The sequence below is a fragment of the Streptomyces corchorusii genome (assembly GCF_001514055.1).
GTDB classification, from domain to species: domain Bacteria; phylum Actinomycetota; class Actinomycetes; order Streptomycetales; family Streptomycetaceae; genus Streptomyces; species Streptomyces olivaceoviridis.
Map to the genome: position 1 here is coordinate 1 of NZ_KQ948370.1, position 115,343 is coordinate 115,343.

108 protein-coding genes (1 of these 108 running past the window's edge) are annotated in these 115,343 nt (G+C 69.5%); 88 read left to right on the plus strand and 20 right to left on the minus strand.

Translation table 11 applies throughout. The annotated features are described in order from the left end of the window. Positions 1–829: 829 nt before the first annotated feature. The 19 genes from AQJ11_RS37285 (at position 830) to AQJ11_RS37365 (ending at position 24,301) form a co-directional block, all read left to right on the plus strand. Positions 830–1,393 carry a hypothetical protein gene (locus AQJ11_RS37285; protein ID WP_059266233.1) on the plus strand — a complete coding sequence of 188 codons (564 nt, stop codon included), beginning with the start codon at positions 830–832 and terminating at the stop codon, positions 1,391–1,393. 67 nt (positions 1,394–1,460) lie between these two features. Then, a complete protein-coding gene (locus AQJ11_RS49450; RefSeq protein ID WP_159061745.1) occupies positions 1,461–1,745 on the plus strand; it encodes a hypothetical protein in 285 nt (94 codons plus the stop codon). A gap of 117 nt (positions 1,746–1,862) precedes the next feature. Then, positions 1,863–2,510 (plus strand): hypothetical protein, encoded by a 648-nt coding sequence (locus AQJ11_RS37290; RefSeq protein WP_059266234.1) that lies wholly within the window; start codon positions 1,863–1,865, stop codon positions 2,508–2,510. A 123-nt stretch (positions 2,511–2,633) separates the two neighbouring features. Next, complete coding sequence (locus tag AQJ11_RS37295) at positions 2,634–6,773, plus strand: DUF3560 domain-containing protein (RefSeq protein WP_059266235.1); 4,140 nt, start codon at positions 2,634–2,636, stop codon at positions 6,771–6,773. Between the two features lie 93 nt (positions 6,774–6,866). Further along, on the plus strand, positions 6,867–7,124 hold the full coding sequence (locus AQJ11_RS37300; RefSeq protein ID WP_059266236.1) for a hypothetical protein: 258 nt from the start codon (positions 6,867–6,869) through the stop codon (positions 7,122–7,124). Between the two features lie 88 nt (positions 7,125–7,212). Beyond that, a complete protein-coding gene (locus tag AQJ11_RS37305; RefSeq protein WP_059266237.1) occupies positions 7,213–8,016 on the plus strand; it encodes an LPD29 domain-containing protein in 804 nt (267 codons plus the stop codon). A gap of 219 nt (positions 8,017–8,235) precedes the next feature. Continuing rightward, the gene (locus AQJ11_RS37310) at positions 8,236–8,703 is read left to right on the plus strand and encodes a hypothetical protein (protein WP_159061746.1); all 468 of its coding nucleotides are present in this window, start codon (positions 8,236–8,238) and stop codon (positions 8,701–8,703) included. Positions 8,704–8,795: 92 nt separating this feature from the next. After that, complete coding sequence (locus AQJ11_RS37315; protein ID WP_208616710.1) at positions 8,796–9,683, plus strand: class I SAM-dependent methyltransferase; 888 nt, start codon at positions 8,796–8,798, stop codon at positions 9,681–9,683. 93 nt (positions 9,684–9,776) lie between these two features. Next, positions 9,777–10,922, plus strand: coding sequence for a DUF6573 family protein (locus AQJ11_RS51715; protein WP_244218538.1), 1,146 nt, complete (start codon positions 9,777–9,779; stop codon positions 10,920–10,922). Between the two features lie 61 nt (positions 10,923–10,983). Next, the gene (locus AQJ11_RS37325) at positions 10,984–11,271 is read left to right on the plus strand and encodes a hypothetical protein (RefSeq protein ID WP_059266239.1); all 288 of its coding nucleotides are present in this window, start codon (positions 10,984–10,986) and stop codon (positions 11,269–11,271) included. A gap of 95 nt (positions 11,272–11,366) precedes the next feature. Next, positions 11,367–12,929, plus strand: coding sequence for a ParB/RepB/Spo0J family partition protein (locus AQJ11_RS37330; protein ID WP_159061747.1), 1,563 nt, complete (start codon positions 11,367–11,369; stop codon positions 12,927–12,929). Between the two features lie 83 nt (positions 12,930–13,012). Then, on the plus strand, positions 13,013–13,636 hold the full coding sequence (locus AQJ11_RS37335; protein WP_059266241.1) for a hypothetical protein: 624 nt from the start codon (positions 13,013–13,015) through the stop codon (positions 13,634–13,636). A gap of 46 nt (positions 13,637–13,682) precedes the next feature. Next, complete coding sequence (locus AQJ11_RS37340; RefSeq protein WP_059266242.1) at positions 13,683–15,008, plus strand: hypothetical protein; 1,326 nt, start codon at positions 13,683–13,685, stop codon at positions 15,006–15,008. Positions 15,009–15,022: 14 nt separating this feature from the next. Continuing rightward, positions 15,023–15,178: a hypothetical protein gene (locus AQJ11_RS49455; RefSeq protein ID WP_159061748.1), complete on the plus strand. Its 156-nt coding sequence runs from the start codon at positions 15,023–15,025 to the stop codon at positions 15,176–15,178. 122 nt (positions 15,179–15,300) lie between these two features. Next, on the plus strand, positions 15,301–16,035 hold the full coding sequence (locus tag AQJ11_RS37345) for a hypothetical protein (RefSeq protein ID WP_059266243.1): 735 nt from the start codon (positions 15,301–15,303) through the stop codon (positions 16,033–16,035). Positions 16,036–16,245: 210 nt separating this feature from the next. Continuing rightward, positions 16,246–17,088 carry a deazapurine DNA modification protein DpdA family protein gene (locus AQJ11_RS37350; RefSeq protein ID WP_244218539.1) on the plus strand — a complete coding sequence of 281 codons (843 nt, stop codon included), beginning with the start codon at positions 16,246–16,248 and terminating at the stop codon, positions 17,086–17,088. 587 nt (positions 17,089–17,675) lie between these two features. Next, complete coding sequence (locus AQJ11_RS37355) at positions 17,676–18,548, plus strand: hypothetical protein (protein ID WP_059266245.1); 873 nt, start codon at positions 17,676–17,678, stop codon at positions 18,546–18,548. Further along, a complete protein-coding gene (locus AQJ11_RS37360; RefSeq protein WP_063807725.1) occupies positions 18,545–23,836 on the plus strand; it encodes a caspase family protein in 5,292 nt (1,763 codons plus the stop codon). The genes AQJ11_RS37355 and AQJ11_RS37360 overlap by 4 nt, the downstream gene beginning before the upstream one ends. A gap of 30 nt (positions 23,837–23,866) precedes the next feature. Next, positions 23,867–24,301, plus strand: coding sequence for a hypothetical protein (locus tag AQJ11_RS37365; protein ID WP_159061749.1), 435 nt, complete (start codon positions 23,867–23,869; stop codon positions 24,299–24,301). Positions 24,302–24,488: 187 nt separating this feature from the next. Here the strand turns inward: AQJ11_RS37365 and AQJ11_RS52885 are convergent, their stop codons facing one another. The 4 genes from AQJ11_RS52885 to AQJ11_RS37380 are packed head-to-tail and all read right to left on the minus strand — an operon-like array spanning position 24,489 to position 28,816. Continuing rightward, a complete protein-coding gene (locus AQJ11_RS52885) occupies positions 24,489–24,635 on the minus strand; it encodes an integrase core domain-containing protein (protein WP_107120941.1) in 147 nt (48 codons plus the stop codon). Beyond that, entirely contained in the window at positions 24,632–25,207 is a 576-nt protein-coding gene (locus AQJ11_RS37370) for a DUF6262 family protein (RefSeq protein ID WP_059266247.1), read from the minus strand. The genes AQJ11_RS52885 and AQJ11_RS37370 overlap by 4 nt, the downstream gene beginning before the upstream one ends. Next, a complete protein-coding gene (locus AQJ11_RS37375) occupies positions 25,200–27,722 on the minus strand; it encodes a tyrosine-type recombinase/integrase (RefSeq protein ID WP_059266248.1) in 2,523 nt (840 codons plus the stop codon). Before AQJ11_RS37375 ends, AQJ11_RS37370 begins: the two co-directional genes overlap by 8 nt. Continuing rightward, positions 27,719–28,816 (minus strand): tyrosine-type recombinase/integrase, encoded by a 1,098-nt coding sequence (locus tag AQJ11_RS37380; protein WP_244218540.1) that lies wholly within the window; start codon positions 28,814–28,816, stop codon positions 27,719–27,721. The genes AQJ11_RS37375 and AQJ11_RS37380 overlap by 4 nt, the downstream gene beginning before the upstream one ends. A 125-nt stretch (positions 28,817–28,941) precedes the next feature. On the opposite strand from AQJ11_RS37380, the gene AQJ11_RS37385 reads away from it, so the two are divergent. From AQJ11_RS37385 to AQJ11_RS37420, 9 genes are all read left to right on the plus strand, one after another. After that, positions 28,942–29,655, plus strand: a complete 714-nt coding sequence (locus AQJ11_RS37385) for a Mom family adenine methylcarbamoylation protein (protein ID WP_159061750.1) — start codon at positions 28,942–28,944, stop codon at positions 29,653–29,655. Further along, entirely contained in the window at positions 29,652–30,836 is a 1,185-nt protein-coding gene (locus AQJ11_RS37390) for a hypothetical protein (protein ID WP_059266250.1), read from the plus strand. Before AQJ11_RS37385 ends, AQJ11_RS37390 begins: the two co-directional genes overlap by 4 nt. 251 nt (positions 30,837–31,087) lie before the next feature. Further along, a complete protein-coding gene (locus AQJ11_RS37395; protein ID WP_059266251.1) occupies positions 31,088–32,017 on the plus strand; it encodes a hypothetical protein in 930 nt (309 codons plus the stop codon). A gap of 30 nt (positions 32,018–32,047) precedes the next feature. Beyond that, a complete protein-coding gene (locus AQJ11_RS37400; RefSeq protein WP_059266252.1) occupies positions 32,048–32,311 on the plus strand; it encodes a hypothetical protein in 264 nt (87 codons plus the stop codon). Between the two features lie 189 nt (positions 32,312–32,500). Next, complete coding sequence (locus AQJ11_RS37405) at positions 32,501–33,355, plus strand: hypothetical protein (RefSeq protein WP_208616711.1); 855 nt, start codon at positions 32,501–32,503, stop codon at positions 33,353–33,355. A gap of 58 nt (positions 33,356–33,413) precedes the next feature. Further along, on the plus strand, positions 33,414–34,400 hold the full coding sequence (locus AQJ11_RS37410) for a hypothetical protein (protein ID WP_059266254.1): 987 nt from the start codon (positions 33,414–33,416) through the stop codon (positions 34,398–34,400). Continuing rightward, positions 34,363–35,454, plus strand: coding sequence for an adenine nucleotide alpha hydrolase family protein (locus tag AQJ11_RS37415; protein ID WP_063807726.1), 1,092 nt, complete (start codon positions 34,363–34,365; stop codon positions 35,452–35,454). Before AQJ11_RS37410 ends, AQJ11_RS37415 begins: the two co-directional genes overlap by 38 nt. Position 35,455: 1 nt before the next feature. Next, a complete protein-coding gene (locus AQJ11_RS51720; protein ID WP_244218541.1) occupies positions 35,456–35,644 on the plus strand; it encodes a DNA cytosine methyltransferase in 189 nt (62 codons plus the stop codon). A gap of 134 nt (positions 35,645–35,778) precedes the next feature. Beyond that, positions 35,779–36,702 carry a DNA cytosine methyltransferase gene (locus AQJ11_RS37420; RefSeq protein WP_244218542.1) on the plus strand — a complete coding sequence of 308 codons (924 nt, stop codon included), beginning with the start codon at positions 35,779–35,781 and terminating at the stop codon, positions 36,700–36,702. A 274-nt stretch (positions 36,703–36,976) separates the two neighbouring features. Here AQJ11_RS37420 and AQJ11_RS37425 read toward each other — a convergent pair whose 3' ends face one another. From AQJ11_RS37425 to AQJ11_RS37435, 3 genes are all read right to left on the minus strand, one after another. Next, the gene (locus AQJ11_RS37425; RefSeq protein WP_059266255.1) at positions 36,977–37,525 is read right to left on the minus strand and encodes a hypothetical protein; all 549 of its coding nucleotides are present in this window, start codon (positions 37,523–37,525) and stop codon (positions 36,977–36,979) included. A 187-nt stretch (positions 37,526–37,712) separates the two neighbouring features. Further along, positions 37,713–38,426 (minus strand): hypothetical protein, encoded by a 714-nt coding sequence (locus tag AQJ11_RS37430; RefSeq protein ID WP_159061751.1) that lies wholly within the window; start codon positions 38,424–38,426, stop codon positions 37,713–37,715. Continuing rightward, positions 38,423–39,859, minus strand: a complete 1,437-nt coding sequence (locus AQJ11_RS37435; RefSeq protein WP_059266256.1) for a hypothetical protein — start codon at positions 39,857–39,859, stop codon at positions 38,423–38,425. Before AQJ11_RS37435 ends, AQJ11_RS37430 begins: the two co-directional genes overlap by 4 nt. Before the next feature lie 751 nt (positions 39,860–40,610). Between AQJ11_RS37435 and AQJ11_RS37440 the strand changes: the two genes are divergently transcribed. From AQJ11_RS37440 to AQJ11_RS37555, 24 genes are all read left to right on the plus strand, one after another. After that, positions 40,611–41,498 carry a conjugal transfer protein gene (locus AQJ11_RS37440; RefSeq protein WP_244218543.1) on the plus strand — a complete coding sequence of 296 codons (888 nt, stop codon included), beginning with the start codon at positions 40,611–40,613 and terminating at the stop codon, positions 41,496–41,498. Then, positions 41,495–41,836: a hypothetical protein gene (locus AQJ11_RS37445; protein ID WP_059266258.1), complete on the plus strand. Its 342-nt coding sequence runs from the start codon at positions 41,495–41,497 to the stop codon at positions 41,834–41,836. The genes AQJ11_RS37440 and AQJ11_RS37445 overlap by 4 nt, the downstream gene beginning before the upstream one ends. After that, the gene (locus AQJ11_RS37450; protein ID WP_244218544.1) at positions 41,833–42,417 is read left to right on the plus strand and encodes a hypothetical protein; all 585 of its coding nucleotides are present in this window, start codon (positions 41,833–41,835) and stop codon (positions 42,415–42,417) included. The genes AQJ11_RS37445 and AQJ11_RS37450 overlap by 4 nt, the downstream gene beginning before the upstream one ends. After that, positions 42,414–45,107, plus strand: coding sequence for an ATP-binding protein (locus tag AQJ11_RS37455; RefSeq protein ID WP_059266260.1), 2,694 nt, complete (start codon positions 42,414–42,416; stop codon positions 45,105–45,107). The genes AQJ11_RS37450 and AQJ11_RS37455 overlap by 4 nt, the downstream gene beginning before the upstream one ends. Next, positions 45,107–45,460: a hypothetical protein gene (locus AQJ11_RS37460; RefSeq protein WP_059266261.1), complete on the plus strand. Its 354-nt coding sequence runs from the start codon at positions 45,107–45,109 to the stop codon at positions 45,458–45,460. Before AQJ11_RS37455 ends, AQJ11_RS37460 begins: the two co-directional genes overlap by 1 nt. A 1-nt stretch (position 45,461) precedes the next feature. After that, a complete protein-coding gene (locus AQJ11_RS37465; protein ID WP_059266262.1) occupies positions 45,462–48,284 on the plus strand; it encodes a hypothetical protein in 2,823 nt (940 codons plus the stop codon). Between the two features lie 41 nt (positions 48,285–48,325). Then, on the plus strand, positions 48,326–49,432 hold the full coding sequence (locus tag AQJ11_RS37470; protein WP_244218545.1) for a C40 family peptidase: 1,107 nt from the start codon (positions 48,326–48,328) through the stop codon (positions 49,430–49,432). A 29-nt stretch (positions 49,433–49,461) separates the two neighbouring features. After that, the gene (locus tag AQJ11_RS50125) at positions 49,462–50,088 is read left to right on the plus strand and encodes a hypothetical protein (RefSeq protein WP_341846313.1); all 627 of its coding nucleotides are present in this window, start codon (positions 49,462–49,464) and stop codon (positions 50,086–50,088) included. Beyond that, on the plus strand, positions 50,064–52,691 hold the full coding sequence (locus AQJ11_RS37480) for a hypothetical protein (RefSeq protein WP_059266265.1): 2,628 nt from the start codon (positions 50,064–50,066) through the stop codon (positions 52,689–52,691). Before AQJ11_RS50125 ends, AQJ11_RS37480 begins: the two co-directional genes overlap by 25 nt. After that, positions 52,682–53,596 carry a replication-relaxation family protein gene (locus AQJ11_RS37485; protein WP_059266266.1) on the plus strand — a complete coding sequence of 305 codons (915 nt, stop codon included), beginning with the start codon at positions 52,682–52,684 and terminating at the stop codon, positions 53,594–53,596. The genes AQJ11_RS37480 and AQJ11_RS37485 overlap by 10 nt, the downstream gene beginning before the upstream one ends. Before the next feature lie 650 nt (positions 53,597–54,246). Further along, positions 54,247–54,852 carry a hypothetical protein gene (locus tag AQJ11_RS51725; protein WP_244218546.1) on the plus strand — a complete coding sequence of 202 codons (606 nt, stop codon included), beginning with the start codon at positions 54,247–54,249 and terminating at the stop codon, positions 54,850–54,852. Then, complete coding sequence (locus tag AQJ11_RS51730) at positions 54,846–55,730, plus strand: hypothetical protein (protein WP_059266268.1); 885 nt, start codon at positions 54,846–54,848, stop codon at positions 55,728–55,730. Before AQJ11_RS51725 ends, AQJ11_RS51730 begins: the two co-directional genes overlap by 7 nt. A 108-nt stretch (positions 55,731–55,838) precedes the next feature. After that, entirely contained in the window at positions 55,839–56,456 is a 618-nt protein-coding gene (locus AQJ11_RS37500) for an SAF domain-containing protein (protein WP_059266269.1), read from the plus strand. Beyond that, positions 56,456–57,283, plus strand: a complete 828-nt coding sequence (locus AQJ11_RS37505) for a CpaE/TadZ family protein (protein WP_059266270.1) — start codon at positions 56,456–56,458, stop codon at positions 57,281–57,283. Before AQJ11_RS37500 ends, AQJ11_RS37505 begins: the two co-directional genes overlap by 1 nt. Next, the gene (locus tag AQJ11_RS37510) at positions 57,273–58,757 is read left to right on the plus strand and encodes a TadA family conjugal transfer-associated ATPase (protein WP_244218547.1); all 1,485 of its coding nucleotides are present in this window, start codon (positions 57,273–57,275) and stop codon (positions 58,755–58,757) included. The genes AQJ11_RS37505 and AQJ11_RS37510 overlap by 11 nt, the downstream gene beginning before the upstream one ends. After that, complete coding sequence (locus AQJ11_RS37515) at positions 58,754–59,707, plus strand: type II secretion system F family protein (RefSeq protein ID WP_059266272.1); 954 nt, start codon at positions 58,754–58,756, stop codon at positions 59,705–59,707. The genes AQJ11_RS37510 and AQJ11_RS37515 overlap by 4 nt, the downstream gene beginning before the upstream one ends. Further along, positions 59,704–60,588: a type II secretion system F family protein gene (locus tag AQJ11_RS37520; protein WP_059266273.1), complete on the plus strand. Its 885-nt coding sequence runs from the start codon at positions 59,704–59,706 to the stop codon at positions 60,586–60,588. The genes AQJ11_RS37515 and AQJ11_RS37520 overlap by 4 nt, the downstream gene beginning before the upstream one ends. A 39-nt stretch (positions 60,589–60,627) precedes the next feature. Continuing rightward, positions 60,628–60,948, plus strand: a complete 321-nt coding sequence (locus tag AQJ11_RS52890; protein WP_107120933.1) for a hypothetical protein — start codon at positions 60,628–60,630, stop codon at positions 60,946–60,948. Continuing rightward, positions 60,948–61,373: a TadE/TadG family type IV pilus assembly protein gene (locus AQJ11_RS37530; protein WP_208616712.1), complete on the plus strand. Its 426-nt coding sequence runs from the start codon at positions 60,948–60,950 to the stop codon at positions 61,371–61,373. Before AQJ11_RS52890 ends, AQJ11_RS37530 begins: the two co-directional genes overlap by 1 nt. Positions 61,374–61,387: 14 nt before the next feature. Beyond that, complete coding sequence (locus AQJ11_RS37535; RefSeq protein ID WP_059266391.1) at positions 61,388–61,834, plus strand: TadE/TadG family type IV pilus assembly protein; 447 nt, start codon at positions 61,388–61,390, stop codon at positions 61,832–61,834. A gap of 29 nt (positions 61,835–61,863) precedes the next feature. Next, positions 61,864–62,280 carry a Tad domain-containing protein gene (locus AQJ11_RS37540; protein WP_059266393.1) on the plus strand — a complete coding sequence of 139 codons (417 nt, stop codon included), beginning with the start codon at positions 61,864–61,866 and terminating at the stop codon, positions 62,278–62,280. Continuing rightward, positions 62,280–65,750 carry a LysM peptidoglycan-binding domain-containing protein gene (locus tag AQJ11_RS37545; RefSeq protein WP_059266274.1) on the plus strand — a complete coding sequence of 1,157 codons (3,471 nt, stop codon included), beginning with the start codon at positions 62,280–62,282 and terminating at the stop codon, positions 65,748–65,750. The genes AQJ11_RS37540 and AQJ11_RS37545 overlap by 1 nt, the downstream gene beginning before the upstream one ends. A 482-nt stretch (positions 65,751–66,232) precedes the next feature. Next, positions 66,233–66,967 carry a prepilin peptidase gene (locus tag AQJ11_RS37550; RefSeq protein WP_059266275.1) on the plus strand — a complete coding sequence of 245 codons (735 nt, stop codon included), beginning with the start codon at positions 66,233–66,235 and terminating at the stop codon, positions 66,965–66,967. A gap of 44 nt (positions 66,968–67,011) precedes the next feature. Beyond that, positions 67,012–67,251, plus strand: coding sequence for an NUDIX domain-containing protein (locus AQJ11_RS37555; RefSeq protein WP_059266276.1), 240 nt, complete (start codon positions 67,012–67,014; stop codon positions 67,249–67,251). Between the two features lie 226 nt (positions 67,252–67,477). Here the strand turns inward: AQJ11_RS37555 and AQJ11_RS37560 are convergent, their stop codons facing one another. The 3 genes from AQJ11_RS37560 to AQJ11_RS37570 form a co-directional block, all read right to left on the minus strand. Then, positions 67,478–67,861 (minus strand): SH3 domain-containing protein, encoded by a 384-nt coding sequence (locus AQJ11_RS37560; RefSeq protein WP_059266277.1) that lies wholly within the window; start codon positions 67,859–67,861, stop codon positions 67,478–67,480. Positions 67,862–68,491: 630 nt separating this feature from the next. Further along, positions 68,492–69,205 carry a class I SAM-dependent methyltransferase gene (locus AQJ11_RS37565; protein ID WP_059266278.1) on the minus strand — a complete coding sequence of 238 codons (714 nt, stop codon included), beginning with the start codon at positions 69,203–69,205 and terminating at the stop codon, positions 68,492–68,494. A 111-nt stretch (positions 69,206–69,316) separates the two neighbouring features. Next, a complete protein-coding gene (locus tag AQJ11_RS37570; RefSeq protein WP_059266279.1) occupies positions 69,317–69,781 on the minus strand; it encodes a glycine-rich domain-containing protein in 465 nt (154 codons plus the stop codon). Positions 69,782–69,966: 185 nt separating this feature from the next. Between AQJ11_RS37570 and AQJ11_RS37575 the strand changes: the two genes are divergently transcribed. Then, on the plus strand, positions 69,967–71,262 hold the full coding sequence (locus AQJ11_RS37575; protein ID WP_244218549.1) for a helix-turn-helix domain-containing protein: 1,296 nt from the start codon (positions 69,967–69,969) through the stop codon (positions 71,260–71,262). 605 nt (positions 71,263–71,867) lie between these two features. Here the strand turns inward: AQJ11_RS37575 and AQJ11_RS37580 are convergent. The 5 genes from AQJ11_RS37580 to AQJ11_RS37600 form a co-directional block, all read right to left on the minus strand. Next, positions 71,868–72,293 (minus strand): site-specific integrase, encoded by a 426-nt coding sequence (locus tag AQJ11_RS37580; protein WP_059266280.1) that lies wholly within the window; start codon positions 72,291–72,293, stop codon positions 71,868–71,870. Positions 72,294–72,481: 188 nt separating this feature from the next. Beyond that, on the minus strand, positions 72,482–72,892 hold the full coding sequence (locus tag AQJ11_RS37585) for a GNAT family N-acetyltransferase (RefSeq protein ID WP_059266281.1): 411 nt from the start codon (positions 72,890–72,892) through the stop codon (positions 72,482–72,484). A gap of 229 nt (positions 72,893–73,121) precedes the next feature. Beyond that, positions 73,122–73,907, minus strand: a complete 786-nt coding sequence (locus AQJ11_RS37590) for an SAM-dependent methyltransferase (RefSeq protein ID WP_059266282.1) — start codon at positions 73,905–73,907, stop codon at positions 73,122–73,124. 61 nt (positions 73,908–73,968) lie between these two features. Further along, on the minus strand, positions 73,969–74,199 hold the full coding sequence (locus AQJ11_RS37595) for a DUF397 domain-containing protein (RefSeq protein WP_059266283.1): 231 nt from the start codon (positions 74,197–74,199) through the stop codon (positions 73,969–73,971). Further along, positions 74,196–75,065, minus strand: coding sequence for a helix-turn-helix domain-containing protein (locus tag AQJ11_RS37600; protein WP_059266284.1), 870 nt, complete (start codon positions 75,063–75,065; stop codon positions 74,196–74,198). Before AQJ11_RS37600 ends, AQJ11_RS37595 begins: the two co-directional genes overlap by 4 nt. 639 nt (positions 75,066–75,704) lie before the next feature. Between AQJ11_RS37600 and AQJ11_RS37605 the strand changes: the two genes are divergently transcribed. Next, positions 75,705–77,021, plus strand: coding sequence for an NsdA family TPR-like regulatory protein (locus AQJ11_RS37605; protein ID WP_059266285.1), 1,317 nt, complete (start codon positions 75,705–75,707; stop codon positions 77,019–77,021). A gap of 8 nt (positions 77,022–77,029) precedes the next feature. Then, positions 77,030–77,755: a 2'-5' RNA ligase family protein gene (locus tag AQJ11_RS37610; protein ID WP_059266286.1), complete on the plus strand. Its 726-nt coding sequence runs from the start codon at positions 77,030–77,032 to the stop codon at positions 77,753–77,755. 347 nt (positions 77,756–78,102) lie between these two features. Here AQJ11_RS37610 and AQJ11_RS37615 read toward each other — a convergent pair whose 3' ends face one another. Then, entirely contained in the window at positions 78,103–79,158 is a 1,056-nt protein-coding gene (locus AQJ11_RS37615) for an aldo/keto reductase (RefSeq protein ID WP_059266287.1), read from the minus strand. Continuing rightward, positions 79,155–79,646, minus strand: coding sequence for an ATP-binding protein (locus AQJ11_RS37620; RefSeq protein WP_059266288.1), 492 nt, complete (start codon positions 79,644–79,646; stop codon positions 79,155–79,157). The genes AQJ11_RS37615 and AQJ11_RS37620 overlap by 4 nt, the downstream gene beginning before the upstream one ends. Positions 79,647–80,700: 1,054 nt before the next feature. Here AQJ11_RS37620 and AQJ11_RS37625 point away from each other — a divergent pair. The 7 genes from AQJ11_RS37625 (at position 80,701) to AQJ11_RS37660 (ending at position 86,809) form a co-directional block, all read left to right on the plus strand. Then, a complete protein-coding gene (locus tag AQJ11_RS37625) occupies positions 80,701–81,210 on the plus strand; it encodes a hypothetical protein (protein WP_159061753.1) in 510 nt (169 codons plus the stop codon). Between the two features lie 599 nt (positions 81,211–81,809). Next, positions 81,810–83,330 (plus strand): sensor histidine kinase, encoded by a 1,521-nt coding sequence (locus AQJ11_RS37635; protein ID WP_079082580.1) that lies wholly within the window; start codon positions 81,810–81,812, stop codon positions 83,328–83,330. A gap of 59 nt (positions 83,331–83,389) precedes the next feature. Then, positions 83,390–83,812, plus strand: a complete 423-nt coding sequence (locus AQJ11_RS37640; RefSeq protein WP_059266292.1) for a roadblock/LC7 domain-containing protein — start codon at positions 83,390–83,392, stop codon at positions 83,810–83,812. A gap of 9 nt (positions 83,813–83,821) precedes the next feature. Then, positions 83,822–84,190, plus strand: coding sequence for a DUF742 domain-containing protein (locus AQJ11_RS45165; protein WP_159061754.1), 369 nt, complete (start codon positions 83,822–83,824; stop codon positions 84,188–84,190). Positions 84,191–84,221: 31 nt separating this feature from the next. Further along, positions 84,222–84,794 carry a GTP-binding protein gene (locus AQJ11_RS37650; RefSeq protein ID WP_244218550.1) on the plus strand — a complete coding sequence of 191 codons (573 nt, stop codon included), beginning with the start codon at positions 84,222–84,224 and terminating at the stop codon, positions 84,792–84,794. Continuing rightward, positions 84,791–85,318 carry a GAF domain-containing protein gene (locus AQJ11_RS37655; RefSeq protein ID WP_059266295.1) on the plus strand — a complete coding sequence of 176 codons (528 nt, stop codon included), beginning with the start codon at positions 84,791–84,793 and terminating at the stop codon, positions 85,316–85,318. The genes AQJ11_RS37650 and AQJ11_RS37655 overlap by 4 nt, the downstream gene beginning before the upstream one ends. Before the next feature lie 222 nt (positions 85,319–85,540). Continuing rightward, complete coding sequence (locus AQJ11_RS37660) at positions 85,541–86,809, plus strand: acyl-CoA dehydrogenase family protein (protein ID WP_059266296.1); 1,269 nt, start codon at positions 85,541–85,543, stop codon at positions 86,807–86,809. Between the two features lie 34 nt (positions 86,810–86,843). Here the strand turns inward: AQJ11_RS37660 and AQJ11_RS37665 are convergent, their stop codons facing one another. After that, on the minus strand, positions 86,844–87,113 hold the full coding sequence (locus AQJ11_RS37665; RefSeq protein WP_159061755.1) for a hypothetical protein: 270 nt from the start codon (positions 87,111–87,113) through the stop codon (positions 86,844–86,846). 106 nt (positions 87,114–87,219) lie between these two features. Here AQJ11_RS37665 and AQJ11_RS37670 point away from each other — a divergent pair, with 106 nt between their 5' ends. The 16 genes from AQJ11_RS37670 to AQJ11_RS37745 all read left to right on the plus strand — a co-directional run bounded on the left by AQJ11_RS37670 (position 87,220) and on the right by AQJ11_RS37745 (position 100,314). Further along, a complete protein-coding gene (locus tag AQJ11_RS37670) occupies positions 87,220–87,696 on the plus strand; it encodes a LuxR C-terminal-related transcriptional regulator (RefSeq protein WP_059266298.1) in 477 nt (158 codons plus the stop codon). A 143-nt stretch (positions 87,697–87,839) separates the two neighbouring features. After that, positions 87,840–88,349 carry a hypothetical protein gene (locus AQJ11_RS47255; protein WP_244218551.1) on the plus strand — a complete coding sequence of 170 codons (510 nt, stop codon included), beginning with the start codon at positions 87,840–87,842 and terminating at the stop codon, positions 88,347–88,349. Beyond that, positions 88,346–88,936, plus strand: a complete 591-nt coding sequence (locus AQJ11_RS47260) for a DUF6624 domain-containing protein (protein WP_079082582.1) — start codon at positions 88,346–88,348, stop codon at positions 88,934–88,936. The genes AQJ11_RS47255 and AQJ11_RS47260 overlap by 4 nt, the downstream gene beginning before the upstream one ends. A gap of 187 nt (positions 88,937–89,123) precedes the next feature. Next, positions 89,124–89,945 carry a helix-turn-helix domain-containing protein gene (locus AQJ11_RS37685; RefSeq protein ID WP_059266301.1) on the plus strand — a complete coding sequence of 274 codons (822 nt, stop codon included), beginning with the start codon at positions 89,124–89,126 and terminating at the stop codon, positions 89,943–89,945. Beyond that, positions 89,942–90,184 (plus strand): hypothetical protein, encoded by a 243-nt coding sequence (locus AQJ11_RS37690; RefSeq protein WP_059266302.1) that lies wholly within the window; start codon positions 89,942–89,944, stop codon positions 90,182–90,184. The genes AQJ11_RS37685 and AQJ11_RS37690 overlap by 4 nt, the downstream gene beginning before the upstream one ends. Then, complete coding sequence (locus AQJ11_RS37695; protein WP_059266303.1) at positions 90,181–90,945, plus strand: inositol monophosphatase family protein; 765 nt, start codon at positions 90,181–90,183, stop codon at positions 90,943–90,945. The genes AQJ11_RS37690 and AQJ11_RS37695 overlap by 4 nt, the downstream gene beginning before the upstream one ends. A gap of 410 nt (positions 90,946–91,355) precedes the next feature. After that, positions 91,356–92,306, plus strand: a complete 951-nt coding sequence (locus AQJ11_RS37700; protein ID WP_159061756.1) for a phosphotransferase — start codon at positions 91,356–91,358, stop codon at positions 92,304–92,306. 164 nt (positions 92,307–92,470) lie between these two features. Further along, positions 92,471–94,318, plus strand: a complete 1,848-nt coding sequence (locus AQJ11_RS37705) for a glycoside hydrolase family 15 protein (protein WP_079082584.1) — start codon at positions 92,471–92,473, stop codon at positions 94,316–94,318. Positions 94,319–94,408: 90 nt separating this feature from the next. Next, positions 94,409–94,879 carry a helix-turn-helix domain-containing protein gene (locus AQJ11_RS37710; RefSeq protein ID WP_059266305.1) on the plus strand — a complete coding sequence of 157 codons (471 nt, stop codon included), beginning with the start codon at positions 94,409–94,411 and terminating at the stop codon, positions 94,877–94,879. Further along, positions 94,876–95,505, plus strand: a complete 630-nt coding sequence (locus AQJ11_RS37715; RefSeq protein WP_059266306.1) for a hypothetical protein — start codon at positions 94,876–94,878, stop codon at positions 95,503–95,505. Before AQJ11_RS37710 ends, AQJ11_RS37715 begins: the two co-directional genes overlap by 4 nt. Beyond that, complete coding sequence (locus AQJ11_RS49460) at positions 95,499–96,011, plus strand: hypothetical protein (protein WP_059266307.1); 513 nt, start codon at positions 95,499–95,501, stop codon at positions 96,009–96,011. The genes AQJ11_RS37715 and AQJ11_RS49460 overlap by 7 nt, the downstream gene beginning before the upstream one ends. Then, positions 96,008–96,820: a zinc-dependent metalloprotease gene (locus tag AQJ11_RS37725; protein WP_059266308.1), complete on the plus strand. Its 813-nt coding sequence runs from the start codon at positions 96,008–96,010 to the stop codon at positions 96,818–96,820. Before AQJ11_RS49460 ends, AQJ11_RS37725 begins: the two co-directional genes overlap by 4 nt. 95 nt (positions 96,821–96,915) lie before the next feature. After that, complete coding sequence (locus tag AQJ11_RS37730; RefSeq protein ID WP_159061757.1) at positions 96,916–98,199, plus strand: hypothetical protein; 1,284 nt, start codon at positions 96,916–96,918, stop codon at positions 98,197–98,199. Positions 98,200–98,346: 147 nt separating this feature from the next. After that, the gene (locus AQJ11_RS37735) at positions 98,347–99,327 is read left to right on the plus strand and encodes an endonuclease/exonuclease/phosphatase family protein (protein WP_244218552.1); all 981 of its coding nucleotides are present in this window, start codon (positions 98,347–98,349) and stop codon (positions 99,325–99,327) included. A 22-nt stretch (positions 99,328–99,349) separates the two neighbouring features. Further along, positions 99,350–99,664 (plus strand): hypothetical protein, encoded by a 315-nt coding sequence (locus AQJ11_RS37740; protein ID WP_059266311.1) that lies wholly within the window; start codon positions 99,350–99,352, stop codon positions 99,662–99,664. Next, positions 99,661–100,314, plus strand: coding sequence for a helix-turn-helix transcriptional regulator (locus AQJ11_RS37745; protein ID WP_059266312.1), 654 nt, complete (start codon positions 99,661–99,663; stop codon positions 100,312–100,314). The genes AQJ11_RS37740 and AQJ11_RS37745 overlap by 4 nt, the downstream gene beginning before the upstream one ends. A gap of 422 nt (positions 100,315–100,736) precedes the next feature. Here the strand turns inward: AQJ11_RS37745 and AQJ11_RS37755 are convergent, their stop codons facing one another. Beyond that, complete coding sequence (locus tag AQJ11_RS37755) at positions 100,737–102,050, minus strand: NsdA family TPR-like regulatory protein (RefSeq protein ID WP_059266314.1); 1,314 nt, start codon at positions 102,048–102,050, stop codon at positions 100,737–100,739. Positions 102,051–102,298: 248 nt separating this feature from the next. On the opposite strand from AQJ11_RS37755, the gene AQJ11_RS37760 reads away from it, so the two are divergent. The 7 genes from AQJ11_RS37760 to AQJ11_RS37790 all read left to right on the plus strand — a co-directional run bounded on the left by AQJ11_RS37760 (position 102,299) and on the right by AQJ11_RS37790 (position 110,830). Beyond that, on the plus strand, positions 102,299–103,189 hold the full coding sequence (locus AQJ11_RS37760; protein ID WP_059266315.1) for a GNAT family N-acetyltransferase: 891 nt from the start codon (positions 102,299–102,301) through the stop codon (positions 103,187–103,189). 46 nt (positions 103,190–103,235) lie between these two features. Further along, on the plus strand, positions 103,236–104,741 hold the full coding sequence (locus AQJ11_RS37765) for a Rossmann-fold NAD(P)-binding domain-containing protein (protein WP_159061758.1): 1,506 nt from the start codon (positions 103,236–103,238) through the stop codon (positions 104,739–104,741). Then, positions 104,734–105,201, plus strand: coding sequence for a hypothetical protein (locus tag AQJ11_RS37770; protein WP_059266317.1), 468 nt, complete (start codon positions 104,734–104,736; stop codon positions 105,199–105,201). The genes AQJ11_RS37765 and AQJ11_RS37770 overlap by 8 nt, the downstream gene beginning before the upstream one ends. Further along, positions 105,198–105,983: a class I SAM-dependent methyltransferase gene (locus AQJ11_RS37775; protein WP_059266318.1), complete on the plus strand. Its 786-nt coding sequence runs from the start codon at positions 105,198–105,200 to the stop codon at positions 105,981–105,983. The genes AQJ11_RS37770 and AQJ11_RS37775 overlap by 4 nt, the downstream gene beginning before the upstream one ends. Further along, on the plus strand, positions 105,980–107,929 hold the full coding sequence (locus AQJ11_RS37780) for a phosphoribosyltransferase (protein WP_059266319.1): 1,950 nt from the start codon (positions 105,980–105,982) through the stop codon (positions 107,927–107,929). The genes AQJ11_RS37775 and AQJ11_RS37780 overlap by 4 nt, the downstream gene beginning before the upstream one ends. After that, a complete protein-coding gene (locus tag AQJ11_RS37785; RefSeq protein ID WP_059266320.1) occupies positions 107,929–108,597 on the plus strand; it encodes an HAD family hydrolase in 669 nt (222 codons plus the stop codon). Before AQJ11_RS37780 ends, AQJ11_RS37785 begins: the two co-directional genes overlap by 1 nt. Positions 108,598–108,682: 85 nt before the next feature. Next, positions 108,683–110,830: a B12-binding domain-containing radical SAM protein gene (locus tag AQJ11_RS37790; RefSeq protein WP_079082588.1), complete on the plus strand. Its 2,148-nt coding sequence runs from the start codon at positions 108,683–108,685 to the stop codon at positions 110,828–110,830. A gap of 58 nt (positions 110,831–110,888) precedes the next feature. Here AQJ11_RS37790 and AQJ11_RS37795 read toward each other — a convergent pair whose 3' ends face one another. Next, entirely contained in the window at positions 110,889–111,509 is a 621-nt protein-coding gene (locus tag AQJ11_RS37795; RefSeq protein WP_244218553.1) for a nucleotidyltransferase family protein, read from the minus strand. A 74-nt stretch (positions 111,510–111,583) separates the two neighbouring features. Here AQJ11_RS37795 and AQJ11_RS37800 point away from each other — a divergent pair, with 74 nt between their 5' ends. From AQJ11_RS37800 to AQJ11_RS37810, 3 genes are all read left to right on the plus strand, one after another. Continuing rightward, positions 111,584–112,684 (plus strand): aldo/keto reductase, encoded by a 1,101-nt coding sequence (locus AQJ11_RS37800; RefSeq protein WP_059266322.1) that lies wholly within the window; start codon positions 111,584–111,586, stop codon positions 112,682–112,684. Next, positions 112,681–113,550 carry an endonuclease/exonuclease/phosphatase family protein gene (locus AQJ11_RS37805; RefSeq protein WP_059266323.1) on the plus strand — a complete coding sequence of 290 codons (870 nt, stop codon included), beginning with the start codon at positions 112,681–112,683 and terminating at the stop codon, positions 113,548–113,550. Before AQJ11_RS37800 ends, AQJ11_RS37805 begins: the two co-directional genes overlap by 4 nt. Before the next feature lie 212 nt (positions 113,551–113,762). Further along, a protein-coding gene (locus AQJ11_RS37810) for an ATP-binding cassette domain-containing protein (RefSeq protein WP_079082589.1) crosses the window boundary here: on the plus strand, positions 113,763–115,343 show its 5' portion. Its footprint extends 453 nt past the window's final position; only the first 1,581 of its 2,034 coding nucleotides appear in the window; it begins with the start codon at positions 113,763–113,765; the stop codon falls past the right edge of the window.

Here is a 115,343-nt window from a genome sequence, read left to right on the forward strand (position 1 = left end):
GTCTGCTCCGCAGACACGACGCGCCGCCGCTACGACGGCGACCAACTCCCCTGCTCCGCAGTGGAGTTGATGCTCCGTCACTCCGTTCCGGAGCATGGAATTGCTCCGCAATTCCGGGCAGGAATTCGCTCCGCGAATTCCTGAAAAGCGCGGCTGGACGGGTGGGGAGGGTCGGCTAGAAAGGACCGGCAGAGAAACCATACACGCCCTCAGAAAAGCCAAAACCGATACAGGATCCCGATTCCTCGAATCCCCCACCCATAAACCGAACTGACCTCCCCTCAATTCCCCTACCCCCCTTCCCAGCCAAAGCCCAAGAACACCCCGCCGCAAAATACACGACAACCCATAACCACAGCCCACACCGAGCACGGAGACCCCCCAACTCCACACCCCGCCAACAACCCCACCCACCACCCCCCACGGACCCCAACCCCGGGGCCTGCCAGCCTTCGGCCAAGCGCGGCGGCGGAGCCGACGCGCAACAGCCACGAGGCCGCCCCCGATCCCCGAGGCCGACGCTCGACCACGCCCGCCCCCATTCCTCACTCTCCTTCAACCGGTACGGGAAAAGTGGCAGCAGAGGGGATGTCGGACCCCCGACCATGCGCGGAACCCTTGGTTGACCAGTGGGAACGTGGCCCCTCACCGAGAGGCTCACGCAAGAGATGTTGCAAGAGAAGGCGCAGGAGTAGCCGGAAGAGAAGGCGCAAGAGATGTTGCAAGTTCCGGTGTTGGGGGTGCCCGGACCCTGCGGGAGAGTGTATTATTGATTTCGAGTTCAGGCGGCAACCTGACTCAGGCTCAATCACCAACACAAGGAGCTCCGTTGGACACGGGAACCGTTGACGCGGTAAGCCGACTCACTATCCATCTTGCTGGAGAGCACGAGACCGACGCGCATATCGGTCTGACGCTCATTCCCCTTCTCAAGATCCCGACAGCCATCATCGAATTCCGGCACCCTACCGGCGCGCGCGTTTGGTGGGAAGGCTGGTGCGAGGCCGCCGCAATGCTTGACCGGATTTTCCCGGAGCAGGTAGACGCAGGCGAGTTGCGTGAGCCCGAACTCACCATCAATTCGTTTGTGATCCTGGACGACGCACCCCGCCGCGCCAAGATCCGGGCCCGGAGCGCAGCAGTCAGCCCGGACGGAATCGGCGCACTGTCAGTGACGGTCGGAGGTCTGACGATCGCGTGCGCGTCCCGGGCCGCCGTCGAGTGCCAGGTGCGCGGGTGGCGCGAGGCGTACGAAGTGCTCGCCCTTGACGGGGGGTTCGGACTGCCGTCCGCCGACGAGGTCGCCGAGCGTGTACGGGCCGACCACGCCCGCCACGGAGCAGCCGAGCTGATGACGGCCGCCGAGGAGCAGCAGGCAGCCCGGACGCGGTAACGCGCCCCAGGGGGCGGCCGATGGCCGCCCCCTCTCCCAGAAGTCCAGCCACCGCAGAGGGGACAGCATGACCGCCACAGGACCGATCAGCCGGGGGCAGCGGGTACGGGTCGAGCGCCGACCGACCCGGAGCCTGGCCGCCATAGCGCGCCCCAGGACCGCGCACCAGCCCGAGCCGTGGCCGGAGGTGTGGGAAGGCACCGTGTTGCAAGTGGCGTACGAGAACGAAGAGTTGACCGGCGTCGAGATCTACGGCAAGCGCGAGAGCACCGGTGAGACCAAGCGCATCACGTTCCACCTCGGCCGGAACATGTTCTTCCGTACGACGGTGACACCGGTGAAGTCGTCGTAACTCGGCACGTCCGGGGGGTGATCGAGGGTTGAGGCCACCCCCCGGAGAGCGTATTATTGATTTTGCGGGTGAGCGGCAACTCATCCGCCACCAACTCAGCAACCCAAGGCAGGGAACATGAGCGAGTACCACGACCACGTACGGCAGACCCTCGAAGGGCAGAACGTCGAGCCGAGCGAGGATCTCGGCATTGACGCGATGCGGTGGACCCCCGCACCCGTCAGCGACGCCGGGACGGACGACGGGACGCGGTCCGCCGCCGACACGGCGCACGCGTTGCTCGACCGCGCGGCAGACGCGTACCTGTCTCTCCTGAACGCCGTTCTCGGCGACGGGACACACCACATGGTGGCCAACGCCAGCACGCCGCACGGTGACCTCACCGAAGGCCAGGAACTCACTGTCATCGGTGACGCAGTGGTCATCAACGAGGCCGCATCCATGCGGGTGTGCGCCGTACTCGCCGCCGCCATGGTCGGGTGCGCGACCGGTGCAGTGGTCGTGCGCACGTTCGGCCCCAACGGGTCGGAGTTCGTACGCGGCTGGAAGGTGCGGAACTTCTGGCTTCGGCCGATCACCGCCGAGGAGATCCGGCAGGCGTACACCGTCGACCCCGTCACCGGCGCGCCGTTGGCCCCCGAGCCGGGAGTCGAGTTCCGGCAGGCCGAGCGAGTACCCCGCCCCGAGGACCAGGCCGAGACGACCGCCCGAGAGGCCAGCCGCACCGCGCCCCGGGACAACCGCCCGCCCAACCGCCGCAACTGAGCACCACCCCGCCCGGGCCGGTCGCCCGACCGGCCCGGGCGGGCACACCCTGCCTTCCCCTGCCCCACCTCCCGGTGTGAGCGGCAACTCACCCGGCACCAACCCGACCAGGAGTGACCCGACATGACCGCGACGACGCAGCCCGCCAGCAGCACACGCACCCCTGCCCAGGAGCCGGCCCCGACCCCTGCCGAAGCGCCGGCGCCCACCGCCCCGGCCGCCGAGCAGCTCCGCACGGCCGACGCCCAGGGGGTGACCCTGCCGCGCAACCTGGTCCGTCTCACCGCCCAGGCTGAGAAGGCCGGATGGACGGCCACCGTCGAGACGCAGCCCGGACACTGCGCCCTGCTGCTCACCGCCCGCCAGGAGGCCGGGGAAACCGTCTTGCGCTGTGTGTGGCGACTCACCGCCCGGGGGCACCGCTGGGACGGCGCCACCCTCACCCGCTACGGCCAGACGGCCGCCCGGGGCATCGCATGGCGCGCCGTCGCAGACCTGGTGACCGCCGAGGCGCCCACCGCCCGCACACAGCCGACCGCGCCCGACCGGGCGGACGCCCCGGCACCCGGTCCGGCCGAGACCGCGGCGGAGACTTCGGGCCCTCCGGGCCGTGCCCGTAAGGCGCCGTCCGTGGCGGAAGTCGAGCGCGCGCGTAGGGCGGCGGAGGAGTGGCCGGAAGCGATGGAAGCGCGGTCGCTGGGTGACCGTTACGAGGGGGAGTTCCGGCGCTCCGACCTGCTGTCGGAACTGTCCGTGTGCGGTGAGCGGTTCCCCTTCCGTTTCCATTTCGAGTCGCGCGGCGGACACACCGTGACCCTTCCGACGGGGGACGTGCGCGGTACGTGGGGTGAGGTCACGGGGGCCGCTATCGCGTACGTGATCGCGGAGCGTCCGGCGTCGGTGCTGCGGGCGACGGCCGAGACGGCGCGCGTGTACGGCATCCATGCGGAGAGGGCGGCGGAGCGGGCGGAGGAGAACGCGCAGACGGCCGTTTCGGTCGGCATGGCGCGCGCTGCCCTGGACACGGTCCGTGCGTTCGCTCAGCGCATCGATTGGGACGGGTTGACGGACGAGCAGTACGACAGCGCCCGGGGTGCGGTCCGTGAGGCCGAAGAGTGCGCAGAGGGCGCAGAGTCCGCGTACGGGCGGGGCGACGTCGACACGGCTCGTTGGGAAGCGCGTGACGCTCTCGCCGTCGTGCGCTGGTTCGGGCTTGACGTGCCGTCGGCTCAGGAGTGCGCGGAGCGTGCGCCGGAACCGCGCGCCGTTGCTGGGCGGGTGCGGCCGCAAGCATCAGCGTTCCTCCTGCGCATCACCCGCCCTGGGTGGGAGACCCCTGCCGAAACGGCCGAGGTTCCGGCCGGTGACGCTCCGGCCGGTAGCGGCGTGGCACCGGACGTTCCGGCGGAGGAGAACGAGGTCAAGAAGACCCCGGCGGTGTTGCCCGACGTCGTGTCGGACCCCGGCGGGGTCAACGGGTGGGAGACCGACGGGGGCGCGGTTGAGGTGCTGCCGGTGATCTGCCACGGCAACGGGGGTGGGGTGTTCCCGGTGGCGTTCCGTGGGCCGTATGAGGGCACGGTGCGGGTGTCGCGGGGGTGGTTGACGGAGCGTGCGCGCCGTGAGCTGACCGTGGCGCGTGAGCGGCTGACGGTGGCGGAGGAGCACGCGGAGACGTGCGCGGCGTGGCGGCGGGTTGCGTACGACCTTCACCGGGAAGTACGCGGGTCGGCTGGTGTGCTGGGTGAGCGGGTGGTGGTGCATTACGAGACGTCCGGCGGGTGGGCGGAGCGTGCCCGTGAGGCCTCGTTGGCGGCGGACAGGCGGCGGATGGATGCGCGGGATGCGGTCCGGCGGTGTGAGCGTGAGCTGTCCGGCCTGGAGGCGGAGGCAGCGGAACCGGGGCGCCGGTCGAAGTCCGCGCGTGCGTTCCTGGCGCGTGCCGTGTCTGGGGATGTTCCGGCCGGCCGTGGGGCGTGGGTGTCCGCCGACGGCGGTGCGGCAGTGATGTTCGAGCTTCCCGCAGACATCGACGTGAACCCGGACGTGCGGCACGGGGAAGCGAACGAGCAGCGTCGGGCATTCGTTGACCTGTTGGCCGATGCCGTGGCCGCGCGGGATGAAGGCCGCGCGCTGATCGGCCGTGACCTCCCGTCGAAGAAGACGCACGGACGTACGGCCGGTGTCGAGAAGGGCCAGGCGTCCGCCTCGGTCAATGGCCTGGACGTCAAGCCGTGGAAGGCTCCGCGGGTTCCGGCGGAGGGCTCGCGGCTGGATGCCGAGACGCTCGCCACGTGGGACACAGTGGGCGATGTAGTGGCGGAGAGTGAGGCGGTCCCCGGGGTGTGGCTGCCCATGGCTGCCGGGTCGTTTGCGGAAACGGCCATGGCCAACGGGTGGACGGTGGCCATGCAGCGCAGCAATGACGGGGGCACGGTGACGGTGCGCGTCGCTGGTGTCGCGGTTAAGAACGGTGAGCCGCTCGCCTATGAGTTGCTCGCGGTGTGGTGCGGCGGGGTGTTCCGTGAGGACCGGTCGGCGGTGTGGGTTGCCGGTCGGCGGGTGACGGGCAAGCGCACCCCGTTGTGGTCGGCGCCGGTCCGGGTGGGCCGGTCGGGCAAGCACCAAGATCCGTCGATGTTGGCGACGGTGCAGCATGCGGCGGAGCCGGGCACGCTCGCACGGGTCTCGCTGGGCAGCTCGGCGCCTGCTCCCGAGGGTGTGAGTGACCCCGGCGGCATGGACGGATGGGAGGGCGAGGGCGGAGCGCTCGCGCGGGATGATGGCGGAGAGCTGCCCTCGCCGGCAACCCGTGACGAGGTGTCCGCGCGGGCGGCTGACGTGGTGTCCGACCCGTCCGGGGCGGACGTGTGGGATGCAGAGGGCGGCACGGTGCCGGGCGTCGACACCCCGGCCCCCGTCGCGGCGGCTGTGGCGGTTATGCCGATCGACTGGGCGAAGCCTGCCGGGCGCGGTGATTGCGCGGCGGCAAACACGTGTGGCGGGTTCGGGGTGCTGCTGTGGGACGTGCCCGGCTGTGCTCCGCGCTGCGCCGAGTGCGCCGCACGGGTCATGGGGCACTCACCGGCGGCGCTGCGCGCGCTCACCCTGCCCGGGGACGTCGCGGAGGCGGAGGAAGAGGCTGCGGCAGCGGACATCGTCATCCGGCACACCCACGAAGACGGCACCACCGTTGAGGGCTCCTCCAGGGGTGACGGGGTGTGGGAAGCGTTGCGCCCGCTGGGCTGGACCTACCGGCGTACCCCGGGAATCTTCATCCGTGGCAGCCGCTACAAGGGCGCCGACCGGTGGAAGATCAACCGGGCTGCGGACGCGGTGCGCGCACTCGGCCTGTCGTGCGCTGTGGTGATCGAAGAGGGCATGTCGTTTGCGGAGCGGGAGGCCGCCCGCGTGGATGCGGCCGAGGACCGGGCGCAGCGGTACGCGGACCGGTCCGGACGGGCGGCGGCATCGTCGCAGGCTGCGCGGGATACCTCGGACCGGATCGGCGAACGGTTCTGGATGGGTCAGCCGATCTTGGTAGGCCACCATTCGGAAGGGCGCGCCCGCAGGGGCCAGGAGCGCATGCACAACGCCATGCGCAAGAGCATCGCCAAGGGCGAGCGAGCCGGTTACTGGGCCAACCGCGCCCAGGCGGCGGAGGCTTACGAGCGGTATCGGAAGAACCCGGGGCGCACGCTGCGCCGTATCGAGAAGCTGGAGGCGGAGCGGCGCGGCGTTCTACGGGAGCGCGACGGCGTTGACGACAAGGGCCGTAAGGCTGATGTGTGGCGACGCGAGCCGTCCGAGGCGCGCCGGGAGGAGCTGACGCGCCGTCTGGCCGAGTACGACGAAGAGCTGACGTACTGGGCGGAGACGATCAAGGAGGCGGAGCGGCGCGGCTTCAAGGTGTGGGGACGGGCCGACTTCGTGAAGGGCGATTTCGTGCAGTGGCGGGGGTCCTGGTACGAGGTGACCCGGGTCAACGCCAAAACGGTGACCGTGCCACACATCCACGCCGCGTTCGATGGCGGCACCGTCGGCGCCGTCGGCGGCTGCCGCGTGGTCACCCGCGCGGCAACGGCGGAGACCCGGCACAAGGGCAGCACGTACACGCTCCCCTACAACGAGGTGAGCGGGCGCATGTCGGCCGAGCAGATGCGGGCCGCCCTGGCAGGTGAGCCGATTCCCGCTGACCCGCGCGACATCACCCCGGAGCCCGCCCCGACACCGGGTTCATTGCCGCCGTCGCCGCCGGCCTGACCGTCACCGGGCTGCCCCCACCGCCTGACCACCCCATGGCCGGGCGCCCACGGCGCCGGCCGCCTCCCAGGATTCCTCAGAGGAAGCACAGCTATGCGACTGAGCAAGCGCCGAGCGACCACCCTGAACCAACGCGCGCGGTTTCTGCACCAGCACCGTAAGCAGCGGGGCACGTTGCCGTGCCTGGAGACCGGCGGGACCCAGGTCTACGCCTACTGGAGCTGCGGTGAAGGCCTGGTGGTGTCCGTCCATTTGGACACCGGCGAGGTACCCGGCGACCTGATCAGCCCGGATGGAACGATCCCGATCCGGATCACGGTCAACGGTGACTGTGTCTTCCAGGAGGACTGACGCCACCCCCCAGAGAGTGTATTATTGATTTCGCTAGTGAGCGGCAACTCACCGGCAGCCAACTCAACTCGCACCAGAAGGACAGGGCATGGACTACATCGACACCAAGCACGTGGCCGCCGAACTCAGGAGCCGCCTCAAAGCCGCGTTCCCCGGCGTGACTTTCAGCGTGCGCAAGGGCACCGGTACCGCCGCCGCGTGGATCACCGTCAACTGGACCGACGGCCCCTCCACGGCCGACGTCGAAGAGCTCACCCGCCCCATGCAGGGCGCGCAGTTCAACGGCCAGGAGGACCGCTACGAGTCCACGGACAACACGGTCACCGTGACTGTCAACGGCCGGAAGGTCACCGGCAAGCCGCTGGTCGACGGCATCAACACCCAGCGGCACATCTCAGACGACGCGCTTAAGGCCGCCGCGGAGCTGTGGTCCGAGGCCCACGAGGGCGCCGAGCCCCCCACCGGCGGCATGCTCGCCGCGTGCGTCATCGACGGCCACGTCATCCAGGAGAACTGGGCCCCGCAGCAGATGTGGCAGATCGCCCATGACGTCGTCCTGCCTCAGCGCTGGGCCGCCGCCAAGAAGCAGGCCGCCCAGGCCGCCCGTCCGGCGAGCGCCTCCGGACAGGACGAGGAGGCCACGGAGGGGCTCACCCTCAGGCACACGGACGAGGACGGGACAACGGTCACCGGGACGCGTCTGGGGGACGGCGCCGCCGACGTGCTGAAGGAGCACGGCTTCCGGTGGCACCGCAAGAACCAGTACTGGTACGCCCCCGGGAGCCGCAACAAGGACGCCGGCAGCGAGTTCATGGCCGCCGTCGCCGCCGATCTGGCCGCCGCCGACCTGAAGGTCACCACGGTGCGGCCCGAGCCAGCCCCCGCCGCCTGAACCGACCCCGACCGGCCGGGCGCCCCGGCGCCCGGCCACCCGAGCGGAGCACCCATGCCCACACACTTCCCCCACCAGCTCACCGGCGATCACTCGCACCTCAGCGCCGTCGAGGCGTGGGAAACGGACGGCGGAGCATGCGCCGGTGTCGAGAGCCCCCCCCCCCCCCCCCCCCCCCCCCGCGCCCCGCAGGCCTCGCCGACCGCCCCCCGCCAGGCGGTGCCGACCTACATCGCGCGGTGCGCGGTGGGCGCCTGCGGGTACCGCACGGCCGACGGTCTGGCCCTGACGGTCCACCGCGCCGAGGAGGACGGCAGCCCGGCTCTGTGCGGCGCCACCCCGGCATGGTGGGAGCCCGCAGACCTCGGACAGGCCCTGCGCCGGGTGTCCTGTCGCGACTGCATCGAACTGTGGATCGAGCGCGCGGGAATCGGGCCCCGCTGGCAGGTCGCCGACTGCATGCGATGGAGGGTCTACCGGACCGAACGCAACCGCTACGGCACGCCCGTCAGCGTATTCGACGGCTACGTCACGCACTGGGACCGCGTCATCGCCCACCGCCGGTGGCGCTTCTACCACTCGTCCACCACGGCCGGTGTCCGCATCTCCGCCTCCCCCCGCGACGGCGACGAGCGCAAGGAGTGGTGGTTCCCCGCCGCGCCGCAGCCGACGCCCACCGGCACATAGCGCCAGGGCGCGCACCGCCCCTCTCCCCCCCCCGCCGGTCCGGACGGCACCCCGGACCGGCTCCCCACACCACCCCCGAAAGGCGGCATGTCATGGTCGGAAAGCTCAGCAAGGAGCAGACCAAGCGGCACAACCGAGCGTGCGAACTGGTCGACAGCGACAGCGAGTTGACCGAGACGGAGCGGGAATTCGTTCTCGATCACTTCCACGAGTCCGCGCACACGGGCCGCACCCTGGACGGCGCGTTCTTCACCCCGGCCGAGCTCGCCGGCGAACTCCACCTCGTGATCCCGGGCAATCGCATCATCGACCTGTGCGCGGGCATCGGCCGCCTGGCCTGGCACGCCCGCGACCTGGTCACCCGGCACTTTGAGCACCTGCCGCCGCGCGAGATCGTGTGCGTGGAGAAGAACCCGGAGTACGTGAGGGTCGGGCGGCGCATCCTGCCGGAGGCCACGTGGATCTGTGCTGACGTGCTGGATGTACCAGGGATGAACCTCGGTCCCTTCGACTGCGCGATCAGCAACCCGCCGTTCGGACGGATCAAGCACAGCGGCAACACCCCCGGATACCGGGGGCCGCTGTTCGAGTTCCACGTCATCGCGGTTGCCCAGACCCTGGCACGGCGCGGCGCGTTCATCATCCCGAGGGAATCGGCCCCGTTCCGCATCGAGGGCGGTTTCGTGGATCAGGACTCGCCCGCGTACGAGCGCTTCCACCGCGAGACCGGGATCACGCTCCGCCCCAACCCCGGGATCCCCACCGACCTTTTCCGCGACCAGTGGCGCGACGCCTCACCGGCCGTCGAAATCGTCCTGCACAACCGCGACGAAGACGAGCTGGAGGCCCAGGCCGAACAGGCCGCCCGCGCCCAGCAGTCGGCGAACCTCCGAGCCCAGCGGCCGAGGGCCGCTGCTGCCGCCACGCCCAAGGCCGTACAGGACACCGGGGTCAGGGAAGACGCGGACACCTTGTTCTGAAACCGCTTGATCACTGCCCGCGAGAGTGTATTATTGATTTTGGAAGCGGGCGGCAACTTGCTTCCGTCACCAACTCCCACAGGAGGACGCACGATGACCACGATCCGCCGCAATTGGACCAACCGCGTTGCACAGATCCGCGCAGCGGCCCGGTCCTGCCGCGCCTACGACTCCGCGACCGGCAACATGGTGCCCGTCGACCCGGCGCGCGCATTCGAGGCATGGGAGACCAAGCCGCGCGCCCGGCTCACCGAGGACACCCCCGGGCAGAAGTGGACCGTCCAGGTCCACTCAAACGAGTTCTACACCCTCACCGCCGAGGCGCCCGCCACGTCCGAGGCGGGCGCCGTACCGGCCGACGAGACACCCGTCCCCGCCGACCATGCCGGGGAGCCAAGCCCGGCCGGGGCGCAGGACCACCGCGCGGCCCGCGCCGTCACGCACCGCAGGCGGACACCCGAGGAGCGCGACAGCCTGCCCGGCCACCTGCCCGCCCTGGCAGTCGATCTCGTGGGCAAGACCGTGCGCGTCAAGCTCGCCCAGGGCTACAGCCACGAGCAGATCCGGGACGAGTTCGAGCAGGAGCGCGCCGAGGCCCAGGCCGCCGGGGACACGGAGAGGGTGAACGGCCTGGCAACGATGCTCGCGGTGCACGCCATGATGGCCGAGCAGGCCGCCGCCGACTCCCCCACCGGCCCCAGCTCCCCGCAGCAGCAGCCCGCATCCCGGCGCGCGGCACGCGAGGATGACGTGCTGTCACGCATCGACTCAGTTCTGCACGACGCCGCCGTGACCGACGACCCCGACGTCAGCGACGACGCCATGCGGTCCGTCCCCCTGGCCGAGCCGGGCGAGATCATCCACGCCTACACCCGCGCTCAGGCCCTGGCGGACGGCGTCCTGGTGGCCACCGACGCCGAGTTGGCCCGGGAGGCCGGCTTCCGCGTACCGGTCGCCCTCACCAGCGCCGTATGGGAGGGCTGCGTGGCCTGGAACGAGGGCGACAGCGAGCGGCAGACGCCGCAGAACGAGCGCGGCCGCCTGTGGGACGTGCTGACCATGACCCGCCACGCGATCCGGCGCAGCGGCGGGGCGGGCGGCCGGGTCACCGTCGACCTGCGGCGAGTTCCGCGCGACGGCCGTACCCAGCAGGCCCGCCCGGTCCAGCTCGTCTGCACGATCGGCCCCGGAGACCGGGGCGAGCCCGTGATCACCATCATGGAGCCCCACGAGGACTGATCACCCCGCCAGCCCGGGGGCGCACCGCCCCCGGGCCCCGGACCCGAAAGGACCCTCAGCCATGACCACCCCCGCAAGCATGGCCGCACGCGTCGCCGAGATCCTCGGCGGCGACTGGAAGGCCGACTCCGGGCCCTGGGAGACCTACGGCCGCCTGGACGCCCCCGACGCCGACACGTACACGCTCCACGTCGACGACCACGGCGAACTGTGCCTGTGGGCAGACCTCGACCCGACCGGCGAACTCGCCTCGTTCCGCAAGGTGCACACGCCCGAGGGAATCGAAGTGATCGCCGAGGCCATCGCGGAAGCGATCCGCCAGCACCACACCGCCGCCGACCAGGACTAAAGACCCTTGCTCCCACGCCCAAAGAGCGTATAATTGATTCTTGAGAGCAAGCGGCAACTTGCTCGACGCCAACCCGATCGCACGAGGAGCAATCCGTGAGCGACACCGCAACAACAACAGCCGCACCGATGCAGCGGGTCACCCTGCGTCTCGGTCAGATCCGCGTCAACGAGAACAACGTCCGCCAGGACCTCAACCTGGACGAGAAGTTCCTCAAGTCCGTCGCAGCCAACGGCGTGAAGGTCCCCGTCGTGGTCCTTCCGCTCGGCGAGGACACCTACGAGCTGAAGATGGGCCACCGACGCTACTTCGCCGCCCGGGCCACCAAGAAGACCAAGGAAGAACAGGACGCGATCGAGGTCCCCGCGTACGTGCTCGACCCCTCTCTGCGCGAGGCGGGCGAGGACTTCATCGACCAGCTCATCGAGAACGACGACGACTACCGCCGGGGACTGACCGAACTGGAGCAGGCCGACGCCCTGTTCGGCGCGGTCGGCGCGGGTATGAAGCAGGCGAGGGTCGCCGAGCTCACCGGCCGCTCCCGCAAGGAGGTGTCCCAGGCGGTGAAGACCGCCAAGTCGGTCGGCGAGCGGACCCGTGCGGCACTCGCCGAAGCCGGTACCTATGACCTCGACCTGGAAGTCCTCGGTGTGCTGGGCGAGTTCGACGACGACCCCGCCGCCGTCGACCGGCTGCTGGACGCCTACGCCAAGGGCCGCTTCGAGTTCCAGGTGCAGTGGGAGCGCGACGACCGCGAAGAGCAGCGCGCCCGTGAGCAGGTCCGCCCGCAGCTTCAGGCCGCCGGGGGGCGGCTGGCCGAGGACAGCGACACGCTTCCGCAGACCGCCGAGCCGCTCAGCGAGCTCGACGGCCCGGACGGCGAGCCCATGACCGCCGAGGCGCACGCCGAGTGCCCCGGCCACGTGGCGACCTGGGCCGAGAACCCCCGCGAGCCCGGCGAGGTGGACTACTTCTGCACCGACCCGTACCGCTTCGGCCACTACCCGCCGCAGGAGGACGCCCCCGAGACGGACGGCGACCAGGCCGAGGAGCAGCCGCAGGCGGCGAGTGAGGCCAAGGCGTCGGAGCAGTCCCGCGAGTACGTCAAGGCGGGCAACAAGGCCTACCGCGCCGCCGAGAAGGCCCGGCAGGGGTGGCTGAAGGACCTGATCGGCCGCAAGACCGCTCCGAAGCCACTCGCCGCGTTCGTCACCGAGCAGCTTCTTGCCTGCCCCAAGCCGGTGGCTCAGTGGGTGGGCGACGTGGGCCGCCGGGACTTGGTCAAGGAGCTGACCGGCTACGACGCCCCCGCCGAGCGCGCCAAGTCGGCGACCCCGGCCAAGCTCACCCTGCTGAACTTCGCGGTGCTGGCCGCGACGTTCGAGAAGCGGATGGGCGAGGTGCGGACCTGGCGTACCGACAGCACCGCCCGTTCCGCCGTGTACGAGCTGCGGGAGATCCGGGAGGACGCCCGCAGGTGGCTGACCTTCCTCGCCGAGATCGGATACCCGCTCTCCAGCGTCGAACAGGCCATCGTCGACGACGAGCCCTACCAGGAGGGCGAGCCGGACACGGCCGACGCCGACAGCCAGGCCGGCGAGGACACCGAGGACACCCCGGACGGCGCGAGCGCCGAGGACACCGAGGACGCGTCCTGACCTGCTGCCCGGGCCGGACCTGACCGGTCCGGCCCGGGCACCCTCCCCCCTTTCTGCGCGCCGCCTGCCCGGAAGGCTTCGCCATGCTCCGCTCCGAACTCCGCCTCAACGCCTCTTTGTTCGTCGCCCAGGCCGCCGTCAGCAACCACACAGGCCTGATCGCCCGGACCGGGCTCGCCATGCCGGCCGCGCCGTTCGGCACCCCCGCCTGGCAGCTGCCCGCCCTGGTCTCCTACCTTCACCGCCTCCACCAGGACGAGGAGGACCCCTCCCCCGAACTGTGGCGCTCCCACACCGAGCGCCAGACCGGCCCCGTGCCCCGGCCGCACATCCGCTACCAGGCTGACGGCCTGCACGATGCGGATGCGGTGTGCGTGCTCGACATCCAGCTCGGCCCGCGCGACGAGGAGACCGGCTGGCCCGCCGCCGACCTCGCCGTCATCGAGCAGGAGGAGGGCGCCTGCCCCTTCGGGCGCGTCACCCGCCGCCACGGGGTGGAAGCGATCGCCGCGTACGCCGCCGAGGAGCTGACCGCCGAGCACGCGGCGCTGATGGACCGCGCCCGCCAGCACCAGGACGCCTACTTCGTGCGCCTCGCCGAACTGGCCCAGCGCGCCGCCGAATGGGCCGACAAGGCCCGCGCCGCCGCGCACGCCGATGCCGTCCACGTCCAGGCCGACCGCGCCCGTGCCCGCATCACCCGCTGACCGCCCCGAAGATCCGCGCCGACTGCCGCCTGTGGAGGCCTGCGCCATGTACGCGTTCGAGCCCGCCTCGCCGACCTACGCCATCTCCGACACCATCGTCGAACACCAGCTACGCGGCCGGGACCGCACCCGCGCCGACCTGCCCGGCGGCTACCGGCTGACCCTGCGCACCCGCGAGCTCCACGGCCAGCTTGAGGCCGCCCTGTTCGCACCGTCGCCCACCGGCCCTGCCCGGATCTGCACCGCGCGCATCAGCGCGCACACCCCGACCCCCGTCACGTCGCGCATCCTCGACACGGTCACCCGCTACGCCCCGGCCCTGCCCGACGCCCGCGACGCCGCCCCGCCCCTTCAGGCCGTTGCCCGCCTGCTCACCACTGGCGCCCCGCTCCAACGGCCCGGCGAGCCGGGGCTGTTCGTCCGGTTCGGGCATGCGGAGGCCTGGCTGGAGGGCAGGCGGCTCAGCGTCACCCTGGGCAGCCCCGGCAGCGGGCTCAGCCTGGTCCTGGGCGGCCCGTGGGACGCGCCGTCCGCCGCCCGCCTCACCGCCGCCGTCCTGCGCGAGCTGACCGAGGCCGAGCAGCTCGCCCGCGAGGTCGCCTCACTACTGGAGCCGGGGCCGTGGCAGGTCCTGTCCGACCAGTGGCACCCTGACGCCGCCCTCGTCCTGCCCGCAGCCCGCCGCCCGGACCCGGAAGACCCGCTCGGCCGCCGCATCTCCCGAGCGCTGCGCGAGGTCCAACACCATCTGCGCGCGGCCCGGCCGGACTGGGACTGCCAGGAGCTGATCGCCGTCGAGGGCTCGGCTGTCGCAGTGCGCGTCACCGTGCGCAACCGCGCCGTCCCCCGCATGGTCCGCAAGGTGGTGATGCTCGATGGCTTCGTCCCGCATGAGTTGGGCAATACCCGCACGACGTTCGCCCCCGCCGACCTGGCTACCCTCCCCCACCGCGACCCGGCCCTGCCGTCCCAGGAAATCCCGTCCCTGGACCTCCACGTCGCCCCGAAGAACGAGCGCTACTCGTACGGCGTGAAGCTGGAACTCGGCGACTGGGCGTACGTCTTGGATGCCCAAGCCGTCATCTACGGGCCCGGCTGGTACCCCTTCCACGAGCACGTGACGCGCCGGGAGAAGGACCCCACCGCCCCGCCCCGCTCAACGACCGCGAAGTGCCCACCGGCCGCACGGTGCCCACCCGGGTGCGGATCTCTCCCGACGTCGAGGACCGCTCCTGGGGCAACGAGTACGTACAGCTCACCCCCGTCGACCACCGGGTCGAGGCACGGCTACACCTGCACGCCGGCCGGGAGCATGCCTGCACCCTGGTGCGCACCGTCACGCTGGAGATCGATCTGCGAGCAGAGCGGGTGATACTCCCCGCCCAGATGCCCGCAGCCCTGCGCCACCAGGCAGAGGTCAAGGGCCGGCGGATCCTCGATCTGCTGCTGGCCGCGCGCCGCGAACGCCGACGAGGGGTCAGCGAGCCGCGGGCCGTCCTTGGCCCTTGGAGCCGCGGCGCCCCACCCAGTGCGGACACCTGACGCGGGCGCCGCCCACGTGACGACACCCGCGGCAATCTCCGCTTCGCCCCATCTCCGGTCCGGGGCGGCAACCCCGGACCGGCCACCCACCAACCCGACTGCAGCCGCCAAGGAGGCTCCTCGTGAACTCCACTGATCCGACCGCGCATCCGTCCGCCGCCTACGACCACAGCGCTGGTCCCCCCGAACTCCGGGTCTCCGGCGAGGTCGGCGGTCGGCCCGCCCTCTTCACGCTCTGTCCCAAGTTCGCCGACTCCGTCGATCCCGGTCCGCTGCTGGGAGTCGCCGTGCGCGTCGCCACCCACTTCCGTATCCCGCTGACCTTCACCGCCCCTTTCAAGCAGGTAGCCGGCGAGCGGTGGGAACTGGTCCGTGTCCGGTGCAGCCAGGACGAATACCTCGCGTCGGTCCGGGCGGTACGCCCGAAGATCGCTGCGGCCGCCGCCGAGGTTCTGCAGGAGCAGCGCGCGCAGATGGAACCGCTGCTCGCCGTCGCCCGTGAACGTCAGGCCGCGTACGCCTTGGCAGAGGTATATCGGGCGCGAACCGCAGCTGCCGACGCTCACCGCCGCGTGGACGCAGCCGAGGACGAGTTCGGCCTGTTCGAGGTCTGCGAGGAGCGGGCCGCCGAGGTGCTCGGCCAGCTGTCCGGGCGGCCCGGTCCTCTGCCCCACTGCGGTCCTCCGGTCGTACGCAGCACCTCCTACGGGCTGGTCCTGGTCCTGTGTCCCGTCGGGCACCTGGTGCAGTCCGTCAACGCCGAGGACTGGAGCGGATCCCAGCTCGCGGCCCGGTGCGCCGACCCCGCCTTCACCGTGACGTGCCACGGCCAGACCGGCGAGCCCCTCCCACACTGATCCGCCCTGCCGGGCTCGGGGCGGCAACCCCGAGCCCGGCTCCGCTCACCAACTCGAAGGACGCTCCCGTGAACGCTGTACTGACTGCCTCAGCCCCCCGGGATGCTGACGCCGCCGGTAGACGCCGAAACGTGCAGGTGCACGCCCGCCGTCCGCTATGCCTGCGGCCACTGCTACCACGACCAGTGCCTGGACTGCGGGTTTTGCACCGTGGGTAGTTGCGTCTGCCGCTGCGAGTACGGTCTCGGCTTCCACCCTGGCGACTCGCCGGCCGAGGGGCCGATGTTCTGGATCGGCGGGCATCACGCCAAGTGGCTCTCCACGTGGGGCGTGCCGATGTGCGTCTCACGCGCCACGCTGACCGGCCGTGCGAGGCTGCCGCGCGCCGCAAACGCCTGGGTGTGCGATTCGGGTGCGTTCTCCGAACTCGGCGACCACGGCGGCTGGACAGTCAGTCCGTACGCCTACGTCCGGGAGCTGCGCCGGTATCGCGACGAGATCGGCCTGCTGGTCTGGGCCGGCCCGCAGGACTGGATGTGCGAGCCCGACATGATCGCCAAGACGGGCCTGTCGGTGCGCGAGCACATCGACCGCACCGTGGGCAACTTCGTCGACCTGATGGCCGAGGAGCCCGGCGTCGACATCATCCCGACCGTGCAGGGCTGGCGCCCGGCCGACTACGAAGCCTGCCTGGACCTGTACGACAAGCGCGGCGTACGGCTGGCGGACTATCCGCTGGTCGGGGTCGGCTCGGTTTGCCGCCGCAAGTCGGTCAAGGACGTTGAGGCCGTGCTCGCCACCATGGCCGCCGCCGGCCTGCGGCTGCACGGCTTCGGCCTGAAGACCCAGGCGCTGGAGACGTGCGCCGAGTACCTGGCCTCCGCCGACTCCCTCGCCTGGTCGCGCGACGCCCGCTGGTCCGACCCCCTGCCCCAGTGCGAGGGCAAGCACAAGAGCTGCTCCAACTGCGTGCACTGGGCGATGCGCTGGCGCGAACGCGTCCTGGACGTTCTGCGCGCCCCCCATCAGCTGATCCTCCCCACGACGGCCTGACCCATCGCCGACCGTGCCGGTCCGGGGCGGCAACCCCGGACCGGCGCAGCTCACCAACTCACCACCCCGAGAGGACCCTTGTGATGTCTGCGTACGAACAACCGCCGCTCGATCTCGGCGCCGTCTGCCAGCGGTGGAAGAACCGCCGGCACAGCTGGAGGCCGACTGGTGAAGGCGGCTTCGACCCCGCCCGTTACCGCGTCCGCGAGATGCCGAACGACCTGGTCCACACGGCGAAGGCCTTCGTCCGAGCCCACCACTACAGCGGCTCGTGCGGCCTTATCTGCATGTGTCAAGCACCACCGCTGCTCAAGAGGCAGACGACGATGAAGCCATATAAGGCACGGGCCGATCACGGCCGCCTGGCAGGGCTCGTCAGCTCCGCATGACCACCGCACCGTCAAACGCCGCGCTGTCGACGCGAAGGCGCCGAAGGGGATGTAGCGGGCAGTGGCAGAACCCGGCCGACCAAGCTCCGTTTCGAGCCACCTGAATGGCCGTATCTGCTCGTTGCCCCCGCACCATAACGTGCTGGCTTCTACAGTTCCTGTTCTTGTACGGGAACGTTTTCCGAGAGGCAGAACGGCGTGGCGCATGTTGTTGCAGTACATGGGATCGGCAAGCAACTGCTGGGCGAGGCGACGCTGTTGCAGCAGTGGCGGCCCGCTCTGTGTGACGGATTGCGGCGCGCCCGCGCCCACTTGGACTTTTCATCGCTAGACATGGCGATGGCGTTCTACGGGGACCTGTACCGACCTACCGGTGAGTTCCTCGCCGTCGGTGATCCGCGATACACGGCTGCCGATGTCGAGGACGGGTTTGAGCAGGAACTGCTGCTGTCCTGGTGGCAGTCCGCAGCAGAGAGCGATCCGGGCGTGGTAGCGCCTGGCGCAGATACTTTGGCGTCGACACCCCGGTCAGTGCAGGCGGCGTTGCGGGCGTTGTCGGGGTCGAAGTTCTTCGCTGGCCTGGCGCTGCGGTCGATGGTGTTCGACCTAAAGCAGGTGCACCGCTACCTCATGGAGCCGGAGCTGCGAGTGCAAGCCCAACAGCGAGTACTCAAGGAGATCGGGGAGGACACACGAGTAGTGGTAGCGCACTCACTCGGCTCAGTGGTCGCGTACGAGGCGTTGTGCGCGCAGCCCGGGCATGGCGTGCGGGCGCTGGTGACATTGGGCTCCCCGTTGGGGATTCCACATCTGATCCTGCACCGGCTGACACCTCCCCCCGTCCGGTTGGGTGAGGATCCGCGTGGAGTGTGGCCGGGCGGGTCCGGGTTCGTGTGGACGAACATCGCTGATCACGGGGACGTCGTGGCGCTGGTGAAAGACCTACGGCCCGCGTTCGGACCGCAGGTGCGTTGTGCTCAAGTCCATAATGGCTCCCACGCCCACGACGCAACCGCCTACCTGACAGATGAGCTGTGCGGGAGGGCTATCGCAGAAGGTCTGGGAGCATGAACGTCGAAGCCGACATGCCACACGATGACAGCGGGGGGCCACGGCGTTTCCTTATCGCTACCGCAGTCTCCCGCTATCCGAAGTGCCCCCAGTGGGACCGGCCCGGACTCGTCCAAGCCCGCGAGCAGGTCATCAACCTGTTCGCAGGCCAGTTGGGCTACCGGCACCAGACCGCACTCGGCCTGGATCCCACGCGCAGCCAGCTCACCGACCAGTTGCGTTCGTTCTGCAGGTCCCCCGACCGGCGGGAAGACGATCTCGTCGTCCTCTACCTGTCTGGGCACGGTGAGGTCTTGGATGACGGCAATGACCATGTGCTGTTCACTTCCGACACCGAACCCGACGACATCGCTTACACCAGCCTGCCGACCGTAGAGCTGGCCCGGGCAATGCTGCGAGACACTCCGGTGCGCCGGCTGCTGCTAATCCTGGACACCTGCTACTCCGCGCAAGGCGGCAACGAGCTGACAGCGGCCGCATTGAACCGCATCAACGTCCAGTGGAATCAGGTGACGGGCTCGGGCCTTGTGATCGTTTCCTCTGCGCAACCTCATCAGCAGGCGCAGTCTGGACTGTTCCCGCAGCTGTTCGCCGACGCCGTGAGCAGCTGGGCTACGGCCGGGCACGGCCCACAGACTCTGTCGGTGTCCACGCTGGTTGAGCATATGAACAACAATCCCGCACGGCCGGCCCACCAGCGCATCAGTCTGACCCTGGTTGGTCTGACTGGGGAGCCCCCTGCATTCCTCGCCAATCCTCGGCGCAGCAGTCGTCTTACCGGCGTGGACCTGGCAATCCAACACGCCGCTGAATTCGACGCGCAGGCCCGTCGTCGCGACACCGAACTCACCACGCGACTGCTGATGCGCGCCATGGGATCCAGCGATCCACGCCTCCGCAGCTGGTGGTTTAGCGGGCGTCATGTTGCCCTGGCCGACCTTGCAGACTGGCTGCGTTTGAATGCCGCCGATGGCAGGGCGGTATGCAGGGTCGTCACGGCCGGGCCCGGCTCGGGCAAGACGGCTGTGCTCGGCCTGATCGCCGTACTGGCACATCCTGAGCGGCGCCGCAGCGTCCCGACCAGCACGCTGAAACTGCCACGCCGCCTGCTGCCGGAAGAAGGATGTGTTGATGTCGCCATCTATGCACAAAGCCTTACCGACACCGACGTTTTGGTTGGCCTGGCTGCCGCTGCCGGCGTCCGGGTAAGGACGGTTGGCGAGTTTCTCGAAGCATTGGGGCACCAGTCACGCTCACGGCCGTTTACGGCACTAATCGACGCCCTTGATGAGGCCGCCACCCCCGATACCCTGTGCTCGCAGATCCTGCGCCCCCTGATCACGCACTCGGGCGGCCGGATACGGCTACTGCTCGGCACGCGCCCCTACCTCTTGGACCGCCTGGGGCTCGATTCCCGCGCACAGTCCTACCCTGAGCAGGTCATCGATCTTGATGATCCTGGCTACGCTGACCCCGAAGCTCTGCAGGCATACGCGATCCGCAACCTGTTGGAAGCACACCCGGCCTCTCCGTACCGCAATCACCCGGGTGTCCTGCGCCCCGTCGCCGAAGCAGTGGCTGAGGCAGCCGGCACGTCCTTCCTTGTCGCCCGTATTGCCGCCAGCACACTGGCCGCCGAGGGCCACGTCGTCAACGACCCTTATGACCCCGTATGGCGTGCCAGCCTGCCCCGTCATGCCGGGCAGGCCATGCGTAACGACCTAACACGCCGCCTCGGCGACGAGGCCCAACGCGCAACGGACCTCCTGCGTCCCCTGGCCTTCGCTCTTGGCCAGGGGCTGCCCTGGGAAGATATCTGGGCCCCGCTCGCCTCCGAGATCTCTGGGCGCCCTTACACCGACGATGACTTGATGTGGCTGCGCCGCTCGGCCGGCGCCTACGTGGTGGAAGCCACCGAAGCCGATCGCTCCGCCTACCGCCTCTACCACCAAGCCCTCGTCGAGTACCTGCGTGACGGTATCGACCCGGTCCTAGTCCATGCTGCCTACACCACCGTTCTCACCCGTGTAGTGCCCTATCGACCCAACGCCACGCGTGACTGGTCCCTCGCCCACCCCTACACGCTCAACTACCTTGCTTCCCATGCCACTGCAGCTGGACGTCTCGACGAAGTCCTCACCGATATCGAGTACCTCGTTCACGCCACACCTCGCAGCCTCACCCCTCACCTGCATCACGCTCAAAGCGGTACCGCCCGTCTCTCTGCCGCGATCTACCGCTCTTCTCTCAACGCCCATCTCAACGCCCCGCCTGTACTTCGTCGGTACTCCCTCGCCATTGATGCCGCCCGAGCAGGAGCCTCATCTCTAGTTGACCGTCTCAACGAGTACAGCCAGCCGCACTCGTGGGTACCCCGCTGGGCCACGGGAAGCGGCATCTCCCCTTCGCTCCGGGACGCCCTCGTCGGCCACTTCGGAGACGTGAGCGCGGTGGCGTGCACAACCATCGACGGCAGCGTCGCCGTAACGAGCAGTGACGACGGCACGGTGCGGGTATGGGACCTGACCACCGGCACCCAGATCGGTCACCCTTTAACGGGCCACCAAGAACCCGTGAGCGCAGTGGCATGCACGATTATCGACAGTGCCCCGGTCGCTGTGACTGGAGGCGTCGACGGCACGGCGCGGGTATGGGACCTGACCACCGGCACCCAGATCGGACAGCCCCTCACCGGACACGATGCGGTCGTGCGTGCGGTTGCTTGCACCGTCATCGACGGTGACCCCGTTGCCATCACGGGCAGTTGGGACGGCACGGTGCGGGTATGGGACCTGACCACCGGCACCCAGATCGGACAGCCCTTCACCGGTCACGAAGGCGCCGTGAACGCAGTCGCTTGCACCGTAATCGACGGTGACCCCGTTGCCATCACCGGCGGCCTCAACGGTAAATGCGTGACTTGGAACTTGGCCACGCGCACGCAACTCGGGCAGTCCCTCACCGGTCACGAAGGCGCCGTGAACGCAGTCGCTTGCACGACCCTCGGCGGTACTCCCGTCGCCATCACTGGCGGCCACGACGGCACGGCGCGGGCGTGGGACCTGACCACCGGCACCCAGATCGGACAGCCCTTCACCGGTCACGAAGGCGCCGTGAACGCAGTCGCTTGCACGACCCTCGGCGGTACTCCCGTCGCCATCACTGGCGGCCACGACGGCACGGTACGGGTGTGGGACCTCACCACCGCAACCCACATTCGAAACCCAAGGACGCGCATAGGTGGGTTGGTACAGGCATGGGACCTAGCCACCGACGCAGGCCAGCTCACAGACACCAGCGGGGCCGTGCGGGCAGTGTCGTGCACCGTGATTGAGGGCACTCCCGTCGCCATCACCGGCGGTGATGATAGGACAGTCCGGGTGTGGGAGCTAACAGCCGTCGCCCAGATCGGCCTGCCTCTCACCGGACATGATCGGTTCGTGTACGCGGTTGCGTGCACTGTCATCGACAGTGACCCCGTCGCCGTCACCGGCGGCCACGACGGCACGGTGCGGTTGTGGGACCTCGCCACGGGCACCCAGATCGAGCAGCCTCTCACTGGACACGAAGGCGCCGTGAACGCGGTGGCGTGCACCGTCATCAACGGCACCCCCGTCGCTGTCTCTGGAGGCGTCGACAGCACTGTGCGGGTATGGGACCTGACCACCCGCACACAGATCGGACAACCGCTCACCGGACACAGTCGATCGGTGCGTGCGGTGGGTTGCGCCGTCATCGACAGGACCCCCGTCGCGATCACGGGCGGCTGGGACGGCACGGTGCGGTTGTGGGACCTCACCACCCGCACGCAGATCGGACAGCCCTTCACCGGTCACGAAGGACTCGTGGAGGCGGTTGCGTGCAATGTCGTCGACGGCCGGCCCGTCGCCATCACCGGCAGCTACAACGGCACGGTGCGGTTGTGGGACCTCACCACCCGCACGCAGATCGGACAGCTCTTCACCGGTCACGAAGGCGCCGTGAACGCGGTGGCGTGCACCGTGATTGACGGTGCCCCCCTTGCAGTCACCGGCGACGATAGGTCAGTGCGGGTGTGGGATCTCGCCACTGGCAAGAACATCGGACAACCAATCCCTAGCCAGGGTGGGCCGGTGCGTGCGCTGGCCTGCACGATCATCGACGGCACCCCCGTCGCAGTCGTCGGCGGTGACGGCATGAAGGCGTGGGTGTGCGATCTCGCCACCGGCAGGCAGACCGGACAGCCCCTCACCGGACACGGTGGGCCGGTGCGTGCGCTGGCCTGCACGATCACCGACGGCACCCCCGTCGCCGTCGTCGGCGGCGATGACAAGACAGTGCGAGTGTGGGATCTTGCCATCGGCAGGCAGATCGGACAGCCTCTCACCGGACATACGGGTTTTGTGAACGCGACGGCGTGCACCGTCATCGACGGTAACCCGGTCGCCATCACCGGCGGCGATGACAGGACATTGCGGGTGTGGGACCTCACAACCGGTGAGCACATCGGACAGCCTCTCACCAGCCACGGTGGGCCGGTGCGTGCGCTGGCCTGCACGATCATCGACGGCACTCCTGTCGCCATTGCTGGTGTCTCCGACGGGACGGTGCGGATGCGGGACCTAGCAAACGGCACTCGATTCGGACAGGTCCTGACCGGCCACGAGGAACCCGTGAACGCGGTCGCGTGCACCCGCATCGATGGTCGCCCAATGGCCATCACCGGCGGCGACGACGGAACGGTGCGGGTGTGGGACCTCACAACCGGCACCCAAAACGGACAGCCCCTCACCGGCCACGAGGAACCCGTGAACGCGGTCGCGTGCACCCGCATCGATGGTCGCCCAATGGCCATCACCGGCGGCGACGACGGAACGGTGCGGGTGTGGGACCTCACAACCGGCACCCAAAACGGACAGCCCCTCACCGGCCACGAGGAACCCGTGAACGCGGTCGCGTCCACGATGATCGACGGAATCCCCGTTGCAGTCACCGGCGGCGACGACGGAACGGTGCGGGTGTGGGACCTCACAACCGGCACCCAAAACGGACAGCCCCTCACCGGCCACGAGGAACCCGTGAACGCGGTCGCGTCCACGATGATCGACGGAATCCCCGTTGCAGTCACCAGTAGCGGCGATAACACGGTGCGATTGTGGAACCTGACCACGGGCCAAAGCTGCGTCGTCGCGATGCTTTCCCAACCTCGGGTGGCTGTGTTTGGATCCGATTCCTCGATTTTGCTCGCCACTGGATCGGACCTTGTGGTCTTCGGACGTGAGATGTGGAGTCGGAGGCGACGTAGTTGAAGTACCCCTCATAAGCTGCGGCACCTGACGGTGCCGCAGCTCGGCGTTCTTGCCGCTCGTCACTGCATGGCGCCGGCCGTGTTCTCGGTTCGGATCAACTGTCGGATGCTGGCCCGCGCAGCGGTCAGGTCGTCCTGTGCTTCGCCGGCGGCGGCCGGTGTCGCGGAGCAGGATGTAGATGGTGCGGAGCATGGCCTGCGCCCCGTCGGGCGGGAAGTCGCCGTAGGGGAAGTCGACGCCGATGAGGTGCATTTGCGCGTCGAGCTGGGCGATGACGAGTTCGGGGATGGCCTTGCCGGCCATGTCTTCGGAAGCGTCCTCGTAGGGGATCTTGTGGTGGGGGTGGCGTGCGAAGCCGGAGGCGAGGTGGTCGAGGATCTGCAGGCGACGGCCGAAGTCGAGGAGCTGGCAGAAGTGGGCGAGGAGTTCGGCGCGGGAGGCGTACGACAGCGTCCATGTCGGTGACCTTCAGCGCACCCGGGTCGTGGCCGCCGCCGGGTCGCGCGGCCAGGGCTCGGGAGGCCGACAGGCAGCCCTCGAAGGTCCGACGGAATGCGTCGTTGGGGTGGCCTCCTTGACTCAGTCGGCCAGCAGGCGCCGCAGCCACTCCTGTGAGCTGCCCCGAGTTTCGTAGCGGCCGGCTTGAGTGTCTTCAGGCGGCGTTCGAGGTGGCCAGGGAACGGTCGTGCGCGGCTTCGAATTCCTCGGGTGGGACGTAGTCGAGGGCGGAGTGCAGGCGCTCGGTATTGTACCAGCCGACCCACTGGACGGCGACGTGTTCGATGGCGAGCCTGGTTATCGCGGCCCGGTGTTCTGATTCTCGGCGCGGATCATGTGGCGCAGGCTGAGCCGGGCGCTGGCCAGATCATCTTCGACCTCGCTGAGCTCTGCGGCCAGTTCTTTGATCCGGGCCATGGCCTCGTCGCGTTCGCCCTGTAGCCGCAGGTTGTCCTCGGTGAGTTCGTCGACTCGGACGCCGAGGTCGGCGGCGCCGAATTGGTCGAGCTGCTGGCCGAGACTCCTACGTACTGCGTCCTTGAGGCGCTCAACCTCTTCCCGTAGACGTCGGTTATCCTCCTGGAGTAGTCGCTTCTCTACCTTCCATCCCGCTGGGGCATTGGCGCCGGCGCGTGCGTCGTTGGCCGCGTGTCGGCCCTGGCGGCGACGGGCGGCCTCGATGTGCTCGCGCACGCCCTCGGCGTAGACGAGCCAGTGAGAGACATTTGCGGCGCGGGCGACCCCGGTGAAGGTGACCGGCTCGTCGTCCGCGACCAGTTGGTCGACAACGGACAGAACGCGAGCGCGCTTGTCGCGCGAGTCCTTCTGCCGCGCCTCGCGCAGGACCTGGGCGGGGGTGGGGGGCTCACTCATCGGTACTTCTCCGGATGGGGATGGAGGGCACGGGCAGGACGGGTGCTGCTGCGCGAACCTTGCGCAGCACGGCAGATGCCTCTTCGAGGTGGCGGCGGTCGTCTTCCGGCATCATCTCGATCTGGCGTCGGAGGCTGGTGACGACGTTTTGGAATGAGTCGATCTGGTCGCTGAAGTTGCGAACGACGAACTCCGCGGTCCCCAGGGCCCTGGCCATCTCGCGGTCGGCCTTGAGGGCCCGGATGTGGTCCTCGACCGCGGGAAGGAAGGAGGGATCGGGGCGGTAGAAGGCGCACCCGGAGCACTGGAAGCGGATCGGGCAACTGCCACCGCCGGCCTTCACGTTGGACGGTTCGTTGCAGTTGCCGAACGGCACGGCGACCGAGCGGGCCTCGTACGCGGTCGCAGACGGCGTCGGCGCCGGATTGCCGGATCGGTCGACGACGTGCTGGCGCATCGTCTCGACGGCCTTGCGGCGCTTCTCCATCGAGACTTTGAAGTACCCCATAGTAGTATCTGCCGATTTGTGATCCATTAGGTCGCGCAGGGTGTTCAGTTCGGTGCCAGCGTCCGCGTGACGCTGGGCGTAGGTGTGGCGGAAGGCGTAGGCGAAGATGCGGCTGCGATCGAACGGCAGGAGGTTGCCGTCCTTGTCCACGGTGTCGGTGAGTAGTTCCGGCAGGCCGTCGACCCAGCGCCGGAGCATCTTGGCGACGGTGTCGGAGTCGATGCACGCGTCGTACCCGTGGCGCGCGGTCGGAAACAGGAAGGTTCTCGAGCGGGCGGGGACCTTCAGTGTCCGGCGGATCGCGAGCCACTCCTGGATGGCGAAGGCGGTCTCCCTGCCGATCTCCAGGCGGCGTCGGTTGCGGCGGGCCTTGTGGTTGTTCCAGATCAAGATGTACTCGTTGTCTTGTGCTTCGAGGCAGTCCATCCGGAGCCAGCGCACTTCCCACGGGCGGCGGCCGGTGTCGCGCAGCAGGATGTAGACGGCGCGCAGCATGGCCTTCACCACGTCGGGCGCCATGTCCCCGTAGGCGAAGTTGGCGCCGATCAGGTGGACTTGGGCGTCGAGCTGAGCGACGACGTATTCCGGGATGGCCTTGCCGGCCATGTCCTCGGCTGGGTCCTCGTACGGGATCTTGTGGTGCGGGTGGCGGGCGAAGACGGAGGCGACATGGTCAAGGATCTGAAGGCGCCGCCCGAAGTCGAGCAGCTGGCAGAAGTGCGCCAGGAGCTCGGCGCGGGACCCGTAGGCGAGGGTGGCGGTGCCGTCCTGGCGCTTCCGGTCGCGGATGGCAGCGACGACCGCGTCCATGTCCGTGACCTTCAGGGCGCCGGGGTCGTGCCCGCCACTGGGTCGCGCGGACAGGGCCCGCGATGCCGATAAGCAGCCCTCGAAGGTGACCCGGAAGCCGTTGTTGTCGGGGGCGGTCTCCTTGACCCAGTCCGCGAGCAGGCGGCGCAGCCACTCCTGTCGGATCTGTGTCACATCCAGTCGGCGCGAGGACACGCGGACACCGGATCGAGTGCGTGAGCGCAGGCCGAGGTCGCCAAGCTCCCAGACCGGCCGGTCCAGCGGGTCGATGCCACGGAAGCGGTCGAATGCGCCGCGTACGAGACGTACGACGTCGTTCCAGTGGGCCTCGCAGTTACGGTCGAGGTATCCGAGGTCGCCGAGCTTCTTGTCCGGGAGCTCGGCGATGGACGAGACGCCCTCGAGTCCCCGGACCATCAACCGCATCCCGACCGGGCTGAGGGTCGGGCGCTGCTTGTCGCGTTCCGCCAGCGCGAAGCGGAGCTCGTGGCGAAGCAGTTCGGGCAGGGTGATGAGCGAGAACTGGAAGCCGGTCAGCCACGGCGGCTGCACGGAGACCCACTCCTCCAGGCCCTCGTGAATCGTGCCCTTGGTGCCAAACTCGATCCGATGACGACGCCAGCGATCACGGTGGTACGTGCACAGCGGCACCCGACCATGGGCGCTGCCAGCGCAGGCCCCAACCAGGCACGGTGTGCCCGGCGGAAGCGGCTCGGCCTCGGCCTGGAGCCACGCATCCAGCGCCAGCGTCGTCATCCCGCTGCGCAGGAGGTAGCGCCACTTTGCGTAGTGCGGGGTGCACGCGCCACGCGACTGGGCCTCCAGGGCGCAGCGCACTCCGTCACGCTCGACCGAGCACGGCGGCCGCTCCCCGGGCAGCGAGCGAACCAGGGCCCGGCGGCCGACCTTAGAGAACTCCTCGCGGCTCAGTCCGCTTTCAAGGAACTGCTCGTAGCAGGACCGGCACAGATGCCGGGTCGCGCGGACCGCAACATGACAGCCGGCGCTGTTGCACCGCCATATGGCGGTTTCGTCCTTGTCCGGATCGCCGGTGAACAGCCAGTTCGCCGCATCCCATTCGTCCGGTCGCCAGCCTGTCTCGGTGTTCTCGATTAGCCAGGCCATCCACCCTGCGCGGTCAACGGGCAGCGTGACGACGCGGGACTCGGCCACGGCGGCCGCCATCTCGATGGTCATCGCGCCACCTCCCGGCGTCGGGCGTCCGCGCGCTCGACCGCGGCCCGCCGACTTCCTTCGTCGACGTGAACGTACGGGGTCATGGACGACTCGGACATGTGCCCGAGGAGGTCGGAGACCACCGACCGGTCGGTGCCCTGGCGGATCCACTCGGTGGCGGCGCTGTGGCGGATCATGTGGGGCCGGGCGATCAGGTCCGCCCGCCGGGCGAGCCGGTCGAACAGCCCCTTAACTCCGGAGTACGTCATCGCCCTCCCGAGCGGATCCCGGAAGAGGTTGACCAGCACCTGCTCGGTGAAGTCGGCCTGCGGGACCGCCGAACGCTCGTGGAGATAGTCGGCGTAGCAGATACCGAGCTCGCTGGTGACCGGGATGGCGCGAGGTCGGCGCGACTTCGCCCACGCGCCGTTGCTGTTCAAGCGGCGCCGTACGTGCACGTGCGGGCCCTTGACCTGGCAGCCGAAGGCCTGCGAGTCGGCCAAGAGGTGCATGTCCTCGCGGCGCAGCCCGAGCGCCTCGCCGATCCTCATGCCGGTGCACCACAGCAGGAGCACCAGGAAGCGGTCCCGCGCGTGCCGGGTCACGTCGATCAGGCGGGCGATCTGCTCGACCGTCAGCCACTGGATCCCCGAGTCGACGCCCCGGAGCTTGAGTATTCGCGAGCGGACCGTGCGGTGCTGGTCGTTCTCGCCCGGGTTGAAGCCCTTCGGTAGATACCGCAGGTAGCGGGGCTCGGTCAGCTGCCCGGCGAGTTCAGGATCGACCCACTTCATATGTACGCCGAAGCTCAGGAACTCGCAGACCGTCCCCACGATCGCGTTCGCGGTGTTCTCGTCGCGGAATCGTTCCGGCCCGCCCCCGCCGCGGACTCGGGACGGCAGGGGCTCCTCCACCAGCCAGTGCAGGAAGCGCGCGAGCTGCCACACGGTGATTTGGTCCCATTCCAGGCGGTGGAAGGCGCAGTACGACAGGTACAGCGCCGCCCGCCCGGCGTACGTCTTCTCCGTGTTGTAGGCCCGGCCGGCGTCTCGCAGACCAGCGAGGAACAACGAGCCTTCACGGTGGAGGGTGTAGTCGTCAGTTCCGACGATCACCCACCCTGTCTTGTCCTGGGCCAGCGTCGCCCGCTCTGCGCGGAACGACGTAACGAATGTGCCTGTGATGCCGAACACCCCTTGGATACCGATGATCCAGCCAGTTCAGCATGCATGTGGCTGACGTGGCTGTTGAAAAGATCACGGTGAAGATAAGGCCCGCGGTCCGCTTCGCCTACGGCCTCATCGACACCGCCGCGCCCCCGGCAGGCCAGCTGGTGGGGGTGCTCACCCTGGGCATCCCGACCCAGGCCGCCGTCCTCACCTCGGTGTTCCGCGAACTCACGCCGTACGCGGACTCGCTGGAACTGAACCGTCTGGTGTTGCGCGACGAAGTGCCGACGAACGCCGAGACGTGGTTCCAGGCCCGTGCCTTCCGGCTGGCGGCCGCCCGAGGCATCCGCGGAATCGTCGCGCACAGCGACCCCGAACCGAGGACACGCCTCACCGCCCACGGCCCCGAAATGATCTTCCCTGGCCACTACGGGACGATCTACCAGGCCAAGGGGATGGACTACCTGGGCAAGACCCGTCGGCGGCGCCTGACCATGCTGCCCGACGGCTCGGTCCTCCACGAGCGTGCAATGTCCAAGGTCCGCAACAACGAGCGCGGCCGCGGCGGAGTCGAGACGCGCCTGGTCGCCCTCGGCGCCCGCCCCCGCCATGAGGGCGAGCCCGGCCGGGCCTGGCTGGAGGAGGCCCTGCACACGGTCGGCGCACGGGTCGTATCCCACGGGGGCAACCACCGCTACGCGGCCTACATCGGGCCGTGCACCGGCCGCCGGATCACCGCGACCTCCTACCCGTACCCGAAGGCCGACCAAGGGGGTGCCGCATGAGCGCCGCACCCCGTGCCGGTCGCGACGGCGTCCCTCTGGTCATCAACTGGGGATTGGGCGTGGACTCGACCGCGTTCCTGGTGAAGATGCTGGAAGACCCGGCCGCCCACGGCGTCAACTTGGCCCACACCATGGTGATCCACCAGATCACGGGGAGCGAGTGGCCGAAGACCTACGCTCACGCCGAGGAGTACGTGCTCCCGCTCCTGCGCGAGAACCGGGTCCGGCTCGTGCAAGTCGCCCGGGCCAGCTGCGCGTTGGAGATCGCGGTCATGGACGACTCCCGCGAGCCCGAGCGGATCGTCCGGCGCGGGCCCTGGTCGTTGGAGGAGGACGAGTACGAGGCCAACGGCACCGTTCCCCAGCAGGGCGGCATCCGGCTCTGCAGCCTGCATGCCAAGGGCGAGGTCGGCGACGCACTGATCGCCCAGGAGATCGGCGACCGGCCATTCCGCCAGGTGATGGGGTTCAACGCCGATGAGGTTCCCCGCAGCCTCCGAGACCGGGGTGCGAGCAAGAACCCCCTGCGCCAGGGCCTGTATCCCTTGATCGAGTGGGGGTGGGGGCGGGAGCGGTGCGAGGCGTACTTGTACGAGCGGTTCGGCGTGCGGTGGGAGAAGAGCTACTGCACTTTTTGCTGCTTCCCGATCTCGATGGGTGCCATGGCGGCGCATCTGGACCGGATGCGCGCGCACCCGGACATCGCCGGACGGGTGCTGCGCCTGGAGTACACGTCGGTGAGCCTCAATCCGAAGGCGAAGCTGTTCGGCCGGCACAGCCTGCTGGAGAAGTTCGACCCGAGCCGTCCGGCCGACCGTCCCGTCCTCGCGGCTTTCGAGGAGGAGCTCGCAGGCCCGTGGGCGCTGTATCACGTGCGGCGGATCCTGCCGGTCGCGAAGGCGGACCCCGCTCGGCGCGGCCGGGCGCTGCGTTCGGTGGAGCGCGTCGACGTGGGCCGGGCAGCCGTTCTCGGCCGACGGCTGCGGAGCGTCTCGGAGCGCCACGGCGTCCCCGTCGAGGTCGACGAGCGCTACGGGCGGGTGCGGGCGTGGGTCCACCGTCGAGGGGAAGGCCTTCCGGCCGTGGAGGAACTGATGGTCACCGCCCCGTACCAGGTCCGGGACAAGCAGGTGCCGCACTTCGAGCGGGAGTGGGCCGCGCACCGCCGGTTCCGATCGTGACGCGGTCTGGGTGCCGGCGAGATTGACAGCCACCCATCAAGAGCGTCATATTGATTACGCGAACTAGCGGCAAAAAGCGGTGGGCGGCGGAAGGCACCCCCTCAGGGGGTGTCGACCCAGGGCGGCAACCCCGGCCGAACGTCCCGCCGACCACCTTTCACCAACCCATCTCGCCCGCCGGCACGTGAGCGCCGGAGGAACAAGAGGAGCAGGCCCTCAGTATAGGGCCGCAGGCAGAACCGGAGAGAGCAATGTCCAAGCCCCTGAACCCGCAGCGCCGCATCGTCGGCGGCCGCGCGGTGGTCAACCGCGACTGGATCCGCGAGTTCACCGGCGCCAGCGCCGGCACCGCGGCCCGCTGGTACAAGATCCGCCTCGAGCAGCCCGAGGAGCACCGCCACCCGGAGAAGGAGCGCATCGACGGCGCGGACTTCTACGACGAGCAGCAGTTCCGCGACTTCTACACGTGGTTCCAGCAGGAGAAGGCGAGCAAGGTCCTCAAGGCCGACCCCGAGCTGTACGAGCTCGACCCGGAGACCGTCGTCTCCATCAACAAGGCAGCGGAGCTGCTGAACTTCAGCGGCGCCTCGGTGATCCGCAAATACCAGCAGGCGAACCCCGGCTACTTCCCGGACTCCGTCGGCGAGGTCGAGGGGCCGACCGGCCGCATGATCCAGGCCTTCCGTGTCGGCGATCTGCAGGACTTCGACCGCAAGCGCACCGGGGACAGGCTCGGCAAGGCTGGCCGCCGTCCCGGGCCGCAGCCCGGCGCGGCCGTCGGCCGGCCCTCCGCCCTCGAGGAGGTTCTCGCGGCCGAGCTGAGCGCCCGCGCTGACGGTGAGCCGCTCACGGCCACGCAGCTCGCCGAGCAGTTCGCCGCCGAGCGCATCGAGCGCGACGGCTACCACCCGGGGCTGGCCGCCGAGCTCAGCGTGCAGTACGGCGGGCCGCAGCGGGCCTGGGAGTACGCCGTCCGCAAGGCCCTCGAGCATCACCCTGCGGCCGCTCCGAACCGCTCGGAAGCCGCCGACCGGCGGGCGGCCATCGCCCTGGCCGCCATGAGCGAGCGCGGCGACGTCCGGGGGCTTGCCGCCGACCTCGCCCGTGAGCACGGCGGCAGCCGCGACGTCTGGGAGCGCGCGGTGAAAGCGGCACGCAATCTCGCCGGCCCCACCGTCTGATCTCCCGCCCCACCAGCCGAAGGACGAGCCATGATGCCCAGCTATCAGCTCCGCGACACCACCACCCGCCAGCTCCTCGCCCGGGATCTGGCCGATTACGCCGCGGCCGAGGCCGCCCTGGACCGCCTCGATGACGAGCTGGAACACGACCTCGCGGCCAACGGCGAAGGCGCCGGACGCATCCGGCTGCGCCTCGACGTCGAGAAGGTCACGGACGGCACCGCAGAGGCCGTCGGACACCACGTGCTCCTCCTCGGCGTCGACGACCCCACCGACTCGCTGCCCGCGCTGTAGCCGACGGAGCTGCCCATGCCCCGCGATACGCCGCCCCGGAAGCCGGTGCCGCGCTCCCACACGCTGCGCCGCGCCGCCGCACGGCTCCAGCGCACCGCCTCCCCTGCCCACCGCCGGGATGCCCGACGCAGCCGGCGGACCGCTGGCTCCGCCATCGAGGAGCTCCTGGGCCGGTACCACGTTCGCCCGTTGCCGTACGAGCAGATGAAGCAGACCGACGTGGCCACCGCGCGCATTCCGATCGCCGCGGACCCGATGCTCGGCGATGTCCTGGTACGCGAGCTCACCATGCCCCTCTCCCTCTCGATCCGTGCGCTCCCGTGGGATGCCCAACCACCCGAGCGGGGCAAGAAGGTGGGGAACTGGCTGCACCGCCACTACGTGCTGGGCAAGCGGGACGTCTACGCCCGGCTGCACCACCGCTACGTACTCTTCGACGATCTCGACGAGGAGACCTGGCAGCTGGTCGGCCCGACCCGGTCCTTGCGCTCGGCCCTGCAGCGGACCGAAGTCGTGAAGGCCGGCCACCTCGACGAACCCGCCCTGCTCGCCACGGTCAACGCCCCGCTGTGGGACGTGGCCCAGCGATGCGCCCGGCTGACCAGCCTGCGCCGCGCCCGCGAGCGCGCGGGCACGTACGACGTCGCAGGCCTCCTTCCGGCACAGACGGTGCAGCAGACGGGTGAGGTGCTCGCCGAAGCCCGGTCCGCTCTCGACAGCCCGATGGGCGACCTGGAGGAACTCGCCCGGCATGTGGTCGATGCAGACGATCACTACCGGGCCTGGAAGGCGCTGCAGGAACTCGCCGGCCGGAGCGACGACTTCGTCGACCTGGCCGTCGCCGACGCCGCCGACCGCCATCAGGCGGCCGCGTGGGGTGGCCACTTCGCGCAGCCCGCGCCACTGCGGCGACGCTCGCAGCCTCCATCGGCGCCACCAGTTCATTCCTTCAGGATCACGGGCTCGCGGTCACCGACTGAAACGGCCTCCGACCTGCACAGCCTCCCAGAGAAGGGGGCTGCACCCCCAAAAAAGAGAGTATAATTGATTTTACGTTTCAGGCGGCAACCTGGAACGGTCACCAGCCAACTCAGGAGCAGACGTGATCACCTCACCTCTCACCCCCGAACATCGCACCGTCTACTGGACGGTGGCGGTCATCGGAAGGTACGGGTCCGTGCACCGGTCGACCGGTCTGCACTCGGCCTCCGCCGTTCGCCAGCAGTTCGACTTCTGGTCCGGGAAGCCGTCGACGACCCGGATGGAGCTCACCGAGCACACGCTCATCCAGGCCCGCACCATCACCACCTTCGAGAACCTGCCGGACGAGGGCGCAGCGACGCCGCTGCCCGACCTCCCGGACGGCGCACACGAGGTGAAGCGCTTCTTCACATTCGCCCGGACTCTTGAGGACGGCTCGCTCACCAGCTTCGGCCCGGCCGTTCTGCCCACCGGCGACGACGTCCGCCGCTTCTACAGCTGGACCGTCAACAACCAGGAGCGCGCCCAGGCCGTCCGCGTCGACATCTCCGCCCTCCGGATCCTCGACATCACGCTCACCCACTACACCCGTGAACTCCAGCTCGCCGACCTCCCGGACGACTACACGGCCTCGCTCGTGGGCCAGCTGGAGATGGAGGGCCTGAACTGGATCCCCGTCCACGAGCACACGGGAACGCATTTGCGCGTCCCCCTCGCCGACGGTTCCGAGATCACCATCAACGGCGCGACCACCGAAGGGCGCGAGGTCAGCTCCCCGCAGACGGTCGACGACCACGGCGGCTGGCTCGCCCTGTGGGGTGACGTAAACGACAGCTCCGTCGAGGTCTACCGCTCCGCTCCGACGGCGAGGTGCTCACCCGGGCCGCGGACACCGCGGCTCTGGCGGCCGCCGTGCTCAAGTGCGCTCGCGAGCACGGTGGTGGGCCCGTCCTCCGGGACGCCGCCCGGCAGCCTCAGGCCTGAGGCGCCTGCAATCCCCTCTCTGTCGGCCGGGCGCGGCAACGCCCGGCCGACAGGTCACCAACTCAACTCACAAGGAGACCTCGCGCATGAGCAGCAGCCTGCAGCTCGGTCTGTTCCCCGCTGAACAAGAAGCCGACCCCATGGCGGACCTCGTCCCGGACGAGGTCGACATCTACATCCTCAATCTCTCGGGCGGGAAGGACGGTCCGCGCGCCGCCGCCCTGGCCCTGGACGCCGCGCGTGCCGCCGGCGTCGAGGACCGGGTCTACACCATCCACGCCAGTCTCGGTCCTCTGGAGTGGCCAGCCGTCACGGTGGACGGCGTCCGCTACCCCGGCAGCAGCGAGCTGGCGGCCCTTCACAGCCGGGCCTTGGGCGTGCCTCCCGAGCGGCACATCGAGGTCCGCCGGACCCGCGAACTGGAGGGCGAGCGTGTCCCCTACGACCTGTTGACCTACATCGCCGAGCGCGGCGACTGGCCGTGGAAGGGCGTGCTCCCCTGCCGCAGCGACTGGAAGACCGGCCTCATCTATGGCGCCTTCACCCCCATGGTCCGCTCCCGCAGGAAGCAGCTTGGCCGTCCGGTGGTCTGCGCGAACGTTCTGGGGATCAGGGCGGATGAGAGCCCGGATCGCAAGAAGCGGCCTGCGCTGCGTACGACGACGGACAACACGGCGCGGGTCGTGCACGAGTGGTCCCCCGCCCACCGGGTGACCACCCAGGAGGTCAAGGACTGGACGGACGAGCAGGGCCTTCCTCACCAGTGGTGCTACGACTCCCAGCCCGGTGCGGGAGATTGGAAGGGCTCCAGCCGCTGCTCCTGCTCGCTGTGCGTCCTCGCCTCCCAGCGGGACCTGCTGCTGGCCGTGCAGCGGCGGCCGCGGCTGGCACAGCTGTACGCCCTCGTCGAGCGGGTGAGGGGCGTGCCCTTCAACCCCAACACCAGCATGGCCGAGTTGATCGAGCGGGCCAGCCGGCCGGGAGCACCCGATCCGGGGGTGGTCATCGAGGACGAGGGGCCCGAGTTCGACGCCCTGGAGAGCGCTGTCGAGGCCGCGCTGAAGAAGCCCGCCAAGCGGGCTCGCTACGTCCGCCCCGGGACTCCGGCGGACGCTCTGCCCGGCAGCTGCGACGGATGCACGGCAGAGAGCCCCACCGCCGCGGACCAGGAGGTGTGACGTGTACACCTCTGGCCACTTGTTCAGTGGAGGCTGGGGCGATGGCCGCGGCTTCATGAACGCGGGATATGCCCCGCGCTTCGGCGCCAACCACAACCCGGCTGCCGTCGCCACCGCGCGTGCCAACGTCCCGGGCCTCTACGTGCGCGAGGCCGCGATCCAGACGATCGACATGCGCACCCTTCCCTAGCGGACGTCCTGGTCGGCTCGCCGATCTGCAGGGAAGCCACCCCTGCAGGCGGCAACTCCAAGGCCCGCGTCCAGGAAGAGTTCGATGTCGGCGACGGCAAGGTGGTCAAGCCGAGCCGGTGGGAGCAGACCCGGATGACGGCGTGGGAGCCCATCCGCTACGCCGACGTCCACGAACCGCTGGCCTACGTCGGGGAGAACGTGCCGGGGTTCGTCACCAACAATCCGAGGATGTTCGACGCCTGGTTGAGGGTGTGGGATGTCCTTGGCCGCTACGGCTATCACCCCACGATCGCCTGCGTGAACTCCGCGCACATCGGCGTCGACACGCCGGACGGCGTCCTCGGCCCGGTCCCCCAGTACCGCGACCGGCTCGTGTGGGTGATGGTCCGCAAAGACCTCGGTGTGGTGCCAGACCTTCGGCCCAGGCCGGACGCGCTCTGCCCGTCGTGCGGCCCGGTCAAGGGCATTCAGCACTGGCCGGGCATCGAGCGCGGCCGCCGGATCGGCGGGTACTTGCGCTGCATGCCCGTCTCCGGGCGACCGTCCACGGCGAAGCAGTCGTACTACTACGTGTGCCCGATGCCGCGCTGCCATGTGCGCGTGGAGCCGGTTATGCGCGGCATTGGCGAGGTTCTCGACCTGGACGTGCGTGGCCGCCGGTTCGGCGACGGACGCCAGGACCGCAAAGCGTTCGAGGCGTACTCGGATGCGGCCCGCGCCCAGGTCGAGGAAGGACACCGGAAATTCGGCGGCAAGCCGTTCATCGTCACTCGCCGCGACCACGGTCGGCCAACCCCGCTCGGCGAGCCGATCGGCACCGTCACTGCGCAGGGCGGTGCCCACCACTACCTCGCGCGCCCCGCCGAGAGCATGGACATCGACGAGTGCGAGTACCGGCCGCTGACCGTGGCGGAGAACGCCCGTGCTCAAGGCTTCCCGGCACACCATGTCTTCGCCGGCAGCGAGGGCGACCAGAAGCTCCAGGTCGGCGATGCCGTGCCCGTCACCGTCGCCACCTGGGCGGCACAGAAAACGCTGGAGGTTCTGCCGGCGTGACGGCAGGACGGTCGAAGTGAGCCGGCCGTGCAGGCACGCGAGAGAGGAGCCCCAGGCGAGGCCTGGGGCTCCTCTCTCGCGGCGGCCAGTTGCCGCCCGGAGCGGCAACGGTCAGCGTCCGAACCGCCGGCGGCAACGGGTTCGCTGCGCCAGTCGGTGGACCAGACGCCGGAGGTCCGCCCACACCGCCCGTCCTTCGAAACCGATCAGCATCCGCACTCCCTGTGGCTGCGCTGTTCGTACCGGCCCGCACCGCCTTGGTCCCTCGCCCCGCTCACCCGCGTCGGACGAGCGGGGCGAGCAGTCCATCACCGGGCCACAGGTCTTGTTCGGCCACGAGGCAGGCGAGGAACACATCGACCTCGGCCAGCACGGCGGCCCGCTCGGCGGACCCATAGACGATGAACTCGCCGGCGGCGGCGTCGAAGGCGCGCACGTGGCTGTTCGGACCGGTGCAGACGAGGGCGCGTGCGATCTCGGGCAGGCCGAGGCTGAGGGCATGGCAGTCCCCGGCTCGGACGAGCTGCAGCAGGTCGATGGTGACGCGCTCCCAGTCGCCGACGGTTGGCCAGTCGGCGCCGCCGTTCAGCTCGTGGGTGAGGGTCGCGAGCGGGATGATCTCGCCCGGCTGGCGTCCTTGGGTGAGAAGGTCGTGGATCCGGGCGCCGTCGGGCTGGAGCACCTGCGGGTGGAGCAGGGTGTCGGCCGCCACGACGGTGGTGTTGATCTCCTGGGTTCCTGGGCCGGGGTAGTACGGCTCTTGCGCGAAAAGCAGATAGACGCCGGTGGTACGGGCAGCCGGAGTGGGTTCGGGCTGGGGCATGAGGAGGTTTCCCTTCAGCGGTGATGGGCCGGGCGTGTGCTGAGAAGTCGAATGGGCTGGCGGCGGACGCCGGGCGGGTAGGTGCCCAAGGGCCGCTCAGGTTCGCGGTGCTGGTCCGCGCCCGTTGTGCCGTCCTGGGCGGTGATGCGCTTCAGGAGTTGGGCGACCTGGTCGGCGAGTTGGAGCATCAGCCGTTCGCGGGCGATGAGATCGGCGGAGGCCGAGCGGGGGTCTGGGTCTGGAGCAGGTCCGCGGCGTCCCACATCAGCTGTTGGCCGATTTCTGCCGAGCGGCGCAGTTCGTAGCGGTCGCTGCCGGCGGCGGTCTGGACGAGCGAGGTGTGCAGGGCGGCGAGGCGCTGCATGTAGCGGACGGAATCGTCGCCTTCGACGCTGCGGACGTTTTCGCGGGCCTGGGCGTCGAGCCGGCCGGGCAGGTGCTCGGCGAGGAGCGGAGCGAGCAGCATCGCCGGGAGGGCGACGTCGACGGGGACGCCGTGGCCGATGGCGAACAGGCCGGCGATCAGGCTGAGGAGGGCGGCCGTGGCGGCGGAGAGCCGCAGGGATCCGGGGACGGCGCCCAGCGCGATGTGCCGGGCGGGGCGCCTGGTCAGCCAGCGCAGGGCCAGCCGCTGGTTACGAGTGGCGGCCGGGGTGAGCACCCCGATCTGGTGGGGGGTCTCGGGCGGGAAGCCGTCGCCGGGGACGGTCCATGCGATCCAGCCCCAGCCGGTGCGTTCGTGGACGAGCACGAGCTCGCACTCGGCCGTGCAGGTGTGGTCGCGGACGTGGCCGGTCCGCAGAGCGCGGGAGCGTTCCTTCTCCCACCGCCTGGGATCGTGGGTGAAAGGACGCGTGTGGTGCGCCGCGGTCGGCGGCCGAGTGTGGAACGTGTCGGTCACGGGCTGCTTCCTTCTGGTTGGTCGGTCAAGGCGGAGGCGCACGTGGTGCAGCGGCCGTCACCGTCGGGGTGGGCGCGCCGGGGGGTGGGGCCTGGGCAGGTGCGGCACGGCGGCCAGCCGAGGCAGGCCGGGCAGAGGTCCTCGCCGGGGGCGTTTCCGGGAACGCCGCAGCCGGCGCATTCGGTAAGGGCCCGGTAGGTGAGGGCCTCGCTCACCGTTCGCGCGGCCGCGGAGCTGGTCGACTGCGGCGGCGGGTCGTCCCAGGCGGGTGTGTCGTGGTGGTCTGCGGCGATGGCGGGCGGCGGGTAGGCCTGAGCGGCACGCAGGCGGGCGGCGATGATCGCGCCGACGGTGGTGCGCACCGGATGCGGCAGGGGCCGGGCTGCGATGACGTGCCGTAGTTGCTCCCGGCTCCAGCCGGCCTCCAGCATCACGGTCACGACGCGGCCTTGGTCGGTCAGCGCCTGCCCGGTCAGCAGCAGTTCGGGGCGGGCCGCCCCGAGTTCGAGCAGCAGCTGGATCCCCGGGTGCACCTCATCCGCCGCGGGCGGGGCCGACGGGGACGTCGGTGTCTCGGGCTGGTCCGTCCGTCCCGGATCGAACGTCGCTTCGTTGCGGCCGCACGGACGGAGGGGTCTGGTGTTCTGCTTGTTGGTCTTCTTTCTGTTGGTGTTCTTAGTGCCGGGATCAGCCAACGTAGGCTCAGCCAATCTTGGAAAACCCGACTCTGGTTGCGACCTGGGGTTTTGCAGAGCGGGCAGGTCGGTGATGAAGTACAGCGCCTGGCCGAGCGTGCCGTTGGTGTTCCGCTCGCGGGTGCGGTAGAGGAATCCGTGCCGCTCCAGCTGCTTCAGCCCCGTGGTGACCGCGTCGACGCCTTCGCGGCCGCGCCGCACCAGTTCGGCGACGGTGACCTGCCAGCCGTCCCGGTGCGTGCTGATGTACCCGAAGAGGCCCTTCGCTTTGAAGGACAGCCTCGAGTCGCGGAAGAGGCCGTTGGCGATCTGGGTGAACTGGTCGGCCGCCATAACCCCGCGCCGGATCCCCGCGCCGAAGCCGGTCTCGTGTTCGTCTTCGATCGTGAGGGTGGAGGTGGCTTCCAGGAGGGCGACGTCGAGGGTGGCGGGGCGGTCGGTGATCGAGTAGACGACCTCGCCGAGCGTTCCATTGGGGCGACGCAGGCGTTCGCGGATGAGGTAGCCGTACCGTTCCAATTCCTTCAGGCCGGCGCGTACCGCCTCCCGCCCGTCGGGGCCGACGGCGACCAGCTGGTCGAGGGTGACCTGCCAGCCGTCCCGGTGGGTGCTGACGTACCCGAAGATTCCCTTCGCCTTGTAGGACAACCGGCTGTCGCGGAACAGGCCGTTGGCGATCTGGGTGAACTGGTCGGCCGCCATCACGCCCCGGCGGACCCCTGACCCGAAGCGGCTCACCACCGTGCTCCCGACGCGGCCCGTGCGCGGCGGCCAGGGCAGTGTGCCGCGCCCGCCGAGGCGGGGCGGTCGTCTGTCCTGGGTGCGCGGGCGTGCGTGTGATCCATGCGGTCAGCTCACCCGCCGACCCCGACCAGGCTGACGGCCATGAGCCCCGACCATCGGTCACGATCCGGCAACGGAAGACGTCTAGCTGCCGTGGTCGGGCCTGTGGTCGGGCCGACCACGCCCCCGTCAGCCCGGGTGCGCAGTGGTTGCGCAGCCGACTGCGCAGCCTCGGAGGGACGTTGCGCAATCGGGCTGCGCATCCGGTCGAGGGTCCTGCGCAGTGGACTGTGCGGTGCGGCTGCGCAGTTGGCTCCATGGCTTGCTGATCTTCTCTTGCACAGGCGCGGGTTACGCGGTGCGCAGGCGTACAGCGGGGTCCGATCGGCGTGGGTCTGCGCATTGCGGTGGGGGGCGATGCCGAGCGGCGCGTGGTCGTCCAGCAGGTGTCGGCCCGGGGGGCCGTGTGCCGGATTCGATGTCCTGTCCTCGGTGCCCGGCTGGGCCGTGGTCGGGCCTGTGGTCGGGCCGACCATGACCCCGACCATGGACTTCGTGTCCCCATCGTGACCTTGGTCGGGGTCTGGTGGTCGGTGGTCGGGTCGGGGTCGGCGGGTTTTCTCAAGGTCAGCAACATCCGTTCTGACCTGGGAGTTTGACCATGTCTCCTGGCACGCAGGCCTCACAGAGCGAGGCTGCTGCTCCGATGGCGGCCGGCGCCCGGCTGGAGTCGATGCGGCGCCGCGTACGCCTCTCGCGTCTGGCGGTGCTGACCGCCATCGCGGCCGGCCCCGTCGCCCTGTGCGTCGCCGTCGCCTCCACCCCGACCACGGTCCAGGCGGCTACCCCGGCCAAGCCGACCGCCGTGCGCACCGCGGCGGCCGCGGCCAACCCGGGCGGCTATGCACAGCTGTTCGTCAGCGCCTGGTTGCGCAGCAGCGCCGACGATGCGACGAGTGCGCAGGCGCGGCTTGCGCAGTCGATGGCTCCGGGTGTCGAGCTGCCGGACCCGGCTGCGGGTGCGCAGTCGAAGCCTCAGTCGGTGACGGCGGTGCGCACTGCGCAGCGCGGCGGCGGCGCGTGGTCGGTGACGGTGGCTGCGCAGTACGCCGACCAATCGGTGCGGTACTACGCCGTGCGGGTGGTCTCCGACGGCGCGGGTGCTTCGTTCGCGGTGACCGGTGCGCCGGGCGTGGTGGCCGGTCCGGTCCGCGCGTCGGTGCCGAAGTCGCCGTACGGCGTGACCCTCCCGGAGGGGGATCTGTCCTCCGCAGTTGGGGAGTTCCTCGCCGCCTACCTGACGGGTGCCGGAGAGGTCGACCGCTACCTCGCGCCCGGCGTGGCCCTGGCGCCGGTCTCTCCCGCCCCGTACTCGGCGGTGTCCGTCGAGCAGGTGTCCGCCGTCGAGGAAACTGCGGCCGCCGAGCAGATGCCGGCCGACGGCACGACGGTGCATGTCCTCGCACTGGTGGAAGCCCGGGATGCCGACGGCCGGTGGCCGCTGGCGTACGAGCTCGCGCTCAAGGCCCGCTCGGGCCGGTGGGAAATCGCGGCGCTTCAGTCCGGGACTGCCCAGAACGGGGGTGCGCGATGACCACGGTGCACAGCTCCATGCTCGCCGGGAAGCTGGACGCCCTGGGCGACTCGTGGCTCGACATGTTCAAGGACTGGGCGACCAAGGGTCTACAGACGGGCCTGATCTTCCTCGTCGTCGTGATCATGATTCAGAAGTTCAGTCTCAAGGCCGGCATTGGGGCCTTGCTGCTGATGATCATCGCGCTCGGGCTGTACAACTCCCGCGACAGTCTCGCGAGCATGTTCGAGGACGAAGTGAAGAACCCGTCCAAGGGCGCACCCGCCGTCCCCGGCATCGTCCAGTCCGAACTCCCCACCTCACGTGACCACTCCCAGGGCGTCGGAGGTTGGCTGTGAATGCGGCAGCCACGGCGCGGATGGGCCGCTTCTACACTGCCGCCCGCCGTCACCCCTGGGTGCTGGGCAAGGTCGCCGACTGGAAGATCCCGCTCGGCCCCTACACGCCCGCGCAGATCGCGCTCGCCGTCGGCGGTGGTTTCCTGCTGATCAAGACCATCAGCTGGTGGTCGTGGATGTTCCCGCTGCCCATCGTCGCCTGGGTGCTGGCCATCTGGGCGGTGCGCCGGCCGAAGATCCGCGGCCGTGCGCCGATGCAGGCCGCTTTGGGCTGGGTGCTGCTGTGCTGGCAGCCCCGGGGAGGGCGGATCGGCGGCCGGGCCGCCCGCGACCTCGCTCCCCACCCGCTGCTCGGCGGCTTCACCATCGAGGACGCGCCCGCACACGGCGGCCTCGCTGCACAAGTCGCGCCCTCCCGCGCAGTTCAGCGACGTCCAGCCTGGGCGCCGCACCCGAGTCCGGCCCCAGCGCGCCCGTCCGTGCCCAGCCGCCCGCAGCCGGTTGCTGCTGCGGTGGCAGCGGGTCCGGTGTCGGGTGTGCAGCAGTTGCTCGCGCTCGCCCAGCAAGGGGGTGCGCGATGAGAGTCCCTATCCGTCACATCGCCGGGCACCTGGTGTGGTCGACTCAGGGCAGCGTGTGGGCCGTCTACCGCCTTCACCCCGGCCCGGACGCGCAGGGACAGCGCGAGGAGACCGTCCAGGGCACGTACGTGCCGGCTGCGGTCCGCGACGAACAGCTCGCCAAGATCACACATCTGGTGCGGTCGCTGTCCGGGGCACCGCGGCTGTTCGGTCTGTGCGCACAGGTAGACCCGGGCGAGATCGCCCTCAAGATGATCGAGGGCATCGAGCCGGCTGAACAGGCACCCGGTGCGGGTCGGCACCCGTGGGTGGAGAACGTCGAGGCCACCTTGGATCTGCTGGACGACCAGGAGATGCACCGCCGCACCCTGTGGCTGGCCGTGCCTCTGCAGACCGAGGCAGGCGGCCTGCAGATGGCGGCCACACTTGGTGCGGCGTGGGCCGAGGTCGCGCCGATGCTGGGCATGCGTCCGGCACCGGTGGCACGGCGTGAGGTGACCGCCTACCGCGAGCAGGCCTCCAGGGTCGAGGCCGCGCTCGCCGGCGGGATCGCCTTCCGCCCGGCCCGCCCGGCGGAGATCGTGTGGGTGATCCAGCACGCCCTCCACCGCGGCCTCGCCGAGCCGCTGCTGACCGAGGCGGAGGCCAGCGACCTGTACGGCGGGCAGATCCGGGACGGCGTGCTGCGCTCCCCCAGCTACGCCGACCTCGGCCAGGTCCGCCTGCAAGAAGGCGGCATCGACCCCGAACTCGACGACGTCGACGAACTCAAGAGCACGGACCACATCACACGGTCGGGGCGCAAAGCCTGGTGGCGAGTGAACACCGGCTCGCCGCTGGGCCGGCGCTGGCTGCAGGTCGAGTCCGACGCAGGCGTGGGCTACCAGACGCAGCTGGCGCTGGCGGAGTGCCCGCCCGCGGTCAGCCAGGACGCCGCCGACCTGTTCGCCCAGCTGGAGACGCTCGACTTCCCGGTCGACTACACCGTCGACCTCACCCTCGTGCCTGCGGAGAAGGCCCGCGACCAGGTGCGCCGCAAGAAGAACGAGCTGATCGACCAGGCCGACCAGTACGACGCGCGCCCGACCGGCATGCCGGCCTCGCTCACCGAGGCCGCCCGGGACCTGGGCGAGCTGGATGCCCGCCTGTCCCGCACATCCGTGGAGGTCGAGGTCCAGTCGGTGACCGTGCTGACGGTGTGGGGGCCGACCGCCGCCATCTGCGACGCAAGGGCACGGGCGCTGGCCGCGCTGCTCGCGGGCGCCGACTACCGCGCCGTGCGCCCGGCCGGCCTGCAGGAGGCCCTGTTCACCCTAGGGCTACCCGGCACAGTATGGCCCGGCATCGCACGCGAGTTCACCCAGCACCAGGTCAGCGAGGACTGGGCGCTGTCCGGGGCCTTCACTGCGGCCGAGGTCGGCGACCCGAACGGAATGTTCCTCGGCATCGACCTGGACTGCGGCACCACCCGCCCCGTCATGATCAACGTGGCCGATGCGCCCAAGGTCGACGCATCGGCGTCCATGGGGATCGTCGGGGACCTCGGCGCAGGCAAGAGCGTGCTGCAGAAGCTGATCGCAGAAGCGGTATGGGCGCGCGGCGGCTGCGCGATCTGCATCGACCGCACCCCTGTACGCGAATGGGCCACCTTCGCCCGCACCGCCGCCAAAGGCCGTGTCCAGATCATCGACGCCGCTCAGGCCGAGGTGTCCATCGATCCCCTTCGGATGTTCGACGGGCCCGAAGGCCGCCACTACGCCCTGTCCTACCTCACCCTGCAACTCGGCATCGGTCCGATGAGCACCAGCGGCGAAGTTCTCCACCACGCTGTCGAACAGGCAGCCCTTAGCGACGCCCCCTCCATGTACCGCGTCCTTGAGGTCCTCGAAGAGATGGCCACGCACGAGACGGGCAAACGGCAGGACGCGGCCGCCACCCTCGCCGGCCTCATCCGCGTGGTCGCCACCAGCCCCCTGGCCCGCATGGTCTTCGACCCGAGCCTGCCGCCGGTACGGCTGGACGCCTCCAGCACCTCCGACATGATCGTGATCACGACGACCGGTCTGAAGCTGCCGCCCAAAGCCGCGTTCGACAAGCCCGAGGTCCTGCACCAGCAGCCGCTGGAGGCGCTGATCGGCCGCGCGGTGCTCTACCTGATCGCCGCCATCGCCCGGCAGACCGCGTTCGAGGACCCCGAGCGGTTCACCGCAGTGGTCCTGGACGAGCTGTACTGGCTCACCAGCTCTGCCGAGGGCACCGCCCTCGTCCACGAGATCCTCCACGACGGCCGCAAGCACGGCGCCGGCCTCATCGCCGGATCCCACAACGCCGACGAACTCGGGCCGGACCGCGGGCTGATGGCCTACCGGGCACTCGCCCGCACCGCCGACCGTGAACGGGCCCGCCGCGGACTGGAGTTCATCGGGCTCGACCCGAACGACGACGAGTTGGTGCGGCTGGTGACTACCGGCCTGTCCCCGGTCGGCCACAAGGGCCGGGAGGGCGAGTTCCTGCTGACCTGCCCGCGGCAGAACACCGGCCGCATCAAGGTCTCCATCCCCCGCATCCCACGCATCACCACCTCCATCACCACCACCCCAGGACGCCGCCCGGGCAGCACCTCGGCCTCCCTTCCTGAACCACCACTCGCCGGCGACACCGCGGGGGGACCTACGGAGGAGCACATCTGATGACCACATCTTGCTGGAACCGCTCCCGAAGCGTCGCCGCATCCGCGGGCGTCCTCACGGTGATCGCAGCTGCCGCTGGCGCGGTCATCCTCGCTCTCGGGGTGGGCGTGCCGGACATGTGGTGGCCGCACACCGGTAAGGCCTTCGCCGCCGACACCCGCGCCACGCACCAAGACCTCTGCGCCCGGATCATCGGGCCTGCCAAGAGGTACTGCGAGTGGGGTGCCACGACCACCGCGGCCACCAAGCGGGACGTGGCCGGTGGCGTGTGGAGGCTGGGGACGGCCGGTGCCGGTGTGGCTGCCCTGGTCGTGTGGCGGCGGCGGTCGGCCGCTGGGCAGAGGCGGCGCTGAAGTGTTTCGTCCAGACCGCGCGAGCCTGCGTTCAGCCGGCTTCGTTGTGCTGCTCACCGGAGTGTTCCTCCTGGTGAACACCCAGGTCGTCTACGCAGCCAGCACCAACAGCGAGACCGGAGACCTGCTCGCCCCGCTGAACATCACCTCGTCCGAGGGGATACCGATCAACGGCTACGAGCTGAGCGCCGAGGGTGGCTCCATCGTCGACTTCAAGACGCAGGCGCTGGCTTTCGCCCTGTCGGGTCTGTTCACGCTGATCCGGCTGTTGGTGGGGTTGGCCGGGTGGGCCGTCGAGATGGCTTTCCGGTTCCCGCTGCTGAAAATCTTGGTCCGGCCGGCGCAGAAGGTCGCCGACACCTACAACAGCGTGGTCGTCGACACACTGGGGCTGAAAGGTCTTTTACTGGCCTGGGCGTTCGTGTTCGCAGGTTTCATGATCGTGCGCGGCCGGGTCGGCCGCGGCCTGGGCGAGATCTTCCTGACCCTGCTGATGGCGGCGTTCGCTGCTTCCACGTTCGTCCGTCCGGACTATCTGCTCGCCCAGAGTGGGCCACTCGGCCAGGGCCAGCAGGTGGCCGCCGAAGTCGCGCAGCAGTCGGTCAACACCTACGACTGGGGCGGGAAGATCGCCAGCAAGGGGCCCTGCGACGGTCTGGCGGGCAACACGGAACTCAAGTGCCTTCAGCGGCTGGGGCAGGGCCCCGTCTCGGCCCAGGAGGTCGCCCGCCCGATTCAGGACTCAGTCACCAACGCTCTGATCGTCAAGCCCTACATGCTGTTGGAGTACGGTCGCGTTCTCGACCCGGCCAAGTCCTCCGACCGCAAGGCCTACGCCGTCCATCTGAAGTGGATCAGCGGTGGCTACAAGGCCACCGGGGGCGCTGAGGTCGACCGGCGGTGTGACCTGCTGGCACCACCCTCCCGGAAGTACTGCGAAGAGAAGGATGCCTGCAGACTGATCCGCGGTGAGGCCAAGAAGTACTGCGAACGTGACACTCGCAGCCTACCCAGCGACGACAGGCTGCCGTCGCTGACACCGGGCGGCCAGTTGCTGGACGCCTCACATGCCATCATCAGCGACGAGGACAGAGAGTTCGCCGCTTTCCTCGCAGACATGAAGAGAGCTGGCCCCGTCGGCAAGGCATGCGCCGCCTACGCCGAAGAGCCCACCTGGTGGCGGGTCGGCGGCGCAGCCCTGCTGCTCATCGCGGCGCTGTTCATCTGCGGCATGCTCCTGTCCAGCGCGATCGTGATACTCGGCACCCAAGGCGTCTGCGCTGCGGCGGCAGCAGCGGGCGGTGTCACCTTCATCGCCGGCATGCTGCCCGGCCCGGCACGCCAGTCGGTGTGGAAGTGGCTGTCGCTGTGGGGGATCGCGATCCTCGCCCTGGTGGGGGTGTGCGCGTTCGTGCCGTTCTTCGGTATCGCTGTGGACGCCACCATCACCAACGGTCCGGACCTGATGGTCGAGCGGATCCTGCTGCTCGACGTCCTGGCGATCGCCGGCGCGGCCGGGCACCGCCGGCTGCTGACCGGCATCACCTCCTTCGGCCATCGCATGGCCCAACGGATGCGCTATGCCAAGATCGGCGGCACCCACCTGCCAGGCGACACCTCCGAGCTCGGCGCCGCTCTCGCCATGAACTCGCCCACTGCCATGGGTGGCTACGGTGGCGGGCTGCGCGCCTTCACCGGCGGAGGCCGGTACGGGCTGCTCGGCACCCGGCACAGGCTGATGTCCGCCCTCACCAGCATGTTCGACGGCGCGGGTATGCCCGTGGACACCGGCAGGATGCTTGCAGACGCCACCGCCGAAGCCGGGCGCGGACTTTCCCCGCTCACCGCCGCAGTGGCCGTGGGCGGGCTGGGCGCCCGGCTCGCCGCCAAGGGCGCGCATTGGCTGCTGATCGGCCGCCGCCTGGACAATGAGCAGCTGGCCAAGTGGCGCAAGCCCGCCGCCGACGGCGACCCGGGCCTGGGCGGGCCGTCAAGCGGCGGTGACGGGGGTCCGGGCAGCGGCGAGGGGCCGCATCGTCCCTCCGGCCCGCCCGACCGGTATCGCAACGAGCAGGGGCAAGTCGTCAACCGCACCACCGGCCAGGTGCTGCACGACCAGAACGACGACCGCACGCTGTTGTCGACGCGGGCCCATAACCAGTTGGTCCGTTTCCGCGGGTACCGCATCCTCAACAGGAGCGGCCGGGCCGCGTACGGGGCAACGGTCGGTCTGCCGGCCACCGTCCGCCGGGCCCGGTCGGGGGGCTCGCGCTACTCCCAGGACGTCCGTCAGCAGGTACGGGTATGGGCCAACACCGTCCGCGAGGATGCCAGGGCCTGGGCGGACACCGGGCGTCATGTCGCCCATGTCGTCGGGCAAGCGCGCTCCGACGACCGGGACGGGCCGAGCCTCGTTGTCGGCCGGCGCCTGGCGACGACAGGCCCATCGGCGACAGCCGCCCGAACGTTCACTGTCCGGCGCCCGGCCGCGTCTGAAGCAGTGCCCCGTCCTGCCGCCGCCGCTGGTATGGCACAGCCCCCCACCGGGCCGTCCCCGGAGCGGTTTCAGCAGCTGCTCGACGATCCGGCAGAACTGCAGCGCGAGATCATCCAACAGGTCGCCCGAGTCGACCCGGGCCTGGCGCGGCGCATGCAACCGCGAGGCGGTGCCCCGCAGCCGGCTGACTCGCCGCGGGCGTCCGGGACCAGCCGTGTCCGTGATGAGGCACAGGCTCGCTTCCAAGAGCTGCTGCGTCGTACCGAGCCCCAGGCCGAACAGCTGCGCCAGCAGAGGTCCGAGCAGGACGGGAGTGAGGAGGAGTGAATACCGCCCAACGCCGCTGGGGGCGATGGGGATGCGTCGGTGTGCTGCTGCTGTGCACAGCTGTCTGCTGCGCCGCCCCGGTGTCGAACGCCATCAGTTCCTACGTCGCGCTGACCTCGGATCCGCAGGACGATGGCGGAATCGCTCAAGGCGGGACGGCTGCCGACATCCCACCGCGCATGCTCACGGCCTATAAAAAGGCAGTCCAGCAGGTCAGGACATACGTGCCGAATTGCCACGGCATGCACTGGCCGATCCTGGCCGGGATCGCGAAGGTCGAGTCCAACCACGCCATCGGCAGAGACATCGCCGACAACGGCACCATCCGCCCCAAGATCCACGGAGTGCTCCTCAACGGCTCCGGCCAAGGAGGCAACACCACCGTCTTCCCCGACACCGATGGCGGCAAGTGGGACGGCACGGCGAACGGTGAGCGCGCCGTCGGTCCGTTTCAGTTCCTGCCCTCCACGTGGGAGACAATCGGCAAGGACGCCAACGGCGACAAGGTCGCCGACCCGCACAACGCCGACGACGCCGCGCTCGGCGCCGCGATCTACCTGTGCGGCAACGGACGTGATCTGACGAAGCAGTCGCAGCTGAAGGCCGCAATCCTGCAGTACAACCACTCCGACGAGTACGTCGCCAACGTTCTGGGCTGGATCGACCAGTACACGGCCGCCTCCAAGAACCCGGAGTTGAAGAACGTCTCCGGGAAGGTCCGCACCGTCATCGATGCCGGGCTCTCCCAGCAGGGCGTGCCCTACTCGTGGGGCGGCGGCACTGCGAGCGGCCCGTCATACGGGATCTGCTGCTCGCCCAGCGGCAAGAGCGGCGCGAACATCAAGGGCTACGACTGCTCGGGGCTGACCACCTACGCGTATGCCAAGGCCGGCATCAGCCTTCCGCGCACCGCGGCCGCGCAGGCTGGGCGTGGCCGACGGATCCCGGCCAGCCTCGGCACGGGTGCCCTCAAGCCGGGCGACCTCGTCTTCTACGCCTACGCCCCCGGACGCGATTCCACGATCTATCACGTCGGCATTTACCTCGGCGGCGGTCAAATGATCAATGCCGCCCGCCCTGGCACCGTCGTCCGGCTGGACTCGGTGAACGCCATGTCCGGCTATGCGGGGGGTGCACGGCTGCTGTGACCACGACTCCGCGGTCTCCGCGTCTGCTGGTGCTGAGCACCGTCATCCTCGCCGTCATCGGTGGCCTCGCCCTGCTGGGTGTGCCGTACGGTCAGCAGCCGCCAGCCCCGGCAACGGCATCAGCCGCAACTGCAGCCAAGGATCCGTCAACGGCTGCAGTGTCTCCTGCCAGCCAGCCGACCGTCCACGGGCCGCCTTCCCCGGCGCCGGCTACATCCTCCGCATCGACGCCGTCGGCACTCGAGCCCCCGCTCCCGCCGCATGGCGAAGGCCCGGCCGGCGACCGGGCCATCCAGCACTCCCTGGAGGCGGCCTGGCCGGACGACCTTCCCGCAGGCGACGAACGGGAGCTGCTGACCGCCGGCCGCGCGCTGCTCCGCGCGGACGCCACCGGCGTCGGCCGTGCGAACTGGCCGCAGGTGTTCCCCGCATCGGGCCAGGCGGTGGTGGCCCCGGCGTTCGCCACCGCGCACTTCCGGATCCAGGCTGCGATCGCCCGCCGGGACGGCAGCCCGGACAGGGCGGTGGTCCATCTGGTGTGGGCCGGCATGGACCGAGGCGGCACCTTCGCCGACCTCCGCATCAGCGACTGGCACTTCACCCGAACGACTTCGCAGAAGGGAGCAGCGACGTGGGCTCCGCAGACCCGCACCTGACTCACCACGATGACACGGCTGCCGATCAGGTACTCAGCCTGGTCAGCGGCCTGGCTGACACCGCCAACTGGGTCTACGACCACTGGTACCTGCCCGCGCTGGGCATCGCCGTGTGCTGGGGCGTGGGCGAGTGGGTGGTACGCCATCTCGCGGCCAAGGCTTCGGCCGAGCGGATGGCCCTGGAACTCGTTTCCAACCGGCACTTCGACCCGAGCCTGGAAGAGATCTTCCGGCGGGGTGTCCAGCTTGCCCGTGCGTCTACGGCCATGCCCTGGTGGGCGCCTCGCCGGGCGAAGACGGTGCAGATCCGGCTGCGCGCGGACGGCAGCGCGCCCCTGCGCTACCGGATCGAGGGCCCAGCCGGAGGTGAGCGATTGCTGTCGATAACGCCGTTCGGGCCGGACGTGACCGTCAAGAGGGCGGGGCCGATCGTCGACAAGCCGCGGGAGTACACCGTGCGCGCCGAGTTCATTCTGCGCGGCAAGCTCACCTCTCCGCTGCGTGAAGTGCCGCTCACACCCGATCCGCTGCAGCCGCTCGTCGATGCCGTCGCCGACCTGCGTGCCGAGCTCGGCGACCTCGCCGAAATCCGGCTCGACATCCAGCGTGCTCCGAAGTGGGCACTTCGGGCGCGCCGCCTGCAGTTGATGGCTGCCGCGCGCCGGTCGGAGCGCCGGGAGGCCCAGCGGGCCGCACGCTGGCTGCGGCAGGATGCCTCCGGGATCGAGGATTCTCTGGGCTGGCAGTTGCAGCAGATGCTCACGGACAAGCCCGCCTCCGGTGCCGGGCGGCGGCTGGTGATGCCGCCGGTGCCGCGGCGGGTGGAGCCGGCCGAGGCGCTGGGCAAGCTCGCCGAGGACGACCACCTGGTGCGCGTGCAGCTGCTGGTGATGTGCGCCTCGAACACCGAGGGCCGCGCCCAGGCCCGGCTCGCTCAACTGCAAGCCGCCCTGGACGTGTTCGGCGGCCGCTCAAGGTGGGCGATGCGCGGCTGGCGGCTAGGGCCGTGGCGGATCGGCGCCGATCGCTGGCCGACCCGGAAGGGCTTCGAGCGCCGCTGGGTGCTGGGGCACTGTCAGCCGCCCCGCGCGAACTGGGTCAGGCTCGAGGAGCTGACAGGCCTGCTCAAGCCCCCGACCGTGCACTGCCGCCTGCCGGTGCTCGCCGGTGACTTGCCGACCTTTACGTTCGGCGATCCTCAGTTGCTCTTGCAGGGCATTTACCGGGGCCCTGACGGCCGCGAGCGGCTGGTCGCCACCTACGCCGAGGAGACCCTGTTCGAGGTCGGGGTCGGCAAGGCCGGCGGCGGCAAGACGGAGCGCGCCTTGGCGCAAGCGATCGGCTGGGCCCACGCCGGCGGCGGGCTGGTCTTCGTCGACCCGCACCGCGACTCGTGGCCGCGTGCCCTGCCATTCCTGGCCCACGACCACCTGATGCCGAGGGTCGCACTGGTTGACCTCAACGGGCTGGGTTCCCATCCGCGGGTGAGTTCGTGGAATCCGCTCGGAATGCACCACGGGCAGGCGGCGCACGAGGTCGTCGAGGCGATCGCCGATGCCTACGCCTCGGCACTGGCATGGGACGATGCGACCGCTCCGCGGGCGCTGACCATCCTCACCGCCGCGCTCACCGTGCTGGTTGCCATCAACGGGGCGGCCTGCCAGGCCGGGCAGCCCGAGGATCAGGCCACGATCTTCCACGTGCGGGCGCTGCTCACAGACGCTGGCTTTCGTAAGGCAGCGCTCGCCATGGTGGCGGGCCGACTGGACGAGGAGACCCGAGCATGGTGGCAGTCGGTCTTTCCGACCCTTTCGCCCGACGCGTTCGCCGTCGTCCTCAACCCGATCGCCCGCCTGGCCGCCAACCCGGTCACCCGTGCCTTCCTCGGCCAGCCCGCTGGCATCTACAACATCCGCGCAGCGATGGATTCCCGGATGATCGTGTGGGTGTGTCCGGGGGGCAACGGGCCCACCGACCGCCTGCTGACCGCGCTGCTTGCCCGGGATCTGCTGCGAGCCGCCCGTTCACGTCGTGATACCCCGGAGGACAAGCGGGTTCCGTTCCGCCCGTATTTCGACGAGCTGATCACCCTGACCGGTGCGGCTCCGGAAACGATCGCCGCAATGTTCGAGGACTTGCGCAAATACAAGTGCCACGTCCACGGCATGTCCCAGCTGCTGTCCCGCCTTCCCGCGCCAGTACGGCTGTCTCTGGTGCAGAACGCATCCACGCTGGCAACCACCGCCGGGTCGCAATCCGCGATCGCGCCCATCACCGCCGAATGGGGCAACGACCCCAGCCCCGACCGGGTCGCCACGATGGAGCGCTTCGAGCACTACGTCTCCATGAACGTCCGCGGCCGCCGCATCGGGCCCGTTCGGCTGCGCGGGCCTCATCTCGACAACGTCTTCGCCGCCCAGGCGCGCCCCGAGCACGCCGGTGCGCTCGAGCGGGCCGCCCAGGCCAACGCCCAGGCTCTCCCCCTGGAAACGCTTACCGACCGCGCCGCCAAGCAGCTCGGCCGGGTCGCCGCCTTCCTCACCGCGCACGCCCCTGCTGGCGCCGCCGCTGTCCGCCTGTCGAAGGAGAACGAATGGAACTGACCACCACCCCGACCACCGAGCGTGCCGCGTCGGGTTTCACGCCCAGCCCCGTCGAGCCCCTCAAGCATCAGCTCCTGGCCACGCTCGCCCAACACCGCATGGCCTCGACCAACCAACTGCATGTGCTCCTGCGGCCCGACCGCTCCCGGCAGTCGGTTTCCGAACGGCTGAACGATCTGCTCGGCGAGGGCTTGGTCGACTTCGTCGTGCTGCCGCAGTCCAATCGCAGCCGAGTCTGGTATCTCACGCCGAAGGGCGCACGCCTCACCCGGGACTGGCCCGCGCTGCGGGGCCGGCCGCCGTATCCGATCACCTCGGCTACGGCCGCCTCACTCAAGACCCCGCACACCCTCACCGTCCTGCGCACCCACTTGACTTTTGTCGCCGACGCCCGCCGACGCGGTGACGAGCATGGCCACCTGGACTGGATTCCCGAGGTGTTCCACGCGATCGGCGACGGAGAGCGGGTCGTCGCCGACGCGGTCATGCACTACACGCTCATCGGCGGCCAACAGCGGCGCAAGTTGCGGGCATTCGTTGAGATTGACCGCGCCACCATGAGCAGCGAGCGCCTGGCCGCGAAGCTCATCGAGTACGCGAGGCTGTGGACGTACGAGCCGCAGACCGGCGGCCGGCGGAGGCAGGCCGCCGGGCCCGGCTGGCTGCGCTGGTACCCGGTGTTTCCCAGAGTTCTGTTCGTACTGACCGGCACAGGGCGTCAGGCGATGGACAACCGGATCAGCGACCTCAAGGCCATGGTCGCCCATCACCCCCTCGTGGCCGATATGGCCCGCGAGGTGCCGCTGGGGGCGGCCATCCTGGAGGACCTGGACGAGGGCGGCCCCACCTCTGACGTGTGGGTGCCGCTGTCCGGAGGCAAGCCCCGTGCTTGGACCGAGCTGTGACACCACGTTCACCTTGGTCGAATTCGCAGCCTTGCAACTACAGCCTCAACCACTTGAGATTTGCTTACGCGAACTAGTAGCTTACTTACCGCACCACAGGGCTCCGTTGCGAAAACGCATTCCTACGTGCTGACGTTAGGGGATTCATGCATGTCACGCACTCCTGATCAGATTCGCAGTTCAAAACGCTTCCTGGGGGTCGAGTGGCCGCCCAGGGCGCAGGAGGTTTCGCACCTCGGGGACGCGTGCACGGTCCACGGGAGCGACGACTTTCACTTCGCCGACCTGCGCACGGTACGCGGCCGCTTTCCCGGCCGGCACGTCACCCTCGACGGCGAAGTGATCACCGTGTGACCGCCAGTCGGCAAGCGACATCGAGCGGACTCCAACGCCACCCGAGCATCCTGACGGGCGCGGCGCGACGAGCGGAGTCGTAGAACTACAGATCGACATCCGGTTCCGAAAGCGACCGGATACGTCGTGAGTCGTACGAGTGAACTCCACTATCGAGCTGGGAAGTTGCCTGGCATATGCGTAATCTTGCGGCTACGCAAAGAGATCACCGCAGCTTGACCAGGCCGGAACTGGGCTGCCGTCCGTCGGTGGGTCAGGCAGCGGTCGTGTAACACCGCGCCGTACGGGGAGGCATCGTGAAATGTCACGCAAACCGGGCTGCTCGTTCTGCCATTCACGGCCGCAGCGTCGCCGCAGCATCCCTGTCGCTGTGCGTCGCGCTCACCTTGTCCGCTTGCAGTTCATCCGACAGAGAAGACGGGACGGCCGACAAGTCACCAACGGTTACGAAGTCCCCGACACCATCCGCCCAGATCGGCTCGAAGGCGACGGCCAAGGCAGAAGCGATCGCTGCGTACAGCGCCTACTGGCGGGAGATGGAGAAGCTCTATGCCGACCCAACTGGCAACAGCGGGGATCTTGAAAAGTACGCCGCATCTGCCGCCCTGAGGAACGCTAAGGCCGACGCCAAGAGCACCCATGACCGCGGTCTCCTCAATACAGGCGATGTCGCTATTACCGGACAGAACGTCACCCAGGTTGATGAATCGGGCAAGATCCCGCATGTGACCGTCTCCAGCTGTCTCGATATCTCGCGCTGGCGGACGGTCAATGCCAAGACCAAGAAGCCGGTATCCCTCCCGAAAGACCGGCTGACGAAGTACGTGATTGTCAGCACCGTAGAGAAGTATCCGGAAGGATGGCATGTCACCCGCGACGAGCCGCAGGGCAAGTCATGCTGACCCGCGGCGTCGTTACAGCCACGTTTATCGTCCTGGCAGCACTCTCCGCCCCCGTCAACAGCTACGCCGAGGATGACCCCCACGGCAGTGGGGGCACCCATTGCGGCCTGTACACATGCGAGGTCGCGGTCGATGTCACCGGGCAGGCTGGCGGCCAAGAGGGAGGCAGCGGTGGCACGGAGGAATCGGGCGGAGGCAGCGGCTCTGCTTCGGGAGACGATGGTAAGTACGCGAATGTCTGCACCTACAAGCTGGCAGACCCGCAACCGCCCGCCGGTAGCCTGGACTGGGAAGGCCACGAACCCGGCGATGGCGCCGTGTACGAACAGAGCTGCACACGGAACGGAGGCGACCTCACCATCATCCGGATGGTGTGGCAGGCCGACCCGCCCGAGCAAGAGGCTCTCGACCCGGCTGTTCTGGCGCAGCGGGCGGTCGACTCCATGACGCTGCTCGGCCCGGACATTGCCAGCCCGCGCGCGGCCGGGAAGTACACAGTGGGTGTCCCCATGTGGATGTGGGTCAATCAGAGCGCCACGACCTACGGGCCGAACACCGCGTCGGCGTCGGCAGGTGGGATAACCGTCACCGCGACCGCGAAGGTGTCGAAGATCGTGTGGACGATGGGCGATGGTTCCTCCGTGACCTGCAACGGCCCGGGCACGCCCTATACCTCTTCCCAGGATATGCCCGAGTCCCCGACCTGCGGACACGTGTACTCCAAGACCTCGGCCGGTGCCCCAAGCGGCAAGTTCTCGGTGACCGCGACCTCGACGTGGACGATCAACTGGCAGGGCGGCGGACAGGCCGGCCAGCTCACCGAGGTCCGGCAGACCAACGTGCAGGTAGCGGTCGGCGAAGTCCAAGTCGTCAGGTAACGCCGCCGGAAGGAAAAAACGGTGAGCAAGACCCAAGAACGTGTAGACACAGCCCCGAACGGAGTCCCCCAGCAGGGACGCACGGCCGGACCGGTGGCGCCGCCTCGGGTGTCGGCTCGCAGGCGACGACCAGGAGTCATCGCCTTGTCGCTGGCGCTGATCGCCGCCGGTGGAGCCGGGGTTGCCGTCCTGCTGCTCCAGGTCGGCAACCGCACGGACGTAGTGACCGTGGTCCGCGATGTCCAGGTCGGCCAGGTCCTCACCGAGGACGACCTGGGCAAGGCGTCCGTCGCCCTGGACCCGGCCGTCAAGGCGGTGCGCGTCGGCGATCTGAAGTCGGTGGTGGGCAAGCGGGCCGCCGTGGAACTCAAGCCCGGCTCCCTGCTGGCCCCCTCCCAAGTGACGAAGGACAACCTCGTCAAGGCCGGTGAGCAATTGGTGCCGATCGGTCTCGAACCCAAGCAGATCCCCGCCACCGCGCTGGTCCCGGGCCAGAAGGTGCAGCTGGTGCACGTCCCGGCCCAGGGCACCACGGAAACCGGCAAGACATCCGACGCTGCTCCGCAGAGCATCGACGGCCGTGTGGTGAAGGCGTCCGGCGCCGCCCCCGGTACGGGAATCGTGGTCGTCGACGTGGCCACCGCTGCTACCGACGGCCCCACGGCCGCCGCGTGGGAGGCGGTCGGCACCCTGCGCCTGGTCCTCGCTGCCCCGGACGGTAACTGATGGCTGTGATCGCGCTCGCGGGATGCAGCGGCGCGCCCGGCGTGACCACGAGCGCGCTGGCCTTGCTGCTGTCGTGGCCGCTGGAGGCGGGCCGGCGGATGATCCTGGCCGAGTGTGACCCGGATGGCGGAGCCGTGCTGCACGGCCTGCTGCAGGGCACGCTCGGCGACCGGTACGGGCTGCGCAACCTCTCGGTCGCCGCCCGCAAGGGCGAGTTCAGTGACGCATTCTGGCGGCAGCTGATCGACCTCAGCAGCGACGACGGCAAGACCGAATCCCCGCGCAACCGGCTGCTGCTGCCCGGACTCACCGACCCCGCGCAGGCAGCGAGCCTCGGCCAGGTCTGGAGGATCCTCGCGCAGATGTTCCGTGGCATCGAGACCGAGAGCGGCCACGACGTCCTCATCGACCTCGGCCGTCGCGGCGCCTTCGGGCCCTCCGGAGTCCTGGCCGAGCAGGCCGACGGCGTGTTCGTGGTGGTCCGCAACACCCTGCGCTGCCTTCAGGCAGCGCAGGGCCCGGTACGCGCCCTGGAAGAGCGGGTGGGTGACGTGAGCGTGCTGGTGATCAATGAAGGCCCGTATCCCGCCGGTGAAGTGCAGCGCGTGCTGCAGGTGCCGGTGATCGCCACGCTGCCGTACGCGCCGAAGGACGCCCGGGTGCTGTCCGATGGCGCCGAACAGCCTCGCCACTTCACCAGGTCGCCGCTGCTGAAGGCCGCCCGCACGGGCAGCACGCTGCTTGCTCAGCGGGCCGCCGTGCGCCGGGCCCGCCTCGATCCACACGGCCTGCGCACAGCAGGCGGAGAGGTGACCCATGCACGCTAGGCCTCTGCATCCCGACCCCACGGTGGCTCCGCCCCAGGAGTGGGCGCAGCAGACCAACGGCGCACCGCGGCCTGCCGGTGCCGCCTCGAGCCCGCGTGTGCTCGGCACGGCGGCTCCGCAGGTCACCGTCGACTACCGGGTGGCCCGGCAGATCGCGTCCCAGGTCGCCAAGCAGCGCGAGGAACTGCTCAAGATCAAGCCCGACATGGACCGGGCCGGCGAGGAGCAGCGCTGCCTGAATTGGATCGCCGAGGCGGTCGCGCTGTGGTCGGACGCCCAGGCGATGACGCCGCAGGAGGACGAGGCGCTGCGGCGCGCCGTGTACGACCTGCTCTTTCGGGCCGGCCGGCTTCAGCCGTACCTGGACGACGAGCGGGTCGAGGACATCATCATCCAGGGCCCCAACGAGGTGTGGCTCGACTACGGCGACGGCGAACGCCGCCGGGTGGGCCCGATCGCGGACTCCGAGGAGGAGCTGCTCGAATTGCTGCGGGAGCTGGCCCGTGACTCCGGGCACAGCGAGCGCACCATCTCCACCGCGAACCCCACCCTGGCCCTGTCCCTGCAGGACGGCTCCCGCCTGCAGGCAATTACTGGGCTTGGGCCGATGACGTATGCGGTCATCCGCCGGCATCGGGTATCCCACGCCGACCTCGACGACCTCGTACGGCTGGGCACCATCGATCCGATCCTGCGCGAGTTCCTCGGGGCGTGCGTGCGTGCCGAGAAGAACATCATGATCGCGGGGAAGCAGAAGGCGGGGAAGACGACGCTGCTGCGGGCCATGCTCAAGGAGTTCGATCCGGAATGCCGGTTTGCGACCATCCAGACCGAAGACGAGCTGTTCTGCCACGCCAACGGCTACCACAGGCAGGTTGTCTCCCTGATGGGGCGTGAATCCAATGGGGAGAAGGACGTCACCGGGCGCAGTGCCGGCGAGGTCACGCTGCTGGATCTGATGCATCCAGCGCTGCGAATGTCGCTGGAGCGGATCGTGGTCGGCGAGGTCCGCGGCCCCGAGGTCGTCGCCATGATGCAGGCGCTGACCAACGGCTCCGGCGGCAACCTGTGCACAATCCACGCGCGTCGCCCGGACATCATCTTCGACCGGATCGCCGAGCTGTACGCGCTCGCCCAGGGGGGCCTGTCCGAGCAGCTCGCCTACCGGCAGACCGCCAACGGCCTGGACTTCATCGTGTACGTCGACATGACAGACGAGACGCAGATCGGAGGCCGCCGCCACCGGTATGTCTCCCACGTCCTGGAACTGACGGGGATCGGCGAGAACGGCCGGCCCGCCACCAACGAGATCTTCTCCCCCGGCCGCGAGTTCGGTGACCTGCGGGCGGTGCCGCGGATGGACCCGGGCTGCATCGACGACCTGCGCCGCGTCGGTTTCGACTCGTCCCTGCTGCAGCAGCCGTATGGGGCCTGGCAGGCGCCACTGCCGCTGAAGGTGGGGGCGAGCCGATGACCCTTCTCTTCGGGCTGCTGTGCGGCATGGCCGTGGTCGGCGGGCTGATCGGTGTCGTGGCGGGCCTCTTGGGCACCACCGCGCCGCGCCGGGCCCCCCTGCACACGCGCTGGAGAGCGGCCATGCGCGGTGGGAAGAACCAGAGCGAGGACGCCCGCCTGCGGCGGCGAACCCTGCTGGTAGCGGCCGTCGTGGTGTTCGTAGCCGTGTGGCTGGTATCAGGGAACTTCGTCGGTGCCACGCTGCTGGGCGCGGCCGTCATCGGTGTGCCCTGGCTGATCACCCCGGCGCAGATGGCGCAGGAGCGCATCGGGCAACTGGAGGCACTCAGCGAGTGGACACAGCGGCTGGCCGGCCTGCTCCGGTTGGGCATGGGCCTGGAACAGGCGATGATCACCAGTCGCCAGGGCGCGCCGGACGAACTCGCCCCGCAGATCATCAACCTGTCCGACCGGCTGCGTCTGGGATGGCGGCCGGAGCTGGCGCTGCGCTCGTTCGCCGATGAACTGGACGATGTCACCTCGGACAAGGTGGTCGCCGCGCTCATCCTTTCGGTCAACGACCGCGGACCGGGCCTGGCGCAGGCGCTGGAGGACCTGTCGGGCACCGTCCGCGAGGAGGTCGCCAAGAAGCGCGCCATCGAAGCGGACCGGGCCAAGCCCCGCACCACCGTTCGGTGGATGACCATCATCACCGTGGGTGTGGTGGTGGCTGGGTTCTTCGTGCCGTCGTACACGAAGCCGTACTCCACACTGCTGGGCCAGCTCGTCCTCGCGTTTCTGACGGCGGGCTTCGTCGGAGTGCTCGCCCTGATGCGCCAGTTGGGCTGCTTCCGCCGCATTCCTCGTTTCCTGGCCACCGACCCGACGAGCACGGTCCGGCTGCCCGCGGCCGCGTCGGAACCGGAGAACCCGGTCGCCACCCGTGAGCCGGAAGGGGCCGCGCCGTGAACCTGCTTCCCGTTGTTGTGACTGGTGGCACGGTCGGCGCCGGTGTCGCGCTGCTGATCCGGGAACTGCTGCAGCCCCAGCCGGCGCTGGGGCCTGCTCTCAAGCGCAGTGCCCCAGGCAGCTTGACGATGCCGGAGCCGGAACTGGACCGCGAGGAGGCGTGGGGCCGGTGGCTGCTGGCCCGTCTCGAGCGGCTTCCCGGCATGCGGGTCCCCACCACGAACCTGGCCCTGCTCGGCCAGGGGCCGGGCCAGTTCATGCTCAAGAAGACCGCGCTCGCTGCGCTGGGCCTGCTCTGCCCGGTCATCGCGACGATCCCGTGGATCATCGCCGGCGTGGGCCTGCCGTTCTACGTGCCCGCCGTGGTCGGGCTCATCGTCGCGGTGCTGTTGTTCATCACGCCCGATCTCGCGGTGCGGGATCAGGCCAAGCGGGGTCGGGAGGAGTTCGCGCACGCCCTGTCCGCCTACCTGGACCTGGTCGCCCTCAAGCGGGCTGCCGACGCCGGCCCCGCCGAGGCATTGGAGAAGGCCGCCGGCGTCGGCGAGGGCTGGCCCTTTTTGTATCTGCAGGGCGCGCTGCGCCGGGCCCGGCTGGAGAAGATCCCGCCCTACCAGGCGCTCGCGGAGCTGTCTGCCCAGTACGACCTGCCCGTCCTGGACGACGTCGCCGACATCATGCGGGGTTCGGCCACCGACGGTGCCGCCGTCTACAAGGCGCTGCGGGCCCGCACCGCGGCGCTCAACGCCGAACTGCTGGCCGACCAAGCCTCCGAGGCGAACGCGGCCAGCGAAAAGATGACCGCGCCGGGAGCCCTCTTGGCCGTCTTGGTGATGCTTCTGATGGCCTTCCCCGCCGTGATCCGCATGCTCACCGTGTAGACCACCCGACTCGCTCAACGCTTTTGAGAGGTAAGCAACATGAAGCACACTGCAACCCGCGCCCGCCGTGCTGTGCTCCAGGCAATCGCCCACCCGCACACCGGCCCATACACCGCGTCCCGCAGGCCGGGCCGTGGCCGCCGGGGAGCACGCGCCTGGGCACGCGGCAACCGTGCGGTCCTGCGTCTGACCACGCGCGTCCAGGACAGCCTTCAGGAGGCAGCCCGCCGACCCGACCGCGGCGACATCTCCACCACGACCGTCATCATCTGGGTGGCCGCCGTCACCGGCGCCGTCCTCATCGCCGGGACCATCGCCGTGGTCATCGCCAAGTACAACGGCAAGCTCGCCGGTCTGTGATGAGCCGTCCCGAGCGGCTGCAGGCCTGGCGGCACGGACGAAGATGGCACGACGACCGCGGCGACACCAGCATTCAGATGGCGATCATCTTCCCGTTCGTGGTGCTCGCCACGGTCGCCGTCATCCAGGCCTCCATCTGGTACTACGCCCGGCAGATCGCCCTGACCGCAGCCCGCGAGGGCGTCAGCGTCGCCCGGGCCTACCAGCCGAGCCCGGCCGACGGTGCGGCCCACGCACGCAACGTCCTAGGACGCACCGCCGGCGACAGCCTGCGCAGCTACCGCGTCTTGGCCAGCAGCAACGGACAACGGGTGCGAGTGCAGGTGTCCGGCACGGCCCTGTCGATGATCCCGGGTCTGTCGGGCCTGCACGTCACGCAGTCGGCGTCCGGCCCCGTGGAGCGCTGGACCGTCCCAGGGGAGTGATGCACATGCCATGCATGGCCCGTTGGTCGCGCAGACTGCACAGCGATGAGGGCAGTGCCGCCATCGAGGCGGCAATCGTCCTCCCGGCATTGATCATGTTTCTGTGTCTGGCGATCGCCGGCGGCCGGATCGTCACATCCGGCTCGAAGATCGACTCTGCGGCTGAGGACGCAGCGCGGGAGGCGTCCATCCACCGCACAGCGGCAGCCGCCCAGAGTGCCGCGCAGTCAGCGGCTGCCGAGTCCCTCAACGACGAGGGCATCAAGTGCGCGTCGGCCTCCGTCCACATCAACACCGGCGGTCTCAGCGTGCCGGTGGGACAGCTCGGCACGGTCACCGTGACCGTGACCTGCACGGTGAATCTGTCTGACCTCCTGCTTCCGGGCGTGCCCGGAGCCAAGACGCTCACATCGACAGCGACATCGGTGGTGGACCAGTACAGACAGCGGGGGGATGGATGATCATCCCTGAGATGTTCCGGCGACCGGGCATGGACGACCGGGGAGGCGTCACCGTGTTCGTCGCCGTGTGCGTGTTCGCGCTGATCGGGATCATCGGCGTCGCTGTGGACGGCGGCAGCAAGATGCGCGCCACCGAGCGCGCGGACTACATCGCCGGCGAGGCCGCTCGGGCCGGCGGCCAGGCCATCGACCCCGCCGACGCCATCAACGGCACCGCGATCACCGTCGATCCCCAAGCGGCGGCCGCCGCGGCGCAGGCCTACCTGAGTTCCGCCGGCGCCACCGGAACGGTCAGCGTGTCCGGCGACGGCCAGACCCTCAACGTCACTGTCACCGGCTACTACGACACGAAGTTCCTGTCGGTGGTCGGGATCGGCTCTCTGTCGGTGACCGGCCATGGCAAGGCCACCCTCCTGCATGGCGTCACCGCTCCCGAAGGAAACTGATGCGCACCACCACCCGCTCGCCCGCCGCAGCGGTGGGCCGCACCCTGGCCCTGGTCTTCAAGGCCGTGATGAGCCTGCTCGTCCTGGCGGCCACGGTCGCCGGGCTGCCGCTGCTGCTGGCTTGGGCCACCCCGGTCATCTGGGCTGCCACCCACGGCGACCTCACCCACCTGCTGGACCGGCAGGACACCGGTAGCGTGTTTCTGCTGCTGCTCGCCTGCGTGGGCTGGATCGGGTGGGCGCAGTTCAGCTTCTGCGCGGTTCGCGAGCTGATCGCACAGCTGCGGGGCCGTACCTGGCACGCCCCGCGAGGGATGGGCGCCTCGCAGCGCGCCGCGGCCCTGCTGATCGGCAGCATCCTGGTGCTGCTGCCCACGAGCTCGGCGCTGGCCTCTGATGCCCAGGCCGCGCCGGCCCCCACAGCGGGACTCCTGGCGGGTCAGGCGGTTCAGGCCCCGCAGGCAGCCGCTCAAGCCGGCCAGGCCTCACCCGCATCCTCCGCGCGCACGCCGGCGTCGCGTACGTACACGGTGCGCAAGACGCGGCCTGCGGAGAGTTTGTGGGGCATCGCTGAACGGGAGTTGGGGGACGGCGAGCGGTGGCGGGAGATCGCTGACCTGAACGAAGGCCGGACCATGGCCGACGGCACGGTTTTCCGCGCGAACAGTTTTCTGCAGCCCGGCTGGCAGCTGCAGATGCCCGAGACCTCCGCGGCCGTCGGAGGCGTCCGTACGCAGCTGGGTGACAGCGCTCCAGCTGCCGACGAAAAGGCTGGGCACGTCGTCACGGTCCACCCGGGCGATTACCTGTCGAAGATCGCGCAGAAGGAGCTCGGCGACGGCGACGACTGGCCAGAGTTGTTCGAGGCCAGCAAGGGCAAGCCGCAGCCGCACGGCCTGCCCCAGATCACCGACCCCAACGTCATTTATGCGGGACAGCAGGTCACCGTGCCCGGTGCCCATTCCGATCAGCCTTCCCAAGACCAAGGCCACGGTGAGGAGTCCGGCAGCCAGGAGGCCACTCCCCCGGCCATCCAGAACCCCGACGACACGCAGAAACCGGGCGGCAGCACTGGGGATGCGCCAGCACCCGCACCCAGCCAGACCCAGGCGCCTGCACCGCAGTCGTCGGCGCCCAGCGCGCCGTCCAGTCGTCCGGCCGAGCAGCCCGGGCAGGATCAGTCCTCACCGTCCGAGGCGGCGTCCGCGACGCCCGAACCCAGCGCCAGCGCCTCGGCTTCTGCTGCCACGCCGTCGGCGTCGGCCGAGCCGTCCCGCTCCGCTGCCTCCCACTCCGCGTCCGAGTCCCCGGCGACGGCTCCGGCCAGCAGCCCGCTGAACTTGCGTATCGTGCTCGGCGCCGGCGCACTGCTCGCCGCTGCAATCACCGGGGCGCTCGCCCTGCGCCGAACGCTGCAGCGCCGACGCCGCAAGCCGGGCGAGAAGATCGCCATCGCACCCGAGACCTCCCCGGCGGAGGCGCAATTGGCGGCGGCCGCCGGACCGGCAGGCGCTGCCCGCCTGGACGTGGCCCTGCGGACGCTGGCCCACCACGCTGCCCAGCAGGGGGAGGAGCACGTTCTGCCGCCCCTGCGGGCCGCCCGGATCGGGACCCGAGCGGTTGAGGTGCTGCCCGAGGACCTCGCCCAAGAACCGATGGCGCCCTTCGCTGCCGGGCGGGGCGGCTGGTGGGTCCTGCCCTCTGAGGCCGCCATCCTGGACGAGGAGGCCGCCCGCGACGTGCCGGCACCGTATCCGGGGCTGGTCACGATCGGCAGCACCGAGGCGGGCGACCTACTGCTGCTTAACCTCGCGCAGTTGCCCGCGCTGCTGCTGGACGGCAACCCGGTGCACAACACCGAGGTGTGCACCTCGCTCGCCCTGGAGCTCGGAATGAGTCCGTGGGCGGCCGATATCGAGGTCGTCACCGTGGGGTTCGGTGAGGAGCTGCCCCAGCTGCTGCCCACTGCGCGGATCGCCCACATGCGTCAGGCCACGCATGCGCTGCGTGATCTGAGCGAACGCCTGCTGGAGGCCCACCAGATGCCCGGGATCCAGCATCAGCCGTACGTGCTGCTGTGCGCGTCGGCCCTGGACGAGGACACGGCCTGGCAGTTCGCCGACGTGGTCTCTCGGGCGGGGGCGGTACCCGTCACGCTGATCGCCCCTGCGAGTACGGCGGCCGCTCGTTTCCCCGAGGCGGAGATCCTCAACGCCTCTCTCAGCGGCCCGCAGACCCTCGACTGCGCCGGCACCGACATCACCGTGCAGCGTCTGGAGCACGCCGCCTATCTTCAGATCACCACCGCGTTGAAGGTGTCCGGGCAGCCGCCTCACCCGGCCGAGGGGCCCTGGGAAGACGTCCCGGACGAGCTCGACAGCACGCAGCAGCCCGAGCACCCGTTGCCGGAAGAGTCCGCGCCCGCAACCACTGCCGCCTCGATCCCGTCACCAGCAGCGGCAACGGACGTGAGCAGCGAGGTCTTCCCGGCCCTGCTCGCCGCCAGCACCGATCCGTCCGGGCTCCGGCTCCTCACCCCCGCCGCGTCGCCGCCCCAGCTGGACGACGAAGCCGGACCGGGCACCGAGACAGCAGTGTCGGCGGCCCCGGCCGCTGCTGAGTCCACCGACACCGCACAGGCTGAGAAGGCTGACGCCCCGGGGGCCGCCCTCGAGGAGCCTGCCGTGCCGCAGGGGAAAGAGCGCCAGGCACAGGACCTGCACGCCCCGGAGATCCGGGTGCTGGGACCGGTCGAGGTGACGGGCGTGAACAGCACCGGTCACGGCCCCAGAATGGCGCAACTGGCCGCCCTGTTGTACTTCCGGCCCGGCCGCAGCGCGGACGTGCTGTGTGCCGACATGGATCCTGTCAGCCCGTGGTCGACGAGCACCCTCAACGCGCGAATGCAGGGACTGCGCAGCTCCCTGGGCAGCGACTCGGCCGGCAACCTCTACGTGCCGCGCCGCAAGACCGGCGAGGACCCCTACCGGCTCTCACCCCAAGTACGCTGCGACTGGACCCGCTTCCTTGAACTCGTCCAATCCGCCCTGCCACAGGGCCCGGCCGGCCTGACCGAACTGGAAAACGCGCTCGCCCTGGTCCGCGGAAAGCCGTTCGGGGGCAAGGCACTGCCCTGGGCCGAGCCCTACCAGCAGGAAATGATCACGCGGATCATCGACGTGGCGCACACGGTGGCCACCTACCGCACGCCCCCGGGCCCCCACCACAACCTCAGCGCAGCCCGCCAGGCCATCGCAACCGGCCTAGAAGTCGACGACACCGCCGAACTGCTGTACCGGGACTGGCTCCGCATCGAACACGCGGCCAGGAACCGGCAAGGCCTGCACACCGCCATCACCCGCCTCCAACAGGTCAACCGGGCACTGGACTGCTCACTGGAAACCGAAACCGAACAACTGATCAACACACTCCTCAACGGCCCGGGCACAGCGGAACCCAACGTTGTGTGAGGCGGCGCGCAGAGACGCACAGTGCCCACCGCCGGCTGGAGGCAAAGTCCCAGGCCTCACAGGCGTACAGAGCGGCATCGTTGGACGGGGCAGCCGCTGCGCCACTCCCTCAGTACTCCCGTACGGTGCACGCAGCCGCGGGCGCATGCGGGACCAGGCCACTCTCCAGGGCAGCCACTTCCTTCTCCCTGAGTGCATGGGACAATGACCGGTCCGAGGATCGAGTGCAATGTGATGCGCAGCCATGCGCTCGCCACCGGCTGCTCTGATGCGATCCGGGATCATGGAATGCGCACCGGACTCCGGCAGGTCGGTGTTCCGGTGTGTCCTCACTGCTGGGGCTGCGCAATTCGTGTGCTGAGCTGAAGTATGGGGCCAGGGCTCGGTTCGCCACCCGGCATTCAGGCATCAGGCCTCGTTTCCGTCCCCAGGGAAGCCGGTCAGACCCACGCACACACGACGCGGCGTCTAAGCTCCGTGCGGTGGAGACGTTCTGGATCACCGCAACGGCGGTCCTGTGGGGCGGCGGTGCCGGCCTGCTCATACCGCGCGCCTCCTACCGGCTCTCTGTGCCCCCCGGGGAACCGTGGCGGAGCGCGTGTCCTGCAGGACATCCGCTCACCGGCATCGGGAACGGGTGGCTGGGGCGGGCCAGCTGCTGCGAGGGCGACAGGTACGGCCCGAACACACCCATCCTCACCGCCGTCACAGCCACAGCCTGTGCCCTTTTGGCAGCCGCCGTCGGCGCTCGCCCCGAGCTAGTGATCTGGCTGCTGCTCGTCCCGGCCGGCGTGCTGCTCGCCGCCGTCGACTCCAAGGTGCACCGGCTACCCGACATTGTCACCGTGCCGTTCACAGCGGTCGCTCTTGTACTGCTCGGCGGCGCCGCGCTGCTGCCGCGCGCTGGCGGCAGCTGGACGACCGCGCTGCTCGGCTCCCTCACACTCGGAGCCTGCTACCTGCTGCTGTTCCTGATCAACCCCAAGGGCATCGGCTTCGGCGATGTCAAACTCGCCCCGGCGCTCGGCGCGGCCTTGGGCTGGTACGGCTGGAATACCCTGCTGCTCGGCACCTTCACCGGATATCTGTTCGGTGCGGTGTACGGCGCCGGTCTCATCCTCACACGCCGCGCCGCAGGCACATCGGCCATCCCGCTCGGCCCATTCCTCATGGCCGGCACATTCACCGGAATCCTTTTCGGCTCCCACATCATCTGAACGCCCGACGCCTGGTGGATCTGCTCCCTGGCTACGAAGTGCCGATGCGCCCCGGTGACGGGTGCGAACCCGACGAGGACCCGCTGGCGGCTGCGCGCCGGGAACTGGTCGAGGAGGCGAGCATCCGCGCCTCCGAGGTCGAGCTGCTGACGATGATGCGGCAGATGCCCGCCAGCGCGCGTACCCGTGAGCACCTGTACCTTGCCCGAGGTCTGAGCACCGGTGAGCACCAGCGAGACGCGAGCGAGGCCGACATGGAGCTGCGCTGGGTCGCGTTAAAGTAGGCGGTAGCGATGTGCAGCGACGGCCTGATCACCGAGGTCCGGGACCCTCACGGCGGTCTTGCTGACCGCGCAGTGCACCACCGTCTAGCCCAAATGCCTCTGGCCGTCTGGCCACAGACGCCCGTCCGCCACGGTCACAGGAGCCCCCCGCCGGTCCGACCCCCACTCGCAATTCCGTCGCGGCCCACCCAGATCCGGGGTGGGCCGCGACGCGTGCGGGCGGCACTCAGTCAAGGCGCGTGCAGACGCTGCGGCGCAGATACCGCTTTGCAGTCCACCCCTTGGTGTCTGCCTTCAGTCCTGACGATTTGCGTGTGCCATAGTGGCTGCCGGAGTCGTAGGCAAGGCGGACCTTGTACCAGCCGTGCCGGGCCTGGACGGCATAGACCGCGTCGCCCTCGTGGAGCAGCCCGAGCACGGTGTAGCGGGTGCCGGGACCGGTCCGCAGCCGTACAGCATCTTCTCGTACCACGTAGCCGCACTCGTTGAAGTCCGTCCGCGCCATCGCGGGTGAGGGCTGCTGCTGGGGTGCGCCGACCGACGCCTGCGGGACGGCAATGGCGCTGTAGAGCGCGGCGGCTAAGGCCGCAATGAGGATCAGTCGCTTCATGCCCGGGCCAACGTCCCGTGCCCCAGCGGGTGTCGGCGTGGGGCGGGAGATCACTCGCGCGAGGCATGACTGTGCCCCGGACCGGGGGGCCGGGGGCACAGCGGGCCCGTCTACCCGCGACGGGGGAACGCGGGCAACGGGGGGCTAGGCGGTCTCGTTCCGGCGAGGTAGATGGTCGGGGTATCAGCGGCAACCAACCCATGAGCCTGATTGGCGACACACCGCCAGCGCGGAGTTCGGTGGCCTGAAGCCACCTGTCAGGGTTCGCGGCATTCAGGCGCCGACCAGTGCCGAACACCGCCATGACTGGGAGCAGCGCAGGAGCTCAGCCCCCGAGTCCTGACCTTGGTCCGAGTCCGGTGACGAACCTACAAGATGCTCGCCAACTACTACCTGCGGCAGACCTGACGACGCTGGGAGTAGGAGTTGAACCGTCCACGGTTTCCGCCCGGGCGAGCCAGGCTCGGAGAACGCCGAGGGCCTGCGCCGCGCCCTGGCGGTGGCCGCCGAGGACACCGGTCGGCAGCCCTCGCCGACGAACCTGCTGCGGCTCGGCTTCAGTCTCACTCTGGTACTGCACCGATTCAGGGTGTGCGGTGAGCACCAGCCCCCGGCATGCAGCGGGGCGTGTCAGGAGCTGGGTTGGCCCGGGCGGAACGCAGTCACCAGAAGCGTGTCGGCGGCGCGCGGTCCGGTCCCGCCGGGCAGTCTCTCGGTGCTGATCCGGGTGAAGCCGGCCCCGTCGAGAAGTTTGGTCCACACCTGCTCCTGGAGGACCCAGCGGCGCATGGTGGTCGCCTCGCCGTCCGGGGTCTTCGCGCCGATCTCGCTGTGCTGCGCGTCGGTGTGGGCAGGCGCACCGCCGAGGTGGTGGGCGAGGGTGGAGAGCACCAGCCGGCCGCCGGGGCGCAGCGCGGCGGCCGCCGTCGGCAGCAGTTCGTGCGGGTTGGTGAAGTCGACGGCGCCGAAGACGCTGTAGAGCACGTCGTACGTGTCGGCCATGGCGTGCAGGTGCCGGGTGACGTCGGAGTTGACCAGGCGCAGCCTCGGCGCGAGGTGGCCGTACAGGTCGCTGGCCATGGCGTGCTGGGCGGGCGAGGCGTCGACGGCGATGACCCGGGCGGGCTGGTGGTGGACGGCCAGGTGGGCGGCGTGCCGGGCGGCCCCGGAGCCGAGGTCGCCAACACAGCGCCCGGTGAGGTCGCCGAGGACTTCCGCTTCGGGCCCGTTGTCCTGGCTCCAGGTCCAGAGGAAGCGGCCGGGCACGGCGCGGTCGGTGGCATGCCGGGTGCGGCCGTAGTGATGCCAGAGGTCTGTGGTGGAGGTGGTGGTCACCTGCCCCATCCTGGCGGGCTGCTCCGGGCGGTGGGCTGATTCGGTCGAATCTCACCCCCGGGAACATGCCGTCGGGGCCCCGGCTCTGGTCTGCCGGGGCCCCGACGATGTGCGGCGCTGTCAGTGCGAGTCGTTGCCGGGGTGGCAGGGCCCGCAGGTGGCGGCGTCCGCCCACAGCGGCAGGTCGACCTCCCAGCCGTCGGCGGCGATCAGGTCCGCCGTCCGCAGGACCGAGCCGTCGTTCTTGAAGTCGACCTCGGGGACGTGGTGGAGGTAGCGGCCGTCGTTGAAGCGGTCGCACAGCTCGAAGTAGCTGACGGTGTCGAGGATGACCGTGTGGACGCCGATGTCGACGAGCGCGCTCGGGGCGAGCCCGAGGCCTTCGCCCCGGTGCCGCATCGCGGTCAGCAGGTAGGCGTAGCCCTGGCCGAGGACACGGGCCGCCATGACCGAGTCGTAGGGGTAGTCCCGCATGAGGAGACCGACCTGCTTGTCCCACAGGGCGGCCGGCACGACCTCGCGGGCGGAGCGGGCCGGGCTGGTCGTCGGGGCGGTGGCCGGCGGGAGTTCGGCGACGGTTGCCATGATGCCTCCGGTGGACGGTGCCCCGCGGTTCGGAGCGACGCATCCAGCACACCGCGGCGGCCGGTCCCGCTGTGGTCATCTGTCGTGCGGTGAAACGCCTTTGCACGGCGTGCAAACAGTCTCGACGCGGGCCTGCGCCGCGCTTACCGTGGGACGCCCCCGGTAGTGCGGCGTGGGAGGGTCCGGTGCCCGTAGACCCGCTCTGGAACGGCACGTTGGCACGGCAGTTATCCGAGCAGCGACGTACTGGTGCCCTGATCCGGCTCGGGCGTGAACACCAGTCCTGGACGCTGGCCGAGCTCGGGGAGCGGATCGGCTGTTCGGCCGCCACGCTGTCCCGGCTCGAACGCCGTGCCCGCGTAGTCGACTTGGGGCTTGTGCACCTGGCGGCGGCCGAGGTCGGCGTGCCGCGACACGTCCTGATGACTTCTCTGGCACCACCGTCCACGGCGGCACCGGCCGGCACTAGAGTGACGGCCAGTTCGCGTGACGCCGAGGAGGACCCCATGCGCCGCCGCACGCTGCTCACCGCCACAGCGGCCGCCGGACCGGCCGCCCTGCTCATGGGGCTGGACGAAGCTCTCGCCGCCACCCCGGCGCCGACGAGCGGTCTGGGGGCGCTGAGCAGCCGGCTGGCCGCCGCCCGGGAGTTGTACGACAAGGGCGCGCATCACCGGCTCCTCGCCGTGCTGCCGGGCCTCATCGCGGACGGGCACCGCGCCGCCGCCTCCCGCCAGGACCTCGACCAGGCGCGGCTCTCCTCGGTGTACACGCTGGCCTCCTCGGTCCTCAGCAAGGTCGGCTCGTACGAGCAGGCGCGTCTCACCGCGGACCGGGCCCGCACTTGGGCCGAGGTGTCCGGCTCCCCGCTCGCGGCGGCCGCCGCCGCCCGGGAACTGGCGATCGTGCTGCGCCACCAGGACCGCCACGGCGAGGCCCGGCGCCTCATGACGTCGGCGGCCGCCGACGTGGAGGCGACCGGTCTGCGTACCGACGCTGCGGCCGCCGCGTACGCGCAGATGCTCTGCACGCTGGCGTACACGGCCGCGCGGGGCGGGCAGCGGGCCGAGGCGCTGGCGATGGTCGAAGAGGCTCGCCGTTCCGCGCGCCGGCTGCCGGGGACTCCGCCGCCCGGCCGTCTGTTCCCCATCAGCCCGGCCGCCGTCGGCCTGTACGCGGTCGGCGTGCACTGGGCGCTCGGCGATGCGGGCGCCGCGCTGGAGGCCGGGAAGGATCTACGGCCCGATCAGTTCCCCACCGCGGAGCGCAGGGCACGGCTGGGCACGGACATGGCGCGGGCCTGGTGGGCGTGGAACCGGCCCGAGCAGACCGCCCGCGCGCTCCTGGACGCGCACCGGGCCAGTCCGGGGGAAGTCCGGGACCGGCCCGCTATCCGCAGCATCGTCAATGAGCTGGCCGAGCGGCACCCGCACACCACCGGCGTGCGCGAACTCCGCGCCGCCGTGGTGTCAGCCGGCTGACCGCCTTGGACGTGAGGGACCCTCGGCCTGTGCGGCGGCAGGTGGTCGAGGAGCGCACCGCGGATCGGGAGCACCGCGTGCTGACCATGGAACAGAGCATCCGGCGTGCGCGTTCCGGCGCACGCCGTTGTCTGGCTGCCGTTGGTCTTGGAGAACCGTGCTGTCCGTTGCCGGAAGGTTCGTCGTCATGGTGTCGTACGCAAAGGACGAACGATGTGTGGCGCTGGCGAAGGTGTTGGTGCCGCTTTCGGAACGCAGCGGGCCCGAAGGCGCCGGCGGGTACGGCGGGACGTTCCACAGGCACACGTGCCGAGCAAGACGGCCGTACAGCTGCGGGCGGCGGCCAGCCGGCTGCTCTGCGTGCACGACGACACCGGTCTCCTCGTACCAGCGGACAGCGCGGCCGACGAGCCTGGCCGACACAAGCCGGGCCGTGCGGCCTTGGCGCCGATGTTGCCGTGCCGGTCGATGCGGCGCAGCAGCGGGCCGGGGTGAGCTGGCTGTCGGGCCGTACCGGAGATTTCAGTCGGCACGTCTGTGACCTGGCCGCTGAAGTGTTCCGTGCGGTGACTCCAGTCACGTTGGCCGCACGGAAGCGTTCAGTGTCAGGGAACCGCTGTGCCGCCGCCGGTCAGTCCTGGAGCCGGGCGGGGGCGCTGGCGGCCGTCCTCCTCCTCGATCTTCACGGTGGTGATCTTGGCGTCATGGAGATTGAGGCGGGCGGGCTCGCTGGCGGGGGCGGCCATCCACCAGGCGAGAAGCAGGACGGCGGCGTCCGGCTTGCCTCGCACGGTGGTGCGGTTCAGGGCGCGCACCATGCGGCGCAGTTCGTCCAGGTCGACGGTGTCGGCCTGGAGCGGGCCCGCCTCGACCAGGGGGTCGTCGGCCTCCTCGTCGGCGCGGTGGCGGATGACGAGCCGGCAGGCCTTGACCTCCTGGTCCGACAGCGGGGTGCCCCGCGGTCGCCGAGATCGGAGAGGTAGGGCAGCACCGTGCTGGGCTCGTCCTCGGCCCAGTCGTATGTGGCGCACTACAGGGCGTACGAACGCCAGCGGTGACCCAGGTGTTGCGGGAGCTGTGCGGGACGGTGTGGGTGAGCTTGCGGGCGGCCGAGACGAGATCCGCTCGCTGGCGGCGGAGACGATATCCGGCTCGGCACGGCGCCGGCGCCGGACGGCCGGAATGCGCCCGGACCCGGCGGGGACGAGTTCACTCGATGTCATGACGCGGACTTATCGGTCATCTTGCGGGGACGCTGCCAGGTGTGCTCGGACAGCCGGTGTGCCGGGTCGACGGGGACGAAACCGTGACGTCGGTAGAGGGCCTCCAGCCGGGTCCGGTCGGCGCCGAACTCGTCGGTGGGAGTGCATGCCAGGACCAGGCCGCGGGCGTCGGCCTCCGCGCAGAGCCGGGCCAGCACGCGGGTGGCGTGTCCGTCGCCGCGGTGCCCGATGGACACCCGCAGGTACCGCAGTTCCAGCAGATGATCGTCGGCGGCCAGGTCGAGGCCCAGCAGTCCGTCGGGTGGCATCGACCGCTTGAGCCCCCTGACCAGGTCCTGCACCCAGCCAGCGTCGTCGGCCGCGCTGTCGCCGCTCCCCGCTTCGTACAGGTCTTCAGATGCTGTCATGAGGCCGGCTCCTTGCGGTTGGCCTTGGCTGGGACGCCGAGACGGAAGCGCAGGCCCTCCCGCGCGGCGTTTTCTAGCGCCAGGGGGCCCTTCTCGGTGACTGTGTCGGCGTCCCAGTGCACGCCGTGGGTGTAGAAACGGTCCGGATCTCCCGGGACCAGCGCATGCGCCGCGGTTCCTGATGCCAGATAAGCAGAGAAGACGATTAATCAGCTACACCGCGGGGCGCTTAGGGCTTCCGCGCTACGCCGACATAGAGGGGCACTTGTTCGTCAGCGAACTCCAGACCAGGCTCCGGGTGCCAGTCCGTGACGATCTGTACACCCGGTTCGAGCAAGTCAAGTCCCGTGAAGAACTGGGCAACTTCCTCTCGCGAGCGAACCTGCGCGGGCACACCGCTCTTCCGGTAGATCTCGACGGCCTTGGCCCAGCCGACAGCATCGAAGTCTCCTGTCACGTGTGAGAGCATGAGAAAGCTGCCCGAGGAGAGCGGGGCCAGGAGGTCGTTGACAAGTTCGTAGGGTCCGTACTCGTCGGAGACGAAGTGCAGGATGGCCACGAGTGAGAGAGCGACAGGTTCCTTGAAGTTGAGGATCTCCTTGGCGCCTTCGATGATCTTCTCGGGCTCGCGGACATCCGCTTCAATGTACTTCGTCGCACCCTCGCGGGCACTACGGAGGAGCGCTTCTGCGTGGCGGAGAACAACTGGGTCGTTATCGACGTAGACCACGCGTGATTCGGGGTTGACCGCCTGAACGACCTGGTGAAGGTTGGGCTCGGTTGGGATGCCAGTGCCGATGTCGAGGAACTGAGTCACACCGCGGTCAGCCAGGAGGCGGGCAGCCCGATTCATAAAGCTCCTGTTGGTGCGGGCGGCAATCCTGATTGCCGGCAGGAACGATATGACCTGCTCGGCTGCCTCCTCATCGACCGGGTAGCTGTCCTTGCCACCGAGGTAGTAATCGTACATGCGGGCCGGGTGGGGCCGACTAGTATCAATGGGCTTTAACATCATTGCTGATCTGCGTGCCCTTCGTGTCGAAGTTACGGTGTCGGGATTGCTGGCGATACGGGCCTCAGGAGAGGAGGAAGTCGGCATCCCCTGCCTTAGCCCCGATGATGAAGGCCGCGATCTCCCCCTGGTGGCAGATCAGAGCGGGCCCGTCAGGGTCGGTCGACTGGCGCAGCGCTACGCGCCCATCGCCGAGGGGCTTCGCCTCCACGCAGTTGCCACCGTTGCTACCGCTCCAAGGCTTCACCCATTTTTCTGCTCCAAGCTCCGTGGCGGCGCGGAGGACGTGACTCATAGGTACAGCTCCTTGCAGATATCACCAAGGAATTTCTTGGTTTCATGCTTTGAGGATGCGTAGACACTCATCTGTCCCAGCGCTTCGCGGAACAGCGCGACTTCTTCCCTATCCTCGCTGTATCCAGCGCGACTCAGGCTGTCGGTGCACACAATGTCGGGAAGCTCTGGAATCTCGAATCGGAAGATAGTGAAAGGTCCAAAGGCACCCGGGTGAAGCCCGGCTTCGAAGGGACACACCTGCAATGTCACGTTCGGAAGTTCGGCGACGTCCAGGAGGTGCTCGATCTGCTCGCGCATGACGGCCGCGCTGCCCACAGGGCGTCGTAGACTCGTCTCGTCTGTGACAACCCAGAGTTGGGGAGGGGTCGGTTCCTCACGCGTGAGGATCTCCTGGCGCCTGATACGAAGATCGACACTTCGTTCGAGAACATCGGGCGACATGAGGGGGAGCCCCCGCTCCATTACAGCGCGTGCATAGTTGGGCGTCTGGAGCAGGCCGGGAATGACTCCTGGCTCATAGCCGCGGATGTCGGTCGCGGCGGTCTCCAGCGATACGTGCACTCCGAACCAGTCCGGGAGGACGTCGCGGAAACTCTGCCACCAGCCGGGCGTCCTCGCTTGGTCTAGGAGAGCGAGGAATTCTTCGATCTCGGCGTGGGCGACGCCGTAGATATCGAGAAGCGTCTTGACGGTGGCGTACTTCAGCGAAGTCTCGGCCTTCTCCATCCTGGTGACCGTCGTCTGCGCGATCCTCAGCTGCTTGGCGGCCTGCACGGCAGTGAAGCCAGCCGCTTCACGCAGGGCGGCCAGGCGTCGGCCCAAGACGATGGCCAGCACGGTCGGGGCAGACTTCGGTTCACTCACGCCGGTTCCCTCTCCCCTTCGGCCGGCAGCAGCTGTGCTGAAGTGTGCCATGACACCCGCACGTGAACCAGACTGCAGCCCGAACTATGCAGGTTGCAGAGTGAGGGTTGCGAACATTCCAGAGCACCGAGCATAGTTACGTGGTGACCCAGGTCACGCGACACGGATACACCCCCCCACGCCTTCACACAGGAAGGTCTGAGATGCCCGCGCGCCCCGCGTCGTTCCACGCGCTGCTCCAAGAGCGCCGTTGGGACAGGTGGAGCGTGTTTGCTTGCCACTTGGAGCGCTCAGCCCGCGACCTGGCCGTGAGGACCGCCTCTCCCCGGTTTCTGGAGATCTACGTTGCCCGGCGCACGTTCAGCCGATGGATGGGCGTGGGGCTCGACAGCGTGCCGCAGCCAGACCATCAGGTGATCTTGGAACATCTTCTGGGCTGCCCTACGCCGAGTTGTTCGGTCCGCCCTCGCCCGCCCCGTCCCCCTGGCCCGTGTCGCGAAGTGGAGGTTCGCGGCCGGCCGTACACCGATCGGAGTGGAGACGAGTTCCCCACTCCTGGACTCGGACCACTGAGCCAGAACGACGCAGTGATGCAGGCGCTCGACGAGCGTCGTGGAGGTTGAAGTGCATACGGTACGGATGACGCTGTTCCGTCAATTGGTTCAGGAGCGGCATTGGACCACGGTCCAGACGTTCGGCACGCACTTCGCCAAGGCAGCCCGGGAGGTGGCCGAACGCACCGGCGAACCTCGCCTTGCGGCTGTGACCGTCTCCCGCCGCTCCTACGACCGGTGGATGGCCGGCGACCTGAGGCGAATGCCCAACCGGGACACTCGGATTATCCTCGAGCATCTCTTCCAGCAGCCCGTCGCCCTCTTGTTTGCCGCCCCGGAGGTGGCGGAACAGGAACGCGCTGCTGAGGAGGGCATGTTCGACGCCCCACTGGCTGTGCTCACACAGACCGAGTTACTGACGCAGTCCAGCACGGGCACGGCAGTGCTGGATCATTTCCGGGGAGAGATCCAGGGAATCGTCGACCGCTACGAGACACACGGCCCACAGGGGTTGGCCGGCCGGGCCCGGTCCCTGCACCGGCAGCTCGGCGCCCGGCTGGGCGCTCGCCAGCACCCGCCGGCGGTGCACACCGAGCTGTTCAGGCTCACTGGGCAAGCGGCGGGGCTCCTGGCGTACATGGCCGTCAATGCGGGAGCTAAGCCTGCCGTCGCGGAAGCATACTGCGCGCAGGCCGAAACTCTGGCCGGGCACATCGGAGACAAGCAGCTGCAAATGTGGGCAGCCGGCACCCGGTCGCTGAGCCTGTACTACCAGCACCGTTACGCCGAGGCCGACGAGGCCGCGGCCGCCGGCGTCGACCTGGCACCCAATGACGGTCAGGCCATCAGGCTTCTGATCAATGGACGAGCGCGGGCTCTGGCTCGTCTTGGCGACCGACGGGGTACGGAGCGGGCCATCGGGAGAGCGCTGGACCTCTCCGATCAACAGCCGTCCCTGCCCCCTGGGATCACGTCGTGCATCTCCTTCGCCCCCTACAGCCTGGCCCGAACCCTGGCTAACGAGATCACCGCGCGGCTTTCGCTCGGCGACACAAGCGAGGTCCTGTCATGCGCGGAACATATCGAGCGTCTGATCGAGGAGTCCGACTCCGAGTGGAGCCGGGCATTGGTCCGGCTCGATGTCGCTGCGGCGCTCTTGCAGCATAGGCAGCCGGAAGTGGAGCATGCTATGTCTCTGGGGCGGAGCGCGCTCCATGCCAGCACCACCGTACCCATCACGTCCGTGTGGCAGAGGGCGACCGAGCTGTACCAGCGAGCCGGGCGCTGGCATGCCGAGCCTGATGTAGATGACTATGCCGAGGAACTTCGGGCCTGGCGCTCCCGCCCCCAGGCCGAATCGATCGTCAGCGGTTCGGGTGTAGAGCTCGCGCCGCAGCAGTAAGGAGTGCCGTGACGCCCGAGCTGGACGTCTCCCCCGAAGCGTTCCCTCACCGCCCGCCGCCGGACCTCGATAGTCCCGACCTACTCGTCGATCACGACTGGCGAGCGTTCACCACTGTCGAGTGCATGAAAAACCACTGGGCACGACCGGGGTGGCCCGAGGGGTTTCGCGCCTACTACTGGATGTTGACGTTCCCCGATGCCAGCGAGCTGATGAGCCGCGCGAGGCAGTGCCAGGACGCACTCGCACACCTCGGCATGGACCGCGTCCCCAGTGACGGGCTGCATGTGACGATGCCCCGCGTCGGCAGTACCGACCTGGTTTCCAGGGACCAGTTGCGGCTCCTTGCCGACCTGGCGCAAGAGATGGCGCTCACGGCCTTCGAGATCGCTGCCCATCCGATGGCGGGATCGCGGGGAGCCGTCCGCTTCACCCTCGCGCCATGGTCGCCTCTGATCCGACTGCATGCCGCTCTCAGCGAGCTCGGCAAACACGCGAACGTCCCCGGGGGTAAACCCACCGCTGCCTTCCGCCCTCACTTGGGCGTGCAGTACAGCAACCGAGAGTGTCCCGCCGCGCCCGTCATCGAGAGCGTGGCCCGCCTGCGCACCCTCGAGCCGGTGCCCTTGAAGATCAGCAGTGTGGAACTCGTCGAACTCTGGCGTACGACCGACCCCTCACCTGCCTACCGCTGGCGGGTCGTGCGCAGCGTTCCTCTCTGTCCGCAGGGGTAAGCCGGATCGGCGCCCCCGGACGTACTGGCACCTGCTGCCACGCTCGATGACCTGGAGGGAGGGCTTGCGCAATGCGCCGCATGTGGTGCACTGGCTCGGCCAGGGCATGGAGCGGACCCCGGGAAGCCGAACCTTCCGCTCGTAGCCCGCGGCACGCATTGCTTCCTCATGTTCTCGCTCCTCAGCGATGCCCGGGGCAGGCCTCGCCGAAAAGGCCGGCTGGCTGCTCGCTGCGGAGCCAGGCGGCAGGGCCTTGTCGAGCGAGGCGAATCCGCCGATCAGAAGACGTGGAGCGGCCCGCGTCGGCGCATCGCGGCGGGAGACGTCGCCGCCTGGACCTGTGGTGTTCACGGCTGCAGTTCCCTGATTGGCAAGCGCGCCGCCGCTTCCCGGGCCTGCGCCCGCAGGCTCGCGTAGACGTCGTCAACGATGGCAAGCTCGTGCTCTGTGAGAGGACCACCCAGGCAGCTGAAGTTCTCCTCCACCTGCTCCGCGGTGCTGAATCCGGCAACGACCACGCACTGATCGCCGCGCTGGAGACACGAGCGTAGGGCCAGTCGCGCGAGGGTGCCGGGCGCATCCCCGAAGTGACGGCGCAGGACGTGCAGTTGTTCATCGGCCCAACCGCTGAGGCAGTGAATCAGCCCGGCCCGTAGGGAACGAGTCGGCGTGTGCGATGAGGAACTCGCCAATCCATTTCCGACGAGCACTCCGTGGGCCAGTGGAGCCGCCAGCACGAGGCCTACGCCGTGACGCGCCGTGAACGTGAACAGGTCCTGGCCCTCGAGCGAGAGCGCCGGGGTGAACGCATTGAACCGCGTCCAGACCACGTCTGGCTTGATCAGCCGGAACAGGTACAAAAACCGATCCGCCTGAGCCGCCCATTTCTCCGGGGATGCCGCGTAATGCGTGAAGGGCCCCCGCATCCCGATCGCCTTGATCGTCTTCACTTCCCGGAGGGTGCGCATCGCGTCGATCGCATTGCCCAGGTAGCGGTCGCCAGGGCCGAAATCGAAGCTGTCCAACGTGTAGAGGTGGAGTTCATCGGCGTACATGTTCTCTAGGGTCTGCTCAAGCTGGTGGTGAATGTGCCGGCCAGCGTACGGATGCGCTGCGCTGCCTCGTATGTGGCCGACCTTACTACTGAGTTGGAGTGCCAGCTCCTTGTTCTGTTTCGCGAACTGCCCGAGGATGCGCTCCGAGTGCCCGCAGCCGTAGGAGTCGGCGGTGTCGAAGAACGTGGCACCCCGTTCGACCGCCCGGTGGAGCCCAGCCAGGAATCGGCTGGACCTCACCGATCCGCCTGGGAGCGCGTGATCCGTGGGAAAATCGCAGTGGAGCCCGAGCGGGTAGGCAGAAATGCCGTGGCATAAGTGTCGGAGCCCGAGGTCGTGAGCGGTCACGCAGCGCTCCCTGACAGGCAGAACGCGGCGATCACGACCTTGCCCTCGCGAGCAGGTTCGACCCCCCAACCGTTGGCGAAAGCGTTTACCAGATACAAGCCCCTGCCGCTCGTGGGGAGGTGCCCTCCACCGGTCGTGGCCGTCGCCTCCTCTTGCGAGCTGGCCATGAGACTGACAACGTCGGCCGGAATGACAGTGGTGTCCCTTCCGCGGTCAACGACGCCCACGGTGACACCATTCTCGTACAGATCAAGGATGAGGGATACGGGCCCGTCCCCGTGCCGGATTGCATTGGTGAGAAGTTCGGTGACGACCAGCACGGTGTCGTCAATCCGGTCACGGTCGGTCCGGCCGTGCAGAAGTCCACGGACCGTCTCACGGGCCCATGACAATAGTTTCTCACTGGCGGTGAGCGCGAAGGAGTGGTGGTCAACCAGTGGCCCCAGGGGCAGTTCCCGGAATAATTCGGCTGCTGTAGTCGGCGGCAACTTCGTCTCCTTGCGTGTTGAGACGCCTTGTGGCACGGGCCGCAGATACGTCCCGTGCCACCAACCCTCGCCGACAGGCTGTGGCACCGGTACGCCAAACCTTGGCCATGTTGTGGCCATCTCGCCCGTACGAATTCAGTACGCGGCGTCCGAGTGACCGGAAGGGATCCATGTCCCTCGCACCGCCGGCAGGGCGACGACTTGGTCGTCTTGGGTTGTCGACCTGCTGAGACACGCGGCTGATCTCGCCTCGGGTAGCAACGATCAGGCATGTCCATGCGGGAGGCCAACAGGTGCAGCTCCTCCGGGTGAGAGATCGCCTGGGGCACCAGCGGCGGCATCTTCGCCAACGCACCGCCCGTTGTCGTGGGCTCCGCTTGAAACTCCTCCAAATCGCCCGCGGAAGTCCGTCGCGGCTGCCGGTACACGCGTTCCAAGGTGCGATTCCCCGCAATTTCCGAGCACCTAGGGAGACATAGCGCGCATAACCCAATGAACACCAGTTCCGTGAGCGCGCTCGAATGGTGCCTGTCAAGCGATTCGGGGAAGGTGGCCGCAAGGTGGCCATGCGCCGCTCACTCCCAGGCGCGAACCCAACGAAAGACCGATCTGACCTCTTTTGCACCCTTGATGGGGGCAGCAAGAGGGCCGGGGACTCAACTCGTGTGCCCTCGATATGGCCATGAGGTGGCCACGCTTTGGCGTACCGATGCCGCGACTAAGCGATCACGATTGGTTCCGGATGAGCTACGCATCCGGAACAGCAGCCCCGTCCTGGAGTCTCGGTGATCGTCACCGCAGCAGCTCGCCGTGCGCAGCGAGGGCTTCCGGCCTTGGCCGAGGAGCTGAGCAGTCCACGACAAAAGCCGAACGGGACTAGGCCGTGAAGGCCGGACGCGCGGCGGTGAAGCTGCGGACGCTGGCCTGCAGAGCCCGCCCTGTGATTGGAGTCAGTGTGATATCGGTATTCGGCCTCAGCCTGAGGTGGCACCGGCGCTGCGCCCTCCGCGCGCCGAGCGGACGCCGTATTTCCCGTTTCCCCTCAACTGAGGTCGTGGTGGAGGCACTCAAGGACCTCGTGGAACGGATCCTGGGAGAGAACGATCAGCTGCCCCGCAAGGACTTGGAGCTCACCCTGCTCATCGCAGGCCTGCGGCAGCACCTTCCGCATCTCGAACAAATCGTGACGGAGAAAGACCGCGACCTGGCCGAGAACGTACGCAGTCTCCGCGAGGCGCCGCTGCCGGTCGGAGGCGTATCCCTGGTGATCCACACCGTCCGGCTCGCCGAGATGGCCCAGGCCCTGATCGACCGAGTTGACGCACCGGCTCCCAGCACGCGAGCCACCGCACCGGAGAAACCCACTGCGGGAGGGCACACGGAGGTTTCCCAGGACGCCCTTACCACCGCTCCCGGCGGCGACCGTCCGGTCATCGGCGCGGCGAATGTCCTGGTCTCGATACCCGGAGGGGCCCGTACCCGGGCGCTGCAACGCCGATCCGCACGGCTGGAGGCCAGCGCGTTGGCCAGTTCCCTCCAGGGCTGCGGGCCGCCGGCCGCGTAGACCGAGCCCCGTGGTGGACGGTGCCCTCCGTTCCGTCTGCCGCAGGTGCTCGCCCGTGGGTTCCGGTTTCCGACTCTGGGGGGACCGCTCGGCACGCCGAACGGATCCCGGAAACCGTGAGCGAGGTGGCGAACCTCCGTTTCGTCTCCGTCCCGGCTGCCGCGGTTTCCAGAACGACCCCGCGGCAGCCAGTCCACACCTTCCCGCTCTGCCCCTACCGACCACTTCGTCCGAGGACTCCATGACCCCCGACACCTCCCCCACCGACTTCGAACAGGTCAGAAGGCGCCGGCTCGCCGCGACCCTGCGCTGCCGGCTGGTGCGCTTCGGTCAGAGCCAGATGCTCGTGCTGGATACGGCCGGCGCCACACATCGGTGGGGAACTTCACAGCGCGAGTGCCGCGCCGGGTCCGCGCGGCGGTGCGAGACGCACCGAGCATGGACCGCCTGCCGCGGCCGCCTGCGGATGCCGCAGGCCGGACGGCTGACATCGGCGATCACGGAGCCGGGAGCGCTGTATCACCACCTCAGGCAGACGTGTGCCCGGAGGCCGCACGTCTTGGGCCAGCCGCAGGGGACGCGTGTCCGGGAGACCTGTCATGTCTGATCACGCCGCTCCGGTCACGGCCCGGTCCAGCCGACAGCGTGGCGCTCACGCCAGCGACGACGCGCGTCCTGCCCCCGCGTTCACCGCCAGTTGTTTCACGGCCTGCACGCTGGGCGGTGGGTGGCTGCTCGACCGGCTGGAGGTAGTGCCCGCGCTGGCAGCTGTGATGGCGGCAGGCGCTGTCACCGGGAGCCTGCTGTGGTGGAGCGCGGTTCGCTCGATCAGCGCTCGCAGGAGCGGGGCGCGGGTGCGGGCCGAGTACGAAGCCAGCCTGCGGAAGTGGGAAGGCAGCCTGCGGACACTCGGGGACGTCGTCGTCGCCGCCGAGAAGGGCGGGGAAGTCGTTCGCTGGGCGAGCGAGCAGGTGGAGAGGGGGAAGGTGCACACCGACCTCCCCCCGCCGACTGCATACCGGCGCACGGGCAACGCGTCCGTCGACGCTGTGGCCGTGGTGCAGCAGGTCCTGGAGGAGTCCTGGCAGGCGGTGATGAAAGCCGCCACGCATCAGCGCCGCATGCTCAATGACCGGGCGGAGCTCGCCGAGGTCTTCACATCGATCGCTCCGCGTCTGCAAAGCCTGGTCAACCGCAGCATCGCCGCGATCACCGAGGCCGAACGGACCATCGAGGATCCGGAACTTCTGGATGCAGTGTTCCGGGTGGATCACCTGCTGACTCAGATCCGGCGCGACGCGGAAAGCCTCGCGGTCCTGGGCGGCTCGGCTCCTTCCCGTGACAGCGCGCCCGTCCTGGTGGTGACCGCGGTCCGGCGGGCCGTCGCGGAGATCCCCGAGTACGCGCGGGTCCGTGTAGGGCCGACGGGCCAGCGCGCGGCGGTGCCCGGCTACGTCAGCCCGAACCTCGTGCACCTGCTCGCCGCGTTGATGGAAAACGCTACCGACTTCTCTCACGACAAGGTCGAGGTGTTCATCCACCAGGCGGGTACGGGTATCGCCATCGAGGTACTCGACCGCGGCACCGGGATGTCGCAGGACAAACGGGAGGCACTCAACCGTCTTCTGGCAGCCCCGGAGACAGAGGATCTCCGCGTTCGGCTGCGCGAGGGGAAGATCGGTCTGCTGGTAGCCGCGCAGCTGGCCCGGCGCCATGGGATCACCATCGAGCTGGGTCCCAACATCGTCGGTGGCACCCGGGCCGTCGTGGTCATCCCACCCAACCTGCTCGTCTCCGCGGACGTACCGTCCGATACTCCGCCGCCTCCCAGGCCACGCCCGTTCGTCCCGGCCGCGCCCTCGCAGCAGAGTCACGCCTCGCCTCCCGCCGAGGCCGCCGCGCAGCGGCGCCGGAGTCTGCCCTCTCGTTCCACCGGTGAGGCCACGGTCCCGGTCGGGCAGGACGGCAAACGGGCACTGCCGCGGCGCAGCGCGGCGAACACACGTGTGCCGCCCGCGTCGACACAGGCACCCGCCGGCCATCCGACGAGCAACCTGATGGCGGACTTCCAGCGGTCCCAAACGCACGGGCAGCAGTCCGCGCCGCCGTCCGGCACCTGACCCCCCCCCGGCCTCCTGCCCCTTCTTCCGGCCTTCGTACAGACACAGGAGAAAAAGTCATGCAGAGCGTCACCTCCCCGCGTGAGCAGCTGAGCGGCCTGCTGGACCAGCTCATCGACAAGATTCCCGGCGCCTTGCACGCCCTGTTGGCCTCGGGTGACGGACTGAAGATGGCCTTGACCCAGCAGCCGGTTGAGGACGCCGACACGCTCGCTGCGACGGTGGCAGCCCTGTACTCGCTGTGCCGTCGGCCGTTCGCCGCGGCTGACGGCGGAATGCGTCAGGTCGTTGCCGAGCACGATGCCGGCTACCTCTTCGTCATGAGCGCCGGTGCGTCGTTCACCAGCGCTCAGGCAGTGGGCACCGTACTGGCCCTCGTGGCCACCGCGGACGCCGACCCAGGACAGGTCGGTCACGAGATGGCGCAGTTCATCAGGGGCCTGGACGAGCACCTCGTCGTCGGCGCCCGCACCCGGTCGTAGGGGCCTGTGGTGACGCCGGACAGCAGCTGGTCCGACAGTTCCTTACGAGACGTACGCCCCTACACCCTCACAGGGGGACGAACCAGCTCACCGCACCTGCTGGATCTCACCACCTGTCTCATCGCCCGCCCCTCTGCCCGTTCGCTGTCCGGGCTGAGCCCGGAGAGCGAGTCACTGCTGGTGCACTGCAGCGGCACCATGCGCTCCATCGCCGAGATCGCCGGGCTGCTCCAGCAGCCGGCCCAGATCGTGAAGGTCCTGGTCGGGGACCTCCTCGACTGCGACGCGCTGGAACTGGCCAACCCTGTCAGCTTTGCCAGGGAAATTGTCGACAAAGAACTCCTGGAGGCACTGCTTGAAGGCCTGCAAAAGCTCTGACCTCGCGCCCCGGCGGGACGCGCGCGTTCCCGTGGCCGAACTGAAGATCGTGATCGCCGGCGGTTTCGGCGTCGGCAAGACCACTTTGGTGGCAACCCTCAGCGAGATCCCGCCGCTGACGACCGAGGAGGTCCTCACCTCCGCCGGCGAGGGCGTCGACGATCTCCACGGCGTGGAGGGCAAGATCACCACGACCGTGGCCATGGACTTCGGCCGGATCACCTTCCCCAGCCCGAACCGGACCATGATCCTGTTCCTGTTCGGCACACCAGGACAGGAACGCTTCTGGTTCACCTGGGACGAACTTTCCCGCGGCGCGGTCGGCGCGGTCGTGCTGGCAGACACACGGCGTCTGGAGGACTCCTTCGCCGCGGTCGGCTACTTCGAGGAGCAGGCCCTTCCCTTTCTGGTGGCCGTCAACCAGTTCGACGGTGCTGACCGCTACGAACCCGACGAGGTCCGCGAGGCCCTCGAACTGGGCCCGGACGTCCCCGTCATCCCATGCGATGTCCGCCAGCGCGCCTCCGCCAAGAACGTCCTGATCACGCTCGTCACGCACAGTCTCAACCGCCGCCGCCCCTTGATGACCGGAGCCCCCGCATGACTCTCCCCGCCGACACCCTGCACCTCGCCGGGCAGCACCCCAACCACGAGGCCCTGCTGCGTGCCTTCCGCCTCACCGGCCCGGACGCCCAGCTCGACGCCTTCGCAACGGAACTGGCGCAGGAGGCCGATGCACCCTACGCCATGGTCAACATCTTCGGCGCCGAGCAGCAGTTCTTCGGCCTCCACACGCCCCATGGCGACAGCGACCTGCCGGCCGTCGGGCGCACCATGCCCCTCGCCCACGGCTTCTGCCCCGAAGTGGTCCGCCTCAAGATTCCCCGGGTCCTGCCCGACGTGTTCTCCAACCCGCGCTCCGCAGGCAACCCGGTGACCGACCTGCTCGGGATCCGTACCTACGCCGGTGCCCCCCTCCTCCACCGCGACACCGTCCTCGGCACCGTCTGCTTCGTGGGCCTGGAGCCGCGGGACCTGAAGACCGGCCGCACCTCTCTCGAACTCATCAAGCGCCACCGCGACCAGGTCATGGACTTCCTGTACCGGCGCGCCGGCATCACCCCGTAGCCGCCGTCCACCTCGCCACACGCCACGAGTGACCACCAGGGAGGGGAACCGCACGATGTCCGACACGTGCCCAGCACAAGAGCACCGCCGGTTTCGGGCAACGGTCCGCGCGTTGGCTCTTCCCATTCCAACCGGCGGTTCCAGCCACTGACGCCCCTCTTTTCACCCCCTCACTCCGGAAGTCCCAGCCAGCACTCTTCGTTCAGGCACAGGGAGACGACCATGCCCACCACCCCGCCCCCATCAGCACTCCAGCCTTACCTCACCCCCCGCCACATAGCTCTGTGGCAGGAGGCCGACATCTTCGCGGCCGAGGACATCGCCCCGCGCGTGACACGCATGGAAGCAGCGCCCGGCCGAGTGGAACGCAAGGTCGCCAGCCTTCTCGCAAGCCGCAGCTGGTTCGCCGTGACAGTCCCCGCCGAGTACGGCGGCATGGGCGCCGGACACGTCGCCAAAACCATCCTGATCCACCGGATCGCCCGCGTCTCTGCAGCTGCCGCCGCCATCCTCCAGGCCACCCTCATCCCCGTAGGCGCCCTGATCAACTTCGCCACCCCTGAGCAGAAGAAACACTGGCTGCCGCGGGTCGCGGACGGGTCTCAACTTCTGTCGATCGCCTCCACCGAGCCGGACGCCGGCGGCCACATCGGCGGCATCGAGACGACAGCCGAACGCGACGGCCCCGAATGGATGATCACTGGCAGTAAAGTCCACATAGGCAACGCCCACCTGGCAGGCGCTCATCTCGTCATCGCCCGCACCGCTAAGCCGGGAGTGAGCGCGTCCCGGGCTCTCACCGCCTTCATGGTCGAGTCCGACCGCACGGGGCTTACGGTCGCCGACCACCAGGCGGGGCTCGGACTACACGGCTTCTCCGCCGGCCGCCTCGGCCTCGACCACGTCCGCGTACCGGACGAGAACAGGGTGGGCGAAGTCGGCCACGGCCTGGACGTCGCCCAGAGCAGCAGCATCCTCTACGGTCGCGCCAACCTCGCAGCGATCAGTCTCGGACTGCACGAGGTGCTCGTGGAAACCACCGCCTCCTACCTGAAGAACCGCCCCCGCTACGGCGGCTCACTGTCCGACCATCCGGTGATACGAGGCCGCATCGGCGAGATGGAATCCCGCCTGCGGGACGCGCGCGTCCTGACCTACCAGGCCGTTCACCTCCGCGACCACAGCTTGGCCTGCGACGCGGAGCTGATCAACGCCAAGTACCGAGGTCACTCCTACGCGGTGCAGTCCGCCCAGGACGCCATGGAACTGCACGGCGGACAGGCGTTCAGCACCGACTACCCCCTCCAGCGTTTGTGGCGCGACATCCAATACACCTACCCACCCGCCGGAACCGGTGAAGTCCAACGCATCCGGCTCGCCGACGCAGCTCTGCACGAGGACCCCATCCAGTGGTCCGTCCGCCTCCCCGAAACCGCCTGGACGCGCGCCGACCACACCCCGCATAAAACCCCCGTGCGCAGCGCCCCGTGAATCCATCGCTGCGCACGGACCCGGCCGCCAGCCCTCACCCCCTCCCCCGGTAAGAGGGCTGGCGGCACCAGATGCCGTCCCCCACATACTCGACCTCTGCGATGACCAGGTCGGCTCGGCGGTCACGCTCGCATCCCGGCTTGGCACGCCAAACGTCAGCGCCGGCCTCGACCTTCACCGCCGACGAGGAGTCCGCCGTCTCACCGAACGCATCAGGTAGCTGATCACCGGAGTCGTCGGATCCGAGGTCGATGCGGCGACAGAGCCCGGCTGCGCCCATGAACCGGATCGCCTCACCGTCCACATGCCCCTTGAGCAGGCCCGCCGCCTGACACAACGTCTCAGCGCGGCTCAGAACAACCCGAGCGTCCAACTCGCACGCTGACCAACCACCGACCCGGAAGCCCGTCGTGACCACTACCACTGCCCCGACCACACCTCTCACGCCAGGGGAGAAGCGCATCGCCGAGCACCTGATACGCGGCCTGGCCCCCGCTGAGATCGCAGCTCGCGCGCACCTGGCCCCGTCCACGGTCAAGGCATACCTCCGCAGCCTGCGAACAAAGCTGCACTGCCCGCGCGCCGCACTGCACATCCTCGTGCACGCGATCCTCAGCTCCGGCCAAGTGACACTTCAGGCGATTCACCCGGCCCCGGCCTTCAGCGTCGATGAGATCCGGCTGCTGCGAGCACTCGCCGAACACCAACACTGGATCGACGTCGCCAAGGCGGCCCGTATCGCTCCCCGCGACGTCAAAACCCATATTGAGGCTCTCGTGGCCCGCGCGGGCGCTAACGACATCTTGCGGCTTGTCGTCCTCGGCCACGCATGGCAGCTCCTCGGCCCGGCACAGGCCCAGGCGGACACTTCAGGGGCCGGCCGATGAGCAACCCTCGAACGCCGAACCCAATCGGGCAGCACCCCCCGGGTAGCACCCGTCCTGTATCGGCCGCCGGATCGGCGTACGAGATGCGACCGCTACAGAGCGGGGGCGCGCGTGCCGAGGCCAGCGCCCTGGTGGAGGAGCGCATGCACTGGCTCGCCAGAAGGAACCTGCCACTGCCAGCGCAAGCGGACAACATCCCAGCGCTCTTTCGTGACGAGCAGCACGTGCCCATCGGCCTCTTCGATGACGACGTCCTGATCGGCTGCCTCTTCCACGACCGGAGGTCCGGCCTTTCACACTGGGGCAGCAAGGGCGCGGGTTCCAACCTGTTCCTTCGTCAACTCCATACGCTGCCCGATCGTCCTGACGACGCCGTTCGCCTGATCACCTTGTGGGCCAGCGACTACGCTGCCCGCTCAGGCCTGCCACACGTACGCGCCGAAGCGCCGGCCGATCACCGAAACGCGGACTGGCTCGCCCGGCTCCTCCGCCGTGTGACAGACATGGGTTGGCAAATGCGCGGGTTGGGACATGGAGAAACGGATGAACGTGTCGTTCAGCTGGAGTTGCGTGCAGAGGCACGCCCCGGTCTGACACCCCTCATCCGCTGCGCCATCGCCGTTCCGCCCGGAGACGATGGGGGGACCCTATGAGCACAGAACCGCTGCGTCCCCACCTCGCCCGCGATCTGATCGCTCGTGCTGAACAGGCGAGTCCCCACTGGTCACGACGCATTCGTAACGAGCTGGACGGCATCCAGCTCGGGCGTGGCCGTCATGTCGACCACGTCAACGCCAGGGTCTTGCGGCGCATCCTGGCCGAGCACGACTGGCCCGGCCACCGGCTCGTAGGCCGGAACGGCTGCCGCGCCGCCTGGCAACTCGCGCTGCACGCCGACGACGACCCCGAATTGCAGCGTTCCGCCGCGCGCCTCATGCACCGTGCCGCGCAGGACGACGACGCCCCGCCGTGGCAGTGGGCTCACCTCCATGATCGGGCCCTGCTCACAAGCGGCCACACCATGCAGGAGTACGGCACCCAGTACCGCGGCGGCCCACATGGTGTGGAGCTGTATCCCGTGCGCGAGCCAGCCACAGTCAATGCTCGTCGCGCGGAACTCGGGCTGCCTCCCGTCGCCGTGGCGACGAACGGCCTGCGTCAACGCCTTCGCACCCCGTCCAGTCGCATCAATGACGCGACCGCCCTGACCGCCTTCTCCTTGATGGCCGGCGCAGCGTGACTGCACGGCCATCCGACCGCGGTGATCGGCCTCGCCACCGTCTACCGCATCCTGTCGCCCACCCGCTGACCCTGCTGCCTCACAGAGACCCCCCATGAACCACTCCCCGACTGCTCCGCAAGACCAACCGGCCCCGGCTGACATCCTCCAGCCCGGACCGTGTCTTCCGCGGTGTGACAGCCCTTCAGTGCCGCACCTGATCACCGGCTCCCTCATGCGCCACTACCGCATCGCAGCGGGCTTGTCCTACCAGCGCGCCCGAGAACTCACAGCCATATCAAACAAACGCCTGCACGGCATAGAGCTGACGCGGTCTCCTCTGACGGAGGAGACCGCCCGGACGCTGTTGCACGCCTACGGCGCGCCCGGGGAGGACGTGCAGGTGGCAACCGCGCTGCTGCGAATGGGACACGCCCACCAGGCCCAAGTCGACGTAGTCCAGAGTGGCTCGTGGGTGTCCGCGCTGAGGGAGGCCTCGCAAGAGACCCTGATCTTCAGCACCGGCCTGCTCCTGCCTGTCGTCGACGCAACGGCCCCCGGCACCCCGGCTCGGGGCCGCGCCACGCACCACTGCAGGACAGTACTGCTGCTACACGAGGGCGCACTGGAGAGGGCGCCCGCCGAGCTACTCGCGCAGCTGATTCGCCTTGTCGATCGCAGGGCCATCACCGTGCGTCTCGTCCACTCACAGTTCGCACCTCTTGAGGGGTGGCTGACCGAGTGGACGCTGACGGCGGGAAGCCGGGAAGGAAGCGCAGCAGAACGTGCACGCCGCCAGCTGTACGTCAGGCACACTCTCCAGGAGCGCTTCCTGGCGCGCAACGGGCACCCCGCGCTGCAGGACCGGCAGATCATTCAGGCTGCCATCCGTCACTCCCTGCCGACCGCCGCCAGCGCCGACCAACTGCGACAGGCCATGCTCTGGTCCCGTTCGAGAGCGGCCACCGGCGGACGCCGCAACCCGGCGGCCGCCCCGTCGGACGGCCCATCGGTCAGGAGGCCGGCATGACGGTCACCCTGCGCCTGCCCGACCACGACCTCCCCTTCGTGCCAGCGGGCAGCGAACGCACCCTCGACGACGGCATCGCCGTGTGCGTCAGCGAGCAACTGCTTCCGGTGACATACACCAACGGCCCGCGAACCCGCGAGCAGAGTGCGCTGTTTGAGCGGCAACTGGACGTGGCCCACGGCCCCGAGGAGTCCCTGGCTGCACTGCTGCGTGCTGCTGAGCGAGGGGACCGCGCATGACAGGTGCCACACAAGCGATATCCCTGGACACCGTGCTCGGCGGCGTGTTCACCCAGGCAGCAGACGACATCGCAGCGTTCCGCAGCCGCGGGCTCCGTCCTGTGACCGACCTTCACCTGCACCTTCGGGAACTGATCACCAGCTCCGTCAACGAGGTCTGGCCCGATCTGCCGGTCATCGCCGCCACGCGCCACCACGGCACTTTGTGTGCGCTTCCCGATGACTGTGTCCTGCTCAACCCGCTCGATGGTGCCGCCGCGTTCCTGGCGGGCAGTCCGCATTTCTCGATCACCGCCTGCCGCATCCAACGAGGATTCCCCGTCCAGGGCATCACGGACCTGCCCGCCTTCCACGTCCGCGTGAGCACCGATCGGGCCGCGCTGACTGTCAGTGGGGACATCGAGCAACTGCCGGCGTTCGATTCGGACACCGTGCTGATTAGTCCTCGCCACGTCGAACAAGCCCGGATGCTTCTGCCTGACCGGCCCATCGCGGCCGTGTGCACCGCGAGCATCGCGATGACTTTCGTGGCACTCGGTCGCGCACGAGCCGCCGCCTGCCCTCCAGCAGCCGTGGAGAGAGCAACCCCCTGGGACTACGCCAGCGCCGCGCTCGCCGTACACAGCTCAGGCGGCAGAGCCGTCACACCAAACGGCTCGGACTTGGCCCACAGCCGACCCCAGGCTCACGCCGGCTGGCTGGCCTCGCGTGACGCACCGGCAAAGGGTGACCTCGCCCAGCTGATGCACCCACAGCCCTGATCCCACACATGCTTCAAGAGGAGTTCCCCATGGGCATGTCCCACTCTGCGGACCAGGGGACGGACAGACCCGTCGGTCCGCCGATGGGCGACGGCCTCGACCAACGTCGGACCAAGAAGGACTGCCGACTGACAGGCCAGGACATGGCTCAGCTCACCGCAAGTCGAGGTCCAACACAACCAAGTCCATCCGCGGCCGCATCGAGGAGACGCGCCGCTCCCACGGGACATTGCAGAGGCCTGGCACCTTGCCGAGCACCGGCTACCCACCCTCATCTCCGCGCTGAGCCGCGGGATCGTGCCCGAGGCTGCCCGCACAACGGCGCCGACTGCAGCCCAAACCGAACTCGGTCGGGGATACACCCCGCGCACCGAGGTGCCCACCACCCCAATGCCCGCAGGGAGCAGTGCATGACCAAGCCGAAAGCGTCCTCGGTGGCTGTCCCAGCCCTCGTAGCGTCTCGAATGAGCAGCGAAATGCTGGGGCTGCCGCTGCCGGAGGACGCCCGGGACCGGCTGCACGTACAGGCCCGACACGGCGCCGCCGTTCTGGGTGTCGTGGTCGACGGCACCGAATGTGTCTGGGGCTGGCGGGGCGGTTCCCTATCGTTGCCGGTGCTGGACACCTCTGGTGCTCAGCTCTGGATGAAGTTGCGGTCGCGGCCGGCTGGCAAGGCGGCTCCGCCGACCTGGTCGGGTGTCGCGACCGCAGAACGGGTCATGACCGGCCTGCCAGTCCTCCGGCCGGTCCTGATAGCCCAAGAGACTTGGACGTGCGACGATTTCGCCTACCAAGCCGAGCTGGCATCTCGGCTTCCCGTGCGATCCTTCAGCCCCACCCGGGTTGCCCCTGAATGGGTAGCCGACCTGCCGGCAGCCTGGTGGGCCGACCTGCGTGCCGCACTCGACAGCCTCCAAGGAGCGGCGTCAGCCGGGCTGGCGACCGTTGCCTGGCAGGAGGCGGCAGCCCGCTCGGTAGGAGCTGTCGACCTAGCGTCATGGGTTCCGTCACACGGCGACATGTGTGCGGCGAACCTCGGAGCGGCCGGTGCTCGGGCCGTGCTTTTCGACTGGGACTACATCGGATGCGGCCCCCGCTTCGCCGACGCCGCCGGCCTCCTCCTCTCCAGCCTGGACACCCCCGACGTAGCCGCCCGCGTCACGGAGCACTTCGGCGACCAACTCGATTCGCCCGCTGGGCTGTACGCCCAATCGGTGATCGCCGTTCACTGGAACAGGCGGTTCAAGGCCGGCGAGCACGTAGACCTCGCACCAGCCCTGCGCGCGCACATGCGCACGGTCGAAGAACGCCTCTCGCTGACAGGGAACCGAGGGGAGCCACTGCCTAGCACGCCCTGCTGACACGCGCCCCGGGCCACGGGCGATGCCTCCCGGCAGGCACCGCCTGGCGCCTGCCCCGTGCCACTGCGCCAGCCGCGCCCGGTCGAGCCGAAGACCGGCGTCCTGAACTACCCAAGCACCACACACGACCCGCACTACGCCACACATGAACGGATTCACCCCATATGTCACACCGTATCGAGGACTACGCACTCATCGGAGACATGCAGACCGCCGCACTGGTTAGCCGGGACGGCTCGGTGGACTGGCTGTGCCTGCCCCGCTTCGACTCGCCCGCCGTCTTCGCCGGCATCCTCGGAGACAAGCAGCACGGCTTCTGGCGGATCGGCCCCGCACACGCCGAGGGCACCCTTCCCCCGGTCGCCAGCAGCCGCCGCTACCGCGCGCACTCACTCATCCTGGACACGGAGTGGCACGTGCCCGGGCACGGCACCGTGCGTGTCACGGACCTCATGCCCACCGGCGACGATGCACCGAGCCTGATCCGGATCGTCGAGGGCGTCACCGGCCGGGTCCGGATGCGCTCCGTACTGCATACGACCGTCAACTACGGGCAATACACCGCCGCCCACCGCCAGACGGGCGGCCGCACCGTCTTCTCCGTGAGCAACGGCGTGCTCTGCCTGGACACCAGCGCGGACAGCACCGTCGCCGGCAGCGGGGAGTTCACGGTCGGGGAGGGAGACACCGTCACCTTCGCCTTGACCTGGCAGAGCGACGAATCCGTGGCGCCGGTACCGCCCGACGCCCGCGCCGCTCTGCTGCGCACGGAGGCGTACTGGCAGACGTGGGCAGCCCGGTCGACCTACCAGGGCCCGCACGAGGAGGCGGTGACCCGCTCGGCACTCACACTCAAGGCACTCACCTACGCGCCGACCGGCGCCATCGTGGCGGCACCGACCACGTCCCTGCCCGAGGCCATCGGCGGCGTGCGCAACTGGGACTACCGCTACACCTGGCTGCGCGACGCCGCCATGACGGTAGTCGCGCTGGTGTCGCTGGGCTACCTGGACGAGGCGCGCGCCTGGCGCACGTGGCTGGTCCGGGTGATCGCCGAGGACCTGGACAGCCTGCAGATCATGTACGGCATCGCCGGCGAACGCCAGCTCGTCGAAACCGAGCTGGACTGGCTGCCCGGGTATGAGAACTCCGCGCCGGTCCACATCGGCAACGGCGCCGCCACCCAGCTCCAGCTGGATGTGTATGGCGAGGTGCTGGACGCTCTGCACCAGGCCCGCATGGCCGGCCTCGAACCGGACCCGCAGGGCACCCAGTTGCAGCTGCGGCTCGTCGCCCACCTGGAACAGCGCTGGGCCGAGCCGGACGCAGGGATCTGGGAGGTGCGCGGTCCGCGCCGGCACTTCGTGCACTCCAAGGTCATGGCGTGGGTCGCCGTCGACCGCGCGATCAAGCTGATCGAGTCCGGCGACGGCGACGGCCCGCTGGAGCGCTGGAAGGAACTACGCGACGACATCCACCGGGACGTGTGCGAGAAGGGCTACGACAAGGAGCGCAACACCTTCACCCAGTCCTACGGCTCCCAGGAGCTGGACGCCTCCCTGCTGCTCATCCCGCAGATGGGCTTCCTGCCGCCGGACGACAAGCGGGTGATCGGCACCATCGAGGCCATCCAGCGCGAGCTGTCCACCCCGGACGGGTTCATCCTGCGCTACCCAACGGAGGGCGAAGACGCAGGCGTCGACGGCCTGCCCGGCGACGAAGGCGCCTTCCTGCTGTGCGCTTTCTGGATGGTGGAGGCTCTGGCGATGATCGGCCGCACCGATGAGGCCCGCCACCTGTTCGACAAGCTCCTCGGGCTGCGCAACGACCTGGGACTGCTCGCGGAGGAGTGGGACCCACGGTCGAAGCGTCAGGTGGGCAACTTCCCACAGGCGTTCAGCCACGTTGGCCTGGCCCTCGCGGCGCGGAGACTGATGCCTCAGGTCACCCTGTCGCTGCCCGGCCAGCGGAGCACAGAACCGGGCCTCACCGCCGTGCCCACCATCCAGTAACCCTCCTGCGTCCGGCGGCCGGCCTGCCTGGCCGGCCCCGGGCGTCCCGGCCCGCACGCATTGATTCCCCACCGACCCGGATAGCCCACCATGACCACCACTGGCACGAGCGCACAGCTGAGCCCAACCCAGCGACGCGTCGCCCTGCACCTCGTATGGGGAATCCGCCCCGACGACATCGCCGGCAGGCTGCACCTGAAACCTGAGACCGTCCAAAGACACATCAGATCCTTGCGCGCCCTGCTCGGCTGCCCGCCTCGCGCTCTGCTGCACGTCCTCGTCCACGCCCTTCTCGCATCCGGGCAGTTCCAGCCGCCAGCACCGCAAGGCAACGCTCCCGACCTCCCAGAGCAGGACATCGAGGTGCTGTGTGTCCTGGCCCGGCACAGCAACCGTAAGGAGGCTGCCTGCGCCGCCGGTCTCACACCCGGCGCGCTGGAAAGACGGATCAGGGCCCTGAAGGCCGCCGCCCGCGCCCAAGACGAAACGGACCTCATCATCTGGGCCCACTCCTGGACCCTGCTCAACGCCGCCACGGCCCCGGGAGAGACAAGCCGATGAGCGCTGAAGTACTCGCCGGACCCCCATACGAGGCACGCCCGCTGTCTACCCGCTCCCAGCAGGCCGAGGCCAGTGTCCTCGACCTGCACCGCATCGGCTCGCTCGTCCTACGCGGCCTCCCTCACAACGTCCAGGCCCCCGCCAGCTACTTGGTCCCCGACAGGCTGACCGAGCCGGTGGGCCTGTTCGAGGACGCCGCACTTATCGGGTGCCTGCTACTGCACCGCAGCCCCGACCTACGGCACTGGGGACCACGGGCACACAGGCCGGGCCTGCTGATCACCCACGCACACAGCATCCCCGGGACGGCTGGCGTCGGCCGGCTGATGACCCTGTGGGCGACGGACTTCGCCGCCCGTCTCGGCGTGCCCTGTGTGCGGGCGGAGATCCCGGACTGCCACCAGGACGCGCCGGGCCCGGGGCAACACCTCCTGCGCCACGCGGAGGATCTGGGCTGGGAGATCTGCGGTTACGGCGCCGGATGGTGCAATCCGGGACAGCGGGTGGCCCGTGTCGAGATGCCGGCCGAGCCGCGGCCCGGCCTTGTCCACCTGATCCGCTGCACCGTCCCTCTCCGCCAGGCAGCCACCGCTGCTGCTGCGGCGGCGGGTGACGACTCATGCTGAGCCCGCTGGCCACGCCCGCCGAAACGACCAAACGCATGCGGGGGCACACGCGCACGCCGCCTTGTCCCCCGGACCCGAGCGAGGAGGCCTCCACCGTCCTGGGCCAGGCCTGGCGCAGCTGCACACCCACATCGGTGCCGACCGGTGAGAGGTTCGACCTCGTGCGCGTCGACGAGACGCTCGGACACCTCGCACTGCACTCCCTGCGCGTTCGTGGCATACGCTGCGGCGCCGTCTTCGCGGATCACGGCAGCTGGCACTTTTTCGTTCCGCCCGGCTCCGCCGCCCTGCCGCCCGCGATGGACTGGCCGCAGGCCGTCACTTACCTGGCCGGCCAGCATGTGACCATCCCCGCCCGAGGCGCCCGCGCCGCACTCGGGACAGCGCTGCACTGGATCACGCGTGATCCCCCGGGCTACCTCTTCACTGCCCCCATTCCTTTATGGGCAGCCTTATGCGCCTTCACCGCCAGACCGGACACCACCATCACAGGAATGAAAAGATGACCACGCTCAGCGTCGTCGATGAAACCGGCAGCAATGACTTGCTGGCACAGACAATGAACGAGATACTTCACACGGCGACTCCCTACGTCGAAAAGGCGACGGGGCTCACACTTCCCGACCTCAATGTCCGGCTGATGGACCGAGGCGCGGCGGCGAAGCAATTCGCTTTGTTCGTCGCACAGCGGATCCAGCGCGACACCTCAGGCATCGATCTGACAAGCGAGGACGTGCAGCGGGCTGCCGTATATCCGGGGCAAGTGGAATGGGTGACATACGTGCGCTGGCGGTCCACCGAAGCACTCCACATCACCACGGACACGGGCCTTCCCACCACGCTGATCATGCCCGAGTCCCTTGAGCACCAGAAAGTGACCCGCGACCGACGATGCCTGTGCGCGCTCATGGTCGAGACCCTGGCCACGCAGGCACAGGTAGCCGCCTGTCAGGCACGCTTCCTGCCCTACCGGGGCTGGCCGGTGCCCCCGGACCCCGACGACCCGATTCCCTACCTGAGCGCCGGCCATGCGAAATGGGCAAGCGAACAGGTCTGTCCTCTCCTATATCCGGCAGACCCCAAGCGACGACGATGGCACCGCCGGATCGCGCGCGCCCTGCTCGTCGGAGACGCAGACCAGCGGCACCGCCGACAGCGGTACGCGACCGAATTCGTCGACCAGGCGATTGGCGCGGTCGGACTGACGGCCTTCAACAGGATGTGGGCACAGCCTGAATTTCTGCCCACCTTGGAAGAGCTGCGTGGGCCGGTCGTATGGAAACGACGCTACGAGGCCGCGCGCTTCAGCGTCTGATTACAGCGGATTGATGCATCCGAGCAAGCAGTTGGACTGCTCCCTGTCGAGCGCGAGCACCTCTCAACTCATTCAGGCCACAAAAAGGAAGGCGCATGTCCGAGCAGCTCGTATCGCCCCTCTACGACGGAACCACTTCGCGTCGGCCGAGGAGGCCGGAACCACGCGCTGGACGAGGCCACGCCACCCGCGCTGCCGAAATGGCGGTGCTTTATCAGTCGGGCGGGTTCTCACCCGACCATCTGGCGGACCTCTACGGGGAGACGGTTGCGACGGTTCACTCGGAGCTGCGGAACGAAGGCGTGGAAGTCACTCATCCAGGTCCGTCACCAGACCCCATCGCAGTCACCATGGAGGCCCTGTACGACCTGAGGCTCAGCATCGACCGGGTTGGTTGGCTCTGTGGATGCTCGTACAGGAAAGCGAGGAAGATACTGCTCGGCGCCGGTGTCGAACTACGCGAAGGTCGCACGCCGCTGAAGCAGGAGGTGGATGTTCCCCGCCTGGTAAAGCTGTACGAGAGCAGACTGAGCGTTCCCGCAATCGCCAAGGAGTGCGGAATCTCCTACGGCACGGCGTACAACCGGCTCCGCGATGCTGGCGTCCTGCGGGGGCTCCGTAAGGAGGTGGATGTTCCCCGTCTGGTAAAGCTGTACGAGAGCAGACTGAGCATTCCCGCAATCGCCAAGGAGTGCGGAATCTCCTACAGCACGGCGTACAACCGGCTCCGCAATGCTGGGGCCCTGCGGGGGCTCCGTGCCAAGCCCCTACGTCCTTCCAATCCCTTGCCCGCTTCCACCGTCGTGGACCTTCATCTGCAGGGCTACATGAAGGAGGACATCACCCGGCTCACCGGCCGCTCCAACAGTTTCGTTCACCACCATCTCGCGCTCGCCGGCCTGCCAGTTCGGGTCAGGCCGGACGCACTGAGTGTCGACACAGAGACACTGCTCGCCGTCTACCGGATCGTGGCCTCAAGCGCAGTCACGGCAGAAATCCTGCACTTGAGTGAGGGCGCCGTTTTCAACCGCCTCTATGAGGCCGGGCAGGAAATTCTCGCTGCCCCAGACCCGGAAGCCCCGCCGCTGCACATCCCGTCGCCGAGTGCGTGGCAGCGTCGACACCAGGACATACTCGCGCGAGCCGCCAAGGGGCAAGGGGGCTATTCCATCGCCACGGCCCTAAAGATTCCGCCAGCAGAAGTGTTCGAGGTCTTACGCCTCTACCAGAGCAGAGATCACACCTCCGCAGAGATCCTCTATCGCCATGGCCAGGGCGAAAGCCCCGGCGTCATTGCCATCCGGATGGGTCTGCGACTCGACCGGATCAAGAGCGTACTCGCCAAGTACTCCGCCAGACACTCCCCCCGCCGCACATGACACCGCAGCGTGACACGACCGCGGCTCGGCGCGGGTCTGCTCCCGTACGCCGAACAGGCCCGCCGTCTGCGCGAGCGGCACGGCCTGATCGCCTCCTTATCCGCTCCCGCTGCGGTCTGGCCCGCTCCCGCCCGATAAACGCGCAGCGTGACCGCCGCCACCATCCGCCCGTACCGGTCCTGCGCCCCACCACCCGCCCCAGGAGATGACCCCTTGTCCTTTTCCGAACCCGCCCTCGATACCGAAATTCGCATCGTGTGCTGGAACGTCGAGCACAACGGCCGCGGCCGGCACGGAGGGGAAGACCACCGCGACCTGGCCCGCGACATCCTCGCCTCCATCAAACCGCACGTCGTGCTGCGCCAGGAACTGACCGGTGCGTGGGACCGCGGAAAGGCGGACCTGTACGCCGAAGCCAACCGGCTCGGTGGCCTCACGCCGTTCATGACCGCGCCGCGGGAAGGACGCAGCCGCAACCCGGTCGGCGTGATGGTCGACCCCAACCTGTTCTTCATCGACGGCGAGTTCGAACACGACATGCCGTGGAAGCCGATCTGCAACCCCCGCGTGCGCCTCAGAGGCTGCGCGAGGTCGATCGACCTCGCCTCGGCGCATTTGTGTCATTTCGACCCGGACATGCGCGCGACCGAGGCGCGGCGGCTCACCACCCTCGCCGACAACTCACGCAGCGCCCTGGTGGGGATGGATGCCAACAGCTACCCACATCAGGCGGAGCTGGAGTCCGTGGCGCTCCCGGACTGGGGCAAGGTCGAGGATCGCGTGCACTACCAGCACCGCACCATCGAGCGCGCCGGCAGGCGTGTCTCGGACACCCGACCGGACGAGATCCTCTCCGGCGGCGACCCCGTCTTCATCGACCTCGGGCTGCACGCCGCCACGGCCCTCGGCCAGCCCGGCGCCCTCGCGGCGACGGCAAGCCTGAAGCGCACCGACCAGGGGCCCGCCCAGCGCATCGACCGCATGTACTGCACCCCCGACCTCGCGCCGGCTCTGACCGCCTTCGAGGTTCTGGCAACCGACGACGTCCGGACGGTCTCCGACCACGCCATGCTCCTCGCGCGGTTCGACCTCGACGTCCTCCGCCGAGTCCTGACCCCCACCCGCTGACACCTCTACCTCTGGAGCCTTCGTGCTCATCAACGCGGCGATCTGCTCCCGGCGCCTGCCGGGCCGGTCCTGGTACGCGGTGCTCGCTGTGGCCCTGCTCTGTTACGGGACTACTCGTAGCGAGCAACTCCCGCGTACGTACAACCCCCAGCGCACGGCCGAGACCGCCGTGAAGGCATACCGGCTCCAGCGCGGCATGTCCGAAGCAGCCGAGCTCGTCCAGCACGTCCTGAACGACACGGTCGCCGACCCGCAGTGGACCGCGCCCCCGTGTCGTGCACCGGTGGCCGGAGCTTCCCTCCCCCCACTGGCTACCGTCCCCCGGAAGACGTCATGAGCACACCCAGGATCAAAGTCGCCGTGCACGCCGAGGACCCGATCTCCCGTGTAGGAGTGGTCGCTCAGCTGCGCGTGCAGCCCGAGCTGAGGCTGCTCGATAATGACGGGCTCGACGGAAATGACGGGCGCGACGGAGAGAACCCCGATGTGGTGGTGCTCGTCGCGGACGAGATCGACCAGAATGTGATCCAGCAGATGCGGCGCATCCAGCGCTCCATTCAGTCCCGCATTCTTCTCGTGCCAAAGCGCATCGACACGCAGCAGCTCATCGAGGCCGCGGAGTGCGGCGTCACCGGGGTCGTCCGCCGCGTGGACGCGACCGCGGATGAGCTCACCCGGGCCATAACGAGGGTCGCCCGCGGAGGCGGTGATCTGCCCGAGGATCTGGTCGCTCAGCTCATGGGAACGGTCAGCCGCCTCCAAAGCAAGGTCCTCGGACACCAGGGGCTGCTCGCGACCGGTATGTCTCGCCGCGAATTAGACATCCTCAAGCTGGTCGCCGAAGGGTTTGATACAGCGGGGATCGCCGCCAAGCTCTCCTACTCCGAACGCCTGATCAAGTTGGAGCTGAGCGAGATCTACACCCGGTTCCACCTGCGCAACCGCAGTCATGCCGTCGCGTATGCGATGAGACAGGGGCTGATATGACGGGCGCATCGGCGTACACGGCCTCGGCCATCGACACCACCGTCCTCGGCATCGCCGACTGCCTCGTTACCGGCAGGCCTGTACGCCGCCACCAGGCGCTTCGTAAGGATCGGCCTGGCGGGCCACCGCGACACCTGCCACACCGTCAACGGGGGACCACGCCAGCCCAGGGAGACGCCGACCGCGGCAGGCACCTCGGGTACGCGCCGACCACCATCGACACCATCGTCCGCCGCCGCTCGATCCCCGACCACCCGGCGGCCCAGGTGGAGCACGACCCGCACCAGGACGACGGACGGTCCTGGGACCAGGATCCGCTGAAGGCGACGCTCCGCGATCTCGGCGGCTGCCACGCCGTGATTCTGCTGGGCGTGCTGATCACCCTGCTCGTCTCGGTGGCCAAGGCGAACGCCACCTCCGGTTCAGGCGGCCGCGTGCAGCAGTTCGGACACTCCTTGAGTACTGCGGTAGGGGGCGAACTGGGGGACGAGGTCGCGTACAAGTTGGACGCACCGAGGGGCTCCGATGCGCTTGGCCAGATGGAGGGCTTCGAGGGCGTCGGCAGCCGCGGCGTCGGGTTCGCGGCGGCTGAGATGGCCTTGGGCGCGGTAGGCGAGGAAGATGCCGCGGGTCTTGTCCCGGCTGGGCGGCAGAAGTGCTTGGCCTTCGGCGATGAGGGCATGCGCCCGGGTGACGTCGCCGAGATCGAGAAGGCAGCGTCCGGAGTCGACGGCGACGTCGGCGGGCGACAGCCACGAGCACCAGGCCGGCATGTCGCTGGGGTCCCCTGTACCGAGCAGGCGCTCGGCCGTGCTGAGGGAGGCCAGGGTGGCGCGGCGTTCACCGAGGGCAGCTTGGGCGCGTGCCAGGCGCAGGTGAAGCAGCGAGCTGGCCGCCGGATGGGTGGTGCGGTTGAGAGCTTTCTGGAGGATCCCTGCGGCAGTGGCGGGATCGTCGCGCCAGGACGCCTGGTAGGCGAGATCGCTCAGGAGGGCTGCGCCCATATCCCTGTCCTTGCCGGCGTGTGCGTTGTGCAGCCCGGCGATCCAGTACCGCGTGGCCGCGCCGTGCTCCCCGCAGTCGAACCGAATCCAGGCGACCGTCTGAGAAAGGCTCGCCGCGAGCCCGTGCAGGCGTGCCTTCAGGGCGCGGGGATAGCGGCGCTCGTCGATCAGGTCTGTGACGCGCGTGAGGTGAGCGTCGTACAAGGGGGCGATGTGCTGGCGCTGCTCGGTAGCGAGGGCGTTGAGACGGGCGCTGGTGTCCTCCAGTGCAGCAACAACGTCTTCACCGACGGCGTTATCAGGCAGGGGTTGTTCCTGGACGTGAGCAACAGGTTCGGTTCCCGCCCAGCTGCCGGCCAGAGTCACGAGGGCGGATCCGGGAATGGTGCTGAGCAGGGTGCGGCGGTTCATGGTGTGCAAGGCCTCTCGCAGAGCGTGCACGGTGTTGGCGTGGCCCAGCGGCACGACACCGCTGTCGACGGCTGGCAACCACCTCGGCCACTCGGCCGGGCCGATGTCGTCGAGCGGTATGCCGAGGACTTGAGCGATGTACCGCTGGGAGTCGTCGCTGGGACGGACGCCCTGCTCCCACTTGTGCACGCGCTGCCGGTCGACACCCGAGCGCAGTCCTTCACGTTCGGCTGCGGCCCGGATCGCCTTGGCCATCTGGTCCCCGGACATACCGAGGGCGGCCCGGGCGAGGGCGAGCGGATGGCGCTCTCGCTTGTGCATACGGCGATCCAAGCACGCGGTGCATCTCACCGAAGGCGATTCGCAAGAGAGGGACTACACCGGGACTACGCCCAACCCCTAGGTGTACACGCGCACTTGCTCGACACTCGATCACCTCAGCGACTCCCTGAAGGCCTGGAGACTACGCCCAGCTCCGTCTGCGCTGCGCGTAAGGCCCGATGGCCGACTCCTGTGTGGATCCCTCCGGCGGCAGCAACCGCCCCGTCTCGAACTCACGGAGAAGGATCATGGCCCGTGGTTCCATTCCACTACCCATCGGCGTCTTCACGATCAGCATGAAGGGCGATCTACCGGCCAGCCTGTGCGAGGAACTAGCCGACCTTGCCCAGCGGTGCATCGCCGGATACAGCGACGACCGCCCGGTCAGCGCCCGCCTGGTGCGTTCGAGGCTTACGAACGCGCTGACCGGCGCGCCGCCGGTGCTGGCGGTTGCCCGCGACGGACGGAAGGTGACCGGCTGGTGTGCCGTGCGTCGCCCGGAGCCCGGCGAGGCAAGGGCTCGCCTCTGGGGTCCGCTCGTGGAACCGTCGGTCCGACGGTCGGGGCTGGGAACGCAGCTGCTACAGAAGGTGGTGCAGGCAGTCGAGTGGCCGTTGGTGACCACGGACGTACCCGTCGACCGGGAGGGCGCCGCCGGCCTCTTTACCCGGTCCGGCTGGCAGGTGCTGGACACCATTACCGTGCTGCACGGCGCCCCGGCCGCCAGCACGTCCGAGGCCGTCACCGCGGCCGTCGTCCCGGAGCTGGAGACATACGTCGCCACGGCCGCCCGCCGGTTCACCAACGCAGAGACGTCATACGCCGGATCGACCTTGCCGCGTTGGCGCGAAGACGCACGGTTCCACCCCGAGACACTCCTGCTCGACCCTCCGACCGGGTCGCTGCTCCTGGCCCTGGCCCAGCGGAACGACACCGACAGTGAGCTGCTGCTCGCTGAGGTGTGGGCTGACGAAACAGACGTCCGCAGGCGGCTGATCACCCAGGCGCACGCCGTTGCCGCCGACCGGAAGGTAGCCATCGTGCGCGCGGTGACCCGGCAGGACCCGGCCGACTTCCTTGCCTGCGGCATGCGCGTCACCGGCCGCTGCCACACCTTCATCCTTCCCGGCAGCCGCTAGATCCCCCACTTACCTCACCGTTCACCTCATTGACAGGAGGGCATCCATGCCCGCATCTGTGAAGTCACCGCTTGTTCACGCGGTCGACGTCCTCGGCACCCCGGCCGAGGCCCGTCACCTGGCCGGTGAACTCGCCGCACGCCTCGCCGACAGCCCCGACGTGGAGAGCGTGGACTGGGACAAGGCGTCAGCGTCGTGGCTGTGCACGCTCGCCGACGGTGGCCGCGGACGGCTGGCGCTGGCCGCCCCAGCGGACCCGGCTGCGGCCCCCGAGCGCACCTACCGGATTGTCGCGACGTTCGAGCAGGGAACGCCGCCCGTCGCCGAGGCGTTCTTCGCCGCTGCACGGCAACTGCCATTCACCTCGACAGAGGTCGCCGCTGCCGTGTCCGAACTGCCGCTGACGAGCAGACTGGCCGACCGGTGGCCGGACAAGCCGCTGGCCGGCACGGGGCTGCTGCTGACGATTCATCACATGCGGGACTTCCTCGTCCTGGTCGACAGCCTCCTCGGCCTCGGCGTGGACCCGGCGCACATGACCGTGATCGACAAGGAGTACCCCTACGCGCACACCCACCGCGTGGACGCTCACCTGGTGCAGCGGTACGGCACCACGGTCTGGCGCTACAGGGACCTGCGCGAGGGGATCGAGGACCACATCGAACGGGTCGCCGCCGCGGGAAAGCGGAGCGTGGTCATGGACGACGGCGGCTACGTGATGCCCACCGTCCTGCGCGAACTGCCTGAGCAGGCGGGGCATTTCACCGGGTTGGTGGAGCAGACCACCTCCGGCATCCGCAAGGTGGAAGGGCTCGACCTGCCGCTGCCGCTCTTCAGCGTCGCAGAGAGCGACATGAAGGGCATGATCGAGTCGTACGGCATCGCCGACGCGGCCGTCCGCAACACGCTGCGGTTGCTGCCGGATGAGCAGTTCGAGGGCCAGGCCGCGCTCGTACTCGGCTTCGGCCGCATCGGGCACGAGGTCGCCCGCGTCCTGGAGATGCGGCGCATGCGGGTTGCGGTGTTCGACGCCGACATCACCCGCCTGGTCGCCGCGCACGAGGAAGGGTTCCTCACCGGCCGGTCGCTGGAGCAGCTGGTGCGCACGCACCGACCGCGGCTGGTCATCGGCTGCGTCGGCAGCCGCAGCTTCGGAGCTCGCGAGGCCCGGCTCCTGCCTGAGCGATCGTTCCTGGTGAGCACCACGAGCCGGAACTTCGAGTTCGACCTGGAGGAGCTGCGCGCCGACAGCACCGCGGTGACGGACCGGGGCATGCTCGGCACCGGCTACCAGCTCGCCGGCGGCCCCGAGCTGGTCGTCCTCGGGCATGGCATGCCGATCAACTTCCACTACGCCGAGTCCCTGTCCAACAGGTACGTCGACCTGGTCCTGGCCGGGCTCGCGGTGGGCGCGGTGGCCCTGGCCCGCGCCGATGAGCGGCTGCGGCCCGGGCACAACGTCGCCGCGACGAACACGATCCTCGCCGAGGCGGGCATCATCGACGACTACTACCGCCTCTACGGCCCGGCCGCCGGCGGCGAACGTGGCTGAGCGGATCTTCACCCTCGACGACCTCACCGACGTCCGGTCGGTGTGCGGCTGCCTGGCCTGCAACCTCAGCGCCGTGTTCGCCGAGCACCTAACCGCCCTGCGCACCGGATACCCCGGCGCCGTCACCACCCTCGGCCACCGCGGCGCCTCGCCCGGGACGACCGCGGTGCCGCACTTCCTCGCCGTCCGCCTGGGCGACGGGCTCGCGGACGTCGTGGTGTGGGAGGAGATGCGCCCGCAGCAGCTGGCGGCCTGGCTGCCGGCCACCGACGCCCGGGCACGAGTGCCGCAGCTGGCCACGCGAATCCCGCGCCTGGTCCGTATCCGCCAGGCCCTGCGCACCGGCACCTTCACCCCCTCCGGAGCGGCCGGCGAAGCGTTGTCCACCGGTGGCCGTTACCCCTCGTTCCGCTTCCTCGTCGAGCACTGGCCCACCCTCAAGAAGGAGTTCACCCCATGACCACAGCGTCCTCCTCCGACTTCGCGACCGTCGGTACCGGCTACGCCGCCTACTCCAGCGGCGGCCGCGGCCGGCTGCGGCACGACATCACCGCGCGCCGGGTACTCGCCGAGCTCGGCGAGCGGCCCGCCCGCGTGCTGGACGTCGGATGCGGCGACGGGGAGATGGTGCTGCGCCTCGCGGCCGCCGGACACCACGTGACCGGCGTGGAGAAGTCGCCCGGCATGCTTGATGCTGCCGCCAAGCGGGTCGCCGCCGTGCCGGAGATCACCGAGCGAGTGACCCTGACCGAGGGCGACATCTACAACCTGCCCTTCGGCGACGCCACCTTCGACGCGGTCGTCTGCCACGGCGTCGTGATGTACCTGCCCGACTCCATCGCCCCTCTCGCCCACCTCGCCCGGCTCGTCGCCATCAACGGCGTCCTCAGCGTCCTGACGAAGAACCAGCTGGCCGTGGGCGCGCGCGAGGCCCTCTCCGGCGACTACACCGCGGCCCGGTCGCAGATCGAGAGCGGGCAGGCCGCGAGCGTCGGCAACCTCGGCCTCACCACCCGCGGCGACACCCCCGACCACCTGGACGACCTCGCCCGCGCCAACGGGCTCACGCCGCTGCCGTGGCAGGGCGTGCGGATCTTCCACGACCACCGCACTGACTGGACGCCCACCGAGAACGAGTACCAGGCGGCACTCGAGACGGAGTGGGCCGCCTCCAGCCGCAGCCCGTACCGCGAGCTGGGCCGCCTGGTGCATGCCGTAGCCCGTCGCGAGGCCACCGCATGACCGCGAGCACGCCCGTCACGCGGCTCACCATCGGCCACCTCGCCCGGTCCCTTGAGGCGCAGGCGGGGCAGCCGATGCCGGCCCTGCCCTGCTATGAATCGCTGGCCGCCCTGTGGATCCGCTGCTGCGATACCCAGCAGCCGGGGGCGCGGGTTCTGCAGGACCTGACGTGCCGCGCGGCCCGGCGACTCACGGCTGGCGAGGACACTCTCATCGCGCCCGAGTACGACCGCATCCCCAACCGGCTGCGGAGGGATGAGTCCTTCGTCCGCCTGCCGGCATCGCTGGCCGTCCAGGGAGTGGAGTGGCAGGACGCGACCGCGTTGGCCGAGACGTGGCTTGAGTCCCGGGCCTGGAGCGGGCCAGTCCTCGTGGCGGGTGTTCGCACCGGCGGGGCCTACCTGGCGCCGCTGGTCGCCGCCCGCCTGGAGACCGAGGGCGTGGACGTGCGGGTGACGAGCGTGAGGTCCGACGAGACGCCCGAGGCCGAGGACCGGCGGGTGTTGCTGGTGGACGACCCGCCGCTGACCGGCCGCACGCTGCTGTCTGTGGCCCAGAACCTGTCCGGGCCGGGCGGGGTCGAGGTGCTGGTGCCGGTGTTCGATGCCGCTGACGTGCGGGGCCTGCGGAAGGCCGGGATCGCGGTCACCGTGCTGCCGCGCGCGCAGTGGCAGTCCACGCGCCGCCTGGAGCCGGATTCCCTGTCCGCCTACCTGGAGGCGCACGCCGACTGGCTGGACGCGGGCCGGCTGTCGGTGGTGGACGGCGTCGTGCCCGGCCGGGAGAACTCCGCCCTGACCCCGTGGCCGGGAGTGCGGCGTCGCTCCCCGGCCAGGGCCGCCGTCCGGCTGCGCACGCCCGACGGACTGCGGCACGCAGTCGCCGGGTGGGTGCCGCCCGGGATCTTCGGCGACACGGCTCGCGCCGCTGCCGTCGCGGTGCGCAGTCCCGTTCCACCGGCCACGCTCGCCGTTGCCCCCGCGCTGGTGGTCAGCGAGGACCTTACCCCCGCCGCGCCGCTCGGTCAGAAGCCGGCGCCGCACCGGTTGGAGGAGGCAGTGGACTACGTCCTCGCCCGCGCCCGGCAGCTGCCGGTGGAACGGCCAGCCCCCGGCGGGTCGATGCCCGAGGTCCTGCGGACGGTGACTCGGGCCCTGACCGGTACGCAGGACGCTGCGGCTGCCGCGCGACTGCATCATCTGTTGTCTGTGCTCGCCCCGGCACTGCCGGACCATCGGTGCGAGGCGGAGAAGTGGTGCGTCGATGCCGCCGGCCGGCTCCGCAAGACCGGCCATCTCGCCCACGCTTACCGCCGCGACAACGAACTGCTCACCCCGCTGCTCGACCTGGCCGCGCTCGCTGTCACGTTCGGCAGCGGTCTGGAAGCCGTCGCCTACAGCATCTCCCGGCGCCTGCCGGGCCGGTCCTGGTACGCGGTGCTCGCGGTGGCCCTGCTCTGTTACGGAACGGCCCGTAGCGAGCAACTCCCGCGTACGTACAACCCCCAGCGTGCGGCCGAGACCGCCGTGGAGGCATACCGGCTCCAGCGCGGCATGTCCGAAGCGGCCGAGCTCGTCCAGCGCGTCCTGAGTGACACGGTCGCAGACCCGCAGTGGGCCGCGCCCCGTGTCGTGCACCGGTGGCAGGAGCCGCCCGGGACGCTGGTGCAGCCCCGGCTGCCGTTCGGCGGCATCGCCGCCCGTCCAGGTGGGGCCGCCCCGACCGGGGAGGAGACGCAGATGGCGCTGAAGGCCGTCGAACGGTGGACTGAGGGCCGCATCCAGCCGGTACGCGAAGACGACGTGCTGCTGCTCGCCCCGCTCGGGGCGCCGTCGGCCTGGGCCCGGGACCGGGCCGCGCTGGAGGACCTCGCTCGGCTGCTGCCCCGCCCCGGGCTGCTGGCCTGGTGCGGTGTGCCCGTCGTGGCGCTGGGCGAGGTGAGCTGATGCTGGTTTTCGACTTCGACGGCGTCCTGCACGACTCCCGCGCCCGGGCCTGGCGCTGCTACCAGGACGCCCGGCAGGAGATGGAACTGTGGGACCTCCCTGACCTGGCCGGGCCCGGCGACCTGCCGGTCGTCTACCAAGGGGTGCTGAGCGCTTCGCTGACCCGATGGGTCGACTTCGACATCGCCGAGCGGTTCTGGAAGCGGCACGCCGAGCTGAGCGCCCGGGCCGCCGCCGGTGAGCCGCACGGAGTCATCCCCGAGTTGGCCGGCCCGCTGGCCGACCTGGCCGCCGGGCCGGGATACGCGGTGGTCACCGGAAGCCACCACACCACCGTCCGCACCCTGCTCGCCCGCACCCTGACCCCGGAGGCGATGCCCCGCATCCTCCTCTCCCGGGACGAGCCGGGCAGCAAGGCCGACAAGCTCCGCGACCTGCGTGACCGGTACGGGGCGACCGCGTACGTCGGCGACACCGGCAGCGATGTCCACCACGCCCACGCCGCCGGTCTGACCGCGATCGCCGTCGCCTACGGCTACGCGAGCCGCGACGACCTCACCGCCGCCGCCCCGGACCGGATTCTGGCCAACCCGGCCGACCTGGCCGCCTACTGCCAGGCCCGGATCACAGGCCGGCATCCCGCGCCGGCGCCGTCCCGCACCACCTGACCGCATACCCGACACCGCCCGCCCGCCCCCGGGGACCTCCTGAACCCCCGGGGGCTGGTAGGCCCTGCCCGAAAGGACCTTCCGCATGGCTGGCACAACCACCGCGGCGCTTGGCCGGCTGGCCCGCGCCGTCGCGACCGCACACCCCAGCCGCCCGTTGACCGACCCCGACCGGGCCGCCCTCGCACCCCGGCTCATCTCGCCCCACGACCTGCGGGCCCGCCTGGAGGCCCACCTGGTCGGCGAGACGGGGCGGGTGAGGGTGACCGGCACCCTGGACCGGCGGCTGCTGCTTCTGGAACGCCCGCAGGGCGGGTGGGTCGCGGCCGACCTGTCCGGCGCCGAGCACGCCTCCCGCCACTGGCCGAGCTGGACCACGGAGCATCTGCGCCTGGAGACGCCGGAGTCGTGGCTGTCGTACGCCGAAGTGACCGAGACCGGAGTCGAGCGGCTGACTCGGCCGGACGTGCGCCTGATGGCGCTCTACCACCCGGAGTACTTCCCCCTGCCGCGCTTCCCCCTGGGGATCAGCGACGTCGCCCGCGCGGCCCGCGGCACCCTGATGGGTACCATCCGCCTCGCCGACATGCAGTTAGGCGTCACGCTGGAGGACCTGCTCAAGCAGATCACCACCGGCGCGCCGGACATCGTCGGCATCTCCGCAACGTTCGGCCAGCACGACCTGATGCTCCAGCTCCTGGACGCGGCCTTCGCCCTGCCTGAACCACCGCTGGTGGTGGCCGGCGGCAGCCTCACTGCCCGAAACGAGGCGCTCTTGCTGGAGCGCTACCCCGACCTGCTCGTCGCCCGCGGCGGCGGTGAGGCCACCATCGAAGGAGTCCTTGCCCACTGGCACGGCGACATCCCGCGCGAGGAGATACCCGGCATCGGCTACACCGGCGCCGCACGCGGCGGCGGCATGGCTATCGGCCGGCGCCGCACCGCCAAGCCCGTCGCCCGGGACGCCAGCAGCGACATCCTGCCCGAGCTCGACCTGCTGCCGGACACCTTCACCCATCACGGTGTGGCGCAGCTGGAGACCAGCCGCGGCTGCACCAACGCCTGCTCGTTTTGCCCGCGCGGCCACAAGGGCCTGTGGGCCGGCGCCGCCCCGGACCTGCTGCCGGGGATGCTCACCGAGATCCGCCAGGTCTTCGACCGGCACCCGGACATCTCCCGCACCCTGTACCTGGTCGACGAGGAGATCATCGGCGCCGGCGACGACGCCGTCGGCCGGGTCTTGGACCTCGCGCGGACCCTGCACGAGGCCGGGTTCGCCTGGGAGTCCAGCTGCCGCATCGACCAGACGGTGCGCACCGACCGGGACGAGGCGTGGCACGTCGAACGGGCCCGCATGTGGCGCACCCTGGTCGCCCTGGGCCTTCGGCGGATGCTGTTCGGCGTGGAGTCGGGCGTCGACTCCATCCTCTCCCGCTTCAACAAGGAGACCACCGCCGAGCAGAACGCTTTGGCGATCCGGACCCTGTCCGCGCTCGGTGTCCCCACCCGGTACACGTACATCACCTTCGACCCGCTCATGACCCTGGACGAGCTGAAGGCCACCCACGCCTTCCAGGGGCGCACTGACCTGCTCCTTCGGCCGCAGCCCGAACTGGACGCGCGGGACATCGTCCGCGGTGTCCGTGACGAGGACTGGGTGGCCGAGCACACCACCGGCCGGCCGCTGCACACCGGGATCAGCTACATGCTGGTGTCAATGGAGTGCCTGATCGGCGCCGCCTACACCCGCCAGGCGACCGCGGCTGGGCTGACCGGGCGGCCGGAGCCGCTCATGGGCCGGGTCGCCTGCCGCTACCGGGACTGGCGGATCGGCGTCGCCAGCAGCTGGGCGCAGCGGTGGGTGGACCGTCACTTCGCTCTCGACTACACCCTCAAGAGCCTGGAGAAGGTCCTCGACGGCGCGGCCCGGCACGCCGTGCGCCGGGCACGCGTGGTGCTGAAGGATGCCGCCTACCAGGTCCTCGGCGACATGATCGCCGCGATCGAGGCGTACGACCTGGAGCGGCCCGGGCAGAAGGAGGCGCTGTCGGCGTGGATCGAGGCGGCGCTGGAGGAGCGGGCCGGGATGCTGCGCGGTCAGATGGCGACCACGGTCACCGGGGTCGGCCGCCACCTGCCGGGCGACCACGCGGCCACGCTCGCCCGGGAGCACGAGCGGTGGGCGTCGGCGAGGGGCTGGGAGCTGATCAACGCGGGCGAGTCCTGTGCCTGAGGGCCCGGCCCGCCCCTGGGTGCCCCGTTACCGCGTCGCGGGCGGGGCACCCGGGATCTCACGCGCCTGTCTTCTCCGGGATCGGCACCCAGTTGAACTCCGGGCAGAACCGGGCGTAGGTGACGAGCTTCCACGTCGCGTACTCCTGGACCCGGCCCGAGTCGCGCAGCAGGTGCTTGACCCAGGTGTGCGCGATGCGCTCGTCCAAGGTCATGGTCGTGTCGATCTGGTCGAGCATCCGGCAGGCGACGGCGAAGTCCTCGACCGTCAGCGCGCTCAGGTCGATCTCGATGCCCTCCACAGTGAAGGAGAACACGAGGCGGGAGGTGGAGAAGCGGGTCTTGCGCTCGCCCAGGAAGGTCGTGTGGGGCTCCAGGACCTTCCGGAGCCGGTCGCGGTCCTCGACCGGGTAACCGATGCCCAGGTCCAGGTCAGAGGTCTCCAGGTTCAGCCGGGTACCGAAGGAGCCGACATCGCGGGGCTTGTGCCCGGTCCACTCGCTGATCAGAGCCGAGGCCTCGGTACGCACCTGCTCCAGGCGCTCGTCGTCTGCGCGCATCTGCTCGTAGAAGGCGCGGGCGCGCTCGAACTCCGCCTCGGTGAAGTCGGTCCGGTCGACCCAGCGCCGCTCAGCGATCGCGTTCAAGTCAAGTTCGGTGAAGGGGGGTTGTGTCGTCACGCGACGCACCATACTCACTCTCCGAAGCGATTCATCAGCGTTTGCCACTAATTGAGAGATAAGAGGTACTTCCTGTGAGTGCACGCCAGTCCCCTCTACGCCGCACCCTCGCCGGCGGCCTGTCCGTCCACCCGATCGGTATCGGCGCCTGGGCCCTGGGCGGCCCCGACTACAACCTGGGCCTGCCGATGGGATGGTCTACCGCCGTCGACGCCGCTTCCCGCCGCGGCCTGGAGACCGCCTACGAACTCGGCGCGAACCTCATCGACACCGCCGACGTCTACGGGCACGGGCACTCCGAACGAGTCATCGGCGACTTCGTCGCCACCGTCCCCCGCGACACGGTCGTGCTGTCCTCCAAGGTCGGCTACCACCGCGGCACCGCCCGGCACGCCTACCTGCCCTCCGCGATGCGCCGCCAGCTGGAGACCACGCTGGAAAACCTGCGCACCGACCGCCTCGACATCTACTTCCTGCACAACTCGGACTTCGGACCCGACGACCGCTACCTCGACGAAGCCGTCGCCCAGATGCGCGACTTCCAGCGCCAGGGCCTGGTCACCGCCGTCGGAATGCGCGGCCCGCACCGCTACGCCACCGAGCGGGTCACCGTCGCCAAGGACCAGCGCGGCGACAAGTACGCCCGGTTCGCCTACCTCGCCGAGCAGGTCCGCCCGGACTACCTCGCGGCCCGGTTCAACGCTCTGACCCCGCCGCCGGCCGCCGGCCGGCCGGACATCTTCGCGCTCGCCGCCTCACTGGGGGCCAGCGTGCTGATCAACAAGCCGCTCGCCCAGGGCCTGCTCACCGGCAAGTACGACCCGGACCAGCCGCCCGCCTTCGCGCCCGGCGACCACCGGCTGCGCAAGGCGTGGTTCACCCCCGAAGCACTGAAGATCATCCAGGACGGCCTGGCGCCGCTGCGCAAGCGGTTCGGCGACACCTCGGCAGCCCTGACCCGCGTCGCCCTGCAGTACTGCCTGCAGCAGGCCGACAACGCCGCCGTCCTCGTCGGCTTCACCCGGCCCGAACAGGTCACCGAGAACCTCACCGCGGTCGGCACCCCGCTCACCATCAACGAGCTCGCCTTCGTCCGTGACACCCTCGGCCGGCTCCAGCGCAACCTCGACGCCCACAGCGAGGTGTTCCTCGACGAGAAGGGCACCGGCCGATGAGCACCCCCGCCGAGCAGCTCTCCCTGATCAGCCCGGACGAACCCGCGCACCAGCCGGCCGACGATGCCGTACGGCTGCTGCTGTTCAACGCCCAGCACGCCTCCCCGGACCGCTCCCGCCGCCAGGCCGCATGGGTCGCAGCCCGGGAGAACGCGGACATCGCCGTCTTCACCGAGGTGTCCCCCACCCGCGGCGGCGACGCCCTCGTCACCGCGCTCACCGAGCGCGGGTACGCCACCGTGGTCGCCCCCCAGCCGTCCACGCCCGACTACCGCACGGTCATCGCCTGCCGCACCAGTGCCGCCCGGGCCGTCCCCAGCCCGGTCACCGTCACATCCCATCGCGCCCCGGCGGCCCGCGTCACCGTCGGCGGCCACGACATCGCAGTGCTGGGCCTGTACGTGCCCTCCCGCGGCCCGAAGGAGCAGCGCAATGTCGCCAAGCGTGCCTTCCAGGAAGCCGTCACCGAGAGCCTGCCGCGACTGCGCGCCGCCTTCCCGGACATGCCCGTCATCGTGGCCGGGGACCTCAACGTCATCGAGCGCGGCCACCAGCCCCCGCACAAGGTGTTCGGTGAGTGGGAGTACGACTTCTACGACTCGTTCCAGGCCGCCGGCCTCACCGACGCCTTCCGCCACCTCCACCCCGATGAGATCGCCCACTCCTGGTTCGGGCGCAGCGGCAACGGCTTCCGCTTCGACCACCTCTTCGTCTCCACACCCCACGCCGAGCGCGTCCTGGGCTGCGACTACCACCCGGAAGCCCGCGAAGCGGGGCTGACCGACCATGCGGTCATGACGCTGCGCCTGGGCCTGCCGTCCACCCCGGTCGCACGGGGCGAAGTCCCAGCTACGAGCTCTGGCTGACCGCCAACGAGCGCAGCGTCCGAACATCGGCGTTTCGGCCAATCGCCGCCGAGCCGCGGGCCCTTGCGTGGCAAGGGCCGATGCACTGCGCGCCCTCGGAAAGCCGCTGAATCACAGGGCGCGCAACGCGTCCGAAAGGAACAGGTGCTCGAAATTATGCGGCGTCGTTGAACACACCGACACCGCCACCACGTCCACGAGAGGGGAACACATTGACGCCAGTCGAACCAGGCGGCGACAAGATCGCGAGCGGCCCGAAGGGCGGAGCCACGGACAGCATCTCGGACGCCGAGCGGGAGCTGTACGGGGGCCGGCTGCGCTACGACCAGTCCTACGTTCGCCACGAAGGGCCGTTGACCCGGCTGAAGTTCGGGCACATGGCGGCCGCGCTGCCGCACATGGTGGGCATGGTGCTGCGCACCGGCTGGAAGGCGGACGGGCTCGCGCTGATGGGGGTCGTGGCGGCCGAGCTCGGGCAGGGCGTGACGGCCGCGTGGGGCCTGGTGGCGGTCAACGGCGTCCTGGCGCAGTTGTTCGCCGACGGTCCGACCGTGGACAAACTCCGCGACGCTCTGCCGTCCCTGGTCGTTCTGGCGGTCGTGGCGGTAGCCAGCGCCGTGCTGTCGGCATGGTCGACGGCCATGTCCGGCCAGCTGGAACCGCAGGTGGAGCGGGCGGTCTCCGCCCGCTACTACACGGCCGTCACCGGTGTGGAGGTGGAGGCGACCGAGCGGCCGGAGATCCAGCGGATCCTGGAGGCGGGGAAGTTCGGAACGGACTCGGCCCGCAGCATGCTGCGGCTGTCGGTCGGCGTCGGCAATGTGGTGATCGGCATGGCGGCGGCCGCGGTCGTGCTCGCCGCGCTGCACTGGGCGCTGCTCCCGATGCTGCTGGCGATCGCCCTTCCCAAGGGGTGGGGCGCGGTCCGTTCCGCGCGCCGCGACTACCTCTCCCGGATGAACTGGGTCGACCATCGGCGGGCGATCGCGTCTCTGCTGGCCTACCTGACCCGACCGCACGCCGCCGGTGAGCTCCGTGTGCACGCCGCCGGCACGAAGCTGCTGTCCAGCTACGAGGAGATGTCGCAGCAGACGGAGGCGGAGCAGCGGCGCCTGGCCCGGGCGCAGGCATCCACGGATCTGGTCGCGGGCGCGTTCGCCGGCATGGCGTCGCTGGCCTGCTACGGGGTGCTGTGGTGGCTGCTGTCGACCGGTGGTCTGCCGCTCGCCGTCGGCGGGACGGCGGTGATCGCCATCCGTACGTCGACGGCGCGCCTCACGTCGCTGGTGCAGCAGGTCAACCGGCTGTACGAGGAGCTGTTGTTCCTCACCGACACCGAGGATGCCATCAAGGTGGCAGGCGAGAACGCGATCCCGCTCACCGGTACGCCGTTGCCCGTGCCGGTGCGGGAGGTGCGGACGGAGGCGGTCTCGTTCACCTATCCGGGCGCCGACGGCCCCTCCCTGAAGGGCGTGAGCGTGCGCGTGCCGCGGGGGAAGGTGACAGCCCTGGTGGGCGCGAACGGCTCGGGGAAAACCACGCTCACCAAGGTGCTGGCCGGGCTACTGCTGCCCGCCGACGGCGACGTGTGGTGGGTCGGCGAGTCGGGCGAGCAGGTCGAGCTGCGTGAGGCGAACCGCGTGCAGGTCTTCGCCGAAGTCGGTGTGCTGGCCCAGGACTTCCCCCGTTGGGAGATGACGGCGGCCGCGAACGTGGCCATCGGTGCCGGCGACCGTCCCCGGGACATGGACCGCGTCCGCAAGGCCGCCAGCGAGGCGGGCGTGCTTGAGCTG

Bases quoted from the DNA above. Each gene is read 5' to 3' on its own strand.
- AQJ11_RS49450 (WP_159061745.1), top strand. From the start codon at position 1,461: ATGACCGCCACAGGACCGATCAGCCGGGGGCAGCGGGTACGGGTCGAG.
- AQJ11_RS37290 (WP_059266234.1), top strand. From the start codon at position 1,863: ATGAGCGAGTACCACGACCACGTACGGCAGACCCTCGAAGGGCAGAAC.
- AQJ11_RS37295 (WP_059266235.1), top strand. From the start codon at position 2,634: ATGACCGCGACGACGCAGCCCGCCAGCAGCACACGCACCCCTGCCCAG.
- AQJ11_RS37300 (WP_059266236.1), top strand. From the start codon at position 6,867: ATGCGACTGAGCAAGCGCCGAGCGACCACCCTGAACCAACGCGCGCGG.
- AQJ11_RS37305 (WP_059266237.1), top strand. From the start codon at position 7,213: ATGGACTACATCGACACCAAGCACGTGGCCGCCGAACTCAGGAGCCGC.
- AQJ11_RS37315 (WP_208616710.1), top strand. From the start codon at position 8,796: ATGGTCGGAAAGCTCAGCAAGGAGCAGACCAAGCGGCACAACCGAGCG.
- AQJ11_RS51715 (WP_244218538.1), top strand. From the start codon at position 9,777: ATGACCACGATCCGCCGCAATTGGACCAACCGCGTTGCACAGATCCGC.
- AQJ11_RS37325 (WP_059266239.1), top strand. From the start codon at position 10,984: ATGACCACCCCCGCAAGCATGGCCGCACGCGTCGCCGAGATCCTCGGC.
- AQJ11_RS37335 (WP_059266241.1), top strand. From the start codon at position 13,013: ATGCTCCGCTCCGAACTCCGCCTCAACGCCTCTTTGTTCGTCGCCCAG.
- AQJ11_RS37340 (WP_059266242.1), top strand. From the start codon at position 13,683: ATGTACGCGTTCGAGCCCGCCTCGCCGACCTACGCCATCTCCGACACC.
- AQJ11_RS49455 (WP_159061748.1), top strand. From the start codon at position 15,023: ATGCCCGCAGCCCTGCGCCACCAGGCAGAGGTCAAGGGCCGGCGGATC.
- AQJ11_RS37360 (WP_063807725.1), top strand. From the start codon at position 18,545: ATGAACGTCGAAGCCGACATGCCACACGATGACAGCGGGGGGCCACGG.
- AQJ11_RS37370 (WP_059266247.1), bottom strand. From the start codon at position 25,207: ATGAGTGAGCCCCCCACCCCCGCCCAGGTCCTGCGCGAGGCGCGGCAG.
- AQJ11_RS37375 (WP_059266248.1), bottom strand. From the start codon at position 27,722: ATGACCATCGAGATGGCGGCCGCCGTGGCCGAGTCCCGCGTCGTCACG.
- AQJ11_RS37390 (WP_059266250.1), top strand. From the start codon at position 29,652: ATGAGCGCCGCACCCCGTGCCGGTCGCGACGGCGTCCCTCTGGTCATC.
- AQJ11_RS37395 (WP_059266251.1), top strand. From the start codon at position 31,088: ATGTCCAAGCCCCTGAACCCGCAGCGCCGCATCGTCGGCGGCCGCGCG.
- AQJ11_RS37400 (WP_059266252.1), top strand. From the start codon at position 32,048: ATGATGCCCAGCTATCAGCTCCGCGACACCACCACCCGCCAGCTCCTC.
- AQJ11_RS37415 (WP_063807726.1), top strand. From the start codon at position 34,363: ATGAGCAGCAGCCTGCAGCTCGGTCTGTTCCCCGCTGAACAAGAAGCC.
- AQJ11_RS37420 (WP_244218542.1), top strand. From the start codon at position 35,779: ATGACGGCGTGGGAGCCCATCCGCTACGCCGACGTCCACGAACCGCTG.
- AQJ11_RS37425 (WP_059266255.1), bottom strand. From the start codon at position 37,525: ATGCCCCAGCCCGAACCCACTCCGGCTGCCCGTACCACCGGCGTCTAT.
- AQJ11_RS37440 (WP_244218543.1), top strand. From the start codon at position 40,611: ATGGCGGCCGGCGCCCGGCTGGAGTCGATGCGGCGCCGCGTACGCCTC.
- AQJ11_RS37445 (WP_059266258.1), top strand. From the start codon at position 41,495: ATGACCACGGTGCACAGCTCCATGCTCGCCGGGAAGCTGGACGCCCTG.
- AQJ11_RS37455 (WP_059266260.1), top strand. From the start codon at position 42,414: ATGAGAGTCCCTATCCGTCACATCGCCGGGCACCTGGTGTGGTCGACT.
- AQJ11_RS37460 (WP_059266261.1), top strand. From the start codon at position 45,107: ATGACCACATCTTGCTGGAACCGCTCCCGAAGCGTCGCCGCATCCGCG.
- AQJ11_RS37485 (WP_059266266.1), top strand. From the start codon at position 52,682: ATGGAACTGACCACCACCCCGACCACCGAGCGTGCCGCGTCGGGTTTC.
- AQJ11_RS51730 (WP_059266268.1), top strand. From the start codon at position 54,846: ATGCTGACCCGCGGCGTCGTTACAGCCACGTTTATCGTCCTGGCAGCA.
- AQJ11_RS37505 (WP_059266270.1), top strand. From the start codon at position 56,456: ATGGCTGTGATCGCGCTCGCGGGATGCAGCGGCGCGCCCGGCGTGACC.
- AQJ11_RS37510 (WP_244218547.1), top strand. From the start codon at position 57,273: ATGCACGCTAGGCCTCTGCATCCCGACCCCACGGTGGCTCCGCCCCAG.
- AQJ11_RS37515 (WP_059266272.1), top strand. From the start codon at position 58,754: ATGACCCTTCTCTTCGGGCTGCTGTGCGGCATGGCCGTGGTCGGCGGG.
- AQJ11_RS52890 (WP_107120933.1), top strand. From the start codon at position 60,628: ATGAAGCACACTGCAACCCGCGCCCGCCGTGCTGTGCTCCAGGCAATC.
- AQJ11_RS37530 (WP_208616712.1), top strand. From the start codon at position 60,948: ATGAGCCGTCCCGAGCGGCTGCAGGCCTGGCGGCACGGACGAAGATGG.
- AQJ11_RS37535 (WP_059266391.1), top strand. From the start codon at position 61,388: ATGGCCCGTTGGTCGCGCAGACTGCACAGCGATGAGGGCAGTGCCGCC.
- AQJ11_RS37540 (WP_059266393.1), top strand. From the start codon at position 61,864: ATGGACGACCGGGGAGGCGTCACCGTGTTCGTCGCCGTGTGCGTGTTC.
- AQJ11_RS37545 (WP_059266274.1), top strand. From the start codon at position 62,280: ATGCGCACCACCACCCGCTCGCCCGCCGCAGCGGTGGGCCGCACCCTG.
- AQJ11_RS37555 (WP_059266276.1), top strand. From the start codon at position 67,012: ATGCGCCCCGGTGACGGGTGCGAACCCGACGAGGACCCGCTGGCGGCT.
- AQJ11_RS37560 (WP_059266277.1), bottom strand. From the start codon at position 67,861: ATGAAGCGACTGATCCTCATTGCGGCCTTAGCCGCCGCGCTCTACAGC.
- AQJ11_RS37565 (WP_059266278.1), bottom strand. From the start codon at position 69,205: ATGGGGCAGGTGACCACCACCTCCACCACAGACCTCTGGCATCACTAC.
- AQJ11_RS37570 (WP_059266279.1), bottom strand. From the start codon at position 69,781: ATGGCAACCGTCGCCGAACTCCCGCCGGCCACCGCCCCGACGACCAGC.
- AQJ11_RS37585 (WP_059266281.1), bottom strand. From the start codon at position 72,892: ATGACAGCATCTGAAGACCTGTACGAAGCGGGGAGCGGCGACAGCGCG.
- AQJ11_RS37590 (WP_059266282.1), bottom strand. From the start codon at position 73,907: ATGATGTTAAAGCCCATTGATACTAGTCGGCCCCACCCGGCCCGCATG.
- AQJ11_RS37595 (WP_059266283.1), bottom strand. From the start codon at position 74,199: ATGAGTCACGTCCTCCGCGCCGCCACGGAGCTTGGAGCAGAAAAATGG.
- AQJ11_RS37605 (WP_059266285.1), top strand. From the start codon at position 75,705: ATGACGCTGTTCCGTCAATTGGTTCAGGAGCGGCATTGGACCACGGTC.
- AQJ11_RS37635 (WP_079082580.1), top strand. From the start codon at position 81,810: ATGTCTGATCACGCCGCTCCGGTCACGGCCCGGTCCAGCCGACAGCGT.
- AQJ11_RS37640 (WP_059266292.1), top strand. From the start codon at position 83,390: ATGCAGAGCGTCACCTCCCCGCGTGAGCAGCTGAGCGGCCTGCTGGAC.
- AQJ11_RS37655 (WP_059266295.1), top strand. From the start codon at position 84,791: ATGACTCTCCCCGCCGACACCCTGCACCTCGCCGGGCAGCACCCCAAC.
- AQJ11_RS37660 (WP_059266296.1), top strand. From the start codon at position 85,541: ATGCCCACCACCCCGCCCCCATCAGCACTCCAGCCTTACCTCACCCCC.
- AQJ11_RS47255 (WP_244218551.1), top strand. From the start codon at position 87,840: ATGCACTGGCTCGCCAGAAGGAACCTGCCACTGCCAGCGCAAGCGGAC.
- AQJ11_RS47260 (WP_079082582.1), top strand. From the start codon at position 88,346: ATGAGCACAGAACCGCTGCGTCCCCACCTCGCCCGCGATCTGATCGCT.
- AQJ11_RS37690 (WP_059266302.1), top strand. From the start codon at position 89,942: ATGACGGTCACCCTGCGCCTGCCCGACCACGACCTCCCCTTCGTGCCA.
- AQJ11_RS37695 (WP_059266303.1), top strand. From the start codon at position 90,181: ATGACAGGTGCCACACAAGCGATATCCCTGGACACCGTGCTCGGCGGC.
- AQJ11_RS37700 (WP_159061756.1), top strand. From the start codon at position 91,356: ATGACCAAGCCGAAAGCGTCCTCGGTGGCTGTCCCAGCCCTCGTAGCG.
- AQJ11_RS37705 (WP_079082584.1), top strand. From the start codon at position 92,471: ATGTCACACCGTATCGAGGACTACGCACTCATCGGAGACATGCAGACC.
- AQJ11_RS37710 (WP_059266305.1), top strand. From the start codon at position 94,409: ATGACCACCACTGGCACGAGCGCACAGCTGAGCCCAACCCAGCGACGC.
- AQJ11_RS37715 (WP_059266306.1), top strand. From the start codon at position 94,876: ATGAGCGCTGAAGTACTCGCCGGACCCCCATACGAGGCACGCCCGCTG.
- AQJ11_RS49460 (WP_059266307.1), top strand. From the start codon at position 95,499: ATGCTGAGCCCGCTGGCCACGCCCGCCGAAACGACCAAACGCATGCGG.
- AQJ11_RS37725 (WP_059266308.1), top strand. From the start codon at position 96,008: ATGACCACGCTCAGCGTCGTCGATGAAACCGGCAGCAATGACTTGCTG.
- AQJ11_RS37730 (WP_159061757.1), top strand. From the start codon at position 96,916: ATGTCCGAGCAGCTCGTATCGCCCCTCTACGACGGAACCACTTCGCGT.
- AQJ11_RS37745 (WP_059266312.1), top strand. From the start codon at position 99,661: ATGAGCACACCCAGGATCAAAGTCGCCGTGCACGCCGAGGACCCGATC.
- AQJ11_RS37755 (WP_059266314.1), bottom strand. From the start codon at position 102,050: ATGCACAAGCGAGAGCGCCATCCGCTCGCCCTCGCCCGGGCCGCCCTC.
- AQJ11_RS37760 (WP_059266315.1), top strand. From the start codon at position 102,299: ATGGCCCGTGGTTCCATTCCACTACCCATCGGCGTCTTCACGATCAGC.
- AQJ11_RS37765 (WP_159061758.1), top strand. From the start codon at position 103,236: ATGCCCGCATCTGTGAAGTCACCGCTTGTTCACGCGGTCGACGTCCTC.
- AQJ11_RS37775 (WP_059266318.1), top strand. From the start codon at position 105,198: ATGACCACAGCGTCCTCCTCCGACTTCGCGACCGTCGGTACCGGCTAC.
- AQJ11_RS37780 (WP_059266319.1), top strand. From the start codon at position 105,980: ATGACCGCGAGCACGCCCGTCACGCGGCTCACCATCGGCCACCTCGCC.
- AQJ11_RS37785 (WP_059266320.1), top strand. From the start codon at position 107,929: ATGCTGGTTTTCGACTTCGACGGCGTCCTGCACGACTCCCGCGCCCGG.
- AQJ11_RS37790 (WP_079082588.1), top strand. From the start codon at position 108,683: ATGGCTGGCACAACCACCGCGGCGCTTGGCCGGCTGGCCCGCGCCGTC.
- AQJ11_RS37805 (WP_059266323.1), top strand. From the start codon at position 112,681: ATGAGCACCCCCGCCGAGCAGCTCTCCCTGATCAGCCCGGACGAACCC.